The sequence below is a fragment of the Paraburkholderia sp. SIMBA_030 genome, assembly GCF_046535245.1.
In the GTDB taxonomy this organism is placed as follows: Bacteria; Pseudomonadota; Gammaproteobacteria; order Burkholderiales; family Burkholderiaceae; genus Paraburkholderia.
In genome coordinates, this window is record NZ_JAWRXB010000012.1 from 1 (window position 1) to 112,661 (window position 112,661).

Here is a 112,661-nt window from a genome sequence, read left to right on the forward strand (position 1 = left end):
CTGTTCGTGCTGCTGTCGGGCGTGGTGTTCTTCGGCTGGGGCGAGATTTTTTCGCTGTTCCCCTCGACGCTGACCGATACCTTCGGCACCCGCCACGCCACCGAGAACTACGGCTGGCTGTATATCTCGCAAGGCATCGGTTCGATCTTCGGCGGCCCGCTGGCGGCGCTGCTGCACCAGCACGCGGGAAGCTGGGTGCCGGTGTTCGCCACGGCGATCACGCTCGACATCGTGACCGCGCTGCTCGCCATTGCCGTGCTCAAGCCGATGCGCCGCCGTTTTCTCGCCACGCCGCGCGGTCTCTGATCAGCCGGCGGCGGCTTGTGCCGGCGCACCATGAATCGTGATCGAGGAGCATGCATGTCAGTTCAGCTCGCATTACGCAACATCCGTAAATCGTTTTCGAACAAACGGGGTTCGGTCGATGTACTCGGCGGTCTCACCTTCGACATCCACGAGCGTGATTTCGTCAGCATCATCGGGCCGTCGGGCTGCGGCAAGACGACGTCTTCAATGTGATCGCGGGGCTGCTCGAGGCCGATAGCGGCGACATCGTCTATCGCGGCAGGCGATGGGCGGCATGCGCTAGCGTGTGCCGCTGATCCGCACGCTGATCAACGATCCCGACATCATCCTGCTCGACGAGCCGTTCCCGGCGCTCGACTATCAAACGCGCCTCTATCTGGAGGGCGTGCTGATGGAAGCGGTCGAGACGTTCCACAAGACCGTGGTGCTGGTCACGCACGATATCGACGAAGCCGTCGCGTTGTCCAAACGCGTCGAGGTGCTCGGCAGCGGCTTCTCGCAGGTGAAGAAGATCTACGACATCGACATTGCCGCGCGTTCGCCGATCGGCGCGCGCAGCGATCCGAACTTCGCGGGCTATTTCCATGCGTTGTGCGGCGAGCTGGATATCCAGACCGAGGTGAGGGCAGCATGACGCAATCCGTTTCCGTCGCATCGTTGAGAAGCAGATCCGTCCCTGGGCGAGGGGAAGGGAAACGGGTTGTTTGCGGGCTCTCCTCGCACCGGCGAACGTGTCGCCACCATCATGAGCCCGATCCGCTCGGCACAACTGAACGGGCACGATTCGCACGTCTATCTAAAGGACGTGCTGACCCGCTTGCCGACACATCGCGCCTGAGATTGACGTGTTGCTTCCTCATCGCTTGAAACCACACGCAAGCGCACTAGCTTGCGCGCGGGCTGGACTGGGGGGCTTCACCGGATACTTATCGTGTGGCTCGCTTACGACAGCAGTTGAGCCGACGTGCGGCGCGTGGGCGCCTTGGTTGAGGCTCCGTTCACGGGCATCTCGCGCATCATGCTTTTTTGCGCCTCAACCGTTTTCCGCACGCTGAACCTTCTGATCGATCGCACCAAATGGCGCTTCGCCCTGTTCGGTAAGCGCGACCAGACGGACGCTGTCGCCGAACCGCATGAAACGCGTGGCCGGCGCGTCGTGCTCGAGTATTTCGATCACGCGCCGTTCCGCAATGCAAGCCGATCCAACGGTGCGATCGGCGTTCGATACGGTTCCCGAACCGATGATCGTCCCGGCGCGAAGACGCCGCGTCTGCGCGGCGTGCGCGATGAGCGTGCCGAAGTCGAAGTTCATCTCGCGGCCTGAAGGATTGCCGAACCACGCGCCGTTCCATTCGACGTGCAGTTGGAGGTGGACACGTCCATCCCGCCAGCCGAGCCCCAACTCGTCGGGCGTAACCGCGACGGGCGCGAAGCTGGTCGAGGGCTTCGCCTGCAGGAAGCCAAAGCCGGTCTTCATTTCGCGGGGCCCGAGTGCGCGCAGGCTCCAGTCGTTCAGTTGCACCAGCAGGCGAATATGAGCTAGCGCGTCGCGCGCGTTGACCGCCATCGGGACCGCGCCGGTAATCACGCCGAATTCGCCTTCGAAGTCGATGCCGTGTGCTTCGTCGGGCAACGGCACGTCGTCGGTCGCGCCGAGGAAATCGTCGCTCGCGCCTTGGTACATCACGGGAATCGTGTCGAAGTCGGGGATCGGCTCGGTATTGAACGCGCGCTCCATCAGCCGCCCATGATTCAGGAACGCCGACGCGTCGCACCATTGCGGGCTGCGCGGCAAGGGCGCGGCACAGGCGCGCGGATCGAAGGCGAAGGCGTCTTCAAGTTGTCCCGCGTTCAATGCTTCGTAGCGCGCCGCGAGGCGCGGGAGGAGGGCGTCCCAGCGTTCGAGCGCATCGAGCAGCAACGGAGCAATATCGTGCGCGCAGACCGCCCGCGTGAGGTCGCGCGACACGATCAGGAGTTCGCCGTCGCGGCAGGCAGTGCGTCGGGTGGCGAACTTCATGCCGCCTCCTCTTCGATGATGGCGACGGCGCGCGTCCAGCCCGCCGACGCTTTGCGGATCTTGTGCGGAAAGCAACTGATCGTGAAACCGTGCGGCGGCAGCGCTTCGAGGTTGTGCAGTTTCTCGAGATGGCAGTAGCCGATTTCGCGGCCCGCCTTGTGACCCTCCCAGATCAGCGACGTGTCGCCGGTTTGCGCGACCTGCCGCGCGGTATGAGCGAAGGGCGCATCCCAGCTCCAGGCATCCGTGCCCGTGAGGCGCACGCCGCGCTCGAGCAGATAGAGCGTCGCTTCGCGCCCCATGCCGCAGCCCGCGCTCACGTAGTCGTTGTGGCCGTAGCGTGAGCCCGCACAAGTATTGACGACGACGATGTCGAGCGGCTCCAGCGTGTGGCCGATACGCGCGAGTTCGGCTTCAACGTCGGCGGCGGTGGCAACGTAGCCATCGGGGAAATGGCGGAAATCGAGCTTCACGCCGCGCTGGAAACACCATTCGAGCGGCACTTCGTCGATCGTGATGGAAGGGCGCGGCTCGCCGAAGCGCGCGTCCATGGTCGAATGAAAATGCCATGGCGCGTCGAGATGGGTGCCGCTGTGCGTCGTGAGCGTGACCCATTCGGCGGCAGCGGCCTCGCCGTCGGGATAGTCCACGGCGCGCGTGCCGGGCAGCATCGCCATGAATTCGGGCAGCGTGTCTGCGTGGGTTTGATAGGTGATCTTCGGCGCGAGCGGCGGCGGATCGGAGAGCACGTCGTTCTCGAGATAGATCGACAGATCGATAAAGCGGCGCACGGGTTTCATGGGTTCTGTCCTGAGGTGTCAAAAGTGGCGATGGAGCGCGGAATGCGCGCGAAGCAGCAGCACGCGAGCGCGCCCACGACGAGCGCCGCGCAGCCCAGGCTGCCATAGCCAAAGTGCTCGACGAGCGCGCCGCCGAGCAGCGGCCCGGCGGCGGCGCCCGCCATCACCATCGCGGGCGTGGCGGCGGCGGCCCGACCGCTCGCGTCCATGCGCGACAGCAGGCCGAATGCGTAGGTGTGGCAGAAGATCATCACGGCAGGAAACAGGGCGGTTGCAATAGCGTAGGGCGAGAAGCCGCTGCCGAGCGTGATCGTGAGTGCGAGCGCCGCCTGCCCGAGCGGTCCCGCGAGCACGACGGCGCGTGCGTTAAGGCGGTGCTGCGTTAGCGCGGCGAGCGGCGCCGGCAGCAGATTGACGAGGCCGAGCGCGATCAGAACCGAGGTGACTGCCGCGAGCCCGAAACCGCGCTCCATGCCCATGCGCGCGACGAAGCTCGCCAGCATCGCTTGCGTGAGCGCCATGCAGCTCACGCCTGCGATCGCGAACCAGACGGGCGCGGCAAGGTGCGGCTTCGCTGGCCTGGCGGGCGCGGCTTGCACGCCGACACTTGCCACGGCCGGGAAAGCCAACGCGCTGATCAGAGCAGCGACCGTCATCACGACGGCGACGATCGAAAAAAAGGCCCGCGGACCATAGGCGGCCACCGCGTGCGGCGTCAAACCGAGAAACGCGATCGAAAACGCACCGAGCGCGAAACCCGCGAACGCGAACAGCCGGTGCGGGTTTGCGCTGCGGCCGATCGTGCCGTGCGTGATGCTCAGGCTGGACCCTGCGGCGAGTCCCGCCAGCAGATGCAGCCCGGCCATCGCGGCATAGGTGGCTGCCAGCCCGGCGCCATAGAAGGAGAGCGCCGCGAGCGCGAAGCCCGCCGTCACAAAGACGCGCGTGGGCAGCAGCCGTGCGGATAGCCGTAACAGCAGCGGCGAGCACACCACGCTACTCATTACCACGCCCACGAGGAACAGGGTGGGGAGGGCGCCGGCGTGTTGCGGGTCAAGCCGCAAGCCGCCAATCAGCGTGGCGACCCACACGGGCAGTGCGACGAGATCCACCATCCCTGCACAGTGGGCAGCCATCAGTGCTGCGAAGGCGGCCCGGCGGTAACTACCGAGCGATTGAACGGGTGTGGGCGTGGTAACGCCCGGCGTGAGCGCGGCCTGATTGTCCATGATCCGCTTCTCCTCAGATCGCGCGCGCGAGATAGTGATGCGTCTCATGCATGATGCGCGCGTGTTCGGCGCGGTCGCCGTTGGCGATTTCGATTTCGCCGAGGCGCCCAGAGTTTTCGACCACGAGCCGGCAGCGTTCGAAGCGACGTGCCTCGAAAGCTGCGAGCGCGTCGGCAGGTGCGGCGTGGTGTGCGAGTTCTTCCGCGAGCACGATGCCGTCCTCGATGCCGATGCCCGCGCCCGACGCCATATGCGGCGTGGTCGCGTGCACGGCGTCGCCCAAGAGCACGATGCGCCCGCGCGACCACGGCCGCTGCATCAGCAGGCTTTCGAGTGGGCGGTAAATCACGCTCGAATCCGCGCCGATCTGCTCGCGCACGGTCCGCAGGACCGGCGCGCCGAAGCCCGCGAGCAGATCGCGCAGCATGTCCGGCGCGGCGGCCGCGTCGACGTAATCGCGCGTCGGGCGGTCCTCAGTCACGAAGAGGTACATCTCGTCGGCGGAGACGGGATTGAGGCCGGCTTTGACCTTGTGACCGAGCCACATCGACGCGCACACGACGTCCTGCGGGCGCGGCAGCACCGCCCGCCAGACGCCCTGGCCGGTGTAGCGCGGCGTGGGCGCATCCGCGAAGGTGGCGGCGCGCACTTTCGAATAGAGGCCGTCCGCGCCGACCACGAGGTCGTAGCGCGCCTTGCTGCCGTCGGTGAGCGTGACGCTCACGTGATTGGCGTGCGCATCGAGCCGCTCGAAGGTGCAGCCGAGCCTGACGTTCACGCCCGCCGCGCGCGTCGCCTGCGCGAGGATCTCGGCGAGCACCGGGCGCATGATCGCGCCACCGCCGGGCACGTCGTCGCCGGCTACGCGTGGGGTTGGCAGCGTGCCGAGCGGCGTGCCGTCCGGCGCGAACAGATTGACGCCGTCGCCCGCATGGCCGCGCGCAAGAAGCGCGTCGAGCACGCCCACGGTGCGCAGCGCGCGCAACGTCGGGCCGCCGATGCTGATGCCCGCGCCATACGAGCGCCAGCCCGCGTCGATCTCGACGAGATCGACCTCGAAGCCGCGTTTCGCGCATTCGATCGCCGTCGTCATGCCGGAAAATCCGCCGCCCACGACGAGTACGCGGCGCATTGGCTGGTTCATGGTGATGTCTCCTGGTGTTGCTGTTTTGTGGTGGGGTCTTGCAGAAACACTCGCCCGTGTTCATCGATGTGCAGCGGCACCGGCGTGAGCCGCTGGCCGAGGCACGGACCCTTCACGCAGACGCCGCTCTCGATGTCGAACAACGCGCCGTGCGCATGGCACACGATGCGCGTCCCGCTTGCGTCGAGCCAGGCGTCCTTGCGCCAGGCCATCGGCGTGTCGCCGTAGTGCGGGCACGCGTCGCGCCACGCGCGCACACCGCTCGCGTGACGCACGACGAACAGCGTCGCGTGGCCCTCGCCGTGCGGGTCGAAGCCGCGCGAACACGGCACCGGCAATGCGTCGAGATCGGTCAGATAGAGCAAGGTCGCGGTCCGGAATCGCGCTTCACGCTGCATTCAACGAGCCGCAGGCGGCGGGCCGCCTGGTGCCCACTTCTCGCGATGCTGGAGCAGGAACAGCTGCGAGGCGTCGGCGCTGATCGGCGCCGCGCGCGCCTGCCACTCGTCGTCGTGCAGATCCATGTCGGCGTCGTATTCGACGTGGCACCCCAACGGGCTGTTGAAGTACCAGAACCAGTTAGAACCGAAACGATGACGTCCCGGTCCCCAGAACGACTGATAACCCTTTTCGACGAAGCGCGTGCCTGCCTGCACGACTTCGCTCGGCCCGCCCATGTGGAACGTGAAATGCTCGCAGCCCTTCATGAACGGCGGCGTCTCGATCAGGAACAACGTATGATGGTCGAGCGTGCCCGCCGGGCGCAAAAACGGTCCGACTCCCGTGAAGCGATCCGTGCAGCGAAAGCCGAGACGCTCGACATAAAACGCTTCGGCGCGCGCTGCGTCCGGCACGAAGTAGACGACATGCGAGAGTGTGCGCGGGGTGAGCACGGCGGCGTCGTTCGAGGCGATTACGTTCGGCGCGCGCTGAGCAGGGGCGCCGGGCGCGTTGATGGCTTCAGCGGCCAGCGAGAGCGGGCGGCGCACACTGATCTGGAAGCCGAGCGCGAAGCCCATGTCGTCGGTGCTTTCGAGCGAGCCGTCGGGGAGTGCGTGGACTTCGCGATCCTTGCGCAGTTCGGTGGCGATCTGGTCGAGCGCGACCGCGTCGGCTATGCCGTAGATCGTCTTGCGCAGCAGGCTGGCGGTGCCCAGCGAGGGCGGCAGGCGCGCGTCGTCGGCAGGGCGGATTTCGATGGCTGTGCCATCCAGCGCCTCGAAGCGTCCGCCTGCGCTCGCGTCCTCGCCGTCGTGGCGGGCGGCGACCGCCAGCAGGCCGTAATCGACGAGATACTGGCTGCACGCGGCGACGTCGTCCACGCCAAAGACTAGACAGTCGGGGCCGATGATGTTCATGCCTGAATTCCTTGAGACTTGCAGAGTTAAAGAGAGTTGAGAGCCGATTGGAGGCGAGTGCGTCCGCCGAGCGCTTCGGCGACCCAATCGGCGATGTAATGGCCGGCGTTGATCGGGTTGTCGAAGCTCGCGTGCTGAGCGCCGCCTTCGCGATCCGTGAAAATCTTCAGTTCGCGACGCGGGCTGTTGACCAGCTGGTCATAGGTGCGCTGCGCCCACGCGAGCGGAATCTGCGTGTCCTTTTCGCCGTGCGTGACGAGGAACGGCACGCGGATGCGATCGAGCACGCCGTCGAGATGCACGTTTTCGGCGATACGCATGAAGTCGTCGATATCCTTCGCACCCCACACCCAGCAGACGTGCTTCCAGTAATGCGGCACGGGAAAATCGCCTTCGCGTTGCAGACGCTTTTTTTGCACGTCACGCCAGTCGTGATTCGCGCCCCACACCACGCCGCACGCAAACCGGGGCTCGAAGGCCACAGCGCGCGGGCAGTAGTAGCCGCCGAGCGAGACGCCTTCCATGCCGATGCGGTGCGGGTCGACATCGTCGCGCGTTTCAAGCCAGTCGACGATGTGGCTCGCCCAGCGCTCACTGTCGTAAAAGGCGGTGAGGCCATGCAGGCGGAGCGCCTCGCCTGTGCCCGGCTGATCGACAATGAGCGAGGACACGCCACGCTGCGCGAGCCACGCAGGCAGGCCGACGAAGTATTTCATCTCCTTGGTTGAATCAAGCCCATTGACCTGCACGAGCAGCGGGGCGCGCGCGGGCGCGTTCTTCGCACGCACATAGAGACCCGCGAGATGACCGTCGCCATACGGAATCTCCACGCGTTCGCAGTCGTCGCCCGCGAGCGCGATGCCTTTCTCAAAGACATCGAGTTCGCGCCGGTACAGTTCCTTGCGACCCGGAGAATCATGCGCGAGCATGCGCTCGCTCGTCAGCAGATAGATGCTCGCGCGCTTGTACTTCGCACCTGCAGAAAGAAGACGGCCGCGTGATTCGTCATCCTGAGCAAGTTCGCTGAGCTTGTCGGCCATGCCGACCCATGTTTCGCGAAACGCGCGCGTGCCTTCCGCGTCGGCTTGCTTCGCGGCTTCCTGGAGCGGCGCGCACATCGCCTCTATCTCGCCGATGCGCGCGCCCATTTCGATCGCGAGATCGATCGAGAGATTCCAGACGTAATTGGTTGGGAAGTAACGGAACATTTCTTCGAGTTTTCCTTGCTGAAGATTGAAGCCGGGGCGGTGCGTTACATCAGCGGGATCGCGATGTTGAGCCAGACGTTATTGCTCTTCGACGTGTTCGCCGCGTAAATGCCTTGCTGGTAGTTCAGATTGATCTTCATGGTGCCTGCGTCGTAGACGATCGACGGGCCGACGCCGAAGCTGCGCGTGCGATCGCCGGATGCCACAGGCGTGCCGTTCTGTCTATCGTTGCTGTACTGATTGAGGTAGGAGCCCACCACGCCGAGCTTCCAGTGCCCGAGATGCCAGCCCGCTTCGACTTCGCCGAGGTAGGCATCGCCCGAGGTGTAGTTCGTCGTCGAGTTGCGCTGGTTGATCAGGAAGCGGTTCGAGAGCCCGATATCGAGGCCGCCAGGCTGGTCGTAGCGCACCGCAAACACGGGTTGCAAGGACGTGTAGCCCACCGCCACGCTCGCCTTCGTTGCGCTGTAAGAGCCGGTTTCGAGCGCAATGTCGAGGCCCGTGGCGAACGACAGCGTGCGCGTCGGCCGCCAGTCGACGATCAGGGGCGACACGGTGATGTTCGACAGTCCGTTCTGTGTCGAATGCTGGCCTGCCACGGTCGTATGCAGCGAAACCACGGGAATCACAAGCTGCGAATAGAAGCGCGCGCCATAGAACTGCAGTGGATACGACGCGAGCAGACGCGTCACCGACGTGGCCACGGACGAATGAAACGGCACGGGAAGTTTCGAACCGTCGTTGCCGTACAGACCGTTGGAAAAGCTGTAATTGAACTGCTGCAACGCGAACAGGCCCGGAAACGGCGGCATGGATGCGATGTTGTCACCAGTGGCGCTCGCAGGGTAGGGCGAGATGCCGCCCTCAAACGCTTGCGCGTGCTGTGCGATAGACATCAAAGTGGTGAACGAAGCCAGCGCGCACGCGCTGCCGATGCGTTTCAGTGTGCCCTGCATAGTGTCTCCTCAGCGAATCCGCGACTCGCTTTGTGATGTTTTTGTGGTGGGTGCGGCTAGGTTAAGATGCGTCGATCTATCTGAGAAATGGATTCGATCCATTCGCCAAATCGATTTGCTGAATACCAAGGGTCAACCCTGGAGGTCGGGCGACCGGCCAGCGATCGCTACGGCGCGCTGAGCTCGTGCGGAGCCTCGCGACAAGAACAATCGGAGACGGGATGTATGCGCTTTAACAAGCTGGATCTCAATCTGCTCGTGGCGCTCGACGCGCTGCTCAGCGAGCGCAGCATCAGCCGCGCGGCGGAGCGTGTGCATTTGAGCCAGTCGGCAATGAGCAACGCGCTTGCGCGGCTGCGTGAGTATTTCAACGATGACCTGCTGGTGCAGGTGGGCCGCAAGATGGAACAGACGCCGCGTGCCGAGGGACTCGCCAATGCCGTGCGCGACGTGCTGGTCCGCATCGAGGCGACGGTGTCGACGCAGCCCGCGTTCGTGCCTGCAGATTCGACACGCGAATTCCGTCTGCTGGTGTCGGACTACACGCTGATGACGCTCATGCCGCACGTCCTCGCGCGTGTGTACGACGCAGCACCGAACATCCGCATCGATCTTCGCCCGCAGGTTGCCCATCCCGAGCGTGCGCTTGAACGGGCCGATGCGGATCTGCTGATCATTCCGCGCGAGTATTGTTCCGATGCGCATCCTGCCGAGACCTTGCTCGACGAACAGTTTTGCTGCGTGTTATGGGATAGGGCAACGCTCGCGAGCACGCCACTTACGCGCGAGTCGTATCTGGATGCGGGCCATATCGTGGTGTTGCCGGGGCAGGGCCAGCCCGCGCTGGAGGACTGGTTCGTTCAGCGCCTGGGCGTCTCGCGACGCGTGGAGGTGACGACCTACAGCTTCGCGGCTTCCCCACAACTCGTCGTGGGAACACAGCGCATTGCCAGGGTACATCGCAGGCTCGCGACACTCGCGCAGCGCCGCGATCCCATCGTAATTCGCGACGTGCCGTTGCCGATGCCGGCAATGCACCAGACGGTTCAGTGGCATAAACATCGCACGGCGGATGCCGGGTTGGCCTGGTTGCGCGAGCAGTTGCGGTTGGCGGTCATTACGATGGACGATATTGCGTCTTGTGGCGCGCACCCACAGTGAACAGCGCTCGCGGATGATGGCGATCACCCGTGCCCGCATATTCATCCACAATCACCGGTTGCCCGGTTTGCCGTGGCGGGCCGAAACGAGACCAGCGGCACCCGATGCCTCGAAGCGGCGCCTGAGACCGCGAAACCTGTCACTCACTGAGTCCCAGCTGTTCAGCGGTGCGCACGCTGGACAGCGTCAAGCAGCACGGCCGCCCGAGTGCTTTGTTTGTCGCTAGCCTTACGACGACGATAGCTTTTGACGTTCAGCTCGAAGATCGTCGAATGCTGTACGAGCCGGTCAATGGCGGCCACTGTCATGCCCGGGTCAGGGAACACGTCATTCCAGCCGGAGAATGGCTGGTTGAGTGAGGGTGAATCGTTGCGTCATTGACGATCGTGCTGCTTTCAACTTCTGGTAAATTTATCGCTTAGCGGCGCAGTACAAATACAAAGACCGCGAATGATATTGTCGAGGTATGTCATGGAGGTTCTTGATCGCGCGCCCGCCGTCTCGTCGGACGGACGCGCTGTGGTTTTCGTGCTGTCGATCCGCGGGCGCGAGGTCGAAGGCGTGGTTGCACGCGACGTACTCGAAGAACACTTCTGGCTGCCACGCGACGCAGACGCCAGGCGCACACTCAGGACGTTCAAAAACGGCCGCAACCGCATTGTCGCGGTCGCCCAAAGAAAATTTACTGGCGCGGCCCGACGAACCGTTGCGGCTGACCGTCAACGACTTCCTGACCCGCTAACCGATCGTTGGCGTGCGAGGACGGGGACGTCGGTCAGCCACCATACCGCGTCAGCGGTTTAGTGTACGCCCGTGATGGCGTGCCATTTGCAGGGTGCAAGTCCCTGCCGGAGTTGGCCACAGCTCCGTAGCCGAAGGTAACTGCGTCGTCGTGAGGCGGGGTGGGGAGTAACCGGAAGCGAACTGTCGGTCCGTAGGTTAACGAACCTGTTTCGGCGGGGTATGGCGGCGAGCCTGCACTAAAGTGGCGAAGCCTGGAAGTAACACAGCACGCTGTCGTGGCGGACAAAGCGGTGCGGTGGCGTACCACGTGGTTGAGGACGGAACGATGGGACGGTGGCACGAAGCAAGCGGGGAGACCTGCCGGCGAGGTGAACGCTGGCAGGAGTCAGAGTCCCGATAGTACTGCACACGGAAGAGTCGAGCCGTGGAGACCTGCGTCAGAGCAAAAGGCGCACTAGGGAAGCGGGGCAGGAAAGTTGATAGCAAAAGACCGGAAGGAAGCAGAGATGAAGATCGAAGCATCGCCAGTGTCGGAAACGACTAGACGAGATGCAGACGCGCTGGGAAGCTGCGTGCAGCGGAAATTCGCGTCAGCTTCAATCTGGACGGACGCTATGTTGGCTGCTCTACGAAACGGAGTTAAAGGAGGTAAGTGGCACAGTCTGATTGACAAGGTGTTTCGCCTGGACACGCTCGCGCTGGGGTGGGCTCAGGTCGAGAAGAACGCCGGGGCGGCGGGAGTGGACCGCATGAGCGTGAAGCGATTCGCGCAAGCGCGGGACCGCTACCTTGCTGAACTGGCGCAAGCATTGCAGGATGGTAGCTATCGCCCGCAGCCGGTGCGGCGCGTCTACATACCAAAAGGTAAAGGACGTCGTCCGCTCGGTATACCCGCTGTAAAGGATCGCGTCGTTCAGGCGGCCCTGAAGCTGGTAATCGAGCCGATCTTTGAGCATGAGTTCGAGCCGAGAAGCTACGGCTTTCGCCCGGGCTTGGGTTGCAAGGATGCGCTGCGCGAAGTGGACCGGCATGTGAAAGCGGGCTACTGCTGGGTGGTCGATGCCGACCTGCAAAGCTATTTTGACTCGATTCCACACTCACCTCTTCTTGCGAGAGTGGCAGGGCGAATCTCGGACGGCCGGGTTCTGGAACTCATCCAGTACTTTCTCAAGCAAGACATCATGGAAGACATGACGCGCTGGACGCCGACTTCCGGCAGTCCTCAAGGGGCGGTTGTCAGCCCCTTGTTGGCAAATCTGTACCTGCACGAGCTTGACGTGGAAATGCGACAGGCAGGGCTGGTCATGGTGCGCTACGCGGATGACGCCGTGGTGTTATGCCGTACACGTGAGGAAGCGGAAGCTGCGCTCACTCGCATGCGGGCTTGGGTGGATGCGAACGGCTTGACACTGCATCCCGACAAAACCCACGTTGGGGATTGTCGGCTGGAGGGTCATGGGTTCGAGTTTCTGGGCTACCGGTTCGAGGAGGGACAACGTTGGGTGCGCAAGAAGAGTCTCATCGGGCTGCGGGATAAAATCCGGGCCCTGACCAGGCGTAACCGGGGTGACTCGATCGAGGACACCATTGCCTCGATCAATCCACTCCTGCGTGGCTGGTTCGGCTATTTCCAGCATGCCCATCGATACACCTTCTCGTCCGTCGATGGCTTTGTTCGTCGCCGTCTGCGAGCGATCCTGCGCCGACAGCTTCATCGTCCGGGTCAGGGTCGATGCCTTCGCGATCATACGCGGTGGCCAAATGCCTTCTTCGCTGATCTTGGGCTGTTCACGATGTCCGAGGCCCTTCGATTGGCGCGCCAATCCCGATGTGGAAACAACTGACTGGAGAGCCCGTCGCGGGAAAACTGCACACCGGGTTCGGAGGGAGGGGACGGCGATCGCCGTTTCCTACCCCTATTCAATTCCTTTTATGCAAAATCCCCAAATGGCAGAACAGTGACGAGTTCTCAGCCTCTCAATTCCGCTGCAGGCGGCGAGCTATTCTGGTGACCTCGAACACAGCTCACCATTCTCGCTGATCTGAACGATCACATTACCGGATTATGCAACAGCATCCTGATCAACACGCGAGCGCTTGGTAGCAAGCGCAAGGTTACTAAGGCCACGACCATGTTTATCTAGTGGAGGTGCGTTGCACATGGCGCCCAAAACCGGCGGTAGCCTATCCTGCCATCACTTTTCGAATGTTGTATTTCGGCCGTGGAGTTTGGCATTTTCCGCGAGGTTGATCTGCTGAGTCTGAGAGGTCACCCGCGCGATTCCGTTGGTTCTGTGCAGACAGTTTGTTAGCGTGTCCAGTCGATTCGGATTAGTACATCTCGTGAGGTCGAGGGATTGGCAGTGGCAGTCTGAGGGCTCTGAGCTCGCAGTTTGCGAGGTCATCCGGGCGAATTTGCACAGGGCAATACTGCAGGTCGCGCTGGTGTGTCGCTTCAGTCTGACGGGTTCCCGCCATATGTCGGCTAGCTCACGTTTGCCGATTTGTGATGTGGGCGCAAGCGGTCGGCAGAGCTACTAGATCAAGTCTGCCGGTATGGTCGCTTGAGTCTTGCAGGCGCTGCGTTTGCGGGATTGCTCACTACGTGATTCACGTTCCGGGGGTGAAGTGCGTGCGGCCGCGCGCCGCTGTGCGGCAGTTTGATACCTCATTCACCAAGGTCTGCGATGTGCCCTCTTGAAGGTTGTTGACTCGAGCAGTGCGTCAAAAAACATTTCTGTGTTCCGTCTGTTTCCTGCGTATTCCGACTGATTCCGATCGTGTAATTTCATCGCCGGAAGGGGTATTGACGGGGCGTTTCGTGATTCGCATGATGGTCCCGATGGCGACGCATGGGAGCGAATCATGCCGGGTGGAAAGAGCTACACACGGGCGCGGTGGGATGAGTTTGTCCATGCCCTTGAGGCATTACCGGAAAAACCCCGGAATTAACAACGCGTCACGGTCAGCGATGCGATAAAAGAGCTTCGGGCGCATATCACTGCCACCCAGGCAAAAGGCTATACGCTCGAGGAAATTGTTCAGGAGGCTGTGCATAAGGGGCTTGATGTGAGTATTGGCGCAGCCAAATATGCGCTGTATCGTCCAGCATCGTCTGACGCGGCTTCCAGAAAAGCCAATCCACAGGGAACGCGCGAGGCCGAGCATTTGTCCCGCCCGAAGCAGGCTGCAAAGCGAAAGGGCGCGCGCGTGAGCGACGCACATGACATCAAACGACGACAAAGTGGAAGGGGCGTAAACCAGCCGGGATCAATGGAGATTCAGGACGCGTTCTCGTTTGAAATCCGGCCTGATATCGAAAACCTTTAGGAGATTGATCATGGATACGACTCACCCGATTTATCTTGTCGGCGGCAGTAAGGGCGGCGTTGGAAAAAGCATGGTGACGCTTGCCCTGGCAGATTATTTGCAGCGACGGGATATCCATGCGGTGCTGCTGGAAACCGATACGTCGAATCCTGATGTCATGAAAGCGCTCAGGGACGAAATCAGGTGCGCCGCCTATGATCTCGACGATGCAGATGGCTGGATCGGATTCGTCAACTTCTGCGATACACACCGGGACGCGGCAGTGATCGTTAACACCGCAGCACGCAATCAGACAGGGGATACCCGATACGGCGGGACGCTGGCCCGAACGCTGGATGAACTGGATCGGCAACTTGTCGTGCTATGGGTGATCAACCGGCAGCGCGATAGCCTTGAGTTGCTGCATATTTTCGGGCAGACGTTTCCGGATACCCTGACGCATGTTGTTCGCAACGGCTACTTCGGTGCGCCGGACAAATTCACGCTGTATCAGGAATCACAGCTTCGCAAAGCTATCGAGACGAAAGGGCGCTCGCTCGACTTTCCTGATCTGGCGGATCGGGTTGCAGACGAACTGCGCAGTCAGCGCATTTCCATCCGCAGGGCGGCAGAAATGATGCACATAGGAGAGCGGGCGGAACTGTTGCGTTGGCGGGCGCTGTGCGATGCCATGTTCTCGAAGGTGATCAGCGCCGACGGGGCGACACGTGAGCAATAGGCGGTCGCAGTCGGTCGATCCGCTTATCCGCCTGTTTCGCGAGGTGTGCGGCGATGTTCCGGACTTGGCCAGTCTTGCACGCATGCATCGGGTGTCGAGCGCGCTGAACCTGCGTGACAACGACGCGCCATGGTCGATGATCACTGTGCTCGAATACTATGCGCGCCTGTATGAAGCCATGCCGGAGCGTATCCGGTGGGCGAGCGAGGGGAGTCTCGAGGCCGCACGCCGGGAGGTCGGCGGCGCAACCGATGCGCTGATGCAGCAGCATCGGGATGCGCTGGAGCGATGCAAGGCGACGAGCCAGTTGGCGGAGACCCTGACGCAAGGCGCGTTGCCTATCGATTGGAGCGAAGTTGGACCGCCTCTGCCGCGTGCCTATCAGTACCTTGACGGCGCAGCCTATGTCAGTCACATCAAGCGCAACCGTGCTGCTCGGAAGGAAGCGCTTTCGGACGATCTGATGGAGAAGCCGCTGGTCTATCAGGGGATTTCGCATGGCTTTTTCGGCTGGGACGATGACATTCCGCTGCCCTCGGATGCATTAGGTATTGATTTCGAAGCGGAGATCGCCGCGGTGACCGGGGACGTTCCCATGGGCGTGACGCCACAGGAAGCGTGTTCGTACATCCGGCTATTCGTGCTGCTCAATGACGTGTCGTTGCGCGCGCTGATTCCCGGCGAACTGAAGCGGACTTTCGGTTTCCTGACCGGCAAGCCCGCCTCGAGCCTCGGCCCCATTGCCGTGACACCGGACGAGCTTGGCGAGCTTTGGCACGACGGTCTCGTGGGAGGGCAGATGCTGTGCTCGGTGCGCGGTGAAGCGGTTGGCCGTATCGATACCGGTATCGACACGCCGTTTCACTACGGCGATCTGATCGCCCACGTGGCGCAAACGCGGGCGTTCGAGCCAGGCACCATCGTCGGACTTGGCACCGTGTCGAACGAGGATGAGTCGGCCGGGTGCGCTTGCATTGGCGAGATCCGGGCGCTCGAAACATTGCGCGACGGCAAGCCATCCACGCCTTTCTTCAGCTTCGGCGACCGCGTGCGTATCGAGCATGTGGGTCACGACGACCAGTCTGTTTTTGGCTATATCGACCAGCGGTTCGTGCCGGCGACACGATAGGGTTTGCCCGATTGGCGTACCGCAAAGGAGAACATACGATGCTTTGCAAGGGTTTGCATAATGCAGCGTTTCGTTGCCGGGACGCGCGCGAGACAGCTGACTTCTATACAGAAGTGCTCGGCCTGAAGTTTATTCATGCGATGGGCGAGGATCATGTGCCCTCGACGGGTATCTATAGCCCGCATATTCATATCTTCTTCGAAATGGAGGATGGCGCCTGCATCGCGTTCTTCGAGTTGCCGGCCGACGAGGGGGAGGCGTCAGGTAGAGACTCCGGAACGCCGGACTGGGTGCAACATTTTGCTTTTCGCGTGGCAGACAAGGAGACGGTTGAGCGAGCCAGGGAATCGCTGATGGCGCGCGGTATCCCGGTTGTCGGCCCGACCAACCATGACGACTTCCTGTACTCGATCTACTTCTTCGACCCATCCGGGCACCGCCTCGAGCTAACGGCTGTGACCGCCACCGCAGAGCAGGATGCGCAATTCCGCGGCGAGGCCATGGAGGTCCTGCATCTGTGGGAAAAGACGCACGACTGGTCGCAGCGCGCGACGTTGTTTGGCGGCGCGACAGGCTATCGGCGCGGGCGCTGAATCGGAAGCCAACGCAGCTAACTCATCGAAAGGAGATACAGCTATGAACGCCAATCCGTCGCAGTTCCTTGAACGCCTGACTCGTGACAATGCGGCTCTGCTGCTCGTCGATCACCAGGTCGGGTTGTACAGCGGTGTGCGCGACATCGATACCCTGGAACTCACGCACAACGTCGTTGGACTCACGAAGGCCGCGCTCGCGCTCAAGGTACCGGTGGTCGTCACGACCACCACGGAAAACATGTGGGGGCCAATGATTCCGGAGTTGACCGAGGCGCTTCCCGGAGTCGAGCGCATCGAGCGAACGACGGTCAACGCCTGGGACGAACCGCGCGTGGTCGCGGCGGTGAAGGCCACGGGGCGCAGGAAATTGATCATCACGGGTATTTCGACCGATGTCTGCCTCGCGTTCCCGTCCATTGCGGCCATCGCGGATGGCTATTCGAGCTATGCGGTTATTGACGCGTCAGGCGGTTTCAGCCGGACGCAGGTCGACATGGGAATTCGTCGCATGGAGCAGGCGGGCGTGATTCCGGTTGGTTACTCGAACGTCGCCGTCGAGATGCTTGCCGACAACGCGGCGCCGGAGGCGCGGGCCGTGTACGCTGCATTAGGCATTCCCTTTGCGGGCCTGGTCTATGGGTTGAAGCAATATTTTTCGAATAACTAATCAATACGCGCCGAAGGTCGCCCAAATTCATCCATGAGGAAACCAAGAGAAGCACGGATCTTCGGCGCGACGTGCTGCCTCGACGGATGGATCGCGTAGAGCGTGGTTTCCACTGTGCTCCAGTCTTCCAGCACCGCTTGCAGCCGTCCTTCCCTCAAGTCGTCTTCGACATAGGGGTAGGGGATCAGCCTACACCGAAACCCGCACGCAGCTCGTCACGGCACTGTCAACTTGCGGGACTTCGTCGATATTGATGCATAAGGCGCTGTGGCTCAGAAAGCGTTCGACGGAGTTTGGGTGACGTTGGTAAATTCACGCCGTGCGGCGAACCGGGTCGCGAGGTGTTTGCGATAGAGGGAAGCGCGCAGCAGATGTCGTTTTAGTGCGAAGTGCTGCCGGATCGGACCGAAGCTCGACAGGAATGCCTGCGTGCGCTTCGGATCGCGAAAGCCTCGCATGCGCCGCTCGCGCTCCCGCGTGGGTTGATGGCTGTTTTCTGCGCGGTTGTTGACACGGGCCGCAGCCTTGACGAACATGTTACGCGAAAACCCCGCCAACGTGACAGCGCCGTGAGAGCGTGAGGGTGCAATTCCCTTGCGCTACTCGACGATTCGACACTAACCCTCAATGAGCGAGCGTCATGGGGCGCATTTTTGTTGTCTCGCGGCTACCCAGTTTTCGTCGTATGAGTGGGGCGTTAGCTAGAGCATGGCTGGGCAGGGAGATGAAACTCGGCAGCGCATGCCAAGCAAGTATTGGAGTCTTCTGACCCTCCAACGGTCTAAAGAAGCGAGGCGCAGAGATGGATGAGGTGCAAGCAACTTGCTACACAGAATCAACCGTCTATGCGCTGCAGATAGTCTCCCCAATCCTGCATCATCCTCTGTCTCTCAGGAAGAAATTCGGCCTTGTTATACGCGCGACTTACGCGATTTCTCTCGACGTGAGCTAACTGCCGTTCAATCGCCATTGGGGCGAATCCCTCTTCGTGCGCCCATGTGCTAAATGTACCTCGAGCGCCGTGTGCTCTGAACAGACGTTCCTGATTGAATCCAGCACGGACCAAGGCCGCATTGATGGTAGCTGCCATAGGGCGCGATTTGTCTCGGACGTTAGGGAATAGGCAGTCGTCAGCGCCCTTAGCTTGTGTAATTTGCCGAACGTTTTTCAAGACCTCAATTGCTTGGGCGCTCAGCGGCACGATATGTGGATGTCCCATCTTCATGCGTTCGCCGGGAATGGCCCATATCGCTGATTCCAAGTTGAGCTCCCTCCACGTCGCACCTCGTAACGCGACAGTACGCACCGAGGTGAGCAACAGCAGACGCATTGCCAATCGGGTGAGCGGAGTTCCCGCAACCGAGAGCGCAACCAGCAAGTGCTTGAGTTTATTAGCTTGCAGTGCCCGATTGTGGCGCGTAGGCGGCAGCGTCACCACATCCGATGGTTTGAGCGCTGTGACAGGATTCGCGTCCACTCGCCCGCTAATAATCGCTCGCCCGAATATCGCATCAAGATGTTGACGCAGACGTATTGCGATATGGGGGCACCCTCGGCCTTGCGTTCATCGCCTGAAAGAGCTTTGCGCTTTGCAATCGACTGCAGCAGGTCATAGATATGTGCCACCTTGATGTCACGGACCGGCATGGTGCCAAGTGGCGAACTCTTCACGTAGCGTGTGAGGAAACGCGTGGCTTGACTGTGATAGTAGGCAGTCCAGTTTCCGCGGTTGTCGTTCAGCCATTCCTCACAGATAGGCCAAAGCGTGTTCTTGCGATGGGCGATGGTCTCTTGCTGGAGTCGCCTTTCATGAGCCTTGGGATGGATGCCGGCCCCGACCAGCTTGGCAGCATTGCCTCGCAATTCTCGTGCGTCATGAAGCGATAGATCGGGGAAGCGCCCGAGAGTGTACGTGCAAGCCTTGCCGTCCAGTCGGTAGTCGAATTTCCACGTCTTCGTACCCGTGATCGATACGTATAAATACATCGAATCGCGGTCGGTCAGCTTATAGGGCTTGGCTTGTGGTTTCGCGTTCAGCAGGAGCTGATAGGTGAGCTTCATGGCGAGTTCAGTCACGGACAACTACCACGAATTTTACCTGCAATTTACCTGCAAAACCGACGGATGCTGGCGGATTTCCTCAGAAGCGATCGGAGCTAACGCCAGCCACCGGATGCGCCACCGCAGTGAGTCCATATCGCCTGAACCATTCGCTGTAACCCTTGACTAGAAAGCCTCCGGAGCGTTCAACATATTGTTGGCGGGACGTCTCATAGACCTCCCGCAGCGCAAACCACGGCACGTGCGGCAAGTCATGATGCACCAGATGATAGTTGTTGTTCTGGAACAGCAGCCGCCAGAACCACGCCGCCTCATTGATCACGGTGCGATGCGCGTGAGCCTGCGCCGCGCGATGTTCCTGAAACGAGCGGATCGAGCCCAGCGCCAGCGAGCCATAACCCACACCGGCAATGAACAGCCACTCAGGTATCCCGCAAGCATGTTGGAGCCATATCGTCAGCGCGGCCAGCGCAGCGAAGTGAGCAAGCCACGCCGGTGCGTCGCGCCAATCGCCTCGTTTGATTTTCGCCAATGCATCTATGCCGGTTGCCGCAATCGCGAACGCCGGCCCGACCAGCAGGCGGCCGATAAACGTATTGCGGAATGTCAGCAGCGCACGAATCGGCCGGCCCGCACGAGCCCACACCCTGTGGCTCACAAAGTAACTTTCAGGGTCGTGCCCGGGGCGCGTCAGCTGCGGATCGTCGTGATGCTGAAGATGCGAGTCGCGATAGATGCGATACGGAAACCATACCGCCAGCGGCGCGAAACCCAGCAGTGCGTTAATGTGCGGCGAGCGGGTCGGATGGCCGTGCATCAGTTCGTGTTGCAGGGACATGTACCACGCGCCCAGCAGCGCCAGCAGTGTGGTGGTCAGAGGCAAGCCGAGATCGCGCGCATGCGTCGCGACGCCGAACCATCCTCCATAGATTGTCACGAGCAGCGCCCACGTCGGCCACTGGGTGCGCCATGTCCAGCTCGCGGCGAGCCGGGCGAGCGCTTTGCGTTGAGTATCGTCGAGATAAATCGCCATCGGTTGGATCGGTCGGAATGCACGGTCAGGCCGATCCTACGGAGCAATCCGCTGCGCCAAAACCATTTTGTTCAGCAATGCATCGGCAAAATCGTGCATAGGCGAAGGCTAAACGTGATGGCGCGAAGGTGCGTCAGCCGACGTCCGCAACGCCGCCGTCCGCAACCCGGCAGGCATGATCGAGCAATCCTTCCGCCGTGCCGCTGCCGTTGTCGACCGCGGTGCCGCTATTCACCACCAGCCAGCCGTCCTGCTCGGCCGACGGCCCCGCGCCCGTCACAAGAATGGTTTGCGTGGCCATCGCATCGGCCCCGTTGTTATCGCGCGCGACCAGATGGAATGGATCGCTTCCTTGCGTGAGCGCGGTGATTCGCATGATCCGATAGCGGTTTCCGTCGAACGTGTCCCAGCGCCACGTGCCGGGCGCATCATGCGCGTGACGCGCAAGCGTGCCACTCACGTCGCCGCGCATGCAGTCGATATGAATATGCAGTTGCTGTTGCGAGCGCCGGAAAGCGGAGTTGATCTCGAGGCCGAGCCGATTGTCGGGTAGCGATCGTTTGACCGACTTCTCCACGTAGTGCCGCGACGCCCACGCGTCGGCCCAGTAGTCTTGCGCATGGGCGTCCAGCACGCGCGGGCTTTCGATGCCGGTGATGCGGTCGGTCGGAATCAGCAGATACTGCGATCGGCCGACGATGTCCTTCAGAATCGCATAGCGTTTGTCGAGATCGACGGCGGCGCACTGGCCCGGCGTGCCGGTGGCCTGCTGCGACGGCACGCAGCGCAGATCGACGATCTTCCATAGCGCGTCGGAATCGACAGCGGCGAGGCGCGCACAGGCGCCGGCGAACGCGACCGATAGCGTGACCGCTAACGCCGCGGCGCTTCGCCGCGGGTTTCGCAACAGGACTCGCGGCACGCGGTTTTGCGTCCGCATCAAAGCGCCGGCGCGGGGAGCACGCCGAGCAATTCCTCGAACGCGACGCCGATCGCCAGCAGCCGCCGGTCGCTGCCTAGCGGGCCATCCAGTTCGAGACCGACCGGCAAGCCGCCTCGCGTCATCCCCGCAGCCAGCGATAGCCCCGGGATGCCCGATGTGCTGGCCGGATCGGTATTGCGCAGAAACGCGTCCATCGTATCGATCGGCGCGGCGCCGTCGATCGATACCGTCGACGAACCGTGCACGTCGTCGACCGGTACCGCGGCGAGGCGGGTGGTCGGAAACAGCAGCGCGTCGAGACGATTGTCCGCGAAGGTGACGGCGATATATTGCTGCAAGCGCGGCCGCCACTGGTTCAGCGCCGCTTCGTATTGCGCGCCGAGCGCATCGGCGAGGACGGCATCGTAGATGGCGCGCACATCCGGGCTCGCAATGCGGGCCGCCATTTCGGCCACGGTTTTGACCGGCGCGTCGTTGGCGACGAGCCAGGCGAGCACGTCCTCGCGCGCCTCGTGGATCGCAATCGGCCCGCCCACCAAGGCGTTCAAGGTTTCCAGGTCGCTCATCTCAACCGGCACGAAAGTTACGCCGGCCGCTTCGAGCCGGCTCAACGCGGCGCGCGCGATGTCTTCCACCTGCTTTTCGAGCCCTTCCCACAGCGGCGCGGGCAAGCCGATGCGCAGTCCGTTCAGCGCGACCGCCGGCAACGGACCCGCGCCGGTGATCACACCGTCGAGCAATGCAATGTCGGCGACCGTGCGCGCCATCGGTCCGACCGTATCGCGCGTATGGCTGATCGGCACCACGGCGTGCGGATCGTGATAGCGCCGCTGTGCGCCGCCGTTGCCCACCGAAGGACGAAACCCCGCAATGCCCGTCAAGGCGGCCGGAATGCGGGTGGAGCCGCCGGTATCGGTGCCCAGACCCGCGGGCGCGATGCGCGCGGCAATTGCCGCGGCGGTGCCGCCCGACGAGCCGCCCGGAATCAGCGTTGGGTCGTACGGATTGCGTACCGGGCCTGCATGCGTGGCGAGGTTCGTGCTGGTGATGCCGAATGCGAGTTCGTGCATGTTGGCTTTGCCGAGCACGATCGCGCCGGCGTCGATGAGACGTTGCACCGAAGGCGCGTTGGTCTTCGGCGCGAAATTTTCGAGCGCGGGCGTGCCCGCCGAAGTTTGCAGGCCGGCCGTGTTGATGTTGTCCTTCACGACGATGGCGAGACCCGCGAGCGGCAATTGCGCTTTTGCTTCGGGCGATAACGCGTCGATGCGCCGCGCGGCGGCCAGCGCTCCGTCCAGATCGATTGTGGTCAGCGCGTTGAGGCTTGCGAGCGAGGCGGCGCGGGCCAGCAGCGTGGCGATGTAGTCGGCGGCTTTGAGTCGCCCCGACTGGATCGCCTCGACTGCCTGAATCGACGTCAAAGCCAGTTGTTCATCGACGGTCCATGTCATGGCCGACGTCTCCTTGATTGATGCGGCCGGTTCGGCGCGACGGTTTCATGAAGCGTAGCGCAAAGCGTGCGAGGCTCGGCACTAGCCGCGGCCGCAGCAGTCGCGCATCGTAACCGCTCATGCGCCGGTCGTTTTCCACAAGGCACAGTTCGATCAGTTCGCCTACTTCTATCGCTTCGCCGATCACGCTGCTGCTCTCGGGCAAGAAGTTGGAATCGTGGGCGACGCCCTGGGCGTCGATATTTTTGGCGATGGCGATGCGCTGCCAGATCAGCACGGTCCAGATCGCGGCAACCCGCAGCGCATGCCAGGGCCGTCGCCACAATGGCATTGTGCGCCGATGCCACGCGACCCAGTTGGCGAAAAACAGAATATGGCGCGCCTCTTCCTGAATCACCGGCTCGAAGGTCTCGACCAGCGCCTCGGGAAAATACCCCGACTGCTGCGCCGAGCGAAACAGGCCGAAGGCGAAAAAGCTGTCGATGCATTCGCTATAGCCGGTGCGCATCCAGGCCCACTCGGCGTCGCGCGGCGCCGGGTAGGGCGGCTCGGGCGCGATCTCGATGCCGTATGCGGCGATCAGCCTGGAGAGCACGCGCTTGTGGCGCGCTTCTTCGTCCGCATCCATCATGAGCGCTTCGCGCAGCAGCGGATCGCCGATCTGTTCGGCATAGGTGCGGACATCGATCGACGCGCGGCCTTCGGTCTGCACCGCGATGTCCCAGATCGGCAGCGAACATGGACGTTCGAGCGCGTCCGGCGGCAGCGGCGGCCATTCGATCACGGTCGGTTTGTAGGGGTTGTGGGTTTCAAGCAGCATGCGGCAAAACATCTGCTTGTGCGCTTCTGAACCGGTCTTCACGCGGGTGGGGCCGCGGAATGTCCAATGGCGCAGGGTGCGGTCTTCGGCAACATCTGTCAGTGTGTCGGACATGGCAGGTGTACAGAGGGCGAGCGGATGGATCGCCTATTCTGGCACAACCATTTAAATCCCGACGTGGAGGCCCGCAGGCTGCGCCGGCCTGCCTGGCGGTCTACGGCGTTACTTGCGGCTGTCGATCCACATGCGTCCCCAGCGGAACGCATAGGCGAGCGCGTGTTCTTCGTCGAAGAAGTAATCGAGTGCGTCGAACGAATAAGCCTGGCCCTGGTTGGCGGCCTGGCTCGCGGTGGTTTTCTCGATGGTCAGGTTGGCGGCGAACAGGCCATTGGGTAGGCGTCGCGCGGCCGGTGCGACTTCGTAGCCCTTGTAGCGGATATGTGTGTTCATGGTCGTGGCGGTGAGTGTGCCCGCGTGCGTTGCCAGGGAGGCCGGCGTTCGAGGCGCAACCCCGTGCGTCAGGCGGCCGTTGAGTAAGCAGGCAGGGTGAAGCGTAGGCCGCGCCGCGCAGTGGGTGAACCAATCTTTCGTCGTAAGCAAATCAGCGAGGTCCTGGAACCGTCTTCAGGCGGTCGGACCGGACCAAAGTCGCTGTTTTCACACACACTATCCGACGCTGTTTTCGGGCAGTCTGTTCTGTGCCGCACGGTTTGCGCAAAGACGTGGCGGCTTCGCGCGAGTGCCGGGCCTGGGCTTCGACGGGGTCGTGGGAAAGGGACGCGCTGCCGGTAGGGCGTGAATGCGTGAGCGTGCGAGTTCAACGTCACATGAATCGTCGCGGACAGCTCGTGGACAGCCTTCAGCCGTTGCAATGCAGGAAGCGTCGTGGACCGCTTTCGGACCACGACGTAGTACGCAAAAGGCATTAAACCGCGTGCAGCATCCGCGCAGGTTGTGCTTCTTTGAGCGTGTTGGCGAGCGCCTCGGCCGCCGGTGTGCGATGGGCATTGAACGCCAGCGCGAATTGCGCGGCTTGCTGCCCGACCGTCGCGAGCTGGTCGACCACCTTGGCATCCGAGCACGTATCGACGGTATCGAAGCGGGTTTCCAGCGTATTGATCCCGGCGCCGAACGGCGTCGGCCAGCCGCGCAATGCGTGCACGATCGAGCGCAGCGAAGTCAGCACCGAGCCCGCGGCCTGCCAGCCATAAGCCGTGACGATACAGCCGACCGCGCGGCCATCCAGGTACGGACGCTCGTCGGCGCGCAGTTCTTCGAGCGTGTCGAGCGCATTCTTGACGAGACCCGACACCCCGCCGTGATAGCCGGGCGTGGCGATGATCAGCGCGTCCGCGTGGCGCACGGCTTCGATCAGTTCGAGTTGTTCGCCGGTGCGTTGCGGGTTTTCCGGGGCGTAGTGGGGCAGGCTATGCAGGAAGGTGCCGCCGAACAGACGGGTATTCGCGCCGGCGGCTTCCGCGCCGCGCAACGCAAAGCCGAGCGCGCGCTCGGTCGACGACGCGGCGCGTGTCGTGCCGCCGATGCCGATGACGAGGGGCCGGCGGCGATGATCGAAACTGGTCAACGAAATGCTCCTTCGGTAGCGGCTGGCGGTACGCTGGCGCGGGGTTGCGCGAGAGACGAACCGGGACGAACCGGACTTTGAAGTGTCATCTTAATGACGCTCGCCAGCCCCGCGAAGCGACTTTTTGTTCTAACGATATAACCGCGCGGGGTTATCGCGCGGCCGGCGCGCACCGCGGCAGGCGCCCGGGCGGGCTCGAGCCGGATGCCGCGCGCCGTGCAATGCGGCTCAGGCCGCGCCGGATAAGCATATGGCGAACGATTGTTTGGGGGCGCGATGACGCGAGGCTATGATCGAATCGTCTCCTCCATGACATCTCCTTGACATGGGATTCGGCCTCGCTACACCAGTGGCGGGGCCTTTTTTTCCGGCCTTTCATTTGCGCAAGCACTCGCGCTTCACAATAAAGCAGTTTTTCGCATGCTACGATGGTCCGCGATGCGATTCCCGCCGAGGTCGAGCAAGCGATGGCAACCCTATATGACACGCTCGGCGTGCACGTGCACGCCACCAGCGACGAAATCAAGCGCGCCTACCGGAAGGCCGCGATGAAGTGGCATCCCGACCGCAATGCCGACGCCGAAGCCGTAGCGCGCGCCACCTTCCAGGAAATCAAGGACGCGTACGCAATCCTGTCCGACGCCGCGCAGCGCAAGGTATACGACGCGGTCTATGCCGAGCAGATGCGCGGCTGGGAAGCGCGGCACGCACGTCAGCAGCAGGCGCAAGCCGAGCGCGAGGCGGCGGCGCGGGCGGCAGACGAAGCCGCATACGCGGAAATGGTTTCGCTGGCCATGCGTTTCGCCGACGAAGGCCACAATCGCGACGTTCTGTTCGGCGTGCTGCTCGGACGCCGGTGCGAGGCGCGGCGGGCGGCGCAGATCGCCGATAGCGTGGCGGCATTGCAGGCGGCGCGGCGCGAGGCGGAACAAGCGGAAAACGCCGAAAGGGATGATAAGACCGAGTTTGCCACCGAGGCTCCCGAGACTTCTGTGGCCCCTGCCAAAGCCGAGGCGGCGGCAGCAAAAGACGAATCCGGCAGCCACGTCAACCACGCGAGGCGCGAAGAAGGTCCACACGACGCTCACCCGCTCGGTGCGCTAGGTGGGCTCTGGTATCAGTTTCTGAACGGCCTGCGGCTTTGACCCGCGGCTGAAATTTCTGGCGGATCACGTTCGCGTCAAATCCGGCACGAACTCATCGATATGAGAATCGCGCACGCCGCGGTACGCGAGCGCGCCCGGTGTATTTGTCCGGTAGACGATGGACGTAGACCGAATTCATAGAGGTAGCGGCCTTTAGCGCCGGCGAATCCGCTTCTAGAATCAAAGCACACCTGCGGCTCATTTCTTTGCGGTGGACTTTAGTTCCCAGCGAGAAACCTGCTTCGCCAGGCTTCACCTTGTCGATTCCGAGAGGCTGACGGCCATGGTTACTTTCATCGTCGTAGTTGCTTTGGCGGCGTTCATTCCATACGTTGCAGTGCCTGGCATTGAGAATGGGGTGAAGGCCCTGTCTCCCCATTCGGCGGCGTCGGTCCACTTCGACACTTCGCCTTCGGCGCCTGACGACGGTGCGGACGCCGCCAATCGGATCCTCTCCGACCGACACGAAAGCGAGGCTTCCGTCTGAAGAGAGGCCGCCGAAGCGATAGCCTCATTTCCCTTCCAGCAAAGCGTCTGAAGCGCGTTCGTAGCGCGAATCCGTATACCCCTCCCCCCTATCAATTTTCTCCGAAAGATCTATACTCCCCCCGGGTATAGACGGAGGATTGTATGGGTCACACGATTCAGGATAAGCAGAAGCTCCTCAACCGCGTCCGCCGCATCAAGGGGCAGGTCGAAGCCATTGAGCGGGCGCTCGAGGAAGAGCACGGCTGCGCGGACGTTCTGCAACGCATTACGAGTTGCCGAGGCGCAATGAACGGTCTGCTTGCCGTCGTGCTGGAGGACCACATCAGAAACCACCTTGTCGACGCGGAAACCGACGAAGAGTCAGGTGGCAGTGCGACCGAGCAGATCATCCAGGTTGTGCACAGCTATTTCAAATGAGCAGGGCCGAAATTTCAAATGAGCAGGGCCGAAAATGAGTGATTTCAGGAACGCCGCATTCGGCGCGGGACATGACCACATCTTTCTGGGTGCAGGTCACGAAAGGAACGAGCGCAAAACGCGGGCGGTGATCGCGCTGTGCAGCGCGATGATGCTGATCGAAATCGTCACCGGGAGTATGTTCGGCTCACTTGCGCTCGTGGCCGACGGTCTTCATATGTCGACGCACGCAGGCGCCATGCTGATTGCCGCGCTCGCTTACACGTATGCACGCCGGCATGCCACCGATTCCCGCTTTGTGTTCGGTACCGGCAAGCTCGGTGACCTCGCGGGATTTACGAGTGCCATCGTGCTCGCAATGATTGCGCTGCTGATTGGCTACGAGGCGGTCTCGCGTTTCCTGTCGCCGGTACCCATTCACTTCGGCGAGGCGATTCCCATCGCTGTGGTCGGCCTGCTGGTTAACCTGGCAAGCGTGTGGCTGCTGAGCGGCGGCGACCACGGACACAGCCATGGGCATCATCACGGACACGGACATGGTCATGGTCATGGTCACGGCGAGCATGTTCACGAAGACGAGGTGCAGAAGATTTTTGCGCCGTCCGGTGTGTTTGCCGTTTCCATCTTCGAGGATGGCGTGCCGCCCGTTTTCCGGATCACGCCGGCGACGGAGGGTTCACGGCTGGACGCATCGGCAGTGTCCGTGACTACGGTGCGGCCCGATGGCGCGCAACAGGTATTCGCGCTGGCGGATCGTGGGGGCTATCTGGAATCGACGGAAGACATTCCTGAGCCGCACGCCTTCAAAGCCATCGTGCGGATGCCGGACGGCGAGCACGAAATCGAATTCGAGGAGCATGAGCACGGCCACGACGCTCATGATGCAGCGACCCGGGACCACAACATCAGGTCCGCGTACATCCATGTGATGGCGGATGCGGCGGTCTCCGTGCTGGCTATCATCGGCCTCGTACTGGCACGCGCATCTGGCTGGCTCTGGATGGACCCGCTTGCTGGTGTCATCGGCGCGCTGGTGATTGCAAACTGGTCGTACGGCCTGATGCGAGACACTGGCGCAATCCTGCTCGACATGAATCCCGACGGGTGTATGGCGGACAACGTTCGTCACGCTATCGAGGACCGTGGCGACAAGGTTGTCGACTTGCATGTGTGGCGAGTCGGGCCGGGTCACATGAGCGCCGTAGTCTCGGTTGCTACCGGTGAGCCGCAGCGGGATTCCCGCTTCTACCATGCCGTGCTCGAGCGCTTCAAGGGGCTTTCGCATGTCACGGTTGAAGTACAGCCTCCGCGAGCATCGGCCTGAACCGTGAAAGGGCGCGCGAGCGGCTAATCAGGATCGGCTGGTTGGCCGCGCGAGCGGGCTACCCGCAAACGGGTCGTTTTGCCAATCCACGCGCTGTTTTGCCGGCGGGGTGGCCGCAGGCTTGGCCGACAATTCGAAGTGGTCGATTGATTGGCCTGCACTGATTGCCTGTTTAAGCCATTGGGGCATTTCCCCTTGGCCGTCCCAGGTATCTCCCTTGGCGCTCCGATAGCGCTCCGCATTTTTTCCTTCAGCTCGCCCGGATTGTTCAGACGCTAGCACCGACGCCAGGTCTTCCGGCTTGATACCAAACTCTTCCATGCGGCGGCGGAGATACGCAATCATGCTATCTCGCTTCCTTTCGTCCATAAGATATTCGTCCTTCTAAATCGTGCGGTTTTCTGTCAAATGCAGATTGCAAGGGGCCACGAAGACAGCGAGCCCATGTAATGGGGTCGGCCTGCGGGCATAGGTTTTACTTTCGGTTGGATGAGCGTCACGGCCGCAATGGAAAAGACGGTGCTGACAACGCACTGGTTGCGAACGCCCGGTTTCATATGCAAGTTCCGTCAACTCGACGGCACCGCGCGCGGGCCAATTTTCTGCGTTATGTCGATATGATAGCGCACTGTACGGCCACCGCGCACCGTGTTGCGCTGGTTTCAGCCGGCGTGCCCATATCGCCAGTTGAATTCCTGAGCACCCGACCTATAAAGAAATAGCAGGGCAAACAATCTGCACTCCCAGCCGTGTGAATACTGATTCCGGCAAAAACGCGAGGTCGCGGTCGACATCAGTCGAAGGCTTGGCAACTATATATATATATATTCATTTAGTTCTGTGACTCGCCGCAGCAGCTCCTGTATCAGGGCATTCGTCCGTCAGCTCGATTTTGGCTACATGGCATTTTTTCGCGGGTTGGACCTCGGAATATGAAAATTTTTCCGATCGGGCCAACGCTGCTGCGCCGCATTCGAGGAGTCTGGACATGAAATTACGTTTAGTGGTGGCTTTGGCGAGCGTGGTTCTGTTGCTGGCGCCGACGGCCGTCGCGCAAGACAGCCAACAGGGCCGCGCACAGATGCTGCATAACGCAAACGAAACAGCGCAATCCAGTACCGACATACCGCTCGGAGAAACCAGACAGGACGCAGCCTATGGTGGCGTGGCCAGCGGCCGGTCGGAGACTGGAAGCCGGCAAGACCGGCCGTGCTCCGCCGGAGTGCGATGCAAGGTCTATTTTGGTCGGTGACACGTTGGCGGCATCGCGGCAAATTCGAATACCCATGCGATCGCGTCCAATTTTTTGGGCTCGTCAGCGAGCGATTTAATACGATGTTATGGTCTGGACGGCTTAGGTTTTTCACTGGGTGACGTTTAAAACCATTGTCGCAAGCGGGCGATTATCGCCTGCTTTTTTATTGTGGCTATTGCTCCGGATTCGTTTAGTCCGGTGAATCCATCCCATCCCACTCGTTGTTGAGTTACTCGCAAACAATACTGTGTTGATGGAAATTAATCTGCCGGCGAGCAATGTCTCGCCGGAGGTTGGCCGCTCGTCGTCTCTACGTTCGTGGCAGGCTGTCGTGGCGGTTGCCGGCGTGCCGCCAGGGGCTTTCATCGCCAGCTTTGCGTCGTGGCGCGCTTCGTTCATGGCAACCGGCATACTCGTCACGATCGTGGTGGTTGCGCAATTCCTTTGCGTGCGTTCCTTGCCCTCGGTAGTGAGCGGGCGCTGCTGGGGCTCGCCGTACTCGCCAGTTTTGCGGGGCGCGAAAAAGGCGTCGAGGCGGAGGCGCTCGCTTGCCTGGCGCCTTCGGAGTAGGGGGATAAACGAACGCTGATTCGTGTCTGAGTTTCCGAGTCGATAAACGGTATATACTGTTTGTATCGTTTATACACCAGGAGATTTCTGATGACCGAACCGACTGTCAAAAAGCCGTCAAAGAAGACCTTTCATTTTCCCAAGGGCGCTGTCGAGGCACCGGAGGCTGCGGCCGAGGTTGCAGTGCCGGCGACAACCGTAGCCAGCAAAAAAAGAAGTACGACCCCCAAGAAGGCATCAAAGAAGCAACCGGCTGGCAAAGTGAAAGCTACGCCAGTCGACGCTGCGCTGGTCGAGGCGGCGCCAGTCGATGCTACGCCAGCCAAAACAGCTGTGGAAGCGAAAGCCAAACGCGTGAAGAAAGAGAAGGTTGTGCGAGACAGCTTCACCATGCCGAAGTCGGACTACGACAAAATTGCGGCATTGAAACAGAAGTGTCTGGCCGAGGGCATGTCGGTGAAGAAGAGCGAAATCCTGCGTGCCGGACTACTTCTGCTCGAATCCGCGGCGCCGAAGCGACTGCTCGCAGCGGTGTCTTCCGTTGAGCAAGTCAAGACGGGGCGTCCCGCAAAAACGTAAACCTGCGATGGGCGTCGGTGCAATGCAGCTTGTCCACCAGGTGGCCTATCGGTCTTTTCCCAGCCGGTTCCCGCGGTTACTGCGGTTACGTCGCCGCGGCAAGCGGTGCACGTGGGGCACCAAGCCAGCGCGTTCCGCGGATGCAGCCGGCTGGATAGGGCCTGCGCGGAATTTTAGCGGTGAGGATTTCCGAAGCCGTTGATTGGCCCGCTCTCTGGATATCGGCTTTCGAACGTTTGATGCATGCGCTTTAACAGCGCAAGGTATTGCTGCCCCTGAGGTGTTAGAACCGTTTGCGCTGCAATGGCGTTGGTTTCGTCCCAGAGCCGTTCGAATTTGTCACGGGCGACGGTGTCGGGCAGCTTCGACGCCATCAGATCCGCAAAGTCCTTGTCGATGGCCTCCGGCGAACGCGCAGGCTTGGCAGTGTTTTCGGACATCTCGCGAATAGTCGAAAAGGGTTTAAGTTGACTTTGCGTGATTCACAGGCGCCTCAGGTACCGCTATAGCCGGTCGACCAGCCTGACGGCTGGCGCCGACACTCTTCGGGTCATTGTACTGTCACGGACCTGCAAGACTCGCTTGGCAAAATCCCGCACATAAGCAAAATACATAGTCGGGGAACGAGATTGACGAGGAAATATAACGTGCTGTTTCTCTGCCGGGAGAACTCAGCGCGCAGCATTATCGCCGAGGCTTTGCTGCGCGAGCTAGCCGGCCACCGATTCGAAGCGTTTAGTGCCGGTAAAGAGCCGGCCGCACGCGCCCACCCCCTGACGATCGCTCAACTACGCGCGTGCATTTCCGACCTGCGCCCGCTCAGTCCGAAAAGCTGGCTCGAATTTACGGCTGAATGGGCACCATCGATGGACCTGGTCATTGCGCTGGACGACAGCGTCGACGAATATCATGCGCCAACGTTTCCCGGCGCGCCTCCATTTTCCAGATGGAATTTTGCAGATCCATTGGCCGAGGGCATGACGTTGCTCGAGCGCGAGCGCTCATTTGAAAAGGTGTTCTGGCAGATAGTGCGGCGAGTCAGCGTTTTCGCGGCGTTGCCTGGATACGCGGTGACTGCGCCGATGCGTGCGTCAGTCGTCAACGAACCATCTTGTGGCGACGAGGCGTTTTGTGCGACCGGAGCGTCGCGAAGGCGGGGCGCCGGCGTGGCACTCCCGGGCGTGGACTACCCGCCATAAATCGCATCCTGGAACACCGCGCGAAGATTACTAACAAAGGCTGTCGCCCGCTTGTGGCGGCTGGTCTCTCTCGATGCGCTGCTGGGGGCGATGGCCAGTACGTCGACAATCCCCTTCGTCGAGACGCTCGTTGCGAAATTCGCGACGTCCGTGACTTTGACCCAGCAGCAACGCGTAATCTCGTTGCTGGGCACAGGGCGCTGTCCTTGTGCAATCTGCGCGGCAAACACGTGGTGACACGTGCGCGTACCGGTAAAGCCGAACATGTATCGCACGCTCACCGCATCAAGGCGGGTTTCCTCCATCAACTCGCGCACCGCGGCCTCCTGCAGGTCTTCGCCGACCATGGGCTTGCCGCCAGGCAGTGACCAGCGGGAGCCTTCCCGGCTGACCAGCAGAATGCGCGTACCAAGCTGACAGATAACAGTCGCTCGCTGCTTCACCGTGTCTCTTCCATTTTCTGGAGCGTGGATGACACGTGCGTCCTGCACACCTGATTTCGGCGCAGCGGGTACGGTTCCATTACGGCTCCTATTCTCCACAGAGCGTGGTAACGGGTTCCCGTCACATCGATCGCTCCGCCCTCGGTAAGGGTGTGTCCGACGATGGTCGTTCTGAAGTATGACAATTTTGTGGCGTGGGTCATCTTCAGGTGACAGGGTCGAAGAACGGTGAACGATAGGCTGCATCCTGACCTCCTCAGATGTTACTCATTTTATTCACAAACAATTTACTATGTAATATAATATATACGTATAAATTATAGGATGATGAAATGAGGAAGAAGTCCGCCCGAATCGACCTTTCGGCGATGCAGGCATCGGCAGAGAAAGCCTGTGCGCTACTGAAGGTGCTGGCAAATCCTGACCGGTTGCTTCTGATGTGCCAATTATCCAAGGGCGAATTGTGCGTGAGCGACCTGGAAGAACAGTTGGGCATACGTCAGCCCACGCTCTCCCAGCAACTCGGCGTACTTCGTGATAACGAACTCGTCGAGACGCGCCGTGAAGGGAAAAGTATCTTTTATTCCATTGCGAGCAAGGAAGCGATTGCGGTCATGACCGTGCTGTACGACCAGTTTTGCGCCCAATGAAGATGAGGAGAGGCCATGTCGATTGATATTGCGAGTTTCACGCCGGGCTTGTCACTGACTGGCGGCCTGGTGATTGGCGCCGCGGCTGCCGTGCTTGTTTTCTTCAACGGACGTATCGCTGGCATTAGCGGCATTCTCGGTGGCCTGCTAGGCACGCCACAGAACGATGCGGGATGGCGTGTCGCTTTTCTTGCAGGACTTGTCGGGGCACCTGTGCTGGCAGGCTTGCTGGGTAAGCCGATAGCGCCCGATATCCAGTCCGGATGGAGCGAAATACTCATAGCAGGCTTTCTGGTAGGCATCGGCACGCGTTACGCGAGCGGTTGCACAAGCGGCCATGGTGTCTGCGGCATCTCGCGTGGCTCCATCCGTTCGCTTGTCGCGACGGCAACATTCATGGCAAGCGGTTTTCTGACCGTATTCGTGTCCAGACATCTGCTGGGAGGCTGAGATGGGTTTGCTCACCGCGTTACTTTCCGGGCTCCTGGTTGGCGTCGGCCTGATGGTGTCCGGCATGGCCAATCCGGCAAAGGTGCTGGGATTTCTCGACATCGCGGGACGATGGGACCCGTCTCTCGCATTCGTCATGGCCGGCGCGATAGTCATCGGTTCTGTCGCGTTCCTGTTTGCAAAACGCCGAAAAAGATCCCTGCTAGGTCTGCCCATGCAGATTCCGGCCAGCACCGACGTGACGTTGAGACTTGTGCTGGGAAGCGCGGTGTTCGGCGTCGGCTGGGGGCTTGCAGGATTTTGCCCGGGGCCCGCGCTGGTCGCACTGGGCGCTGGCTTTCCGAAGGCGTGGGGTTTTGTGGCCGCGATGCTCGGCGGCATGATTGTGTTCGAGTTGCTCGAGCGCGCGAAGCTGAGTCGGCAGCAGGCTTGAGTCGCTGCGCCCTGAGCTGCGAAAACCATTCCCGATCCGCTTTTGTTATCACCCCCTGCAATACTCGGATTGTTCGTGCATCGCACCGCTCGTATATTTGCTGAACAGAAAGCAGAGCCAGCAGAAATACAACAACTGAAAGGCACGCCGTTCACGCGTGTCACAGGAGCACAGCGATGAATCGAATCGATCTGGAGGGGCGCGTCGTCGTCGTTACCGGCGGCGCGCGCGGCATCGGCTACGCGGTGGCGCAACGGGCATTGAACTCGGGCGCCTCGGTCGCGTTGTGGGACATCGACGCGGAGCGGCTGGCGCGCAGCGAGCGCGAATTGAGCGAACTGGGCAAAGTGTCCGCCGTCGCGGTCGAACTCACTCAGGAAGCGGCGGTCGCTCAGGCGGTGGCACAAACCGTCGCCGCCCATGGTGCGATCGACGTGCTGATCAACAGCGCGGGCATCACTGGCGGTAACGGCGCGACATGGGAGCTGGACCCCGACATCTGGCGCCGTGTGATCGATGTGAATCTGATCGGCCCGTATCTCACCTGTCGCGCGGTCGTGCCGCAAATGCTCAGGCAAGGCTATGGCCGGATCGTCAATATCGCGTCGGTGGCCGGCAAAGAGGGCAACCCGAACGCGTCGCACTACAGCGCGTCCAAAGCCGGGCTGATCGGCCTGACCAAATCTCTTGGCAAAGAACTCGCAACGAAGAACATTCTCGTCAATGCAGTCACGCCCGCTGCGGCCAAAACCGAGATCTTCGATTCGATGTCGCAGCAGCATATCGACTACATGCTCTCGAAGATCCCTATGAACCGTTTCCTGCTGCCCGAAGAAGCGGCGTCGCTGATTCTCTGGCTGGCGTCGGAAGACTGCGCGTTCAGCACCGGCTCGGTGTTCGATCTGTCCGGCGGACGCGCGACGTACTGAACGTACTGAAATTGAGTGCATCGCGCCCGCCAGGCGCGTTTCCGGCTGCGCGCCCGACGCACCAACAACGGAGCCCTGTTCATGGCCATGCCCACTATCCGGCACGTGCGTGCCTTCATCGTCCGCGGCGGCGGTGCCGACTATCACGACCAACCCGACGGACACTGGATCGACGATCATATTTCGACGCCAATGGCGCGTTACCCGGAGTATCGGCAGAGCCGCCAGTCGTTCGGGATCAATGTGCTCGGCACGCTGGTGGTGGAGATCGAAGCGAGCGACGGCACCGTCGGCTTCGCGGTGACGACGGGCGGCGAGATCGGCGCGTTCATCGTCGAGAAACATCTGGCGCGTTTTCTCGAAGGCCAGCTCGTCACCGACATCGAGAAGATGTGGGATCAGATGTACTTCTCGACGCTGTATTACGGCCGCAAGGGTGTGGTGCTGAATACGATTTCCGGTGTCGATCTGGCCTTGTGGGATCTGCTCGCCAAGGTTCGCAAGGAACCGGTGTACCAACTATTGGGCGGGCCGGTGCGCGACGAACTCGTGTTCTACGCAACCGGCGCGCGTCCGGATCTCGCGAAGGAAATGGGTTTCATCGGCGGCAAATTGCCGTTGCAGCACGGTCCTGCTGAAGGCGATGCGGGGCTCAAGCAGAATCTGGACACGCTGGCGGAGATGCGCAGCCGTGTCGGCGACGATTTCTGGCTGATGTTCGATTGCTGGATGAGCCTCGACGTGCCGTATGCAACGCGGCTCGCCCAGGCCGCACACGAATACGGCCTGAAATGGATCGAAGAATGCCTGCCGCCGGACGATTACTGGGGTTACGCCGAACTGCGCCGCAACGTGCCGCGCGGCATGATGGTATCGACCGGCGAACATGAAGCGACGCGTTGGGGTTTTCGCATGCTGCTGGAGATGCAGTGCTGCGATCTGATTCAGCCGGATGTCGGCTGGTGTGGCGGCATGACGGAGCTGATCAAGATTTCCGCGCTCGCGGACGCGCACAATGTGATGGTGGTGCCGCACGGTTCATCGGTGTATAGCTATCACTTCGTCGTCACGCGGCACAACTCGCCGTTCGCCGAGTTTCTGATGATGGCGCCGAAAGCGGATCAGGTGGTGCCGATGTTCACGCCGCTGTTGCTCGATGAACCCGTGCCGGTGAATGGGCGGATGAAGGTGCCGGATACGCCGGGCTTCGGCGTGCGGCTGAATCCGGAATGCGCACTGGTGCGGCCTTATCCGCGTTGAAAACGCGTTGAACGGTCAACAAGCGGTCAATGAGCGCTCCGGCCGCTCAATGAGCAATAAGACTCAGTATCGATCCAGCAAAGGAGAATGACGTGCTGCTCAAGGACAAGGTCGTGATCGTCACCGGCGGCTCCCGCGGCATCGGCCGCGCGATAGCCGTTGCGTGCGCAGCCGAAGGCGCGGATGTAGCGATCAACTACTGGGGCGATAACGACGCATCGTACGGGCGTCGTTCCGCCATCGAAGAAGTGGTCGGCGAAATCGAGGCATTGGGGCGGCGCGTGATCGCAATCGAAGGCAACGTCGCCGCGCGCGAGACCGGTCAGCAACTCGTGCGCCGTACCGTCGAAGCATTCGGCAAAGTCGACGTGCTCGCCAGCAACGCCGGCATCTGTCCGTTTCATGCCTTTCTCGACATGCCGCCCGAGGTATTGGAGTCGACGGTGGCGGTCAATCTGAACGGCGCGTTTTATGTCACGCAAGCGGCTGCGCGGCAAATGAAAGCGCAAGGCACGGGCGGGGCGATCGTCGCGACGAGTTCGATCAGCGCATTGGTGGGCGGCGGCATGCAGACTCACTACACGCCGACCAAAGCGGGCGTGCATTCATTGATGCAATCGTGCGCGGTCGCGTTGGGGCCGTACGGCATTCGCTGCAATTCGGTGATGCCGGGCACGATCGCAACCGATCTGAACGCAGAAGATCTCGCCGACGAAGCAAAGAAAGCGTACTTCGAAAAACGCATTCCGCTCGGCAGATTGGGCCGTCCGGAAGACGTCGCCGATTGTGTGGTGTTTCTCGCATCCGATCGCGCGCGCTATGTGACCGGCGCCGCGTTGCTGGTGGATGGCGGTCTGTTCGTCAATTTGCAGTAACGCGCGATGCCTATTTCAATTGACCGAAGCAGGTGCGATCGTGGAACCCGTTGCAGGGGCAGCGGGTTCGTCGCGTGCGAGTTCGCGCGAAAAACCACGCAACAGGTCGATGAAACGCAGCGCCGGTTCGGCGAGCGCTTCTTCCTTGCGCGTAAGAATGCCGAAGCCGGCGAGGCTCTTGCCGATTTCGAGCGGCAGCGCAACCAGCAGCTTGCCGCGCACATGATCGCGCACGACCGACTCCGGCAGCATCGCCACCGCATCGTAGTTTTCAAGCAATTGCAGGGTCGCGAAGATCGATGCGCATTCGGTCAGGTTGACAGGCGTGGCGAGTCCCGCGCGCGCGAGTTCCTCTTCGAACAGTACACGTGCCGGGCTGGTGACAGGTTGCGCGACCCACGGCCAGTCGATCAATTCCCGCAAAGTGATGGAAGCGCGCTGCGCCAGCGGATGCACCGAACGCACGACCAGCAGCAAGGTCTCGCGCGCGAGCGGCTCGAAGCTGAAGTCATTGTGCTGCAACGGACTGGTCAGGCGCCCGAGCGCCAGATCGACTTCGCGGCGATGCAGCAATTGCACGACCTGATCGCTGGTTTCGCCGAGAATGCGCACGTTCAGCAGTGGGCTTTCGGTTTTGAGCGCGGCGACCGCCATCGCCAGCAGATCGGGGGCGGCGCCCATGATCGCGCCCACGGTCAACTGGCCGTGTCCGCCGCGGCGTTTTACCTCGAGGTCTTCGGCGAAGCGGGTCAACTCGGCCAGCGCGCGCCGCGCGTAAGCGAGCGTGACGACGCCGAGCGGGGTAGGCGTCATGCCGCGCGCGTTGCGCTCGAACAGCAGGAAGCCGAACGCATCTTCGATATCGCCGAGCATGCGGCTCGCGCTGGGTTGTGCGACGTTGACCGCCTCGGCGGCTTGATGGAGATTGCGCGCGTCGTCGAGCGCGACGAGCAGCGCGAGGTGCTTGAACTTGAGCCGGTTGACGAGGGCGACGGCAGCTGAGTGTTGGCTCATGGTTCCGGTGCGATTCGGTTTCTGGATCGCCCAATCCCAACAACGGATTGAGATGCTATCGACGCAGGAATTATAGTCGCTTCAGACGCTTATACGCTTCGCCAGGAAAGCGCCCGAAGACGACGGGAGACAGGCCGCAATGGAAACAATCGCTTTCCGGATGGTGCTCAACCCCGGCATGCGCGAGGAATACGAACGACGTCACGCGCAGATCTGGCCCGAGCTGGTTGATGCATTGCACAACGCCGGTGTGCGCGACTATCGAATCTTCTTCGACGAGGAGTCGCACTATCTCTTCGCCATTCTGACCCGCGACACGAATCATGGAATGGACGAACTGCCGCAACTCGACGTGATGCGCAAATGGTGGGACTACATGGCCGACATCATGCACACGGCCCCCGATCACACACCGCATCAACAGCCGCTCGAACTGGTCTTTCATCTGAGTTCGCTGAGCTGACGTTGCTGACTTGTTGCCCCCAATGGGCGGAGGGTGTCGCATGCAGGTTGTCGATTCGCATATCCATCTGTGGGATCTGAAAACGCATTGCTATCCGTGGCTGGAAAATCCGGGCGTGTCGTTTGTGGGTGACGCGCGCGCGTTGAAGCACGACTATCTGCTCGCCGATCTGCTCGGTGAAGCAGGCGATATCGAGGTGCTGAAACTGGTGCACGTCGAAGCGAATCACGATCCTGCCGATCCGGTCGAAGAAACGCGCTGGCTGCAGTCGATTGCGGATCGCGCCGAATCGCGCGGCATGCCGAACGCGATCGTCGCGGCCGTGGATCTGTCGGCGCCGAACGCGCCGCAGGTGCTCGAAGCGCATGCGGCGTTCGCCAATACGCGCGGCGTGCGGCAGATTCTGAACGTGCACGGCAACAAGCTGTTCGATTACGTCGGCCGACATTTCATGCGCGAGCCGCAGTGGCGCGAGCATTTCGCGTTGCTGCGCCGTTACGACATGTCGTTCGATTTGCAACTGTATCCGTCACAGATGGAGGAGGCGGCAGCGTTGGCGCGGGAGCATGGCGACACGCTCTTTATCGTCAATCATGCGGGGATGTTCGTGGACCGCGATAGCGTTGCCGGCTATCGGGCGTGGCGGGACGGTATGCGCTTACTGGCGGGTTGCAGGAATGTGGCTGTGAAAATCAGCGGATTGGCGATGTTCGATCATCAGTGGACAGTTGAAAGTCTGCGGCCTTATGTGCTGGAAACGATCGATACGTTCGGCGTGGAACGCGCGATGTTCGCGTCGAACTTTCCGGTCGATCGGTTGTTCGGCTCGTATGCGGATTTATGGCATGCGTATGCGTCGATCGTCGGCGGCGCGAGCGCGGCGGAGAAAGACGCGCTGTTCTGGCAAAACGCGGAACGTATCTATCGCATCTGAAGAAGACCTCACAAGCCAGGCACAAAGAGAAGGAGACAAGCAGTGCAGCAACCGACATCCGCTGTGCCCAGGCTCGAACTGCGGCATGCGAGCAAATCTTTCGGCCGGGTCCGTGCGCTATCCGACGGCGATCTCGCGCTATGGCCTGGCGAAGTGCATGCGCTGCTGGGCGAAAACGGCGCGGGCAAATCGACGGTAGTGAAGATTCTCGCGGGCGTGCATCAACCGGACACCGGCGAGCTTCTGATAGACGGCGTGGCACGCCGCTTCGCAACGCCGGCTGAAGCGCGCGATGCGGGCCTCGCGGTCATCTATCAGGAGCCGACGCTGTTCTTCGATCTGTCGATTGCGGAGAACATTTTCATGGGGCGGCAGCCGGTCGATCGGTTCGGCCGCATTCAATACGACGCGATGCGCCGCGAGGTGGACGGACTGCTCGCCTCGCTCGGTGTCGACTTGCGCGCCGATCAACTGGTGCGCGGATTGTCGATTGCCGATCAGCAGGTGATCGAAATTGCCAAGGCGTTGTCGTTGAACGCGAACGTGCTGATCATGGATGAGCCGACCGCCGCGTTGTCGCTGCCGGAAGTCGAACGGCTCTTTGCGATCGTGCGCAAGCTGCGCGAGCGCGATGTGGCGATTCTGTTCATCACGCATCGGCTCGACGAAGTATTCACGCTGACGCAACGTGTCACGATCATGCGGGACGGCGTCAAAGTGTTCGACGCACTCACGGCGGACCTCACGACCGAGGCGATCGTCGCGAAGATGGTCGGCCGCGATCTGGAAAGCTTTTATCCGAAGGCCGATTGTCCGGCCGGCGAAGTACGCCTGTCGGTGCGCGGCCTCACCCGAGTGGGCGTGTTCAAAGACATTTCGTTCGACGTCCGCGCCGGCGAAATCGTCGCGCTGGCGGGCCTGGTGGGCGCGGGGCGCAGTGAAGTGGCACGGGCGATCTTCGGCATCGACCCGCTCGACGCCGGCGAAATCTGGATCGGCGGTAAGCGTCTCACCGCGGGCCGGCCGGCGGCGGCGGTGCGCGCCGGTCTCGCGCTGGTGCCGGAAGATCGCCGGCAGCAAGGTCTGGCGCTGGAGTTGAGCATCGCGCGCAATGCATCGATGACGGTGCTCGGACGCCTCGTCAAACATGGCCTCGTCTCCACGCGCAGCGAGACGCAACTGGCGAATCAATGGGGCACGCGCTTGCGCCTCAAAGCCGGCGATCCGCATGCGCCGGTCGGCACGCTGTCCGGTGGCAATCAGCAAAAGGTTGTGCTCGGCAAGTGGCTGGCGACCGGGCCGAAAGTATTGATCATCGACGAACCCACGCGCGGCATCGACGTCGGCGCCAAGGCCGAGGTGTATGGCGCGCTCGCCGAACTGGTGCGCGACGGCATGGCGGTGCTGATGATTTCGAGCGAATTGCCCGAAGTGCTCGGCATGGCCGATCGCGTGCTGGTGATGCACGAGGGACGTATCAGTGCGGATATCGCGCGCGCCGAAGCGAACGAAGAACGCATCATGGGCGCCGCACTCGGCCAACCGATTCCGCCGTTGGGGCGTGCGCTGAAGGAAGTCCCCCGCGCCGAAGGAAGTCCCCTTGGGGGATTGGGGGGTGCCGCATGATGCGCCATTCGTCGACCCATCCCGCGCCGCTTCGGGCGCCCGTTGCGAAGCGCGCGAGCGCAAGCGCCGGCGGTTTGTTCGCGAACCTCGCCAAAAGCCGCGAGACGACGCTTTTCGTCGTGCTCATTCTGCTGATCGTCGGCACCGGGCTCGCGAAGCCGCAGTTTCTCAATCTGCAAAACCTGCGCGACGTACTGCTGAATGTGTCGATCATCAGCTTGCTGACGGCGGGCATGACGGTGGTGATCCTGATGCGGCATATCGATCTTTCAGTGGGATCGACGGTCGGCATCAGCGCCTACGCAGTCGGCAGCCTGTATGTCGCGTTTCCGCATATGCCCGTGATCGTCGCGCTGGCGGCGGGGCTTGCGATCGGTCTGGTGGCGGGTGGCATCAACGGGCTGCTGGTTGCGGTGGGGCGCGTGCCGTCGCTGGTGGCGACACTTTCCACGCTCTACATCTTTCGCGGCGCGGACTACGCGTGGGTGCACGGCGGGCAGATCAACGCGACCAGCTTGCCTGATGCGTATTCCCGTCTCGCCACCGGCGCTTTCCTCGGCATACCGACGCTCGCGTTGATCGCCATCGTCGTGCTGACCGGTCTTGCTGTCTATCTGAAACAGTTTCGCGGCGGCCGCGAACACTACGCGATCGGCTCGAATCCCGAAGCCGCGCGCCTTGCCGGCGTGAACGTCGAGCGTCGCGTGATGTCGGGCTTTCTGCTGTCCGGCGCGATAGCCGGATTCGCGGGCGCGCTGTGGCTCGCACGCTTCGGCACCGTCGATGCGAGCACCGCGAAGGGGATCGAATTGCAGGTGGTCGCCGCGGCGGTGGTAGGCAGCGTCGCGATTACGGGCGGCGTCGGCACGATTCTCGGTGCGACGCTCGGCGCGCTCGTGCTGGGCGTCATCAGCATCGCGCTGGTCGTGCTGCACGTGTCGCCATTCTGGGAGCAGGCGATCGAGGGCACGCTGATCGTTGCCGCGATTACCGTCGATACCTTGCTGGCCCGCTCCGTCGCCAAACGCATGATGAGGAAACGCGATCATGGCTAAACCCGATTCCGCCCTGCTCACGCGCAAGCGCGAAACGCCGCTGCAATGGGAAGTATTGCTGGTGATCGTGCTGGTTTTGTCGCTCGCGCTTGGGCGCTTGTTGTCGCCGGTGTTTCTCACCGGCGCGAATCTCAGCAACGTATTGGCGGATCTGACCGAGATCGCGTTGATGGCGTTGCCGATGACGCTGATTATCGTCGCGGCGGAGATCGATCTGTCGGTGGCGTCGGTGTTGGGCGCGTCCAGTGCGTTGATGGGCGTGCTCTGGCATATGGGCTTGCCGATGCCGGTGGTGATCGGGCTCGTTTTGATTGCCGGCGCGTTGGCCGGCTTGCTGAACGGATTGGTCATCGTGAAGCTCAATCTGCCTTCGCTAGCGGTCACGATCGGTACGTTGGCGCTGTTTCGCGGCCTCGCGTATGTGCTGCTCGGCGATCAGGCGGTGGCGGATTTTCCGGCGGCTTATACGGCGTTCGGCATGGATACCGTCGGCGCGACGTTTATTCCGTTGCCGTTTGCGATCGTGATCGTCGCGGCGGTGCTGTTTACCGTGTTGCTGCAATCCACGGCGTTTGGCCGCAGCCTCTATGCGATCGGCGCGAATCCGACGGCGGCGGCTTTCTCCGGCATCGAAGTAGCTAAGATCAGGCTGCGCCTGTTCGTGCTCTCCGGTGCGATGAGTGCGTTGGCGGGCGTCGTCTATACGCTGCGGTTCACTAGTGCGCGTGGCGATAACGGCGAAGGTTTCGAGTTGTCGGTGATCGCGGCGGTGCTGTTCGGCGGCGTGAGTATTTTCGGCGGACGCGGCTCGATGATCGGCGTCTTGTTGTCGCTGCTGATTATCGGCGTGCTGAAAAACGCGCTGACGCTAGACGACGTATCGAGCGAAACGCTCACGATCGTCACCGGCGTGTTGCTGCTTGCATCGGTGCTGATTCCCAATCTGGTCGCCCGTTGGCGTGCAGCGCGCGACCGGCGTTTCATCGCGAAGTCTGCGTCTTCCTTATAACTTCCCCGTAAAACCGGCTGACAAGCGAAATACCAGCAGCGATACCGGCAACCCGACTAGCATCACGTCCAACAACCAAAGCAGGAGACACTTCATGTTCAAACCTCTACGTCACACCGGCGCAGCCGCGCTCTGCGTTGCGCTGCTGGCGATCAGTTGCGCGGCGGGCGCCGCCGGCCTCAAAAGCGGCCTGAAGATTGCGTTCGTGCCGAAGCAGATCAACAACCCGTACGAAGTGATCGCCGATGACGGCGGCATGGCCGCGATCAAGGAATTCAACGGCACAGGCAAGGTAGTGGGGCCGTCGGATGCGGGCGCGTCATCACAAGTGCAATACATCAACACGTTGATTACGCAACGGCAGGACGCGATCGTGATTGCGGCGAATGACGCGAACGCTGTCGTGCCGTATCTGAAGAAAGCGATGTCGCAAGGCATCAAGGTCGTGACCTTCGATTCGGACACGGCGCCTGAAGGGCGGCAACTGTTCGTCAACCAGGCGAATGCCGAAGGGATCGGCCGCGGACAGATCCAGCTGGTTTCCAAGCTGATGGGCGGCGAGGGCGAATTCGCGGTGCTGTCGGCTACACCTAACGCGACCAATCAGAACACGTGGATCAAGTGGATGCAGGAGGAGCTGAAAAAACCCGAGTATTCGAAGATGAAGCTCGTGAAGATCGCCTACGGTAACGACGACGATCAGAAGTCGTTCGTCGAAACGCAAGGCTTGTTGCAGGCGTATCCGAATCTGAAGGCGATCGTCGCGCCGACCACGGTTGGCATTGCGGCCGCGGCGCGTTATATCTCGTCGTCGTCGAGCAAGGGCAAAGTGGCGGTGACCGGATTGGGGACGCCCAACCAGATGCGTGCGTTCGTGAAGAACGGCACGGTCAAGGCGTTCCAGTTGTGGGATCCGAATCAGCTGGGGTATCTGGCGGGTTATGCGGCGGCAGCGCTGGCATCGGGCACGATAGCCGGTAAGGAAGGCGAATCGTTCGACGCCGGCAAGCTCGGCAAACGCACCATTGGACCGCAAGGCGAAATCATTCTCGGACCGCCGACCACGTTCGACGCGAGCAACATCGATAACTTTAACTTCTGACACGCCTGGATCGCCGCGCCCATCAAGCGCGGCGACACGCTTCAAAACGAGCGGACGACGCGCGCGGGACCATGAAAGCCGGCCTGCGCGCTTCGCGTCGTTTTAAAAGCGGTGCTGGATGCCGGCCGTGACACCCGTTTGCGTATCCGCCGCGCCGGTCAGGTCGCGTGACAGGCTAACCGGTTTGTCATGCCTGGCCATCGCATAGCCGCCCGCCACATACAGCACGGTGCGCTTCGACAGCGCGTACTGCCCGCGCAGCGAGAACAAGGTCGGATCGGCATCGCTCCCGTCCTTGATGTCCTGGTGATAGATCGCGCCAAACAGCGAGATGAACGGCGTCACGTCATACTGGCCGCCGATCCAGTACATCTCGCTGCGCAACGTCGCAGCGGCGGTGTGGAACGTGCGTCGATAGTTGCGATACCCGGCCATTGCCTTGACCGCGCCGAAGTCGTAGCTCAAACCTGCGTGGATGCCTTGAATGAAATTGGTGGTGTCAGCCGGCGTCACGCTGTCGGCAGCGCCGTTCTGCCGGTCGAATGTGGCGACGACCGCAAACGGGCCGTTTTCATAGCCGAGGCCGAAGTCGTACTTCGAGCTGGCCTTCATACTGCCTGCCACGTTGCCGAACCCGTACGTCGCGCCGAACTTGAAGCCGGAGAATTGACCGTCGTAGCGCACGGCGTTCGACGAACGCGAGAAGATGCCGTCTTTGCGACCGCCGGTCGCGGTGGATGAGGTCGCCCACGAGTAGTTCGGCGCGTAACCCATCGGGTCGAACGGCAGCATGTAGTCGTAGGTGGTCGTGAAATTGCGGCCGAGCGTGATTTGACCGAAGCGGTTTTTCAGGGCGATCGTCGCGCGACGGTCGAAGATTGCTCCGGTGCTGTCGTCGAACTGGCCGTTCGCGATGTTGATGCCGCTTTCCAGCTGGAAGATCGCCTTCAGCCCGCCGCCGAGATCCTCGACGCCACGCAGACCCCAGCGCGAGGTGTTCTTGCCGCCCGACACCAGCCGCGTGGCGCCGCCGTCCTTGCTCGCGTGATTCACATATTCGACGCCCGCGTCGACGATGCCGTACAAGGTCACGCTCGACTGCGCGTGCGCCGTTGCGGCAATTCCTGCGAGTCCCGCGCACGTTACGCCGAGGGTCGCCTTCTTCATACTCCACTTCATCAAAGTCTCCTGTGGTTGGTTTAGTCTGCTTCGGTTGGGATGCGGTGCTAGCTGGCCTGTGCAAAGGCCCAGCAATCGTTGGCGGGGAATTCGATCCAATGGCGGCCTGCCGCGCGCGGTACCTGGCCGAATGCACGCAAACGCAGCTCGCCGCAATGGAACAGGTATTCCCAGCGGTCGCCGAGATACATCGACGTGATGAGTTCCGCTTCGAGCCGGTTCGCGCCCGGGCCGTCGGCCACCTGCACGCGCTCGAGCCGGATGACGGCTTGTGCGTTCTGGCCCGTGGCAAGGGCTTCGCGGGCTTGCGCCTGCAACTGCCAGCCGTCGCCGGCCAGCGTCACGCGCTCGCCGTCGACCGCGGCGACGCGTGCGTCGATCCGGTTATTGCTGCCCATGAATTCGGCCGTGTAGAGCGAGCGGGGCGCGCCGTACAGTTCGGCGGGCGTGCCTTCCTGTTCGATGCGGCCGTTGCGCAACAGCAGGATGCGGTCGGACATCGCCATCGCTTCGGTCTGGTCGTGCGTGACGCACAGCGCGGACAGGCCCAGCGATACGATCAACTCGCGCAACCAGGCGCGGGCTTCTTCGCGTAGCTTGGCGTCGAGATTCGACAGCGGCTCGTCGAGCAGAATCACAGGCGGGTTGTAGACCAGCGCTCGCGCGATCGCGACGCGCTGCTGCTGGCCGCCGGACAGCTGATACGGATAACGCGTGGCGAGATGGCCGAGGCCGAGTTGGTCGAGCGCATCCTGCACGCGCTGTTTCTGCCCGGCGCCCGACACACGCCGCAGCTTCAGGCCATAACCGACGTTATCGGCCACCGTGCGGTGCGGCCACAGCGCATACGACTGGAACACGAGGCCGAGCGAGCGCTGCTCGACCGGCAGATCGGCGTGGGCCGCGCCGTCGAAGAACACCTTGCCGTCGAGTTCGATGCGCCCCGCGGACGGCTCCTCCAGCCCCGCGACCGCGCGCAGCAAGGTGGTCTTGCCGCTGCCCGACGCGCCGAGCAGGCATACCACCTCACCGGGATTCAGTTCGAACGACACGCCCTTCAGGATCGGGTTGTCGCCGTAGCTGAGAAACAGGTTGTCGACCGAGAGCTTATCCATGCAATTTCACTCCGAAGCGCAGGGCGACGCCGAGTCCGGCGCTGACCATCGCGATGTTGATGACAGAAAGCGCCGCGACCTGGTCGACCGCGCCGGTCGCCCACAGCGACACCAGCAGCGCGCCGATCACTTCGGTGCCGGGCGACAGCAGATAGACAGCGGTCGAGTACTCGCGCTCGAAGATCATGAAGATCAACAGCCACGCCGCGAGCAGGCCGAAACGCACGAGTGGCAGCGTGACATCGAGACTGACGCGCGCGCGGGTGCCGCCGACGCTGCGTCCCGCTTCTTCGAGTTCCGGGCCGACTTGCAATAGCGCGCTTTGAATCAGGCGCATGCCGTACGCGAGCCACACGACGGTGTACGCAATCCAGATGCTCCACATGGAATTCTTCAGTTCCTTCAGGCCGGGCACGAAGAGGAAGATCCACAGGAACGCGAGACCGGCGAGCAGGCCCGGCACTGCGCGCGGCAGCAGCACGAGGTAGTCGAGCAGGCGCGTGGCCCAGTCGTTGCGGCGATGGCCGGCGAACGCCACCAGCGAATAGAAGCCCACTGCCAGCGCGCCGCCGATTACGCCGATGCCGAGCGTGTTGAGGATCGCGCGGACCAGGTTGTCCTGTTCGAACAGTTCAGTGAAGTTGGCGAGCGTCAGCACGTCGATCAGTTGCACGCCTTCGCCCCAGTTGGTGACGAACGCGCGCAGCACGATGCCGGACAGCGGCACGAACACCGTGAGCGAGAGCCACAGCGCGACGATCGCCAGTGCGACCCAGCGCCATGCGCCGAGCGGCAGCACGGTTTGGCGTCCCGCTTTGCCTTTGACGGTGACGAAGCGGTTCGCGCTCTTCAGCAACCGCCGTTGCAGCAACACGAGCGGGAACGTGATCGCGACGATGCACACCGCGACGGCGGCCATCAGGTGATACGACGGCACGCCGAGCTTGTTGGTGAGCTTGTACAGATACGTGGCCAGCACGAGGTGCCCTTCGGGATCGCCGAGCACGAGCGGCAGACCGAACACTTCGAAGCCGAGAAAGAACACCAGCACGCCGGCGAACAGCAGCGCGGGCAGCGTCATCGGCAGGCTGACGTCGAACGCGACGCGGAACGGCCGCGCGCCGGCGACACGCGCTGCTTCTTCGACATCCGAGCCGAGATTGCGCAGCGCCGCCGACGAATACAGGTACACGTGCGGCACATGCGTAAGCCCCACGATCACGGTGATCGCCAGAATCGAATACACGCTCCACGGCGCTTCCGATGCGCCGAACAGTGCCTTCCACCAGACCGAATAGAAACCGACCGGGCCGGCCGCGACCACGTAGCCGAACGCGAGCACCATCGGCGAGACGAACACGGGAGTGAGCAGCAGCGGTTCGAGCCAGCGGCGGCCGGGCAGGTCGGTGCGAACCATCAGGAACGCGAGAATGCCGCCGAGCGGGATCGAGATGAACAGCATCCCGCCCGCGATGATGAAAGAGTTCTTCAGCGCGGACCAGAAGTCCAGGTCGCTGAAAATGAACTGGAAGCCGGCGATGCCGAGCGTGCGGTTGACGTCGAAGAACGGCGCGTCCAGCACGCTCTGAAACAGGATGAAGCCGAGCGGCAGCGCCACCGCGACGGTCAGCACCGCGACGACGAGCCAGCGCAGCAGCCCGGCAAACGGCTGCAGACCGCCGCGCGGCAACGCGCCTATCGTGCCGCCGTCGGCCGCGCGTGGTAGTGCATCGCGGTGTCCGGTTGCGCTAGTGGAAAGCATGAGTGTCCCCCTGCAGCGTGAAGCCGCATATCGACAGGTAATGAAGGAAGGTGCGGCATCCGCGCGTTTCAGCGCAGACGCCGTCAAGTCAGGCGGCGCTTAGCGCTTGATCGACTGTTGCCATTGCTTGAGGAATTCAAGCCGCTTGGACTGATCGAGATAGACCAGCAGGCCCGGGCCGATCGGGATCGGTTTGAGCGAGTCACCGAGTTGCCTGGTCAGACCGACCATCGACGTTTCACCGTCGACGTCGGCGCGAATCGAGAACAGGCTTGCCTGATTCGCAAGCAAGGTCTGACCGCGCTGCGACAGCAGATAGTCGACCCAGAGCCTCGCGGCGTTCGGGCTTTGCGCCTTCTTCGAAATCGTCACGAGGCGGCTCATCACCAGCGTGTAGTCCTTCGGATAGACGTAGCCGATCGACGGATCTTTCTTCGCTTTGGAGAGCGCGTACGAGCCGAGAATGTTGTAGCCGATCAGGTTCTCGCCTGAAGAGATGCGCTCCATCATCGCGCCGGTGCTCGATTGCAGCTTCGGGCCGGTGGCGCCCATCGCCTTCACGAGGTCCCACGTGACTTGCGGGTTGACGCGCGCGTCCTGGGTCAGATAGTTGAATCCGACGCCGGACTTTTCGATGTCGTAGGTGGTGACCTTGCCTTTGAATTGATCGGCCTTCGTTTGCAGCAGCTTGATCAGATCGGCGCGGGTTTGCGGCACCTCGCCGGCCGGCACGAGCCGCTTGTTGTAGACGATCGCGAGCGGCTCATACGTAGTGCCGTATGCCTGCTTCTGGTACTGCGCCCATTGCGGCAGTTGCTTCGACTCGGGTGATTCGTAGGTTGCCATCAGACCGTCGTTGACGAGCTTGATCTGCAAGTCCATCGCCGAACTCCACAGCACGTCGGCGCTCGTGCTGCTGGCCGCGTTTTCGCTGATGTAGCGGTTGTACAGCTCGGTGCTGTTCATATCGTTGTATTCGACCTTGACGCCGTACAGGCTTTCAAAATCCTTGATGAGCGGACGGACGAGAGCCGTGTCCGTGACCGAATAAACAATCAGCTTGCCTTCCTTTTTCGCCCCGTCGACGATGGCCTGGTAGTCGCTTGGATACCCGGCCGGGAAGGCCGCCCACGCTGAATTTGCGACAAAAGCGACAGCTGCTGCGAGGCACTTCAAAGAGATTTGCACGTCTTCCTCCAGAAAACATCGTTGTTGGTTTTGTGTAGGCGAATGGTAAGGGAGTAATGCTTTCTGAATGCTTTCAATTCTGGAAAGAAATCGGTGACAATGGTCGAATCCGCCTCATGGATTTCCCTGGGATTCTGTTTATGCGTGTGTTGCTCGTCGAAGACAATCCGATCCTTTCCCGCTCGCTGACGGACGCGCTCGCCAGCGCGAAACTGACCGTCGATTGCATGCATGACGGCGAGTCCGCCGACCATGTTCTGCGCACGCAGGACTACGCGCTGGTGATTCTCGACATCGGTTTGCCGAAGCTCGACGGTCTCGAGGTTTTGCGCCGTCTGCGCGCGCGCCGCAACGCGGTGCCCGTGCTGATGCTGACCGCGCACGGCTCAGTCGAAGAGCGGGTGCGCGGCCTCGATCTCGGCGCCGACGACTACCTCGCCAAGCCTTTCGCGCTGACCGAACTCGAAGCGCGTGCGCGTGCGTTGCTGCGCCGCAGTCACGGTCAGGAACCGCTGCGCGCGCAGTGCGGAACGCTGCTTTACGACAGCGTCGATCGCGGCTTCACGCTCGACGGCGAACCGCTCGCGTTGACGCCGCGCGAACGTTCCGTGCTCGAGGTGCTGATCCTGCGCAACGGGCGCGCGATCAACAAGGACACGTTGTCGGAGAAAATCTTCGGGCTCGACGAGTCGGTGAATGCCGATGCTATCGAGATCTACGTGTACCGTTTGCGCAAGAAACTCGAACGCAGTTCGGCCTGTATCGTGACGCTGCGCGGGCTCGGCTATCTGCTGGAAGCAAAAGCCGCATGACGCGGCCGAATCTGCGCATACGGGTCGCGCTCCGGTTGTTGTTGCCGCTACTCGTGCTGCTCGCACTCGATGCATGGCTCACCTATCAACGCGCGATGAACGCGGCGCACACGGCGTTCGATCGCACGCTTGAATTTTCACTCCGCTCGATTCGCGACGGCATCCGTTTGCGCGACGGCCAGATCGAGGTCGATCTGCCGTACCTGGCGCTGGAGATGTTCGAATCGAACGGCGGCGGCAACATCTACTATCAGATTCGCGAGGAGGGTGGCCGTGTGGTGACCGGCTATCCTGATCTGCCGCAAGGCAGAAAGGCGCCCGCCGAGCCCTACAGTGTGCAGTTCTACGACGACGTGTTTCGCGGCCGGCCGCTGCGCATCGCGATGCTGAGGCTGCCGGTCCACGACGTGCCGAGTGCGCAGACGCGGGTGGTGCTGGTGAGAGTCGGCGAGACGATCGAACAGCGCCAAGGGTTGGCGCGCGAGATCCTGACGGGGTCGTTGCAACAGGAGTTTCTGCTGGTGGTGCTCGCGCTCGGCATCGTGTGGCTAGGTGTCGCGCGTGGTTTGCGGCCGCTGAACCGGTTGTCGGCGAAAGTCTCCGCGCGTGCCGAAGACGATCCCACGCCGCTCGATACCTTTGGCTTGCCGAGCGAGGTGGCGCCGCTGGTCGATTCGATCAATCAGTACATCGGCCGCACGCAGTTGATGCAGTTATCGCGGCGGCGTTTTTTCACCGATGCCGCGCACCAGTTGAAGACGCCACTCGCGGTGATTCAGGCGGAGTCCGAACTGGCCTTACGTGACATTGACGGTGGCAGTGCAGGCGGCGAAGTGAGCGCCGGCGGCAACCGCCGGCAAGGCGTGCATTTGCGCCGTCTGAATCGCGCGGTTCAGCAGGCGGGCCACATCGTCCAGCAATTGCTGTCACTGTCGCGGCTCGACGCGGATAGCGGGTACACGGTCATGCATGCCGCCGTGCCGCTGCATAAAGTGGCGCGCAGCGTGACGCTCGACTGGTCGCCGGTGGCGCGCTCGCGCGGCATCGATCTCGGCTTCGAACAGGCGCTTCGTGTCGACGTGATGGGCCAGACCGATCTGCTCGTGGAGCTGGTGGGCAATCTGATCGACAACGCGATTCGTTATTCCGGCGATGGGGCGGTGATCACCGTACGCGTCGCATCGGAGGCCGCGCAGCCGCTGCTGCAGGTAATCGATAACGGACCCGGCATTGCCGCCGGTGAACGCGATGCGGTCTTCGAACGCTTCTATCGCAGCGAGGCAACTCAGGCAGTCGACGGCAGCGGGCTGGGATTGTCGATCGTGCGGGAAATCGCGCGCGTTCATGGTGCGCTTATCGCACTGAGCGATGCGTCGGGTGGCGGGCTTGTGGTCAGTGTGCTGTTTCCGGCGCGTAAGGCCGGGTGACAGTGCTGCGGGCGGTGCGCGCGAATGTTGGAGCATTGCGCGTAAGCGGCGAGTGGCATGTTGCCAGGGCTACTACACCTACGCCTCGCCGTCGCTTGGCATTGGCGAAATCGCGTCGCCGGGTACCGCTACGCCGACGCGTGCAGCGGCCTCGCGATACAACTGCGTCTGATTGATCTTCGCCGCAATCCCGGCGTAATCCGCGTGCCCATCGATCATGCCCCAGCGCTCGAACTGCGTGAGAAACCACGCGCCCTCGATCGCGTGCGGAAAATTCACGGTGCCGTTGTCGAAGAACTGAACCGGCAGGCGTCGCGGCGTCGACGTTGCCACTTCATTGCCGAGCCGCGCCGCAATCAATGCTTCATCGATGCCGATGAATTCGGGCCGCGCGAGCCAACGCGCAATCTCCGTGCGATGTCCAGCGCCGTCGAGCCAGCGGCACGCTTCGAGCATCGTCTGCACCAGCGCGCGCGCCGCATTCGGATTGGCGCTGACGAAATCGCGCCGGCACGCCAGCACCTTCTCAGGATGATTGGGCCAAACTTCGCTCGTATAAGCGACCGTGCGGCCTACGCCGCGAGCTTCGGCCATGGCATTCCACGGTTCGCCGACACACAAGCCGTCGAGCTTGTCTTCGGCGAGCGCCGCGACCATTTGCGGCGGCGGAATCACGACGCTTTCGATATCGCGCAGCGGATGCACGTCTTGCGACGCGAGCCAGTGGTACAGCCACATCGCGTGGGTGCCGGTGGGGAAGGTCTGCGCGAACACGGGTTTGCGGCCGAGCGTGGCCAAAGCCCTGGGCAAGGTGCCATGTTCCGCCAACGCGTCGGCGAGACGATTCGACAGCGTGATCGCCTGGCCGTTGCGATTGAGCACCATCAGCACGGCCATATCCGTTTGCGGACCGCCCAGTCCGAGCTGCACACCGTAGACGAGACCGTAGAGCGCGTGCGCGGCGTCGAGGTCGCCGGACAGGAGTTTGTCGCGCACGGCGGCCCATGACGGCTGACGACATAGCTCAAGCGTCAAGCCGTGGGCGTGCCCGAATTCGAGCAGCTTCGCGGCGACGAGCGGCGCGGCATCGGATAGCGACACGAAGCCGAGCCGCAGGTGCGTTTTCTCGAGCTGAGTGGACGCGGACGATGAGGTCAGGGGGGCGGGAGAGTTCATGAGCAGCGCTTCATTTGAGCGAGTCCGCCGCGGCGACGATGGCGCGTGCGACCTCGGCGAGTTTGACGCCCTGGTTCATCGCGCGTTTGCGCAGCTTGGCATAGGCGGCGTGTTCGGTGATTTTCTGCTGATCCATCAGCAGGCGTTTGGCGCGGTCGATCAGCTTGCGTTCGGCGAGTTCGTTTTCGACTTGCGCGAGGCGTTCGCGCAACTGCGATTCCTGCGCGAAACGCGCGAGCGCGACTTCGAGAATCGGTGCGAGCCGCTCCGTCTCCAGTCCTTCGACGAGATAAGCGGTGACGCCCGCGCCAACGGCATCGCGAATCAGTTGCTGGTTGGCGTCGTGACTGAACATCAACACGGGGCGTGGCGCAGTGGCGTTCATCACGGCGAGTTGTTCGAGCGTGTCACGCGACGGCGATTCGGTATCGATGATGATGACGTCCGGCCGTTCGCTTTCGACCACGCGATGCAGCGCTTGCGGTGTCGCGGTGCCGGCGAGCATATCGTAGCCGAGCCGCGCGAGGGCATCGCGCAGATCGCCTATGGGCTTATCGGTATCGGTGACGAGGAGGACGCGCAGCATGGGGTGTGGCTTCTCGGGTCGCCGCAGGCGTTGGGTCCGCTACGGCGAAGTCGAACGTCATTGTTCGACAAATAATTATGTGCTGAAGCGCGCGAGCGTGTGCGTCGCGGGCCAGCGAGTCGTATCGAGAAGCCAGGACAGGGATGGCTTCGTCGTGTCCGGCATCGTTGCAGGACGCAACGTTCAAGCAATGGCTGTGCCAGAAGACGGCCGGCTGACAAAGGCGAAGGTAATCATGGCGTTGCCAGACCGGTGTATGGAGCCGGCTGCACCTTGGCGGGGCACGGCATCGCTATGCACCGAACCGGCGCATAACATGAGTCGCAATGCGCTGAGGACGCACTGGGGCTGCTGGTGGATTACACGTCACACCATTTCGATAGTTCACCCCGTACTGCTTCGATAACTTCGTCCCACTCGCCCAACTCCTGCTGCCGGAATAGCCGCATTGACGGGTACCAGGGGCTGTCCGTCCTGTTTGTCAACCACCGCCACTCCGAGTAGGCGGGCACGAGCACCCAGACCGGCAAACCCGCCGCGCCCGCCAGGTGAGCGACTGATGTGTCTACGGTGATGAGCAGATCGAACGCGTGAAGAATCGCGAGCGTATCCGTAAAGTCCTTGATTGCGGGTCCCAGCGTGTGCACATCGAATTCATTCGCCAGGCCTTCGCTTTCATGCTCACGGTCGCCCTTTTGCACTGAATACCAGGTCACGCCTTGAAGTGCCAAAAGTGGCTTGAGCGCTTCCAGTCGGACGGACCGGTAACGGTCCAGCGCATGGTATGGGCTACCCGCCCAAACAACGCCGACGCGTCTGGGTTTTGTGGAGCCCCCGCGCGGCGACATGGCATCGATGTAAGCCTCCCAATACTGTATCTTTTCCGGCCTGGCGGTGAGATAGGGCATCGCGATGGGGAGTGTCGGCAAATCGAGTTTCATGTATTCAGGCATCCGTAGCATATAACTCCAATAGTCATAGGGGCCGGACGGCACGGTGGTCAATACGGTCCGCACACTCGTCATGCTGGTGGCCAGCTCCGCGATCGGCGCGCTGACCAGCACATCCACCGTTGCCCCTTGCCGATGCAGCCATTCAGCGAATCTGATGAACTGTATTTCATCGCCGCGCCCCTGTTCGCCCACCAGCAGGAATTGGCGCCCGGCAACCGGTTCGCCTTTCCACTCGGGAAAGCTGGGATAAACCAGCTCTTTTCTCTTGTCAGGGAGTTCGTAAAACCATCGGTACTGCTTCCAGCCCGCTTCGAATTCGCCGAGGGCAAGCTGCACACCCGCGAGGTGAAATTGCATGTAGGAGTTGTCCGGCAGGAGTCGCGCAGCTTCCATGCTGTGTGGCCGGCTTTCGGCAGTTCTTCCACCTATGCTAAGTGCTCGTGCCGCGTTGTGATGCAGGAGGGGATAGTGTGGATCGATGGCGAGTCCCTGCCTGGCTACGCTGAGCGCCTCGTTGAAACGGTCGTTTGCGTTCAGGACGAACGATAGCGATTTGAGTGCCGCGGCATCGCCGGCGAAGCGCGTTCTTATCTGTGTGATCGCTTTTTCCAGTTGGTTGGCACGCGCGGTCTTTGCCAGTGCCGCAATCAGATCAAGTCCGTCTTGCAGGTCGGCCGGGTCGAGCGCCCATGCACGTAGCCAATAGTCCGCGGCGTCGTCGATCGCTCCAAGCTGCGTGCTGATCCGTGCCATGGCGCGAACCGCGTGATGCAACGCCGGGTCGATTTCAACGGATTGTTTGTAGTGGGCCATTGCCTCACGAAGGCGGCCGGACCGACGCAGGCAGTCGGCGAGGTTCCGGTGCAGGCTCGCGGTGTTGCCCGCCAGTGCGATCGCACGACGATAGTGCGCTTCAGCCGCTGCATCGTCATGCTTCAGCGCCGCAAGCAGGCCGGCGTGTTCCCGCAGTTCAGCCTGGTCAGGGGCGGCTTGTACAGCCTGTTCAAGGTATCCACGCGCCTGGTCGATCTGGTCCAAATGAACGGAGGCGAGTCCCATTCGGTGCAACGCATGCGCGTCGCGCGGGCGCACAGCCAGCACGTTTCGGTAACCGTTCATCGCCTCGCCGAATCGCAGCGCAGAGAAGTGCGCATCCGCCCGGGTAACAAGAGCGTCCGTGTCATCGCTACGGATAAGTGACATAGATGCGTCGGCTGGCGTTCGTTCAATGGGGATTTATCTCTGGTCCGGAGATGATGCGAGGGAGTGTGCCCTTGTGTCCGGAACGGCGACACATGGGCACACTGCTGGTTTAACTACCCGGGTCTTCGTACGGCCAGGTAACCTTGTACTTGATAGCAACGCCATCGAGCGGCATGCCGGCGGTCACCATGGCGTAATAAGTCCCGGGCTCCGGCCACATGAGTTTGCAGGTGGCGGCGTTCCCCGCCGACATGACGGACGTACAGTCGGGATGGGCCATGGAAGCCGTGCCGCCTTTGACAGACAGTGTCGCAATCTGGCTGCGTGTATCCGGTGAAAGGGTAAACGTCAGATACTTCACATTTGTTGGAACACGCAAGCTATGAACCTGGCTTCGCACGACATTGCCCGAGAAATACAGCACATCGGAAGGTCGTAGTCCAATTCTCAGTCCATATTCGAAGTCGTTTATATCCGTCACAAGCAGGGGCTTGACCTGAACCGGACGTGTCACCCTGCTAACGGCTCCATCCATATCCGTCACTGAGAGCGCAATTTCATAAGTCCCGGGCTGTTCAAAGTCGATCTCGGGATTGACTGATTGCGTGGACACGGTGTCACCACCGCCATTGCCGAAATTCCAGGCCCATGACTTGATGGGTGCGCCTCGGGCAGTGGACAGGTCCGTGCATGAGAGATGCATCAGGTTCGGACTTTGCGAGCATTTGAAATCCGCCGCCGCTGGAATCTTTCCAGACTTTGCGGCGATGACAGCCGCGTTTGCGTCCAGAATACCCGGCCCGACGGGTCGATCCGGCTGGCCGTTTGGAAACGGCTGAACACTCTGGGCGAGCAGCGTCCGCATTTCCGCTGAAGTCAGAGGCGTGCGAGCCACGGACTGCACAAGCGCGGCAACGCCACTCACCATCGGCGCGGCCATCGACGTGCCCGACATGTACGAATAGCTTTCGGTGCCCAGCGCTGCCGTTCCGTTGTTGTAGGCAGACCAGATCGAGTCGCCGGGCGCGGCAACGTCGACAGCCGGACCAAAGTTTGAGCGAACCCACCTCAACCCGCCCCGATGGGTTGCGCCAACGCTGATAACGCCACGGCAATTGGCTGGCGAAAAATTCGTTGCGCTAATGCCATCGTTGCCCGCTGCTGCTGTAACAATGGCCCCCCGGCTCACCGCGTAGTCGATCGCATTCTGTAAGGTCGTTTCACAGTAGCCTGCCCCGCCGAGACTCACATTGATGACCTTGGCCGGGTACGCGTTCGCCGGAACGCCCGGAATACTCCCGCCAGCGGCCCACACAATGCCATCAGCAATATTTGATGTATAGCCTGTCCCGCAGGCATTCATGACACGGACCGGGACAACTTTCGCCGCGGGAGCCACGCCGGCCATACCGACTCCGTTATTCGTCTGCGCTGCCGCAATGCCCGCCACGTGCGTGCCGTGCCACACGACTGAACATTTCTCCGTGGTGATACCTGGGTTCATGCCGTTGCCGCCCCGGGGATTGGTGGAGAAGTCGTACCCTGGCAGGTAGTTGGCATTCAGGTCGCTGTGGCTGGTCACGCCGTTGTCCACCACGGCGATTACGGAGCCGGAACCGACGGCCCTATCCCAGGCGCCCTCCGCCCGTATTCCCGCTGTCGTGATGCCGGGTATCAGGTTCGAGGTCAAGCCCCACTGCTTGCTGTATTCCGGGTCGTTCGGAACCATGTTGACGGACATTTCCATGTCGGGTTCCACGTATTCGACGTTCGGGTCCGATGCAATCGCGCGCATGAACGCCCGGGCGTCGTTGCCGTTCAACTTGCGTGCAGTCGTAACCACGTCAGAACCAACACCCGTTCGGCGGAGATGGCGTGCCTTGGCGGGAAATGCGCCCGACAGCCGGTCAAGTTTCGACTGGACCGCTGACGTTGATCCGCGTTCAGCTGTGCCATCCTTGTACTTGATAATGAAGCGGTCAACGGATGAGTCCGACGACAGGCCGCTCGTATTCATCTTCAGCGACATGCCCAACGGAACGGTAGGCGTTGCGGCTGCTAATGCCGCCGTCTTCTCGAGGGCCGGTGTCGTTCCGGAAGTCGTATCGCTGCTGCTACTGTTGTTGCCGCCACATGCAGCGAGGGCCAGCGAAAGGGATAGACCGGTTGCACCCGCAAGCACGCGGCGCGCGTTCACTTTCAACCACGACGCGCCGATACCTGGACTGGTTTGACAGGCATCGTGCCGCTTGCCTGCACATCTCTTTTTTTGCATATTTCTCGTACGACATATAGAAGTGATTGCCCCTGTTTTTGTGTGGTAGTCGTACTGCGTGTACTGCGGCCATAGACTGCGACCGCAAGCCGCACGTCGGTCTTTATTCCCGCCGCGCAGATTATGTTTCGATTATTTTAAGAATCCTAACTAACGACTATCGACGACGCATGCGATAGACGTATTGCGCCGTTGGAAGTCAGCTCATTACGTCTTTGCAGTCGTTGTGCGTAATTTATAGCTTGAATAGGATAATAAATAGCTTGTGTAGTTTAAGCAATCGGAAGGCTTCTATTTGTTCGTCGGATAACTTACCCGGCGCGTCAGGCTGTCGGCGCGCTCGCTCGGGCGCGAACCGCTGCTATGGCAAGAATGCCTAGGCGCACATGCCCGGCGCTCTGCAGCTTGCGTTTGAGACGGGCTGTGCACGTCTGCCCATGCCGCGTAACTGCGGGGTGAAAACAATGAACTCACTGGGAGCGGGTCGTCGAGCAGGTGCACAGAAGCGCCGCCGGAGACGATCTCGGTGCGGTGTTCGGGTTGTAATCAGGAAGCGAGGAAGGGTGCGAAACACCCGCTGGCGGCAGAAAGCACCAGGCGCTGAAGCGAGGGATAAAGCAAGCGATAGAGCAAAGCGACGCCGCGGCGCGCCGCTCAGGCCCGAATCATCGAGTCAAGCCGGAGAAGGCGCGCGAAAGGCTTCGCGAACAACTAGCTGCATCTGGCAATCGGTCACGCGAGAATCGCTCAGAAAGCGCGGTCAACGTGCCGCCGGCATCAACGGCGGCGGAATTGCGTATTGCGGGCGCCGCCGCCACCGGTGGCGCGCTCGTCTTTGTGACGGAAATTGATCCGGCCTTTGGTCAGATCGTAAACCGACAGTTCCAGCGTGACGCGGTCGCCCGCGAGAATACGGATGTGGTTCTTGCGCATGCGCCCGGACGCGTAAGCGCCAACCACGACGCCGTTGTCGAGCGTCACGCGGTAACGGCTATCCGGAAGTACTTCGTCGACGATACCGTCAAGTTCAAGCAGTTCTTCTTTCGCCATGCATAACTCCTGGTCGATGGGATAAGTGGGTGTTGGTCGATGGGCAGCGCCGCTCGGTGCAACATCTGATACGTATGACGGAGGGCTCAGGCGCCTCCCGCCGTGCGGCAACAGCAGCGGATGCGCTGATATTGCCGCTCAAAGATCGGCGACGGACTGGCCGTCGATGCGGCCGTCGATCAACTGCTCGGCGTGCGCCATGCACGCAATGCGTGCCTTGCCCGTGCCGTCGAACGGAAACAGATACTGCAGACGGAACACACGGCCGTCTACCGCCGGATTGGCGCCGACGCGGCAAATGCGTACCGATGCGTCGTAGCCTGCGTCCGGATTGCGGCCCGTCTGCGCGTCCGTCGGGCGGCGCGGGTAGACGAGCGGGTGAATTTCGTAACCCTTGTAGGTCTTGACTGCTGAACTCATCATGCACATGTCCTGTATTACGTGGCTGCCGTGTCACGCGTGTTACGCGCGGCACGACAGACCGGGCAGCGCAGCACCTTGGGGCGCGCCGCCATGGAAAAAGGTTGGCACAGGCCCGATGGCAAGGGCTTGAGCGCGGCCGCGCAAAATCGCGGATTCGATGGAGAAGAAACACGCTGATGTCGCGCAGACATCGGGCGCGTAAACGCTGAACAACTCAGCTGCACAACTCGCGACGGCGAATGCATGCGGCGCATTGCCGGAGTGACGGACCGCCGACAGGCGGCGGTCGAACAGTCGGGGGTGGTGCGGAGATGCCGATTTGGACTGCCGGTGCTACGGATGCGGAATACAGCTATTCCAATATGATGCACTAAACGGGGCTAATTGGATAGCAAAAACTTCCGCGCATGGGCAAACCGCCCAACTGGCGGGGGTTTGGGCGAGAAAGACCGCCCGCGGGCGGCATGGCGTCGCGGGGGGCGAAGAGGCGGGTGACGTTCAGCGGGAGGTTTCGGCGACGCGTTTTTGCAGCTCGCGCGATGCCGCGAGTGGAATGCGTGCGTCATCCCAGCCGGCCAGCCATTCGACTTCCTTCGACGTAAAAATCTGCCCATGATTGCGCAGCGTGTATTGCAGCGAATCGATGATGTGATTGCGGATGATTTCCGGCGTGCCTGCGTCATCGAGCACGGCGCGAAACGCTTCGAGCGTAGCCATCTGTTGCTCCGTGAAATAGATGGTTCTTTTATCGCACGAAAAAAAATCGCTCGCCAGGCGGACAAAATTCACCGAGTGCCGACGCACCGGCATCAACCTCTGCCACCCCGGTCGCCGCCGCCGACCGAGGTGGCTACAATGGCGAGCTGACGTGCCGGGCAGCACAACCTTGTTGTGTTTGCCCGGCTTGCTGGCTTAACCCCGGCGCTCCCGTAACGGCTCACCTGTGCGGAGCGGCGCCGCATCCCTCGAAGACTGCGATTTCCAATGGGCAAGACCAAAGTCTCTCCTGTGAAAGACCTGCTGCTGGACCGCTACGCGCCCATTGCCGACGGCATCGCCGCGCTGTTCTATCCGTGCGCCGAAGTCGTGATTCACGACCTGCGCGACCAGACCATTGCGTATCTCGTGAACAACCTGTCGAAGCTTGAAATCGGCGGGCCGTCGGTGCTCGACGAAGTGCACTATGCGGCACGCGGCCGGACCATCGGTCCGTACGAAAAGCTCAATTGGGACGGGCGGCGCATGCGCTGCGTGAGCAATATCCTGTTCGACGACGAAGGCAAGCCAGCCGGCATGCTGTGCGTCAACTTCAATATCGCGGTGTTCGAAGACGTGCGCTCGACCCTCGATCTGTTCATCAAAGGCGGCAATCTGACGGACGCGCCCGCGGAAGAACTGTTTCGCGACGACTGGCAAGACCGTATCAACACGTTTTTGCACGGCTGGCTGCGCGAGCGGCAAATCGGCATCAATGCGCTGACGCGGGAACATAAGCGGGAGATCGTCGAGGCGTTGCACGCACAAGGCGCGTTTCGCGGCCGCAGTTCCGCGAACTACGTGGCCGCCGTGCTCACGATGGGGCGCGCGACCGTCTATAAGATTCTGAAACAGATGAAAGAGGGCGGCTGATCGGCTGGATTCCGGCCGCGATCTGGTCGGTATACGCACTTAGCCAGTACAACACCGACAAGAAAATCGAACGCGCGATGGGCGGCCGGCGGTAAGGCTTGCGATGGCGTTCGCCGCAGCCGCGCTCGCTAGCGCCGATGCAGGGCGTGGGGCGGGCGATCAGCGCGGCGGTAATTCGACCGTGTCCGGCGCTTCGATCACCACGTCGGTTTCCGCGATCGCCACGCACGGCAGGATATAGCCTTCGGCCTTTTCTTCCCGGCTGAGACCCGGCCATTCGATCGTGTAGCGCACGCGCCCCGCGGTCATTTTGCATAGGCACGTGCGGCACGTTCCGTTGCGGCACGAACGCGGCAGACGCAGGTTGGCGAAACCGGCTGCTTCGAGAATCGTCAGTGAATCGGGCGCTTCGAAGGTTTGGCCGAGCGGTTCGACGCGAACGAGAGGCGGGCGGGCAGGGTCGGACATCGTGCGGAATGTTGCCGGATTGCGCCACACTTTACACTGGCGCAGGACGCTCACCCGGTGCCCGCCGCGCGTCTATTCCATTTACACAGCATCGCCGTTGCGGGCTCAGTGCGTGATGCCGCGCCGCAAATACCGGTACACCGTATTGCGCGCGAGCCCAAGCTCTCGGGCCGCCGCCGATACATTGCCGTCGAGCCGCGCGAGCGTCTGGGCGATTAACGTCGTCTGCCAGTCTTCCATGCGAGCGGGCGAGGCCGCGACCGGCGCCGCCGCGGCATGCACGCCATTGTCATTGCCGTTTTCACTGCACGAAACCGATGCGAGCGGCTTCGCAATGATGTCAGACGCGGCATCGATGCAATCCTGCAGGAAGTCGTCCGGCAAATCTTCGAGTTCGATCTGCGGCGCGCCTTCGGCCATGATGCTTGCGGTGCGCAGCACGTTCGCCAGTTGCCGCAGATTGCCCGGCCAGCGGCAGTGCGCAAAGCGTTCGAGCACGGCCTCGGACACGCGTCGCGGCAAGCGCTCGTTGTCGGGCTGCAATTCCAGCATGCGCGTGACGAGGGCCGCCAGATCGGTGCGATCGCGCAGCGCCGGCAAGGTCACGACGAGTCCGTTGATCCGGTAATACAGGTCTTCGCGGAAAGTGCCGGCTTCGATCATCGCGCGCAGGTTCCGGTGGGTCGCGCAGACAATGCGCAGATCGACCGGAATCGCCCTCGTGCCGCCGAGCGGCACAACGGTACGCTCCTGCAGCACGCGCATCAGCCGCACTTGTTGCGCGAGCGGCATATCGCCGATTTCGTCGAGAAACAGCGTGCCGCCGTCCGCCTGCACGATCTTGCCGACGCTGCCGCGTTTTTTTGCACCGGTGAACGCGCCGTCTTCGTAGCCGAACAACTCCGCTTCGATCAGCGTGTCCGGCAACGACGCGCAGTTCAGCGCGACAAAGGGCGCCGCCCGGCGCGGCGAATCGTGATGGATCGCGCGGGCGAGCCATTCCTTGCCCGTACCGGTTTTGCCGAGCACCAGAATCGGGATATCGCGACCGCGCAGCTTCGCGACCCGCCGCAGGATCGCGCTGACTTGTGCGTCGCCGGTGTCGAGCGTTTCGAGCGTGGCGAGGGGCGCCGGTTCGCACGAACGCACGCTGGATCGCGTTTCGCCCGCGGCCGCTATCCGCGCTGAAGCGGCGAAGCCGTCTACCGGCCCGACGTAGCGCGGCGCGGTATATTCGCCGCGCACCACCACGCGCACGCCGCTCGGCAGCGTCAGCACGATGTTCTCGCTCGGTGCGCGGGTTGTCTGTTGCAGCAGCGAGGCGAATGCGATGCCGAACAGCGCGTCAAACGGTTGCCTTTGCAGATTGGCGAGCGGCTGGCCGAATTGAAACAGGGCACTGCGATTTGCCGACAGAAACGTGCCGTCCGGCGCGAACGCCGCAAGCCCTTCGAACAGCGTGCCGATGAATTCCGCGCGCGCATGAAAGTGGATGCGGATCGACTCGGCGAATTGATTGGAGAACAGATGATTTTCGATCATCTGCGCCGACATCCGCACGAGCGCCAGCGTGTGCTTGTGAAAACCGCGCGTATCGCCGCTCACATCGAGCGCGCCGATGGTGCGCCCGAACGGGTCCGCAATCGGCGCGCACGAGCAGGTAAGAATCCGGTTGGCGTGCAGAAAGTGTTCATCCGCATGCACGACGGTCGGCTGCCCGCCGATGAGTGCCGTGCCGATTGCGTTCGTCCCGCGATCCGCCTCGGCCCACGAAACGCCGGGACATAGCGCGACACGATTGGCCTTTTCGACGAAGTCGCTATCGCCGAGACTATGCAGGATGACCCCGCGATTGTCGGTGAGAAGCACCATGCTTTGGGTATCGACGATCTGCGCGTGGAGCGTTTCCATGACAGGGAGAGCGTGGATATAGAGCGACTGGCTCCGATCGACGAGCTCACGCAGCGCGGACTGGCGCAGCGGATGAAAGTCCGGCGTTTCCGACGCACGCAGGCCGACTTGCAGCGAGCGCGCATGAGCTTGCGCGATGACATCAGGCCGACCGATGATGGCCGGCGTGGCAGGACGATGGATCAAAGCATGTCTCCGGTAATACGGACACAGCGGGTACGTTGCCCGCCGCTGTCGTTCCGCAGTGCACCATAAGCGCGACGGCCGAATACCAATATTACAGGACGAAGCGAGGACAGCGCAGCGCGGGAAAAAACCAGGCAACCAGATCGGGAGTGCGCCGTTAAGAAGCGCCGTTCGGCGCGCGTAAGGAAAAACTTGCGCCACGCTGCAACTCGTCTAAAGTAAATCAAATCACCTCGCGAGGCGCGAACTGCGCCAATGACCCAAAGGGGTGACAAGCCCGCGCCATCGGCATTCAAAAAGGAGGGAAAGGAAGCTAGAAGCGCGACTCCATCAGACTAGCGCGCGCAGCACCCAACTCATGCGCCGCGCCAACCCCGTTTAGGTGAACTCCATGCAGATCGTATTTCCGAACGAATCCCCTGAGTATTCAGGGCGCGAACTTACCTTGGCGTTCCCGGCAATGGTTGATGGAGAGAGGGTCGAATGCACGATCACGGCCGAGGCGCTTGAGGACCATTTCGGCGCCGCATCGCCGCGCATCGAGGACATGATCGGCGCATTCGACGCGCACCGGGCCCGCATCGAGGCGGCCACCAGGCGTTTGCTGTCGGAGACGAGGGCGCAATGCCTGATACTCCGCAGCGGCTACGTGCGTTTCTACGAAGCAAACTGGCGCAACTGAGGGAAGACGCGCCATCCATCGCAGCGTCCGATCCTTAATCGGCGCACGCGAGGGTCACCGCGCGCTCAATCATCCGATGACGATGACAAAGCGCGCCGGACCAGAGCGGCAAGCATCGATCCAGACCTGACCGACCGGGGTTAACCACTCTGCGCCTCAGCGCGCCGCCGCGTTCACTCGCTGCCGAGGTAGAAATAGCGGAACAGGAAAATCGCCGCGATCACCCACACCACCAGCTTGACCTTACGCGCCTGCCCGGTCAGCAGTTTCAGCCCGGCATACGAAATAAAACCGAATGCGACGCCATTGGCGATCGAGTAGGTGAACGGCATCAGCAGCGCGGTCAGCGCGGCCGGCACGACTTCGGTGGCGTCGTCCCACGGCAGATCGAGCATTTCGCGCAGCATCAGACACGACACATACAGCAGCGCCGGCGCCGTCGCATAGCCGGGCACCACGCTTGCCAGCGGCGCGAAAAACAGCGCCGCGAGAAACAGCACGGCCACGGTGATCGCCGTCACGCCGGTGCGGCCGCCTGCCTGCACGCCCGACGCGCTTTCGATGTACGCCGTGGTCGACGAGGTGCCGAGCATCGAGCCGGCCAGAATCGCCGTGCTGTCGGCGAGCAGCGCGCGATTGAGCCGGTGCATCTTGCCTGCGACCAGCAAGCCGGCGCGGTTGGCCACGCCCATCAGCGTGCCGGTCGCGTCGAACAGTTCGACGAGGAAGAACACGAGGATCACGTTCAGCACGCCGGTGGACAGTGCGCCGCGAATGTCGAGCTGGAACAGCGTCGGCGCGATCGACGGCGGCGCCGAGACGATGCCGTGAAACTGATTGCCGCCGAAGAAAAAGCTCAGCACCGTCACCCCGACGATGCCGATCAGGATCGCGCCGCGCACCCGCAGATAGTCGAGCGTGACGATCGCGAAGAAGCCGACTACGGCAAGAATCACATGCGGGTTGTGCAGATCGCCGAGCGCGACGAGCGTGGCCGGATTGCCGACCACCACGCCGGCCGACTTCAGCGAAATGATCGCCAGAAAGAGCCCGATGCCGCCGGTGATCGCAATGCGGATCGAATGCGGAATCCCGTTGACGATCACTTCGCGCACGCGAATCAGCGTGACGATCATGAACAGACACCCGGAGATGAACACCGCGCCGAGCGCGGCCTGCCAGGTGAAACCCATGCCCTTGACCACCGTGTACGCAAAGTACGCGTTCAGGCCCATGCCGGGCGCGAGCGCGATCGGATAGTTCGCGTAGAGGCCCATGATCAGCGAGGCCAGTGCGGCCACGATGCAGGTCGCGACGAACACTGCGTCTTTCGGCATGCCGGCGTCGCCGAGAATCGCCGGGTTGACGAAGATGATGTAGGCCATCGTCAGGAAAGTGGTCAGCCCGGCGAGCACTTCGGTGCGCAGGTTGGTGCCGGCGGCATCGAGGCCGAAGTAGCGTTTTATGGAGTCCATGAGGCGGGTCTCTCGTCGTTTCAAAAGCGTTTCTTGTTGGGGCGTGTGATGGGTTGCCGCGCCAGCCAGCGATCCAGCTCACCCGCGAAGCTTTTGCTGTCGCGCGGGCTGAACGCAGCCGGCCCGCCGGTATCGACGCCGCTGCCGCGCAGCTGGTCGAGCATCGAGCGCATGCGCAGCCGTTCTTCGATTGTGCCGGGCGTGTACCAGTTGCCGCGCGGGTCGAGCGCCTGCGCGTTTTTGGCGAGCACGGCGGCGGCAAGCGGAATATCCGCGGTGATCACGAGATCGCCGGCGGCGACGCGCTCGGCGATCAGATCGTCGGCGGCATCGAAACCGGCCGGCACCTGGATCGCGCGGATCAGCGGCGACGGCGGCACGCGCAGAAACGAGTTGGCGACCAGCGTGAGTGTCATGCCGGTGCGGCGCGCCGCCCGGTAGAGCATCTCCTTGATCACGACCGGACAGGCGTCGGCGTCTACCCAGATTGGCATCGTTCGGACTCCGGCTGCGGGGTGAAAGGGGCGAGATGATACCTTGCCAGCGTACGGGGCGGGGCGGCAAGCGAATTGACGTTGTTCCGGCGCGAAACGGCCGGTGCTCGAACACGTTGCGAGCAGCTGCGCTTCGATGCCGATCGTATCGGTCGGCATCGTGCAGAGCGTTTAGAGGTAGTCGCCAAGGCGGCGCCATGCTTCGCGCATCTCCTTGGGGTAGTTGTACTGGTGGTAGACGCGTGGTCGACTACTGCGTCACGTTCCCACCCGATTCCTGCGCCCGCCGCGCGGCGACGATGCGGCCCGCACGCAGCGCATTGTCCGGGTAGTCGATCCAGTCGAGCGGATCGTAGCCGGCGGCGCGCCAGGCGGCCAGATCGGCTTTCACTTCGGCACGCGTTTTCGGCGCCGACGGGTCGTAAGGCCGCGCCGACGTCTGCGCGAACGCGGTGCTCATACACACGGCGGCAAGCAGCGCGCCGAGTCCAATTCGAGAAACGATTTTCATGGCTAGCTCCCGTGGAGCGGTTAAACACGACTCCTGTATTTTAGTTTTCAGCTGCCTTTCGAGTAAGGCGAAGAAAGGCAATGCACCATTTCATCCGGCGATCCAAAGCGACCCGCGGCTCACGCTGGCGGCGGCTTGCTGAAGCGATCCAGCACCGCGCTCAGCAGATCGATCGGCAGCGGAAACACGATGGTCGAATTCTTGTCGGCGGCAATCGTCGTGAGGGTTTGCAGATAGCGCAACTGCATCGCCTGCGGTTGCCTCGCGAGGGTCTGCGCCGCTTCCAGCAGATGCTGCGAAGCCTGCAATTCGCCTTCCGCGTGAATCACCTTGGCGCGGCGCTCGCGCTCGGCTTCGGCCTGACGCGCGATCGCCCGGATCATCGTTTCGTTGATGTCCACGTGCTTGATCTCGACGATCGACACCTTGATGCCCCAAGCGTCGGTCTGTGCGTCGAGCACTTTCTGGATGTCGGCGTTCAACTGCTCGCGCTCCGCCAGCAGTTCGTCGAGCTCGTGCTTGCCGAGCACCGCGCGCAGCGTGGTTTGCGACAACTGGCTGGTTGCTTCGAAGTAACGCGCCACCTGGATCACCGCCTTCTCCGGATCGACCACGCGGAAATACACCACCGCGTTGACCTTCACCGAAACGTTGTCGCGCGTAATCACGTCTTGCGGCGGCACGTCGAACACGACGGTGCGCAGATCCATCCGCACTGCCTGTTGCACGACCGGAATGATCAGCACGAGGCCCGGCCCCTTGACCTTCCAGAAGCGCCCGAGCATGAAGACGACGCCGCGTTCGTATTCCCTGAAAATCCGTATCGCCGATGCGAGTAGCACGGCCACCAGCAAAATCAGAATGCTGCTGAAGCCAAATGTGAAACCGATCATGAGCGTTCTCCTTGTTGTATTGCTTCCGCGGGCTCGACGGTCAGCGTCAGGCCGTGCCGCGCGGTGACGCGCACCGCATGGCCCGCCGCGAGCGGCGCCGTGCTGGACACCCGCCAGCGTTCGCCGTGCACCCGCGCCCAGCCTGCTACCGTCCCGCCGTCCGGCAGCAGGCCGCCGTCGAGCACGATGCCGAGACTGCCGACAATTGCTTCCGAGCCGGTCACCACGGGCCGGCGTCTGGCGCGCAATGCGACGCTCGACACCGCGAACACGAACACGACGCTGAACACGGTGATGGCGGCGATCATCGGCAACGGAATGCCGTAGCCGGGCACATCGGTATCGATCAGCATCAGCGCGCCGATCACGAACGCGACCACGCCGCCGAAGCCGAGCGAGCCGAAGGTCGGCAAAAACGCCTCGGCGATCAGGAACGCGGTGCCGAGAAAGATCAGGCTGAGGCCGACGTAGTTGATCGGCAGCATCTGCATCGCGAAGAGCCCGATCAGCAGACTGATCGCGCCGACCACGCCCGGCAGCACGAAGCCCGGATTGGCGAACTCGAAGAACAGGCCGTACATGCCGAGCATCAGCAGAAGCAGCGCGACGTTCGGGTCGGTGATGACCGCGAAGAAATGGCTGCGCCAATCGGCTTCGAGCGTGACGACCGGCGCGCCGGCAGTGTGGAGTTTGACGCTGCCGCGGATCGTGTCGACCGAGCGGCCATCGAGCTGACGCAGCAGATCGGGCACGTCGCGCGCGTTCAGATCGACGACGTGCAGCGCGAGCGCATCGCTCGCCGACAGGCTGACCGCTTCGCGCACCGCGCGCTCGGCCCACTCGGTGTTGCGCCCGCGCATTTGCGCGAGGCCGCGGATGTAGGCGGCGGCGTCGTGGACCTGCTTGCGCAGTTCGGTCGATTGGGTGTCGAGCGGCAGTGTGCCGCTCGCTGCGCTGGTTGCGGCGGCCTCGCTGGCAGCACTGGCTGCGCTGGCCGCAGTGGCCGAGGCCGGCGTCGCGCGCTCGGGTTTCGGCGTGCCGGGCATTCCGGGTGTTCCCGGTGCCCCGGCAGGGGGCTCCGCGCCGCCGATGCCCATTTGCACGGGCGTCGCCGCGCCGAGATTGGTGCCCGGCGCCATCGCCGCGATGTGGCTGGCGTACACGATGTAGGTGCCGGCGCTCGCCGCCCGCGCGCCGCTTGGGCCGATGAAGGTCGCAACCGGCACCGGCGAGCCGAGAATCGCCTTGATGATCTGCCGCATCGACGTATCCAACCCGCCGGGCGTATCGAGTTGCAGCACGGCGAGCTGGGCGCGCTCGTCGGCGGCGCGCTGCAGGCTGCGCACGATGAAGTCGGCGCTGGCCGGACCGATCGCGCCGCTCACGGGAATCACGATGACGCCGTTGGGCGCGGCGGCGGCCTGAAGCGACGAGGGGCCAATGGGCGGCGCTGCCGCAAACGCCAACAGTACGCCAAGCGCGGTCATGCCGCGCATCAACCGGCCCACGATTCCGCCATGGATAAGCGGACGGCGCGGACCAGACTGCCGGAACGGGAGACGTGGATACGTGCTCATCGCTGACGGCCGTCACGCCACACCGACGGGTATCGAGCGGCGCGGGCCGCAACCCCAAAAAAGGCTGGCCTGCTCCTAACAGCTTAGTCCGATTCCACGTCCCGCGTGAGGTCGGCGCGCGCCGGCCGGTAATCGGTCGGCCGCATGCCGGTCCACTTGCGAAACGCGCGATGAAACGCGCTTGGCTCGGCAAAACCGACGGCGGTGGCGATGTCGGCGATGGTGCGGTCGGTATCCTGCAATTCGCCGATTGCGATGTCGCGCCGCAAGTCGTCCTTGATCGACTGATACGTATAGCCTTCCTGCTTCAGACGCCGCCGCATGGTCGCCTCGGCGACGTTCAGGCGCTGTGCCATCCGATCGGCGGCGGGCCAGGCGGCCATCGGCAGCGCGCGCAGCATCTTGCGTACGCGCGCGGCGAGCGAGCCGGGGTTGCGATACTTGACGATGAAGCTGCCGGGCGCATCGCGCAGGAACGGCCTCACCGATTTCGCCGTCTGGATCACCGGCAGATCGAGAAACGCCGGCGACAGATCCACGTAGGAGTCGGGCTGATCGAACGTCATGTCGTCGCAGAACATCAAGCGGTATTCATGCGCGGCGGGTGGCGCCGCGCAGCGAAAGCGCGCTTCGAGTAGCGGAATGCGCCGCCCGACCAGCCAGCACAATAGGCCGTAGACGAGGATGAAGTAGGTCGCGTAGGCGAACATCGCGGGTGGCGGCGCGCCTTCGCGTTCCACGAATCTGAGCCGCACGCGCTGCGCGTCGGTTTCGATCTGCGCGCCGAGGTCGTCCAGCACCAGCCGCATGAAGCCGACCGCGCGCGCGAGAGCCTGCGCGCCGCTGCGCGCGGTCAGCGCCGTTTGCGTCATCGCGATGAAGCTGCCGCTCTTCATCGGATGCGAGTCCTGGCCGAAGAATTCATCGTCGAGCGCGCGGGCGATGCCGGCCCATAGCGCGCCGTATTGCGCCGACGACACCCGGCTCTTTGGCGACGCGAGCATCGGCGCGGCGATGCCGGCGGCTTCGGCGAGCGGCAACGCATCGAGCCCGCGCGCTCGCGCGAGCGCCAGGGTTTCCTCGACGAGGCTCACTGAAATCGTGCCTTTATCGTTTTTCATGAGTGTCCGGCGTGTCCGGCAAGTCTGGTAAATGCGCTCAGCATTTTCCTTGTGGCGATTCGCTAAGCCTTTGAAAATGCGGCTCGAATCGCGTTTGCATGATATCAGTATGGTAAATGCGCTCAGCCAGAATGATCGGGCTGAGCATCGAACCTGTCCGGCCGCTTCCCTACACTTGCCTCAACCGTTCGCGAGCCGGAGGCCACTTCGAGGCCGCGGCCAGACGCAAAAAACAGGATCGAGCCAGATGGACAGCTTCTACACCGACGAACAACGGATGATCCGCGACGCCGCCCGCGACTTCGCCTCCGAGCGCCTCGCGCCGAACGCCGCGCAGTGGGACCGGGACGCGAAGCTGCCCGCGCAGGTCGTCGCGCAGATGGGCGAGCTCGGTTTTCTCGGCATGATCGTGCCGTCCGAATGGGGCGGCACGTATACCGACTACGTGGCGTATGCGCTCGCGCTCGAAGAGATCGCCGCCGGTTGCGCCGCATGCGCGACGCTGATGAGCGTGCATAACTCGGTCGGCTGCGGGCCGATTCTGAACTTCGGCACCGACGCGCAGAAAGACCGCTATCTGCAAGACCTCGCCACCGGCCGCCGCATCGGCGCGTTCTGCCTGACCGAGCCGCAAGCCGGTTCCGAAGCGAACAATCTGCGCACCCGTGCCGTGCTGCGCGACGGCAAGTGGATTCTCAACGGCAACAAGCAGTTCGTCACCAACGGCGCGCGCGCCAACATCGCGATCGTGTTTGCCGTGACCGATCCCGAGCGCGGCAAGCGCGGCCTGTCCGCGTTCATCGTGCCGACCGATACGCCGGGCTTCAACGTCGGCCGGTCCGAGCACAAGCTCGGCATTCGCGCGTCCGATACGTGCCCGATCTCGCTCGACGACTGCGCGGTACCCGAAGCCAATCTGCTCGGCGAACCCGGCGAAGGCTTGCGGATCGCGCTGTCGAATCTCGAAGGCGGGCGCATCGGCATTGCCGCGCAGGCAGTCGGCATCGCGCGGGCCGCGTTCGATGCCGCTCGCCGCTACGCGAACGAACGCATCCAGTTCGGCCGTGCGCTGAAGGATCATCAGACCATCGCCAATATGCTCGCCGACATGGCGACCCGGCTGAACGCCGCGCGCCTGCTGGTGCATCACGCGGCGCGGTTGCGCACGGCGGGCAAGCCGTGCTTGTCGGAGGCGTCGCAGGCCAAGCTGTTCGCGTCGGAACTGGCTGAGGAGATCTGCTCGAACGCGATCCAGATTCACGGCGGCTATGGCTACCTCGAGGACTATGCGGTCGAGCGGCACTATCGCGACGCCCGCATCACGCAGATTTACGAAGGCACCAGCGAAGTACAGCGGATGGTGATCGCGCGCCATGTTTGAATCAAAACGCGGGCAATTTGAGCGCAAAATAGCCTGCTCGATAACATAAAAGCGGAGCGCATACCGCGCCCCCAGCATGGAGACGACGATGACTGCAGCGAAGGGTTTTTTCGACGCGCGTGACCTGTTATTGCGCCATCGAACCGACTACGACCGTGCGTACCGCGAATTCGCGTGGCCGGTACTGGGCGAGTTCAACTGGGCGCTCGATTACTTCGACGTGATCGCGCGAAATAACGACAATCCGGCGCTGTGGATCGTCGACGATCCGGCGAGCGAGGGTTTGCGCCTGTCGTACGCGCAGATGTCGGAGCGCTCGGCGCGCATGGCGAATTTCCTGCGCGGCGTCGGCGTAGGGCGTGGCGACCGTTTGCTGCTGATGCTGCCGAACCGCGTCGAACTATGGGACGTGATGCTCGCGGCCATGAAGCTCGGCGCGATCGTACTGCCCGCCACCACCCAGCTTTCCGCCGACGACGTGCGCGACCGCGTGCAGATCGGCGGCGCGACGTTCGTGGTGGTCGATAGCGCGGAGCTGGCGAAGTTCGATGCACTGGATGTGCCGCTTACCCGCATCTCGGTCGGCACGCCGCGCGACGGCTGGATCGACCTTGCCGCGGCTTATGCGGCATCGCCGCAATTCACGCCCGAAGGCGTCACGCACGCCACCGATCCGCTGCTGCTGTACTTCACCTCGGGCACCACCTCGAAGCCGAAACTGGTCGAGCATACGCACCAGAGCTACCCGGTCGGCCATCTGTCGACGATGTACTGGATCGGCCTGCAACCGAACGACATCCATTGGAATATCAGCTCGCCGGGCTGGGCCAAGCACGCGTGGAGCTGCTTCTTCGCGCCGTGGAATGCGCAGGCCTGCGTATTCGTATTCAACTTCCCGCGCTTCGTGCCGAAGGACACGCTCGAGGTGCTGGTGCGCTTCAACGTCACCACGCTATGCGCGCCGCCGACCGTCTGGCGCATGCTGGTGCAGGAGCATCTCGCCGACTATCCGGTGAAGCTGCGCGAGATTGTCGGCGCGGGCGAGCCGTTGAATCCGGAGATCATCGAACGGGTGAAGCACGCGTGGGGCATCACGATCCGCGACGGCTTCGGCCAGACCGAAACCACCTGCCAGATCGGCAATTCGCCGGGCCAGCCGGTGGTGCCGGGTTCGACGGGACGCCCGCTGCCGGGCTACAGGATCGAACTCCTCGATGCCGACGATCAGCCGGTGACCGAAGGCGAAATCGCCTTGCCGCTGGCCGAACGCCCGCTCGGTTTGATGACCGGCTACGCGAACAACGTCAATGCGACCGCGCAGGCGATGCGCAACGGTTTCTACCACACGTCCGATGTCGCGCTGCGCCGTGACGATGGCTACTACGTCTACGTCGGCCGCTCGGACGACGTTTTCAAATCGTCCGACTACCGGCTGAGCCCGTTCGAACTCGAAAGCGTGCTGATCGAACACGAGGCGATCGGCGAAGCGGCCGTGGTGCCGAGCGCCGACGCGCTGCGTTTGTCGGTGCCCAAAGCGTTCGTCACCGTGCGGCAAGGTTACGAGGCCGGACCCGAACTCGCCCGCGCCGTGTTCGCGTTCTCGCGCGAAAAACTTGCGCCGTACAAGCGGATTCGCCGTTTGCAATTCAGCGAACTGCCGAAGACCATCTCCGGCAAGATTCGCCGCGTCGAATTGCGGCGCCGTGAAATGGAGCGCGAAGCCGAACCCGCGCGCCTGCCCGGCGAATACTGGGAAGAAGATTTTCCGGATCTACGTTGATTCTTTTCGTTTCTAGTCACTGTCCGGCCGCCGCGCGGCCACTGCACAGGAGTTCCAGCATGAGCGCAATTGCTTCGACCCAAGCCGGGCGACAGATCGCCACCGTCAAACTGCTGATCAACGGCGAGTTCGTCGAATCGAAGACCACCGAGTGGCGCGATATCGTCAACCCGGCTACGCAAGAGGTGCTCGCACGCGTGCCGTTTGCCACCGCCGATGAAGTCAACGAAGCAATCCGCGCCGCGCACGCTGCATTCAAGACGTGGAAAGACACGCCGATCGGCGCGCGCATGCGCATCATGCTCAAGTACCAGGCGCTGATTCGCGAGCATATGCCGCGCATCGCGAAGACCTTGAGCGCCGAGCAGGGCAAGACGATTCCCGATGCCGAAGGCGACATCTTCCGCGGTCTCGAAGTGGTCGAGCATGCAGCGTCGATCGGCACCTTGCAGCAAGGCGAATTCGCGGAGAACGTGGCGGGCGGTGTGGATACGTACACGCTGCGCCAGCCGATCGGCGTGTGCGCCGGCATCACGCCGTTCAATTTCCCCGCGATGATCCCGCTGTGGATGTTTCCGATGGCGATCGTCTGCGGCAATACGTTCGTGCTGAAACCGTCCGAGCAGGATCCGTTGTCGACGATGCAACTGGTCGAACTGGCGCTCGAAGCCGGCGTGCCGAAGGGCGTGCTGAATGTCGTGCACGGCGGCAAGGAAGTGGTCGATGCGCTCTGCACGCACGAGTTGGTGAAGGCGATTTCGTTCGTCGGTTCGACGGCGGTCGGCACGCACGTCTACCGTCTCGGCAGCGAACATGGCAAGCGCGTGCAGTCGATGATGGGCGCGAAGAATCACGCCGTTGTCCTGCCCGATGCGAACCGCGAGCAGACCCTGAATGCACTGGCCGGCGCGGGCTTCGGCGCGGCGGGGCAGCGCTGCATGGCGACTTCGGTGGTCGTGCTGGTGGGCGCCGCGCAGCAATGGTTGCCCGATCTGGTGGCGAAGGCCAGAACGCTGAAGGTCAACGCCGGTAACGAACCGAATACGGATATCGGCCCGGTGGTCTCGCGCGCGGCGAAGCAGCGCATTCTCGGCGTGATCGGAGCGGGTGTTAAGGAAGGCGCGACGCTCGCGCTCGACGGCCGCGACGTGAAGGTGAGCGGCTATGAACAGGGCAACTTCATCGGTCCGACGGTTTTCACCGATGTCACCACCGAGATGGAAATCTATCGCACCGAAATCTTCGGCCCGGTGCTGCTGGTGCTGAGCGCGGCCACGCTCGATGACGCGATTGCACTCGTCAACCGCAATCCGTTCGGCAACGGCGTAGGGCTCTTCACGCAAAGCGGCGCGGCGGCGCGCAAATTCCAGAGCGAGATCGACGTCGGCCAGGTCGGCATCAACATTCCGATTCCGGTGCCGGTGCCGTTCTTCAGCTTTACCGGGTCGCGCGGCTCGAAGCTCGGCGATCTCGGGCCGTACGGCAAACAGGTCGTGCAGTTCTACACGCAGACCAAGACCGTCACCGCCCGCTGGTTCGACGACGACACCGTCAACGACGGCGTCAACACCACCATCAGCCTGCGCTAAGGCCCATTGAGCGCGCTCGTTGCACCAGGCGCGCGCGCGAATATCGCTTTGCATGGGATGGGAGACGACACCATGAAAATAGGTTTTATCGGACTCGGCAACATGGGCGCGCCGATGGCGCACAACCTGCTCAAGGCGGGCCACGCGGTCAACGTATTCGACCTCAACGCACAGGCCTTGCAGGCCCTGGTCGATGCGGGCGCGAAGGCGGCGGGTTCGCCGAAAGCGGCGGTGAGCGACGTCGAATGTGTGATCACGATGTTGCCTGCTGCTGCACATGTGCGCAGCGTGCTGACGGCAGACGACGGCGTATTCGCCGGTATCGCCAAAGGCGTGACGATCGTCGATTCGAGCACCATCGACCCGGCGAGCGTCAAGGCTTTCGCGGAACTGGCCGCGCAGCACGGCAACACCTTTGTCGATGCGCCCGTGTCGGGCGGCACCGGCGGCGCGGCGGCGGGCACGCTGACCTTCATGGTCGGCGGTAGCGCGAGCGCGTATGAGCAGGTCAAACCGGTGTTGTCGGCGATGGGCAAGAACATTGTTCATTGCGGCGATACCGGAACCGGACAGGTCGCGAAGATCTGCAACAACCTCGTGCTCGGCATCACGATGGCGGGGGTGGCCGAGGCGATGTCGCTCGGTGAAGCGCTCGGCATCGACCCGAAAGTGCTCGGCGGCATCATCAATACCTCGACCGGGCGTTGCTGGAGTTCGGACACGTATAACCCGATGCCCGGCGTGATCGAGACCGCGCCGTCGACGCGCGGTTATACCGGCGGCTTCGGCACCGATCTGATGCTCAAGGACCTGGGCCTCGCCACCGACGCCGCGAAATTCGCACGCCAACCGGTCTATCTCGGCGCGCTGGCGCAGCAGCTCTATCAGACGATGAGCGCCCAAGGCGCGGGACGCCTGGACTTTTCGGCGGTGATCAAGCTTTACCGTCACGACGGCAAAGACGGGGACGCGAAATGATCGAACTCGACTACGCGCACGACGGCGCCGTCGCGCTGCTGACGCTCAAGCGGCCACCCGCGAATGCGTTTACGCCGGACGGTTTGCTGCAATTGCAGGCGACTGTCGAACGCCTGAACGGCGAGGCGCGCGTGCGGGCGATCGTGATGACTGGCGACGGCCCCAAATTCTTCAGCGCAGGCGCCGACCTGAACACCTTCGCCGACGGCAATCGCGAGGTTGCGCGCACCGCGGCGACGCGCTTCGGCAGCGCCTTCGAAGCATTGCAGAATGCGCGTGCGGTGGTGATCGCGGCGATCAACGGCTACGCGATGGGTGGCGGCCTCGAATGCGCGCTGGCGTGCGATATCCGCATTGCCGAACAGCATGCGTTAATGGCCTTGCCCGAAACCGCGGTCGGCTTGCTGCCATGCGGCTGCGGCACTCAGACCCTGCCATGGCTGGTCGGCGAAGGCTGGGCGAAGCGGATGATTCTGACTGGCGAACGCGTCGATGCGGCCACCGCTTTGCGCATCGGCCTGGTCGAAGAAGTCGTGGACAAGGGCGCCTCGCGCGAGGCCGCGCTGACGATGGCGGCGCGCGTCGCGACGCTGAGCCCGCAGGCGGTCGGCTTCAGCAAGACGTTGATTCACCAGGGACGTAACGGCGTGCCGCGCACCGCTGCGCTGGCGGTGGAGCGCGAGCGTTTTGTCGATCTGTTCGATGGTGCGGATCAGCGCGAAGGCGTGAATGCGTTCCTGGAGAAGCGCACACCGCGCTGGCAGGTTACACAGGATGAGCACGTGGAGCAGGAGACGCATCGATGAGCGCCTTGCAGAGCGTAGCAAGCGAGGCGAGCACGGAGGCGGAGCGGGAGATTCTGTTTCGCGTCGTCAACCGCGTGGCGATCATCACGCTGAACCGGCCGGCGGCGCTCAATGCGTTGTCGCACGCGATGGTGCGTGAACTTGCGGTACTGGTCGAACATTGCCGAACTGACGACGGCATCGTCGCGCTCGTGCTGAAGGGCGCGGGCGCCAAGGGCTTTTGCGCCGGCGGCGACGTGCGCGAGGTCTACCGGCTGGCGAAGCAGGGCGACAGCCGATGGCTGGCATTTTTCGTCGACGAATACCGGCTCGATTACGCGCTGCATACATTTCCGAAGCCGGTGGTTGCTTTGCTCGACGGCATTGCGATGGGCGGCGGCATGGGCCTTGGCCAGGCGGCGCGATTGCGGATCGTGACCGAGCGCAGCCGGATCGCGATGCCGGAGACGCGTATCGGTTTCTTGCCTGACGTCGGCGCGACGCGGTTTTTGAGTGTGATGCCGGCGGAGGTCGAGTTGTATGTCGGCCTGACGGGCGTGACGCTATCCGGGGCTGATGCATTGCGGCTGCAACTGGCCGATCTATGCGTGCCTGCGGAGTGGCTTGCCACGTTTGAGGAGCGCTTGCAGCGCATGTCGCATGAGGGGGATTTGCTGGCGGCGTTGCGAAGGGTGTTCGAGCCGCCTTGCAACATTGTTCCGCATGCTGCGTTGGGACCGTTTACGCAGTTGATTCTGCGGCATTTCGATCGGCGCTCGAGTGTCGAGCGGATGGTCGCGACGTTGCGGCATGATCTGGACCGCGAGCCGCCGCGGGAGGTTCGGCAGTGGCTGCAGGCTGCTTATGATGCGATGATCGGGCATTCGCCGACTATGTTGTGTGTTACTCGGGAGGCGTTGTTGAGGGGGCGTCAGATGACGCTGGCCGAGTGCTTTCGGATGGAGTTGGGGATTGTCAGGCGGGTGATCGAGGAGGGGGATTTCTGCGAGGGGGTGAGGGCGCAGCTGATCGATAAGGATCGACGTGGGAGGTGGGCGCCGGCTAGCCTGGCCGAAGTTCGCTCAGAGAGAGTTCGGTGGTTTTTGGCTTCGCCATGGAAGAGGGAGCAGCATCCGTTAGCTGCTATGGGCGGTGAAGCAGGGTGATGCTTTTGTCTTTTGGCGGCGGCATCAGCCTGCATGAACTGTATTAGCCTGCACCGGTGCCATCCGCCCGGACAAACCTCAGTCGTCGAGCGATTCGTGAACCGCTTCGGCCCCCTGTTTCCAGTAGCTGGCGGCGCGAATGCGTGACTTGTCGACGCCGCGTTCAGTACACAAGTGGTAGCGCACCGCACGCATCGTTGCGGATTCGCCGGCCGCCCACACGTAGCCTTCGCCGTCTTCCGGCAGATAGATTTCGCGCACCGCCTGCAGCAACGCGTCGCCGCGATACGCCGACTCGCTGCGATAGCGCCAGACGATATGCAACTCGGCTTGCGTCGAGAATTCGATGCGCGCCGACGGGTCAGCCACTTCGATCACCGCCGCGGCGCGCGTGCCGGCAGGCAGTTCTTCGAGGCGGCGAGCGATCGCCGGCAGCGCGGTGTCGTCGCCGATCAAAAAATGCCAGTCGAAGCCGGTCGGTATCACCAGCGACCCGCGCGGGCCGCCGATGCCGAGGGTCTGGCCGACTTCGGCCTGCGCGGCCCACGTTGCGGCCGGCCCGGCCTCATGCATCGCAAATTCGATGTCGAGTTCGCGAGCTTCGCGGTCGAAGCGGCGTGGCGTGAAATCTCGCGCGATCGGGCGCGGCTGGTCGGCGGGGAACACGGGGCCGTCCGGGCCGGCGGCCGGTATCACGGGTTTGTCGGCGCCGGGTTCGGGGAAAAACACTTTGATGTGGTCGTCAAACGAAGCGGAGACGAAGTCGTACAGATCCTCGCCGGTGAAGGTGACGCGAATCAGATGCGGTGTCAGCGCGTGAACCCGCTTGACCTGCAACAGACGGAACTTCAGCGGATGCCGCACGCGGTTGACCGCAAGATCGGCCCGGTTGTGATTCGCCGGCTCATTTCTCGACTCATTTGTCTGCATTCGGTGCTACTCCTGTTGGTTGGATCGGCGCGCGAGGATGCCAGTATGCGTAACGGCATGCCATGGCGCGCGGCGCTTGTGCAGCACGATTTCAAACGGTCTGGTCGCCGCCGTCGTTAGCGCTTTTGCCTTCGATTTCCTGTGCCGCACGCATCAGGATCGCGGCGATGCGGCGCTGCTCGGCAGCCGGTGCATTGTCCCGGCGCAGCAGCGCATGCTTGAGCGCGCGGCGCGCTTCGTTCAGCTCCGGCAGCCAGCCGCCTTCGCTGATGTCGGCCGGTTCCTCGCCGGCAAAAGCGCGGCGCACGGAATCCATCTTGCGGGCAATATGGCTCAGTTTCGCGAGCATCAACTCGACACGGTCGCGGTTGGCGTTCAGATACTCGCGACCTGCTTCGGCCAGTTCGTAGCGCTTGCGATTGCCTTCGAGTTGCACGGTCACATAGCCGAGTTCTTCCAGATACGTGAGTGCCGGATAGACCATGCCGGGGCTCGGGCTGTAGAAGCCGTTCGAGCGGGTTTCGAGCGCCTTGATCAGCTCGTAGCCGTGGCTCGGCTGGGCGTCGATCATCGACAGCAACAGCAGTTGCAGATCGTCGGAGCTGAATTTGCGGCCGCGCGGAAAACCGTCGCCGTCGCCGCCGAAGCCGCCGGGATCGCCGCCGAAGCGTCCGCCGCGGCCGCCGCGGTGCTCGTGATGGCGGCCGATTGCGTGCCACAGCGCGTGCAGCGAAGCATGATCGTGCTGAGCGTAGAAACGGTCGTCCGCGTTGTGCGACCGGGAAAAACGGTGGTGATGACGCATCTCGGGCGCTCCATTTGTGTCTTAAGATGTGTCGTAAGATATATATCTAAAGATAGTTTGTCAAACTGCTTTTCAAGGGATGGATGCCCGAAAGGCGGCAAGACATGCCAAACAGTCGTTAACAAAATGACATGCATGCTCTCGTGAAATGCGCCTTGGCGCGCCGAGAAGTATTCCCGGCGTGGCATTGGGCGTATTCGACGGAGATCTGGAGCATGTTTGCAATGACAGGCGTGACGGGGCAAGTAGGGGGACGGCGGCGCACGCTTTTATTGGACGCGGGACATTCGGTGCGCGCCGTCTTGCGCGACAGGAGCAAGGCGGCCGCTATCGGGAGGGGCGGTTCAATTTGTCACTCGTCTATGAGCAACGGCAGGGGACGAGCGAAGCATCATCGGGCGACAGTGAGCGCCGCTATCTTGTCGGCGACGTGATCAATAGCGCGAAGTCCGCGTTGAGCGCGACGGGTTCGACCACGCCGGTCGCGACCGGCGCTAACCAATTGGCGGTTGCGGTCGGGATCGTGCATACGTTCTAAAGGCGCTGCCCGCGAACGGGTTGTATGGCATGGTCGTCGCTTTCGCCCCTCGCGGTTTGCCGCACGGCGGCAGGGCAGTTCGCAGCGCAGGTGCCTCCTGAGATATAGCCTGCCTTCGGGTATCGATTTCCTTACATCGAGAGTCAGGTAAGTTCAACCGTACCGTGGTCGTCACAGTGATCGCCATGCGGGTGATGCAGGTGGCCGTTGACGAGATAATCGACGTGATCCCCGTGGGGCACCGCTTCATGGCCGCACCCAGGTCCGTGAACATGGCCTGGCTCGTGGCCTCCGCAGTTGGAAGTACATTGATCCGGATTTTTTGCGCTCACATCGAGCCGGTGCTCGTCCACGTGATCGCCATGGGGATGGTGCAGGTGACCATCATGCAGATAGTCAATGTGATCGCCATGCCTGATCGCAGTGTGTCCGCAGTTCGGACCATGCTGATGGTCATGATGGGCATGATGCGTTTCGTTGCAGGTGCTCATAGCGATGCTCCTCGACTCGCGTGACAAGTGAACGCATGACGTGGGCTTCGCGGCGTGCCCGCAATGGGCAACGTTAATCCGGCCTGCAGGTAAGCCACCTTATGCACGGCGAAGCCAACGCCCTTGATTTCCTTCTAGATGATGCCATACCCCTAACAAAGTAAGCACACCTGCGCTTTAATTAACCGGCACGGCGGGTTCGATAGTCGGAGAGCATCGGGGCACGTTCGTCGTTGCGTCGCAAGGGTCCTTTCGCCTCCAGTTTTTCGGCAAGCATCCGTTCGTACACGCCAAAGTGCAGATCGACCTCTGCGCTACCGCCGTGACGGTCATGCTGATTGCTCTGGCAGCAGACCCCAGCACAACTGCGACCGCGCCTCAAGTTGCGGTGCACAAACCTTGTCCTCGAGCTTGGTCGGGCCCCCTAGAACCTCATAGATCTTTTCCTGCCTGCAGACCCCCTCAACCAGCCGCCCCCTTGAAATTTCTTCCAGAGATCCTATCTTTGATTTCGCTCAGGCAGTCGCGCGGATCGTCGGATTCTGCGCGCTGCGTGTTTCGATTTGTTTGCCCGCAGCACGGCAGGCGAACTGGAGCGCGTAGGTCCGTTCGTCTCCGGCTGCACCAAGGAGGATGCGATCATGAGCGATGTCTACTTTGGCGCCGACCTCTTCAACGAGTTCGACCGCCTGCAACAGCAGATGGCAAGTCTGTTTGGCGGCTTCCCGTCCAGTATCCGGGCGAGCCGTCTTGGCGCCTTTCCGCAGATCAATATCGGCACGACCGACGATTCGGTCGAGATTGTCGCGTTCGCCCCAGGCGTCAATGCCGCCGGGCTCGATGTATCAATCGACAAGGGGTTGCTGACTATCAGCGGCGAACGCAAGTCCGCGAACCCTGACCCAGATAGCGAGACGCGCACCTATGCACAGGAGCGGTTTGCTGGCGCGTTCCGGCGCGTCATTGAACTGCCGCAGAACGCGGATCCCGACAGGGTCGAGGCGCGGTACGAAAATGGCTGCCTGTCGATCACCGTCGGCAAGCGCGAATCGTCGAAGCCGCGGGCGATCACTGTCCAGTAATTCGAGGAGCCGATCATGAGCGACACTACTCAACTCACTGAACGCGACCGGAACGCAGTCGGGCGCCGCGATAACACCCAGTCCGTGCGCAGAACAACGATCGTACCGGCCGTCGACGTGTACGAAGACAGTCAAGGCGTCACCCTGTGGGCTGATCTGCCCGGCGTAACGAGGGACAAGCTCGACGTGAAAATCCACGACAGCAGTCTCTCGATCGAGGCAGAGGCGGTCGTGCCGACGCCGGCAAATCTGCGGCTGCAGCATGCGGAGGTTCGCGAACCGCATTTCGCGCGCACGTTTCTGCTGAGTGCCGATTTCGACACGTCGAAGATTGACGCCAGCTTGCAGGACGGGGTGCTGAAGCTGACGATACCGCGTCGTGATGAAGCGCGGCCACGACGTGTCGAGGTCAAAACCGGTTGAGCCTGGCTGGTTTCAATTTCGACGAAACGGGGTGGTGGTGGCGTCCATGCGGACGCCACCATGGGGCACATTCATGTGCATTGCAGCCGCTGCCCGACCATGTCAAGGCAAACCATGGCGCGAAATTCCGGAAGGGCATTGTGACTTTGTTTTCTCTATCGGGCCGTTAGCTCAGCTGGTAGAGCAGCGGACTTTTAATCCGTTGGTCACTGGTTCGAATCCAGTACGGCCTACCCGAAACCGGGAAATCCGGCGCCGCTTCGGGGTGAATCGTTACGAGAGCAATCTGCTCAACACGGCGTCGCAAGCGCTCGCCATGCTGGACGAGGTCGGTGCGCCGAACGTCGTCGTGCACCTCGATACCTATCACATGAACATTGAGGAGTCCGACTTTATGCAGCCGGTTCTGGCATGCGGAAAACGTCTTGGCTACGTCCATATCGGGGAAAGCAACCGGGGCTATCTGGGCTCGGGCACCATCGAGTTTGCGCAGTTCTTTCATGCGCTTGCGATGATTGACTACCAGGGTGTGATCACGTTCGAGAGCTTTTCCTCGACCGTCGTGAACGAGCAATTGTCCAACGCACTGGCGATCTGGCGGAACCTGTGGGACGACAGCCTGGATCTGGCAACTCATGCGCGGACATTTATCGCGGGGGCATCAATGCAGCGGCCAAAGCGAGGGCTCACCATTAGGAAGATGCACCGCCAATGTGCTGAGGCGAGGGGGGCGATCGAGAGCTTGCGAATATCGACCTTCGCCCGCCCCGTCGCTCGGACATTCAGGCGTCGGTTCCACCCAGGAGGCGGCCATTCAATTCGCGATGTTGACCGTTGTCCGGCGATAGCTCACGACACGTCGCGCACCTCCTGGCCATCTCCCTGGTTGCCGGCCACACCCGTTCCTCAAATTGATCAGACGGAACCGGCTCGGAATACAAAAAGCCTTGCGCAAAGTCACAACCCACGGCGGCGAGAAAATCGCGCTGGTCCGTTGTTTCGACCCCCTCGGCGATAACTTTCAATCCCAACTTGTGAGCAAGCATGACCATTGCCTCGCAAAGCGCCTGATTGCCGCCGTCAAAGCCGAGGTTCTGTACGAATGAACGGTCGATCTTGAGATAATCGATATCGAAGCGCTTCAGATAGGCTAAGGACGAGTAACCGGTCCCAAAGTCGTCGATCGAAATCCCAATTCCCGCATCACGGAAACTTAGCAACTTCTCGTTCAATTCGGTATCCAGTAGCAGGCCTTCGGTTATTTCAATTGCCACGCTTTGTCTAGGCATCCCTTCCCGAATGAGGAATTCGGACCATTGGATACAAACCAGATTGTCTTGACGAATCTGCACGGGTGAAATGTTGACACTGATCTGAAACGACGGATGGAATCGCCAGCGCCATTGACTCGCCTGGCGCACGGCCTGTTTGAACACCCAATCGCCGATAGGAACGATGAGCCCCGTGTCTTCGGCCAATGCGATGAAATCCAACGGACTGATCATGCCGCGTTCGGGGTGCAGCCAGCGAATCAGCGCTTCGGCTTTGTAAATTTCGCCAGTCGCCAGATCGACGATAGGCTGGTAATAGACGCGGAACTGTTCTGCATGCAGGGCAGCACGTAGATCGTTCGTGAGACGTCGGCGCTTTTCTGCTGCCACTTGCAACTCGGGCGTGAAGTAGTTGAAACGGTTACGCCCAGCGGCTTTGGCCGCGTACATGGCCTGGTCGGCATTCTTGAAGAGGGCATCCAGTTCGCTGGCGTCGTCAGGGTAAAGCGTGACGCCGACACTCGCAGAAATGAACGCCTCGTCCGGGCCGAGCTTGAAGGGTTCAGCCAGCTTGGCGATGACCGTCTTCGCGATCTGTTCGATGCTCCCGGTGTCGTCCAGCTCGGGCAGAATGACCGTGAACTCGTCACCGCCAAGACGGGCGACCGTGTCGAATTCACGCACACACGAGGTGATGCGTCTCGCGGCCTCGATCAGCAGAATGTCGCCAGTATCGTGTCCGAGCGAGTCGTTGACCTCTTTGAAGCGGTCCAGGTCGATCAGCATCAAGGCCATCGGCCGTCCAGAGCGATCCGACACGCCGGCTTCATGGTTGAGACGGTCATGAAACATCTGTCGATTCGGGAGATGGGTCAGCGCATCGAAATTGGCCTGTTTCCAAATCGTTGCCTCGAATACCATCCGGTCCGACAAATCACGACCGACCGCCAACACGGAGTTCACCTTACCCGACGCGTCGATCTCTGGCGTGAGCCGGATATGACTGCATTGTTCCTGTCCGTCCTTACTGAGCCATCTCAGTTCAAGTTGGCGACTTTTCCCGGTTGTAATGGTTTCGCTGATCTTCTTCTCGTAGGCCAGCGTGTTAGCACCGCCCGGGACCTCTGAGGGTCGCTTGCCGAGCGATTCGCGGAGGCTGCGGCCCGCCGAGGCACAGAAAGCGGGATTGGCGTAGATGCGTCGGAGCTCCCGGTCGTAGCGCGTGATCGTGTCAGGTGAGTTCTCGATCAACGTGCGCGATTCCTGCTCCCTGGTGACGAGCTCCGCCGTTCGCTCGATGACGGTCTGCTCGAGGGAGGCGTTGATCTCGTTGATCTTCTGGATTTTCTGCTTGATCGCCGCACTCATTCGTTCGAACCTCTGCGCCAATCTGCCCAGTTCATCCTTAACGCGAATGTCACTGCGCGCCTCCACCGGCGCCTCCACCTCGGCGCCCGCATCGCTGCCGGTGTCGTGCATCTTTCGCACCAGTTCTTTGAGCGGTGCGGAGATGCTGTATGAAATAAAGTTGGCGAGGAAGATCGAAAGCAGAAACCCCGAGATGCCCACCAGTATGATCTGGTTGCGTACGGACTGTGCCTCCGCCGTCAGCTTCTTCTCGGGGATCGTACTTACCACAAACCATGTCGTGCCGGCAATGCCTGTGTACGCGGCAAGATATCGGCCGCCGCTCTTGCCATCGAAGTCGACGAAGCCACTCGGCTCGCTGTGTGGATTGGCGTTTGCGATCTTTTCGATCAGGCCGGGTTCGGCCCTGCCGTCGGTGGTCACGGACGTACCGTCGGCACGAAGAATCAGCTTGTCGTTGCTGGCGTCAAGTACGTAGATCTCGGTTCCGCTTCCCACGGCGACGTCATCAAAAATCGCCGAGAAATGTTCGGGGCGAATCACTAGAACCAGATTGCCGATCTGCCGATTGTTGCTCTTGCCGATGATTGCGCGCACCATCCCGAGGTTTTGTTGACCTGCTCCGTTGTCGTAGCTACCCCAGTAAGGTCGGCCATTGCGATCGGGAGCCTGCTGGACCAGGCGCACCACACCCCGCGTAAGTTGTGCGAACGCCTGGGTGTCCATGATCCGGTTGTTCTTGTCGAGCAGATATTTCTGGTTGATGAAATCAACCGCGCCGTAGTGCTCCAGGAGGAGTCGGGTCATATCCTGGCGAGCCTCACTCTGCTCCTTTTCATTGCCGTCCGCGACGCGGGTCAGCGCGTCTTGAACGCGATCAGAGAGCACCAGAAGGCTGCTCTCCGTCTCGATCTGCTCCATCCGCAACGAGATGTTTTTGGATACCTGTTTGACCACCTCTTTCGAGAATATCTCCGCCTTCTGCTTGATCGCTGCGGTCGACTCCACATACGATATGTAGCCGGAAATAAGTATCGGTATCAGCGAGAGCAGAATGAACGCGGTTATCAGCCGGTAGCGAATCTCGACACGGCGCAGCAGATCCAACGAGAAGTAGGCGAATGCGCTTCGCAGCCAACCGATCAGTGAATTCATTTGTAGTGCATCTTCGCTTCATTCTTAACAGACTCGTCCAGGAGTTTTGCCGCCTGCCTGGGCGTGATTTTCCTGAACAGCACGTCCTGCATTAATCGATGCACGCGCTCGATGGAGTTGGAGGGTAGAAACGAATAGTACGGGCTGCCGGTCACAGCATAGCGACTGACTATGTTTGTGTAGTCAACGATCTTCTGATCTCTCACCACCGTCCCCGGGACCTGCTTGAATGGGGGAATGTTCTGGCGCTTTATTTGGAGAATAGAAAACCCCTGCCCGGCGATAAACTCGAGAAAGCGCATCGCCGCGGCCTTGTTGGGCGTCTCAGACACAGCAAACCCGGTTTCGCTGCCGATCACGGGCACCACCTGCTCGCCTGGCGCGTTCCAAGGCGGGATGAACACGCCAACTTTGAAGGGATTGCCGTGCAGCAATAGACCGGCTGCCCAACTGCCGTGAAAAGCCATCGCGACCTTGCCCTCCTTGAATAGCCGTATGCCATCGTCGTAGCCTGTCGTCATGAACGATTCCTGTACGAAACCACGTTCCGGCATCCGCATAATCTTGGCAAAAATATCCGCTACCTGCGGGGTGTTCAAATCGAGCGTGCCATCGCTGATCTTGTGCTTCCAGTCTGGCTCGCGCGCAACCACATTGTTAGCAAAGCCTGAACTGAAGGGGCCGTTGCCAAGCATATTCAGGAAGCCGCCGTTCCACATTACTGGCGTAAAGCCCGCACGTTTGAGCTGTACGCAAACCGCCAGGAATTCGTTGAAATTGGTCGGCAGTTCCTTGATCCCCGCCTTCGCGAACATCTCCTGGTTGTAATAGATCAAGGTCGTAGCCACTCCCCCCGCTATTCCAAAGTGCCTGGATTGGCGACTGGTCCAGTCCTTCTTGAGAGGGTCGAGCATGTTGTTCCAGGCGGATGTCTTGCCAACATCGGCCAGGAGCCCTTGATCGGCCAGCTCGGCCCCATAGGCATTCGGGTTGATACTCACCAGATCGGGCAAGTTGCCCGAGGCGATCCGCGGCTTGATATTTTCTTCGACCGAATTGCCAATCATAAACTGCACATCCACGTGGATGTCCGGATTTAGCTTGCTGAATTCGGCACCAATTTGAAGCATTTCCTCCGGCCAGTCAGGAGCCCAGATCAAGGCGGTAATAGTGGTAGTGGTCGGCGCGCTCGTGCCCGAGGAAGCGTGGTCCCGCTGATGGCAACCGCTCAACGAGAAAAGAATGAAAAAGGCCGAGACGGATAGCAAGGAGGCAAACTCAGTTTGTCGCACTTGGGGTTCACTTTTCAGGTTCGGCGTGGATTGGGCGGCTTTCGGCAGACTAATGGCGCATTCGATGGCAAACCCGTGGAATTTTCATCGCGGTCGAGTCAATTGCATAACCATGGCAGCCTTGATGGGTCGGCGCTCACACTGCATATCGGCAACAGACGCAGATACTTTAGCTGGGGCGAGCCCGAACACGGCCAAAGAGTCGATGCGTTTGTGCGCTACGCACAGCTAACTCTGGCGCGTCACTATCGGTGGGTATCCGAACGCTCGCAAGTACGCGCGCGAAAACGCAGACGCACTGCCGAAACCAACACGCTGCGCGATCGCCTTGATTTTTCCGCCGTTGGCCAGTGCGCGGCGGGCGAGCATAAGACGCCACGCCGTGAGATACGTACTCGGCGTTGTTCCTACGGTCTGGCGAAACGAGGCCATAAATTGGCTGCGCGACATGCCCGCGACGGACGCGAGGTCTTCCACGCGCCAAGGCCGATCCGGCGCCTCGTGTATCGCAACCAACGCGCGATGAAGCGCCGGATGGGAGAGTCCGGCGAGCAGTCCCGGTGTTGTCGCACCGCCATCGATCACTTGCCGCAAGATCATTAGCAACATGACCTCGCACAGACGGCCCAACGCCGCGCTTTGCCCACAACGCGCATTCAACGCTTCTTCCACGAACGCGTCGGTGATCGCACGCAGAGTTGGGAACTCATTCAAATCGACGGTGACCTGTCCCGGCAATGCAGCGATAAGCGGATTTAACGGCCCGCCGAAGTTTACCGAGGCTGCGACGAGCGCGTTGTCCTCTGCCGCCGGGCTTTCCGGAGAGCCCGTGCAGAGAACCAGCCGCTTTGCCGACTGTCGCGAGTCGCCCAGGACAATGATGCGTGCATCGGCACCCGGCGCAGGGCAATCCGACATGCAAACCGACAAATCGAATGCTCGGAAAAAGGCCGACAGGCGATCCACTCTGTTCGACGAGGCTGGACTTTCGATCATGCCTTTGGGATTTTTCATGCCAAAAAGTATGCGAGAGTTAAACCACCGCGTCAACTGGCGCGAATCATCGGTCACGAAAGGAGTTGCGCAATGCTTATTCCCCGTCAAATGGCTCCCGCGCTTGTTGTTGAGACCTTGGACCACGGTTCGTTCGATCTCGCCTCTGAAGCGCCTGGGAGAATGACTCTGGTCTGCTTTTATCGAGGCCTTCATTGCCCAATCTGCGCAATGTATCTAAAAGAGTTGGAACGGCTGACGCACGAATTCGCTGAACGAGGGGTCACGACGATTGCCATCAGTACTGATAGCGAACCTCGCGCGCGAGAGATGCAGAAGAAGATCGCAGCCAGCAACTTGCGCATCGGCTATGGACTGCCGTTGTCCGAAGCTCGTAAATGGGGGCTTTACATCTCAACGTCTCGAGGCAAGACATCCATCGGGATCGTCGAGCCCGAACTGTTCTCCGAGCCAGGCCTGTTTCTGCTTCGTCCGGACCAGACAATCTACTATCTTTCGGTGCAGTCGATGCCGTTCGTGCGACCCAATTTCAAGGAACTCCTGCAGGCTCTTGATTTCACGATCGAGCACGATTACCCGGCACGCGGCGAGTACGTCGGCGCGCTATGACCTTTGAGGCCGAATTCGGGAAGCTTTGAGTGTTCACCCTGAAGGAAACCCTTTGAGTGTTCACCCTGAAGGAAACCGCTAACGTCGAAGCGCAGTGCACGGCCGCTTTGTACGGTCGCGACTGTCTCCTTCGGGTTGCGGGACTAAACGGCTGCTCATAAAAGGGGGCTCCGGCCAGCGCGTGCGGTTTCGTTCTGCACGGTTATTCGGTCACCCTACGGGCATGCAACCAGTCGGCGTGCCGCAACCCGCCGCCAGGAAGAGGCTGGGGAGAAACAAAGGACCGCTGTCCGTGAGGGCAGCGGCCTTTCATGCGACGGATGGCGAATGCTTGCGTTTATTCGCAGCTGGTTGTCATCTTTAACGGAGGTTATTGGCCGGCGGCCGGCGATACTACGCTCGGGGTCGCCAGCGTGTTGTTGCTCTTGGGAGCGCTGGTGCCAGACGTCGAGGTGCTGTTCGTGCTACTCGGCAGGCCCGAGTTCGGCGACCCGGCGGCCATGCCGCTGTCCGAGTTGGTGGCGCCTGGCGTGCCGTAGCCGCCCGTTGCACCGTTCACCTGGTTCGTCGGGCTGGCCGTGCTGCCTGACGAACCGGTGCCGCTTGAGCCTCCGGCCTCCTGCGCATAAGCGCCACCCGACAGCGCGAGTGCGGCGACGGCCGCGATTAATGTGCTGGTTGCCTTGCTCATGATCCGTCCCTCCTTGATCGGGCTCGAATATAGACGCAGACGGTCGCCGCCTGCTCTTATCCGCACCGAAACGTTCTGCGTCGCAGCGAGCGGCTTACTGAAACACATCGCTGCCGACAATTAGCTGGGACACTACACGCGCCAGCGCACATACCATATCTTCATGTCAATACGATTATTGTCGTTGCCGGCCGTCGAGCGCTTCGCCGCGTAGCCGGGCACTAGCGATGCTTGTGATGCGGCGGCGTGACAGCGGCTGCGGCCAAATGAAGTTATGTCGATTGCCGCACATAGGGGAGCAGAGACAAATGAACGTCATCGATACGTGGGCCATCGCGTCCATAAATAAAGTGGCCATTCACTCTCAAGGCTTCACCCACGTAGTCGAAGCGGTCGTGAACGCGTACTTGCCGAAGGGCGTGGTGTTGGTTGCACTGCTGTGGTGGGTCTGGTTCAGGCGCGAACGTGCGGAAGGACCTGACGGCGAGGCCGCCCGGCGACACCAGCGCGAACTCGTCGTGATCGCCATCGCGGGCGGCCTCATCGCGCTGGCGGCCGGCCGCCTGCTTGCGCAGTACCTGCCGTTTCGCCTGCGGCCGATGTATGAACCGGCATTGCGTGCGTTCTTTCCTGAGGCCAACGTGGACGAGCCGGTGCTTCGCACGTGGAGTTCGTTTCCGAGCGATCACGCCATGCTCTGGTGCGCGGTCGCTATGGGTATTTTCCTCGCCTCGCGGCCCGTGGGGATCTACGCGCTATTGCACGCGGTGGTGCTGATCGGTCTGCCGCGTATCTATCTCGGCGTGCACTACCCGACGGACGTGCTGGCCGGTGCGGCGCTCGGCATCGGCATCACATACGTGATGAGCGCCAGGGCGATACGCACGCGCATCGCCGCACCGATGCTGGCATTCGCGCAGCGCTATCCCGGCTTGTTTTATGGCGCCGCGTTCGTGCTTAGTTTCGAGTTGGCGACCCAGTTCCAGGAGCTGCGCGTGTTGGCGCACGTCCTGATACATGGGATGTAGCTGGTCGGAAGGTGTGGAGCGCTCATCGCCCCCTACTGGATACGCTCGCACGCATGGCTTGGTATCTGATCGGTGGAGGAAGGCGTTAAAGCTGGATCACCTGCTCGCGGCTTGTAGGGCCGCAACGGCCGACGAGCGGGTGTCCTTTTGCCGATGGAGAACGTCCGAATTGCGGTAGAACCGCGGACATTCGTTGCCAGCAAGCGAATGTCGGTAGCCGGCCGGTTTCTGCAGACGCGATTGACCGTGCCTGCCGTCAAAACGAAGCGTGCCAAACTCAGTGTGACGAAACGTACGGCGCATCGCCGAACGCTGCCGGAATGGCGAAGCTCTCGCGCATACGCTTCGTCTCCGCCGCTGGCGTCAAGCCAAAAAGCCGCTTGAACTCTCTGCTGAACTGGGACGCGCTCGTGTAACCCACTGCGAGGCTCGCGGCCTCCGCAGTCAAATCCTCGCGGACCATCAACAGGCGAGCCTGATGCAAACGCGTTGACTTCACGTACTGCATCGGCGAAACGTGTGTGATTGCCTTGAAGTGGCTGTGGAAGCTCGGAAGGCTCATTCCCGCTTCCTCTGCCAACAGCATCACGTCCAGCGGCTGCGCGTAGCGAGCATGGATGAGGCGTAGCGATCTGCCTATCCGGCCGAACTGCCCTCTCATCGCCAAAGCCTCACGCATCGAGCTTCCTTGCTTTCCGGTGAGCACACGGAAATAAAGTTCGCGCAGCAGCCCCGGGCCCAATACAGCAGCTTCGAGCGGCCGATGCATCGCCTCAAGGAAGCGCAACACGGACGCCTGCATCGCGTCATCCATCGGCGTCGACATCATGCCCTGAGGCGCCTGCACGTGTTCCGTTGCGCCTTCATGATCGATCTGTACGGCCAGTTCAGCGGCCAATGTGAAATCGAGGTAAAGGTACAGCGCGAGCAGCGGGCGCTCCGGGGTTGCCTCGGTTTCCATGCTGAACGGAACGGGCACGGACACGGCCAGGTAGTGATGTTCGTCGTACAGATAGAGTTGGTCGCCGAAATAACCTCGCTTGCGACCCTGACAAACGATCACGATGCCGGGGTCATTGGCACTGTCGCCATGATGAAAGCCGTCCTGCCCTTCATGCGTGAACGTAGACGTGGCCACATTCTGAATATCACGTCGATGGGTGGCCATATCACCATGCCAGGAATCACCTACTACTGCGGAAGCAAATTCGCGCTGGAGGGTATTTCTGAGGCGCTTGGCAAAGAGGTCAAGCCTCTCGGCATTGCCGTAACAGCCGTCGCGCCAGGCTCGTTCCGCACCGACTGGGCGGGTCGCTCGATGACGCGAACGCCCCGTTCGATTGTGGATTACGACCATATCTTCAACCCCATCCGCAAAACTCGAGAGGAGAAGAGCGGCAAGCAATTGGGATATCCCCAAAAGGCGGCATGCGCGATGCTCGCCGCAATCGCCGCGGACCGCCCTCCCACGCATCTTTTGCTTGGTAGCGATGCACTCGGGCTCGTGAGGGACAAGTTGTCCGCGTTCGAAAATGAGATCCGTGACTGGGAGGCTGTTACGGTCTCGACTGACGGCTGACGACCGCTGGAGCAGGGAGGCTGTCGCGTACCTGATCCCTCGCCATCGGGCCCGGAAAGCAGCGGTCCGCAACCAGGACATGGTCGTCTGCTGTCGTTTAGATCCTATGTATCCACGGCTGGGACGCGAAGGACCGCTTCGGGTCCGAAATGCGTCCGCCGAGCGGCGCACGGTTAGTGCGCCGCAATTTTTCCGGTGCGACAGAGAACCCCGGCATCAACCAGCAAATACGGATGCCCCAAACTTTTTGGGGTGTCTGCGGGAGTGCTATCAAAAAATCGACTGCCCCGTATAGGTAGTCAGCCACTCAAGCGCCAGCACGCCAGCCAGCGAGTTGCCGTTGCTATCGAGCCCCGGCGACCACACGCACACGGCCATCTCTCCCGGCAGCACGGCGACGATCCCGCCGCCCACGCCGCTTTTCGCCGGCAAGCCGACCCGATAGACGAAATCGCCCGCCGCATCGTAAGTGCCGCAAGTCAGCATCAGCGCCGACAGCCGCTTGGCGGAACTGGTGTCGAGAATCCGTTCGCCGGTGGCGGGCACGATACCGTGGTTGCTCAAAAACAGCGCCGCTTTCGCCAGTTCGACACAGCTCATCGAAATCGCGCACTGCCGGCAATAAGCGTCTACCACCACTTGCGGCGGCATTTCCATGTTGCCGAAGCTCGCCATGAAGTGCGCCATCGCCCGGTTGCGGTGGGCGTGCTGCAATTCGGACTGGGCGACACGCGAATCGTAGTCAATGCTGGTTTCGCCGGTTAGACGCCGCATGAATTCGACCAGTGCGGTCTCGGCTTGCACGAAACGGCGACACAGCACGTCGGTGACGACCAGCGCGCCGGCATTGATGAACGGGTTGCGCGGCTTGCCCTGTTCGGCTTCGAGCTGGACCAGCGAATTGAAGGCGGTACCGGATGGCTCACGCCCGACGCGCTGCCACAACGCGTCGCCGAGCAGCCGGAACGCCATCGTGCAGGCGAACAGCTTGGAGATGCTCTGAATGGAAAAACGCGTGTCGGCGGCGCCGGTGCGAAACACTTCGCCCGAGTTCGTGACGATCGCCATGCCGAAGCTGTCGGGCGGGATTTTCGCCAGTTCCGGAATGTAATCGGCGACTTTGCCGGTGCCCAGATAAGGCTGGAGATCGCGATGAATCTGTTCGAGGATGGATGAGTAGTTCATTGGGCTCGGCGCGTTGAAGCCGCGATTTTACTGGCAACCCGAAGCGAATTGTTTGTCCGGCGCCGCGCCGCGGGGCTTGAACACTGCGCGGCGGCGGCTATGCTAATCTTGCTGCCTTTCCAACTGCAACCGGGCAAAACGGACATCCATGATGGAAGTCTTCGAACCGGACGGCTTCGAGCGTTCGGTATTCGTGGTCGAGGAGCGGTACGACGCGCTGGACGAGCCGTGGCACGCGTATCGGCGCGCGCGTCTGATTCATGCGAACGAAGGCGTGCTGACCGTGCGCACCGAAACCGGACGGTGGGTCGTGCCGCCGGGCCATGCGGTCTGGATGATGGCGAACGTGTTGCATCGTCTGACCGCGGCCGAGCCGGTGCGGCTCTACTCACTGTATGCCGATGCGGATGCCGCGCCGCTGGCGGAACAGGGCGGCGCGGTTGTACTCGACCGGCTGGTGGAAGCCTTGCTGATGGCGGTGGCCGATTTACCGACGGACCAACCGCTCGATGCGCAGTCCACGCGCCTCATACAGGTGCTGCTGGACCGGCTGCCGGGCTTGCCCGCCGCGCCGCTGGCGGTCCACTGGCCACGCGATCCGCGCATCCAGCGGATCGCCGATGCGCTGAACGCCAACCCGGCGGAGCAGGCGGTGCTCGATGATCTGGCGGCGTCCGCCGGCGTCACCGCTCGCACTGCGGCGCGCCTCTTCGCCAAGGAGACCGGGCAGACCTTCGGCCAGTGGCGCCAGCAATTGCGGTTGCTCGTTGCGCTGGAGCGCCTGGGCGCGGGCGCCAGTGTCACGCAGGTGGCGCAGGAAGTCGGCTACAGCGATGTGTCGTCGTTTATCGCAGTGTTCCGCGAGGCGTTCGGCGACACGCCGGCACGCTACTTCCGCTGAGGCTGTTGCGCAGAAGTAGCTGCGCAACAGCAGTCGCACGAAAACAGTCGCACAAAACGCACCGTTTCGCACATTCGAAGCACCACCCTACGTGCCACGCTCAGTGCGCGCCCGCCGCATCCGAGCCTCCGCCGCCTTTGGCCGGCCGCGTAATCCAGATCAGCGGAATGATCAGAACGAAAATGATCGCCGATACATAAAAGATGTCGTTCAAACCCATCATCGCGGCCTGCGTGTTCACGGTGAAGTCGAACAGTGCATGCGCCGATTGCGTATTCAGATGGAGCAGCGACTGGGTCGAATCGATCTGCTGATTGAACAGCGGGTTATCGACGGTGGCGCGTTCGGTGAGCCGCTCGTGATGCAGCACCGTGCGGTTGTTCCACTCGTTGCCGGCGATCGAGGTGCCCACCGCGCCGCAAAATACCCGCACGAAATTCGACAGACCCGCCGCCGCCGGAATCCGGTTAGGCGGCTGACCGGACAGAATGATCGACGTCAGCGGCACGAAGAACAGCGCCATCGGAATGCCTTGCAGCAGCGTGGGTAACACGAGGTGCCACGTGTCGATTTCGATCACGTACTTCGAGCGCATATAGAACACGATCGCGAAGCCGATAAACGCCAGCGTGGCGATGACGCGCGCGTCGGAGCGCGGCAGCACGCGGCCCATCACCGGCGCGAGCAGCACCGCGAAGATGCCGAGCGGCGCGGTCACCAGCCCGGCATCCACCGAGCGGTAGTTCAGATACTCCTGCATCCATTGCGGCAGTAGCACCAGGTTGCCGAAGAACACGCCATAGGCGACCGAAATCGCAATCGTGCCGCCGAGGAAGTTACGCTGCCCGAAGAGCCGCAAATCGACGATCGGATTCTCCTCGGTCAGCTCCCACACGAGGAAAAACGCAAAGCTGATGAGCGCCGTGATGCCCAGCATCACGATCATGGGCGACGAGAACCAGTCAAGGTCCTTGCCCTTGTCGAGCATGATCTGCAACGAGGCGACCCAGGTAATCAGCAAGCCGAGACCGACCACGTCGATCGGCGGTTTTCTGATGGCGGATTCGCGGGTGCGGTAGATCATCCACGTGACGCCGGCCGCGAAAATACCGACCGGAATGTTGATGTAGAAGATCCACGACCAGCTGTAACTATCCGTGATCCAGCCGCCGAGCGCAGGCCCGGCAATCGGGCCGACGGTCGCCGTCATGGCCCATAAAGCGAGTGCGGTCGACGCTTTCTCCTTCGGATAGGAGCCGAGCAGAATCGCTTGCGACAGCGGAATCAGCGGGCCGGCCACGGCGCCCTGGAAGACCCGCGCGACCAGCAGGATCGGCAGCGTCGGCGCAATGCCGCACAGCCACGAAGCCAGCACGAACATCAGAATCGCGCCGACGAACAGCTTCACCTGGCCGAAGCGTTGCGTGAGCCAGCCGGTCAGCGGAATCGACACCGCGTTGGCGGCGGCGAATACCGTGATGACCCACGTGCCTTCATCGACCGAGACGCCGAGATTGCCCGAAATGGTCGGGATCGCGACGTTCGCGATCGACGTGTCGAGCACGTTCATGAAGGTGGCGAGCGCGACGGCGATGGTTGCCAGAACCAGTTGACCGCCTTTTAACGGCGGTGGCGGGGCCGGTGGCGCGGCGGCTGGCGCGGAAGTGGGCTGGCTCAATCAATTCTCCGGACGGAAAAAGCTACGGATGGTTCATTCACCGCTCGCAAAAGCATACCTGCATTCACATTTTGAGGTGGTCGGCGCGAGCAGGCATGGCCGCCAACGCTAGGCAGAAAGCAATCCGGCAGCGTATCCTCGCGGCAGAAGCAACACGTTGCCGTGCGGTTTGCCGCGCGTGCAGAAACACGAACCGAGAGCACGGAGAGGAAGGAAACGGATATGGCCTGGGAGCAATTCGAACACGGTTGGCGGCGCGCGCCGGCCAATGCGCCTGCCAAGGCATTGGTGGTGCTGCTGCACGGCGTCGGCAGCAATGCGCGCGATCTGATGCCGCTCGCGGACATCTGGAGCGAATCCTTGCCGGACGCCGCCTTCGCGTCGCTCGACGGCAGCGAGGCATTCGACGGCGGTTTCGGCGGCCGTCAGTGGTTCAGTCTGCGCGAGGTCGACGAGGCCAACCGCGAGGCGCGCGTCGCCGCGGCCTATCCCGCGCTGCGGCGTATGCTCGAAACCGAACTGGCGCACTGGCAGCTGGATTTCAGCCGGCTTGCACTGGTGGGGTTCTCGCAAGGCTCGATCATGTCGATGCATCACGTGGCGACCAGCGCGCAAGGCGCTGCCGTCGTCGTCGCGTATTCGGGGCGGCTCGCCTCGGCGATCGTCGCGCCAAACGGCACGCCGCTCACGCTGGTGCATGGCGAAGAAGATGAAGTGATCCCGGTGCGGGCGCTCGAACATGCCGCCGATGCCTTCAGCGCTGCCGGCCACACCGTCGACGCCTACGTGCTGCCCGGCATTGGCCATACGATTAACGCCGACGGCGTCGAGCTCGGCCGCGAAGCGCTGGCGAGCGCGCTAGGGCCGTTGTCGCGAGACTGACACGGCCCTGATTGAAAAATCGGCCTAAAGAATTTGATCTGCTTGCCGTTAACTGCTCATTAGCATGAGAATCACCCCCGCCGCGCGGACCGCGCAGCGCCCGTCAGGGCGAACCACGCGGCACGGGTGACCGGGGGCGCATTTTCCAGACTGCCCGGTGGTAAGGGCGGATAACGACATACCCAGAGCCTTCCTATGGCCAGACCGACGCCGTATTACCCGCTTTTCGATCGCCTGTTCCGTCCTGCCGTGGCGGTGGACCTCGGCACGGCCAACACCCTGATCCATACCGACGATGGCGGCATCGTGCTGAATCAGCCGTCGGTCGTCTGTTTCGAGAAACAGCCTGCCGCCGGACAAAAGCGCGTTGCCGCGGTCGGCACCGAAGCGCGGCAAATGCTCGGCCGGGCGCCGCGCAATCTCGTGGCAGTGCGGCCGATGCGGCACGGCGTCATCGCCAATTTCTCGGCCGCCGAGCACATGATCCGGCAATTCGTCGACATGGCGCGCCCGCGGCCGCTGTTCAGCCGCCGCGCCGCTTTCACGCTGTGCGTGCCGGCGGGCGCGACCCAGGTCGAGCGTCGCGCGATCAAGGAAGCCGCGGTGGCGGCCGGCGCGTGGAAGGTGAGTCTGATCGGCGAATCGCTGGCGTCGGCGGTCGGCGCGGGCCTGTCGGTGTCGGAGGCGACTGGTTCGATGGTGGTCGATATCGGCGGCGGCACCACCGAAGTCGGCGTGATCGCGCTGGGCGGCATGGCGTATAGCGGCTCGATTCGCGTCGGCGGCGACAGCTTCGACACGGCGATCGTCAATTACGTGCGCAATCTGTACGGCGTGCTGCTCGGCGAGCAAACGGCAGAACACGTCAAGAAGAGCATCGGTTCGGCCGTGCGCGACGTGCCGATGGAGCTGATGAACGCGACCGGGCGCAGCGCCGACGACGGGCTGCCGCGCACGGTTCAGTTGAGCAACCACGATATCGCCGATGCGATCGACGGCCCGCTGCGTCAGGTGATCGGCGCGGTGAAGCGCGCGCTTGAAACGGCGCCGGCCGAGCTGGTGACCGATATCGCGCATAGCGGCATTGTGCTGACTGGCGGCGGTGCGCTGCTCGGCAATCTTGGCCGGCGGTTGACCAACGAACTGGGCCTGGATGTCCGCGTCGCCGACGAACCGCTGACTTGCGCGGTGCGCGGCGCGGCCGCGGCGGCGGCGGCCGGTTTGCTGGATGAACGCACGTACGAGTGACGTGCCGCGAGAGTGACGTCCCGCGCATCGCGCGCCGTACGACGTAAGCTTCGGCGCGCATCTGGCGCCTATGTGACAATACGCGACGCGTCCCATTTGCCGAGACGCAAGCTCGCTTTCCTTTCCCCGACTGTTTCGAGCCGGCGCCGCTGAATGCGGGCGTTGCCGCGCCGTCCGTGAATCCACCTGTGAATCAGCCTGTTTCCGCCTCGTCTCCATCCTTTGTCGAACTGCAAAGCGGCTTGCGCATGCCTTACGTCGAAGCCGGCGCGGGCGAACTGCTGCTGTTCGTGCACGGTTCGCTGTGCGATTACCGCTATTGGCAGCCGCAACTCACCGGACTTTCGAAGCATTACCGCTGTGTCGCGGTGAGTCTCACGCACTACTGGCCGGCGACCGATACCGGGACGGACCTGCCGTTCAGCTGGAGTGCGCATGCGAATGAAGTGGCCGGGTTCATCGAACGTTTCGGCGCAGGGCCGGCGCACGTGGTGGGGCATTCGCGTGGCGGCTGCGTGGCCTATCATTTCGCGCGGCGCCATCCCGAACAGGTGCGCACCTTGACGCTGGCCGATCCCGGCGGCCCGTTGCAGATCGCCGGGCGGCCACCCGCGCGTTTGCCGGAAACAGTCAACGCGTTGCGCGCCAAAGCCGCGCAACTGATCGAAGCAGGCGAGGTGGATGCCGGCTTGCAGTTGTTCGTCGATTCGGTGAGCCGTCCCGGCTTCTGGGCGATGAGCACGCCGGGCTTTCGCAGGATGGCGACCGACAACGCGCACACGCTCGCGCGCCAGTTCCGCGATCCGTTGCCCGCGTACGTACCCGAGGATGCCGCCGAGGTACGCTGCCCGGTGCTGCTGATCGACGGCGAAAAGAGCCCGGACATGTTCCGGCGCACGGCGACCGCACTGCAATCGTGGCTGCCGGACCCGCGCCGCGAAACGGTGCGCGGCGCGTCGCACGGGATGAACCTCGCGCATCCGGCCGCGTTCAATCGCTATGTCGACGAATTCATTCGTGCAGTGGGCGCACGCTGAGCGCGCGTCCGGTTCCGCGCGGCGATGCGCGCGCGGGCGATCGGCACGCGACGAAGCTCAAGCTTTGCGATGCGCGTCGGTGTCGAGTGCGCGTTCCGCCGCTTCGCCAACGAGGCCGTGGTAATACAGATGCACGCCGATCGCGAGCGAGTCGTTGCGAATTTCGTGGAATGCTTTCCACGCCTTTACCGGGTCTTTGAACAGCAGGTAGTGCGCTTCGTGCGCGAGCAGATCCGCCACTTCATGCAGACCGTGGCCGTGCAGTACGTTCACCAGCGCATCGAGACTGTGATGGGTGCGTGCGTCGGTACGCGGATAGAGCATATGCAACACCGCGACGTTTTGCGTCTTCAGCGCCGCCGACAGAGCGACGACGATGTCCTGATGATTCAGCGCGGTGACGATGCTGTCTTCGTTGTGGACGTGATCCGGAAACAGCGTTTCGAGAGAGGCGTTCATCTGGTCCTTCCTGTTCTTCTGGCTGATTAAAAAAGCCCGCCGTAGGACGGCGGGCCAAAGACAGCGATGTGCTTGCAGGGGAAGCAAAACACGGATCCAGTATCGCAGAGCCGCCGCGCTTGTGCTGCTCGGCTGCCGCAAAACATTGTTGCATTGCGCGCACCAACTTTCATTGAACCGGCAAGGCAGGTTAGTGCGTGCAGTGCATTTCTGCCCGGCATCTGCACGAGGTTTTTCAGGCAACGAATGTTGCGCCAGTCGAGATGGATTGTTGCAACCAATCGGCACAATCAATGCCGCGTCGAACCGTAGAATGCGAAGCGGAGCCTGGGCATGCGCGACGATCGAGCATGCCGGCACGTGTGCGATGTGACAGTAAAGGAAACGTGTAGATGAATTCGAAGACACACGCGACGCTGAGCTTTTCCGACAGCGACCAGACAATTGAATTGCCGATTTACCAGGGCACGCTCGGGCCGGATGTCATCGACATCCGCAAACTGTACGGCCAGACCGGCAAGTTCACCTACGACCCGGGCTTCATGTCGACGGCGGCCTGCAATTCAGAGATCACGTATATCGACGGCGACAAGGGCGAACTGCTGTATCGCGGCTACCCGATCGACAATCTCGCGCAAAGCGCCGACTTCCTCGAAACCTGCTATCTGTTGCTGAAGGGCGAGCTGCCGAGTGCGCAGGAGAAGGACGCGTTCGTGACGACCGTCACGCAGCACACGATGGTTCACGAGCAGATGCATTTCTTCTTCCGTGGCTTTCGCCGCGACGCGCACCCGATGGCGATTCTGGTGGCGGCGGTGGGCGCGTTGTCGGCGTTTTATCACGACTCGCTGGACATCAATAACCCGCTGCACCGTGACGTGTCGGCGATTCGCATGATCGCCAAGCTGCCGACGCTGGTGGCGATGGCATATAAGTACACCGTGGGCCAGCCGTTCGTGTATCCGAAGAACGACTTGTCGTATAGCGCGAATTTCATGCGGATGATGTTCGCCAATCCGGCGGAGGAATATGAGGTCAACGACGTGCTGGTGCGGGCACTCGATCGCATTCTGATCTTGCACGCCGACCATGAGCAGAATGCTTCGACCTCGACGGTGCGGTTGGCAGGGTCGTCGGGTGCGAATCCGTTTGCCTGTATTGCGGCGGGTATCGCTTGCTTGTGGGGCCCGGCACATGGCGGCGCGAATGAAGCTGCGCTGAATATGCTGGAGGAGATCGGCTCGGTCGACAACATTCCCGAGTTCATCGCGAAAGTGAAGGACAAGAACTCCGGCGTGAAGCTGATGGGTTTTGGCCACCGCGTGTACAAGAATTACGATCCTCGTGCGAAGCTGATGCGTGAGACTTGCCACGAAGTGCTGGAAGAGTTGGGGCTGCATGATGACCCGCTGTTCAAACTTGCGATGGCGCTCGAGAAGATCGCTCTTGAAGACGAGTACTTCGTGTCGCGGAAGCTGTATCCGAATGTCGATTTTTATTCCGGCATCGTGCAGCGGGCTTTGGGCATCCCTACGGCGATGTTTACCTGTATCTTTGCGATGGCTCGGACCGTCGGATGGATTGCGCAGTGGAACGAGATGATTGCCGATCCGGAGCAGAAGATTGGGCGCCCACGGCAGCTCTTTGTCGGGCAGAGCCAACGGGAAGCTAAAGCGCTCGCACAAAGGTAGTTTTTTGCCTTTGGCGGCGGCATTGTCGGTGTGCCCGCGCGTTGGGGTTTTGCTGGTTTTTTTGCCTGCGCGGCACACAGCGAGAAAGCGCCGCGCAGGCAAACACCCAAACGCAAAACAACAAGACCCTCTGCATCTCCCGTGCCACGAAAACCCGAAACTCGCATGTGTTAAGGTCGTCTGACGCGCATGGACCTTCTACAATCGGAACCGATGGCGGAACCCCAAACCGCCGGCGGAAACCCGAAACCGGAAGGCAAACGCGAACACCATAGGAGCGACCCTGATGCAGCAGCCAGAAGCCCTCGGCGGCCTATCCCACTCGGGCGGAATCGACCACCACGATCTCGAGCCGGACGGCGTATTCATCCCGACGGAAAATTTAAACGTCGCCAGCGCTACCCAGCATGTGCTGAAGTCGGGCGACACTTTCATCGTCAACGACCCCCTCGGCGATATCACCGGCCATGACGACGGCCTGTTCGTCAACGACACCCGCGTCCTCTCGCAACTGCGCCTCACCTTCGGCGGCCGCGCACCGTCCCTATTGTCGGGCAGCGTCAGCAGCGACAACACCTCATTCACCGCGCATCTGACCAACCGCCCGTTGCCGCCGCTTGGCGGCGACAGCACCCCCGAAGGCGTGATCCACGTCGAGCGCGTGCGCGTGCTGTCCGGCACCGTGCTCAACGAAGCCATCGAACTCACCAACTACGGCACGAGCGACGCCGTGGTACCGCTGTCGATCTCCTTCGCCAGCGACTTCCGCGACATGTTCGAAGTGCGCGGTCTCAAGCGCGATAAACAGGGCCGTGTGGAACCGGCGCGCATCGAGAACCGCGAGGTGCTGCTCGGCTACGTCGGTCTCGACGATGTGGCCCGCAACGTGCGGATCGCCTTCTCGCCGGAGCCGGACAAGCTGTTCGCCGACCGCGCCGACTACACCGTGAAGCTGTCGGCGCAAGCGTGTGTGTCGATCTATCTGTCAGTCGCCGTACAGGTCGTCGCACAAGCGGACAGTCCCGGCGCGGGCGTCTCCAAGCCGACGCACGCGTTGAGCGAAGCCCATCTGTCGCAAATCGACGCGGAACGCCCGCGCGTCGGCCGCGCTGCGGTGCGCGCCGCGCTGGTCGATGCCCACCTCGTGATGCGCGAACGGCGCCGTGCCACCGCGCGCGTTCGTTCGAGCAATCCGCTGTTCAACGCGTGGATCGACCGCTCGCTCGCCGACCTCGGTCTGCTGACAACCGATCTCGCCACCGGCCCGTATCCGTATGCCGGCATCCCCTGGTTTTCGACGCCGTTCGGCCGCGACGCGGTCATCACGTCGTTGCAATCGCTCTGGCTGCAACCGCAATTGGCGGCCGGCGTGCTGCGTTTTCTCGCCGAGCATCAGGCGCGCGAGAATTTGCCGTTTCGCGATGCCGCGCCCGGCAAGATCATGCACGAGATGCGCAAGAGCGAAATGGCCGCGACCGGTGAAGTGCCGTTTGCGCTGTACTACGGCGGCGTCGACACCACGCCGCTGTTCATCGTGCTGGCCGGTGCCTATGCGGCACGCACGGGCGATCTCGCGCTGATCGACGAATTGTGGCCGGCGCTCGAGCGCGCGGCGCAGTGGGTCGCGGGCGTCTGCGACAAGAACCGTTACGGTTTGCTCGACTATCAGCGCGAGTCGGATGGAGGACTCGCGAATCAAGGCTGGAAAGACAGCCACGATTCGGTATTCCACGCCGACGGCCATTTTCCCGATGGCCCGATCGCCTTGGTCGAAGTGCAGGCGTACGCCAGCGCGGCGTTCGACACCATGGCCCACTTCGCCAAACTGCGTGGCCTGCCCGAGCCGGCGGCGCACTATCGGGAGCGGGCGAAAAAAATCCGCCAGTGCGTCGAAGAAAAATACTGGATGGAAGAGTCCGGTTTCTACGGCATCGCGCTCGACGGACACGGCGAACTGTGCCGCGTGATGGCGTCGAATGCGGGGCATCTGCTGGCCTTCGGCCTGCCCGCGCGCGAGCGCGGCGAAGCGGTGGTGCGCGCGCTCGACTCGACGCTGTTTCACACCGGCTGGGGCGTGCGCACGCTGGCCGCGAGCCAGGCGCGCTTCAACCCGATGGCGTATCACAACGGCTCGGTCTGGCCGCATGACAACGCGCTTTGCGCGCGCGGCCTGTCGCGCTACGGCGGCAAGGCGTCGGCGGTGAAGCTGTTGCAGGCGTTGTTCCAGGCCGCGGTCAATTTCGACATGCGCCTGCCCGAGCTGTTCTGCGGTTTCCCGCGGCGGCGCGGCGAGCCGCCCACCGCCTATCCGGTCGCCTGCCTGCCGCAGGCATGGGCTGCGGGGTCGCCGTTCATGATGCTCGAAGCCTGTCTCGGCATCACGATCGATGCGGTCAAACGCGAAGTGCTGATCGAACAGCCGATGCTGCCCGAAGGTATCGACTGGCTCGAAGTCGGCGATTTGCGGGTGGGCGATGCGTTTGTGTCGATCACGTTCCGGCGCATCGGCGACAAGGTCGTCGCATCGGCCGAGCAGGGCGACGTGCGGGTGGTCGCGCTGCTTTAACTGGACGCTTAATCACGCACTGAACCCGGCACTGAACCAGACACTCGAGCAGCCACGCCAGGCACGCTGGAAGTGCTGTTGGATGCGATGTGCCGGGTGGTAACATTTGTTGTCATCCTTATCGACCGTTCGCCCGGTACATCGCATGCCAGACAGTTTCGACCAGCTTGCCGCCCTGATCCGGGCGCGCTTCTCCGAACTGAGTCCGCAGTTCCAGATGGGCGCAGGTTTCCTGCTCGATCATCCCGACGAAGTCGCGGTCTCGTCGATGCGCAAAGTGGCCGAGCGGGCACAGGTGCAACCGGCGTCGCTGGTGCGGTTGTCGCAGCAACTCGGTTTTCCCGGCTGGAACGAATTGCGCAACCTGTTCGTTGCACGCGTGCGTACCAGGCCCGAGCCGCTCACCAGCCGCGCACGCTCGCTGGTCAAATCGAAAGACGCGCTGGCGAACGATCTGTTGGTCGCACAACAACACAACCTCGAAGTCACTGCCGCGCACAACGGTCGCGCGATCGTCGAAGCGGCGCGTCTGCTGCGCCGCGCGCCGCATGTGCATGTGGCGGGTTTTCGCTCCTGTTATGCGGTCGCGTTCGGTCTCGTCTACGGCTATCGGTTTTTCCGCTCGTCGGTGTCGCTGCTCAACGGCGAGGCCGGCACGCTTGAGATGCAGTTGCGTACGGTCGAGCGCGATAGCGCCACCGTCGTTATCAGTTTCGCGCCGTATTCGGTGGAAGCGGCGCGCGTCGCCGAAGCCGCGTTGGAAAAGGGCAGCAAGCTGATAGCGATTACCGATAGCGCGGTCTCGCCGGTCGCGCTGAACGCCGACAAGGTGCTGATCTTTTCACACGAAAGCCCATCGTTCTTTCCGTCTCTGGTGGCGGCCACGGCGATCGCGGAATCGCTGGTCGCGCATCTGCTTGCACTCGAAGGAGCGGGCGCGGTCGAGCAGCTCGATATCGCCGAGCAGTCGCTGCATGCGAAGGGCGCGTATGTTTCTTGAATGTGCCTTGATTTTCCTCGTTTGATTCAAGCGGATTACTTCCGTGGAGCAAGGCTGCTTCGTTCGTATCACGGCCGTACGGTGGTGGGTGCGACGGCCGGCGCGGTGCCGCCGGTGCGCGAGTACTTTCGCAAGATTCGCGCGGTGTGCGATCGCTACGGTGTGCTGCTGATTCTCGACGAGATCCGGACGCGACGTATGCGGAGGCGGTCGAGCGCTTCGGACACGAAGTGGTGATCAACCTGGTCGGCTTGCTCGGCTACTACGCCCTGGTGGCGATGACGCTGAACGTGTTCGGCATGCGCGCGGTGGGGCAGGAGAGTTTGCCGTTCGCCGAGTAGCGGGTTGGGATGCCGGCCTTGAGCGCGTTTATTTTTCGGAGGGCAAGTAAAAAAGCGCCTTTCCATGGAAAGATTGTTGCGAATTTTGAAATGGTCTGGGAGCGGCTTCACGGGCCTGCATCGTCACGACGTTGGCACGCGGAAGCGCCTATTATGAAGTTCGGTCCACGTCCGCGCCCGCAGCGCCGCGCGGCATGCCCCGAAGGAAGTCTTCCTGGGGGACTCGCGATCGATGCCGAAGCCGCAAGCACCCGGACGGGACCGTTGCGGCGGGCATCATGTTCGGTTGTGGAGCGGCGTCAGGCAGGGCACAACAGGAGAGAACGATGAAGCGCAAGGCATCGGCAGTCTGGCAAGGCGGCCTGCAAGACGGTAAAGGTTCGATTTCCACCGACAGCGGCGTCCTCAAGGAGACGCAATACTCGTTTTCGACACGTTTCGCGGACGGCATCGGCACGAATCCGGAGGAGCTGATTGCGGCTGCGCACGCGGGTTGTTTTTCGATGGCGTTATCGGCGGAACTGGGCAAGGCCGGCATCACGCCCGAACGTATCGGCACCACGGCAACCGTCACGCTCGACAAGGATGGCGGCGGCTTTTCGATCACCGCGGTGCATCTCGATGTGGCGGTGAAGATCCCCGGCGGTGACAAAGCCGCATTCGACAAAGCCACCGCGGACGCCAAAGCGGGCTGCCCGGTATCGAAGGTATTGAACGCAACGATCACGATGGACGCGAAGCTCGAAACCTGAGCGCGTGGTTCTTCTGCCGCGAAGATAGTCGAGGCCGGCGAGCGGGTAGCACGCGCCGCCGGCATCGACCTGTCGATCGACACTCACGACGACCCGCTTGCGCGCTTCGCGCGCGGCGCGGTCGTCGTCTTCAATGGAACCGTCAATGACAACGCAAACAGAAAAGGCACGGCAATTCCAGTCTTATCACGCAGCCAATGAGGCTTTCATCATCCCGAATCCGTGGGACATCGGCACCGCGCGCTTGCTGGCGCTGGCCGGCTTCAAGGCGCTCGCGACCAGTAGCGCCGGCTACGCATTTTCGCGCGGCTTGCCGGATAACGCGGTCGGCCGCGCACAGATGATGGTGCACCTCGCCGAGATCGCCGGCGCGACCGATTTGCCGGTGAGTGCCGATCTGGAGAACGGTTTCGGCGACGCGCCGGAAGATGCCGCTGAAACGATCAGGCAAGCGGCGGCCGCAGGGGTGGTCGGCGGCTCGATCGAGGATGCGACCGGCCGCGCGGACGAACCGATCTACCCGTTCGAGGCCGCGGTGGAACGGGTGCGCGCGGCCGCCGAAGCGGCTCGCTCCCTGCCGTTTCCGTTCACGCTGACGGCACGCGCCGAGAATTACCTGCTCGGCCGGGCCGATCTCGACGATACGATCCGGCGACTGCAGGCCTATCAGGACGCCGGCGCCGACGTCCTCTACGCGCCCGGTTTGAAGACGCGCGAAGAGATCGCCGCGGTGGTCAGCGAGCTTGAGCGGCCGGTCAACGTGCTGATGGGCTTACAGGGCGTGCTGCTCAGCTTCGACGAATTGCAGGCGCTGGGCGTGCGGCGGGTGAGTGTGGGCGGATCGCTCGCGCGTGCGGCGCTCGGTGCGTTCCTGCGGGCGGCGTATGAAATGCGCGATCACGGCACCTTCACCTATACGAAAGACGCTGCCAGCGGCAATGAAATCAATCAGCTTTTCACCACCGCATCGCAGAAGTGGCAGAAAGAGCGATGAGACAGCCCTGACCCTCCGGCTACGAGAACTCGCCTTGATTTCTTGAACGGATAGTCATAATATCCGTCACATGAAGCAATCTGGCAATTCCAACAAATCCGCAAAAAAAGGTGGCGAGATCTGCCCTCGGGGCCGGCCGCGCGAGTTTGACACGGACACCGTGCTGGCGAGCGCGAGTCAGGTTTTCTGGAGTCACGGCTATCACGCCACCTCGATCGACGATCTCTGCAAGGCGACCGGCCTGCTGCGCGGCAGCCTGTACGGCGTGTTCGGCGACAAGCACGGCATCATGCTGGCTGCGCTCGATCATTATGCGGAGGGCTCGGTCGCGCGGCTGGCTGAACGGCTGAATGCGCCGGTCGCGCCGGAACAGGCATTGCGCCACGCTTTGATGCATTACGCGCGGGTCGCGGGCGCGCTGACGGGCGAGCGCAGTTGTTTTATCACCAACACCACGCTGGAAATGCAACCCGGCGACGACGAACTGCGCACGCGCGTCGCGGCGATCCAGCGCCGTATGGCGACGTTGCTGGCGGCGGCGGTGATTCGGGGCCAGGCGAGCGGCGCATTCAATTCGACACTCGATGAAAAGGCCGTCGGCGACTTCCTGCTGTGCGTGATGCAAGGATTGCGCGTGCTCGGGCGGGTCGCTCATGGAGAAGACGCACTCACGAGCATCGTGGACGTCGCCATGCGCGCGCTCGTCTAATTTTTTTACCTATTTTTTGAACGATCGGTCATGAATAGCGAAACCATCAGGTCCGCTCCGGCGGCATTTGCAGGACCCGCTGGACCCGCCGCCGCCAGCGTGTGCGCTGCTGAAAAGAGCGCGCCGCGCTTCGAGCGCCAAGGGCTCGCGCTCGCCGTGCTGTTCGTCGGCGCGTTTCTCGCGCCGCTCGACTATTTCATCGTGAACCTTGCGTTGCCGTCGATTCACGCCGGGCTGAATGCCAGCGACGCACAGTTGCAGCTCGTGGTATCCGCCTACGCGTCCGCGTACGCCGTGCTGCTGATCACGGGCGGGCGCCTGGGCGACCTGTACGGCCGACGCCGCATGTTCATGACCGGAATGGCGGCATTCGTGGTCGCCTCGGCATTGTGTGGTTTCGCCAGCAGCGGCCATATGCTGGTGATCTCGCGGATCGTGCAAGGGGTGGCGGCCGCGGTGATGGCGCCGCAAGTGCTGGCGACGATTCGCGCGGTCGTGCCGCTGCATCAGCAGACCAAAGTGATGAGCTTTTACGGCTTCATGTTCGGCATGTCGTCGATCGTCGGGCAACTCGGCGGCGGCGCGCTGATCACGTATCACCCGTTCGGACTCGACTGGCGCATCATCTTTCTGCTAAATATTCCGATCGGCATTCTCGCGTTCATCGGCACGTGGAAGTTCGTTCCGGAGAATCAGCCGGCCACGCGCACCGGCATCGACATGAAGGGCGTCGCGCTGCTCTCCGTGGTGCTGCTGCTCGTCATCTATCCGATGACGCACGGCCGCGAAGCCGGCTGGCCGGCATGGACCTTCGTGATGTTCGCGCTTGCCGTGCCGGCGTTCGCGCTATTCGTGGCGACCGAGCGGCGTGTCGAGCGGCGCGGCGGTCATCCGCTGGTGGATCTGCAATTGTTCCGCAACCCGGCGTTCGCACTGGGTCTCGTGCTCGCGTTCCTGTTCTATTGCAACAGCGCGTTTTTCCTAACCTACGGGATCTTCCTGCAAACCGGTTTGCACTGGAGCCCGCTCGCTTCGGGCATGGCCATCATGCCGTTCGCGGTCGGCTTCGTGGTCGGCCCACTGACCTCGCCGGCGGTGGTCAAGCGCATCGGGGGGCATGTGCTGACGCTCGGCTTTTCGATGATGACGGTCGGGTTCACGGTCACGGGCTGGTCCGCCACTCACGCCGCTACGCCGGACCTGCTGTTCTATTGCGGGCTGGTTTGCGCGGGCGTCGGCCAAGGCCTGCTGCTGCCGTCGATCATGCGCATCGTGCTGCTGGAGGTCGCGCCCGAGAAGGCCGGACTCGCGTCGGGCGTGGTGTCGTCGACCCTGCAGATCGGCTCGGCCTTCGGCACTGCGGCGATCAGCGGCGCGTTCTTCGGCGTGATCGGGGGCCGCTCGACGCCGGATGCGTACGCGCATGGGTTCCAGTACAGCCTCGCGATCAATGCGCTGCTCATGCTCGCGTGTATTGGTTTGAGCATGCTGCTGGTGCGGCATCAGCAATTGGCATTGCGCCGGGTTGCAGCGCCGCTTTGACGCGCGCGGAGAAAACGATTTCAACTACGACGCCTAAAAACTTTTATGCACTTTAAACAAAGTGCTTGCGCTGCATCGCGGATTTACCGGTGAGTTTTCCGTTCACAGGTAATTCCGCTTTGCTTTGATGACACTCAGAATAAAACCGAAATAAATCACCGGATGTAGATTGGACATGACAAGACCAGGGTGCATCTTTTACGTTCTGTTTCAGTCTCTGCCGTAAATTTTCCTATCGTGCGGTGCCGCATGGGCGTGGGTTTGCCGCTGTTTTTGAAGGGTTTTCCCGAACTCTTCAGCTGATAGGCCAAGTCGCAAAGGCATTTCTGTGCGGTTGAAAACGGTATCAATAAAAAGCGCTTGCGGTGGATAAATTCGATTGTTAATCTTGGCAAACTTTTTAGACGTTCTCTTCAGCAGATGAACGTTGCAATGCGCGTTTCAATGACTTAACGCCGCTCAACAGGTCCGTAGGGGATTGAATATGCCGACCGCTACCATTGACGAACTCCAAACACAACCAGCCGCCCGCTTCAGTGCTGGCGACGTCGTCACATTGAAGGAAGGCGGTCCGCGCATGACCGTGACCTATGCAGGTCCAGTCGCGCTCAATCCGGGCAACTGGCTGATTTGCGAATGGTTTGACGAGCACGGCGAACTGCGCCGCGAGATGTTTGGGTACGAGAGTGTGCGGGTCGAGCCTCGCTCGATTCCCGCGGGCTCCGTGCTGTGGGGCAGGATTGGCCGGGCAGCTTAAAGCCGCTAGTCAAAGCTCCGCCATTGAACTGTGCCCAATAAGCTCGTGACGCAGGCAGCCGCGTAGCGGCCGAGGCCGAAGATCGCGTGCGTGACCAGGCTGTGAAAGCGCGCGGCGGCGGAGTGGCGGAGCGTGCTGCTGGCGGCGATACCGGCACCCATGGTTGGCTGCATCGGAAAGAAGGGTGCCGCTACGACGCGCGGCAGCAAACGCGCCGCTAGCCGATCGCAGCCTGATCGCAGCCGGGTTGCTACCCGGTTGCCGCTTATTTAAGGCTGCTTATTTTCCGCCTGGTCACGCGCCGTTGCGCGCTTCTTCACGCGCATCAGAAGCGCCGACGAAAACGATCTCATCAGCACGACCTTGCGCGTCTTCACGATTTCGCCCTCGACATTCTTCGGCGGGTTCGGTTGTAGCGACCAGTAGAGCGCGAGCAGCCAGCCGAACCCTGTCCAGCCGATGCACGCGTTGAACAGCGCCAGCGTCAGCAGGTCGTGGCGCTTGCGGCGGTCCGCCAGAATCGACGGCAGGAAATACAGTGCCAACGCAAGCACCGCGGCGATGGCCTGAACGACGATGTTGCCACTCATAGCCCGCTTCCCCAATACGCGACGTATGCGACGATTGTCGCGCGATTGCCGTGTTTGCGCACCTGATTTGCCCCTTGCCAGGCGGAGCATCGCCAGCGCCTCGCGCGTGAAGACACGGCGAGGGGTTTAGCCGGTTCTTCATCAGGACTATTATGGGCGTTTCGACCGAACAGAACCCGAACGGACCGCCATCATGATCTCCGACGATACGACCCAGCACGCTCAGCGCATCAACCACGACACGCTACGCGAATTCGTAGACCGCAAATGGAACGACGAGATCGTGCCGGCACTGACGGACTACATCGCGGTGCCTGCCAAGAGTCCTGCGTTCGATCCCGACTGGGTCGCGCACGGCTATCTGGAGCGCGTGATCACCGATGCGGCGCAGTGGGCCGAACAGCAGCCGGTGCGCGGTCTGAAGCTGGAAGTGGTCCGTCTGCCGGGCCGCACGCCGGTGATTTTCTTCGAAACGGCCGCCACCCGTTCAGGCAGTGAGGAAACGATCGTGCTGTACGGCCACCTCGACAAGCAGCCTGAGTTCGACGGCTGGCGGAACGACCTCGGGCCGTGGACGCCGAAGCTCGAAAACGACAAGCTGTATGGCCGCGGCGGCGCCGACGACGGCTATGCGATTTATGCCAGCCTGACTGCGATCGCCGCGCTGGACGCGCAAGGCATCGAACGTCCGCGCTGCGTCGGCCTGATCGAAACGTGCGAGGAGTCGGGCAGTTACGATCTGCTGCCGTACGTCGACGCCTTGCGCGAACGCCTCGGCAAAGTGGGGCTGGTGGTATGCCTCGATTCCGGCGCGGGCAACTACGATCAACTGTGGCTCACTACTTCGCTGCGTGGCCTGGTGGCCGGCGACCTCGAAGTCCAGGTGATCGATGAAGGCATCCACTCGGGCGGTTACGGCGGCATCGTGCCGTCGAGCTTCCGCATCATGCGGCAACTGTTCGACCGCCTCGAAGACGCGTCCAACGGCAATCTGCTGCCGAAGGGTTTCCATTGTCCGATCCCGGCCGAGCGCCTGCGCGAAGCAGAGGCGACCGCCCAGATTCTCGGCGACGATGTCTGGAAGAAAATTCCGTGGGCCTGCGGCCAGGACGGCCGCCAGGTGCTGCCCACCACCACCGATCCGCAACAGGCCTTACTCAATTCGACGTGGCGTCCGTCGCTGTCCGTGACCGGTGCGGCCGGCTTGCCCGCTCTCGCCGATGCCGGCAACGTGCTGCGCCCGCGCACGGCGTTCAAGCTGTCGTTGCGGCTGCCGCCGCTCGTCGAGACGGAGAAAGCCGTCGCCGAACTGAAGGCGCTGCTCGAATTCGATCCGCCGTACAACGCCAAGGTGACCTTCAAGCCGGACGCGGGCGCGGCTACCGGCTGGAGTGCGCCCGATCTGGCGCCGTGGCTCGCGACGGCGCTCAACGACGCCTCGCGTCAGCACTACGGCGCGGACGTCGCGTACATCGGGCAGGGCGGCACGATCCCGCTGATGAACGTGCTGAAGGCCGGCTTCCCGCAGTCGCAGTTCATGGTGTGCGGCGTGCTCGGGCCGAAGTCGAACGCGCATGGGCCGAATGAGTTTCTGCACGTGCCGTATGGCAGGAAGCTGACGGCAGCCGTTGCCGAGGTGATCGCCGCCGCGCCTTGAGCGTGGCGCAGGCCGACCGCTGGTCGGCGCATCTGCTGCATCAGCGATTACGACGCCGCATTCGATTAGGCGGGTGAGTGAGTCACCCGCGCTTTCTATGCTATTTGAATACTGCGCAAATGACTGCCGCCGGCTGTCAGT

110 protein-coding genes, 1 tRNA gene and 9 pseudogenes are annotated in these 112,661 nt (G+C 62.1%); 65 read left to right on the forward strand and 55 right to left on the reverse strand.

Annotation, left to right across the window (positions count from 1 at the left end):
* The 4 genes and pseudogenes from SB772_RS20950 to SB772_RS20965 form a co-directional block, all read left to right on the forward strand.
* Positions 1-306, forward strand: a pseudogene (locus SB772_RS20950) (oxalate/formate MFS antiporter); the annotation flags it as partial.
* A 54-nt stretch (positions 307-360) separates the two neighbouring features.
* Complete coding sequence (locus tag SB772_RS20955; protein ID WP_410835126.1) at positions 361-519, forward strand: hypothetical protein; 159 nt, start codon at positions 361-363, stop codon at positions 517-519.
* Between the two features lie 73 nt (positions 520-592).
* Positions 593-940, forward strand: a complete 348-nt coding sequence (locus SB772_RS20960; protein WP_410835127.1) for a hypothetical protein — start codon at positions 593-595, stop codon at positions 938-940.
* 22 nt (positions 941-962) lie between these two features.
* Positions 963-1,178: pseudogene (locus tag SB772_RS20965) on the forward strand (transposase domain-containing protein); the annotation flags it as partial.
* A 161-nt stretch (positions 1,179-1,339) separates the two neighbouring features.
* On the opposite strand, the gene SB772_RS20970 reads toward SB772_RS20965, so the two are convergent.
* Genes SB772_RS20970 through SB772_RS21005 form a run of 8 tightly spaced genes read right to left on the reverse strand, consistent with a single transcriptional unit; the run spans position 1,340 to position 9,021 of the window.
* Positions 1,340-2,326, reverse strand: coding sequence for a fumarylacetoacetate hydrolase family protein (locus tag SB772_RS20970; protein WP_410835128.1), 987 nt, complete (start codon positions 2,324-2,326; stop codon positions 1,340-1,342).
* The gene (locus SB772_RS20975) at positions 2,323-3,126 is read right to left on the reverse strand and encodes a cyclase family protein (RefSeq protein WP_410835129.1); all 804 of its coding nucleotides are present in this window, start codon (positions 3,124-3,126) and stop codon (positions 2,323-2,325) included. Before SB772_RS20975 ends, SB772_RS20970 begins: the two co-directional genes overlap by 4 nt.
* The gene (locus tag SB772_RS20980) at positions 3,123-4,355 is read right to left on the reverse strand and encodes an MFS transporter (RefSeq protein ID WP_410835130.1); all 1,233 of its coding nucleotides are present in this window, start codon (positions 4,353-4,355) and stop codon (positions 3,123-3,125) included. Before SB772_RS20980 ends, SB772_RS20975 begins: the two co-directional genes overlap by 4 nt.
* Before the next feature lie 13 nt (positions 4,356-4,368).
* Positions 4,369-5,499 carry an FAD-dependent oxidoreductase gene (locus SB772_RS20985; protein WP_410835131.1) on the reverse strand — a complete coding sequence of 377 codons (1,131 nt, stop codon included), beginning with the start codon at positions 5,497-5,499 and terminating at the stop codon, positions 4,369-4,371.
* Positions 5,496-5,897 carry a Rieske (2Fe-2S) protein gene (locus SB772_RS20990; RefSeq protein ID WP_410835132.1) on the reverse strand — a complete coding sequence of 134 codons (402 nt, stop codon included), beginning with the start codon at positions 5,895-5,897 and terminating at the stop codon, positions 5,496-5,498. The genes SB772_RS20985 and SB772_RS20990 overlap by 4 nt, the downstream gene beginning before the upstream one ends.
* Positions 5,898-6,857, reverse strand: a complete 960-nt coding sequence (locus SB772_RS20995; protein ID WP_410835133.1) for a VOC family protein — start codon at positions 6,855-6,857, stop codon at positions 5,898-5,900.
* A 26-nt stretch (positions 6,858-6,883) separates the two neighbouring features.
* A complete protein-coding gene (locus SB772_RS21000; protein ID WP_410835134.1) occupies positions 6,884-8,065 on the reverse strand; it encodes an alpha/beta hydrolase family protein in 1,182 nt (393 codons plus the stop codon).
* A gap of 44 nt (positions 8,066-8,109) precedes the next feature.
* Positions 8,110-9,021, reverse strand: a complete 912-nt coding sequence (locus SB772_RS21005) for a transporter (protein ID WP_410835135.1) — start codon at positions 9,019-9,021, stop codon at positions 8,110-8,112.
* Positions 9,022-9,246: 225 nt separating this feature from the next.
* Here SB772_RS21005 and SB772_RS21010 point away from each other — a divergent pair, with 225 nt between their 5' ends.
* Positions 9,247-10,182, forward strand: coding sequence for a LysR family transcriptional regulator (locus tag SB772_RS21010; RefSeq protein WP_410835136.1), 936 nt, complete (start codon positions 9,247-9,249; stop codon positions 10,180-10,182).
* A 161-nt stretch (positions 10,183-10,343) separates the two neighbouring features.
* Here the strand turns inward: SB772_RS21010 and SB772_RS21015 are convergent.
* A pseudogene (locus tag SB772_RS21015) lies at positions 10,344-10,535 on the reverse strand (ATP-binding protein); the annotation flags it as partial.
* Between the two features lie 118 nt (positions 10,536-10,653).
* On the opposite strand from SB772_RS21015, the gene SB772_RS21020 reads away from it, so the two are divergent.
* From SB772_RS21020 to SB772_RS21050, 7 genes are all read left to right on the forward strand, one after another.
* A complete protein-coding gene (locus SB772_RS21020; protein WP_410835137.1) occupies positions 10,654-10,986 on the forward strand; it encodes a DUF1488 family protein in 333 nt (110 codons plus the stop codon).
* A 446-nt stretch (positions 10,987-11,432) separates the two neighbouring features.
* On the forward strand, positions 11,433-12,770 hold the full coding sequence (gene ltrA / locus SB772_RS21025) for a group II intron reverse transcriptase/maturase (RefSeq protein WP_410835138.1): 1,338 nt from the start codon (positions 11,433-11,435) through the stop codon (positions 12,768-12,770).
* 1,207 nt (positions 12,771-13,977) lie between these two features.
* Positions 13,978-14,256 carry a hypothetical protein gene (locus SB772_RS21030; protein WP_410835139.1) on the forward strand — a complete coding sequence of 93 codons (279 nt, stop codon included), beginning with the start codon at positions 13,978-13,980 and terminating at the stop codon, positions 14,254-14,256.
* Positions 14,257-14,266: 10 nt separating this feature from the next.
* Positions 14,267-14,974, forward strand: coding sequence for a P-loop NTPase (locus SB772_RS21035; protein ID WP_410835140.1), 708 nt, complete (start codon positions 14,267-14,269; stop codon positions 14,972-14,974).
* On the forward strand, positions 14,964-16,103 hold the full coding sequence (locus tag SB772_RS21040) for a fumarylacetoacetate hydrolase family protein (RefSeq protein ID WP_410835141.1): 1,140 nt from the start codon (positions 14,964-14,966) through the stop codon (positions 16,101-16,103). The genes SB772_RS21035 and SB772_RS21040 overlap by 11 nt, the downstream gene beginning before the upstream one ends.
* A 38-nt stretch (positions 16,104-16,141) precedes the next feature.
* Entirely contained in the window at positions 16,142-16,696 is a 555-nt protein-coding gene (locus tag SB772_RS21045; RefSeq protein WP_410835142.1) for a VOC family protein, read from the forward strand.
* 43 nt (positions 16,697-16,739) lie between these two features.
* Positions 16,740-17,366 (forward strand): isochorismatase family protein, encoded by a 627-nt coding sequence (locus tag SB772_RS21050; protein WP_410835143.1) that lies wholly within the window; start codon positions 16,740-16,742, stop codon positions 17,364-17,366.
* A gap of 272 nt (positions 17,367-17,638) precedes the next feature.
* On the opposite strand, the pseudogene SB772_RS21055 reads toward SB772_RS21050, so the two are convergent.
* From SB772_RS21055 to SB772_RS21095, 9 genes and pseudogenes are all read right to left on the reverse strand, one after another.
* A pseudogene (locus SB772_RS21055) lies at positions 17,639-17,908 on the reverse strand (IS6 family transposase); the annotation flags it as partial.
* Between the two features lie 293 nt (positions 17,909-18,201).
* Positions 18,202-18,843, reverse strand: coding sequence for a tyrosine-type recombinase/integrase (locus SB772_RS21060; protein WP_410835144.1), 642 nt, complete (start codon positions 18,841-18,843; stop codon positions 18,202-18,204).
* Complete coding sequence (locus tag SB772_RS21065; protein ID WP_410835145.1) at positions 18,798-19,427, reverse strand: tyrosine-type recombinase/integrase; 630 nt, start codon at positions 19,425-19,427, stop codon at positions 18,798-18,800. The genes SB772_RS21060 and SB772_RS21065 overlap by 46 nt, the downstream gene beginning before the upstream one ends.
* A gap of 79 nt (positions 19,428-19,506) precedes the next feature.
* Entirely contained in the window at positions 19,507-20,460 is a 954-nt protein-coding gene (locus SB772_RS21070; protein ID WP_410835146.1) for a fatty acid desaturase, read from the reverse strand.
* A 133-nt stretch (positions 20,461-20,593) separates the two neighbouring features.
* Entirely contained in the window at positions 20,594-21,400 is an 807-nt protein-coding gene (locus tag SB772_RS21075) for a CDP-diacylglycerol diphosphatase (RefSeq protein ID WP_410835147.1), read from the reverse strand.
* Positions 21,400-22,854 carry an indoleacetamide hydrolase gene (gene iaaH, locus SB772_RS21080; protein ID WP_410835148.1) on the reverse strand — a complete coding sequence of 485 codons (1,455 nt, stop codon included), beginning with the start codon at positions 22,852-22,854 and terminating at the stop codon, positions 21,400-21,402. Before iaaH ends, SB772_RS21075 begins: the two co-directional genes overlap by 1 nt.
* The gene (locus SB772_RS21085) at positions 22,835-23,788 is read right to left on the reverse strand and encodes a ferritin-like domain-containing protein (protein ID WP_410835149.1); all 954 of its coding nucleotides are present in this window, start codon (positions 23,786-23,788) and stop codon (positions 22,835-22,837) included. The genes iaaH and SB772_RS21085 overlap by 20 nt, the downstream gene beginning before the upstream one ends.
* A 108-nt stretch (positions 23,789-23,896) precedes the next feature.
* Positions 23,897-24,124 carry a transcriptional regulator gene (locus SB772_RS21090; protein WP_410835150.1) on the reverse strand — a complete coding sequence of 76 codons (228 nt, stop codon included), beginning with the start codon at positions 24,122-24,124 and terminating at the stop codon, positions 23,897-23,899.
* A gap of 475 nt (positions 24,125-24,599) precedes the next feature.
* Entirely contained in the window at positions 24,600-25,259 is a 660-nt protein-coding gene (locus SB772_RS21095) for an NADPH-dependent FMN reductase (RefSeq protein ID WP_410835151.1), read from the reverse strand.
* A gap of 467 nt (positions 25,260-25,726) precedes the next feature.
* Between SB772_RS21095 and SB772_RS21100 the strand changes: the two genes are divergently transcribed.
* The 3 genes from SB772_RS21100 (at position 25,727) to dmeF (ending at position 28,634) form a co-directional block, all read left to right on the forward strand.
* On the forward strand, positions 25,727-26,404 hold the full coding sequence (locus SB772_RS21100; RefSeq protein ID WP_410835152.1) for a J domain-containing protein: 678 nt from the start codon (positions 25,727-25,729) through the stop codon (positions 26,402-26,404).
* A 630-nt stretch (positions 26,405-27,034) separates the two neighbouring features.
* Positions 27,035-27,310 carry a metal/formaldehyde-sensitive transcriptional repressor gene (locus SB772_RS21105; RefSeq protein WP_410835153.1) on the forward strand — a complete coding sequence of 92 codons (276 nt, stop codon included), beginning with the start codon at positions 27,035-27,037 and terminating at the stop codon, positions 27,308-27,310.
* 34 nt (positions 27,311-27,344) lie between these two features.
* A complete protein-coding gene (dmeF, locus tag SB772_RS21110) occupies positions 27,345-28,634 on the forward strand; it encodes a CDF family Co(II)/Ni(II) efflux transporter DmeF (protein ID WP_410835154.1) in 1,290 nt (429 codons plus the stop codon).
* Positions 28,635-28,661: 27 nt separating this feature from the next.
* On the opposite strand, the gene SB772_RS21115 is transcribed toward dmeF, so the two are convergent.
* Both SB772_RS21115 and SB772_RS21120 read right to left on the reverse strand, forming a co-directional pair.
* A complete protein-coding gene (locus SB772_RS21115) occupies positions 28,662-29,003 on the reverse strand; it encodes an H-NS family nucleoid-associated regulatory protein (protein WP_410835155.1) in 342 nt (113 codons plus the stop codon).
* Positions 29,004-29,997: 994 nt separating this feature from the next.
* Positions 29,998-30,288, reverse strand: coding sequence for a hypothetical protein (locus tag SB772_RS21120; protein ID WP_410835356.1), 291 nt, complete (start codon positions 30,286-30,288; stop codon positions 29,998-30,000).
* Here SB772_RS21120 and SB772_RS21125 point away from each other — a divergent pair.
* Together SB772_RS21125 and SB772_RS21130 are read left to right on the forward strand one after the other, a co-directional pair.
* Positions 30,227-30,355: pseudogene (locus SB772_RS21125) on the forward strand (MFS transporter); the annotation flags it as partial. The gene SB772_RS21120 and the pseudogene SB772_RS21125 overlap by 62 nt on opposite strands.
* 194 nt (positions 30,356-30,549) lie before the next feature.
* Entirely contained in the window at positions 30,550-31,038 is a 489-nt protein-coding gene (locus SB772_RS21130) for a hypothetical protein (RefSeq protein ID WP_410835156.1), read from the forward strand.
* 173 nt (positions 31,039-31,211) lie between these two features.
* Here SB772_RS21130 and SB772_RS21135 read toward each other — a convergent pair whose 3' ends face one another.
* Positions 31,212-31,478, reverse strand: a complete 267-nt coding sequence (locus tag SB772_RS21135) for a hypothetical protein (protein ID WP_410835157.1) — start codon at positions 31,476-31,478, stop codon at positions 31,212-31,214.
* Positions 31,479-31,667: 189 nt separating this feature from the next.
* On the opposite strand from SB772_RS21135, the gene SB772_RS21140 reads away from it, so the two are divergent.
* On the forward strand, positions 31,668-32,237 hold the full coding sequence (locus SB772_RS21140) for an arsenate reductase ArsC (RefSeq protein WP_410835158.1): 570 nt from the start codon (positions 31,668-31,670) through the stop codon (positions 32,235-32,237).
* Here the strand turns inward: SB772_RS21140 and SB772_RS21145 are convergent.
* Positions 32,225-32,680, reverse strand: coding sequence for an NUDIX hydrolase (locus tag SB772_RS21145; RefSeq protein WP_410835159.1), 456 nt, complete (start codon positions 32,678-32,680; stop codon positions 32,225-32,227). The two genes, SB772_RS21140 and SB772_RS21145, sit on opposite strands and share 13 nt — an antisense overlap.
* Before the next feature lie 332 nt (positions 32,681-33,012).
* On the opposite strand from SB772_RS21145, the gene SB772_RS21150 reads away from it, so the two are divergent.
* From SB772_RS21150 to SB772_RS21175, 6 genes are all read left to right on the forward strand, one after another.
* On the forward strand, positions 33,013-33,330 hold the full coding sequence (locus SB772_RS21150) for a metalloregulator ArsR/SmtB family transcription factor (protein ID WP_410835160.1): 318 nt from the start codon (positions 33,013-33,015) through the stop codon (positions 33,328-33,330).
* A 15-nt stretch (positions 33,331-33,345) separates the two neighbouring features.
* Positions 33,346-33,780 carry a YeeE/YedE family protein gene (locus SB772_RS21155; protein WP_410835161.1) on the forward strand — a complete coding sequence of 145 codons (435 nt, stop codon included), beginning with the start codon at positions 33,346-33,348 and terminating at the stop codon, positions 33,778-33,780.
* Position 33,781: 1 nt separating this feature from the next.
* A complete protein-coding gene (locus SB772_RS21160; protein WP_410835162.1) occupies positions 33,782-34,213 on the forward strand; it encodes a DUF6691 family protein in 432 nt (143 codons plus the stop codon).
* Between the two features lie 176 nt (positions 34,214-34,389).
* Positions 34,390-35,142, forward strand: a complete 753-nt coding sequence (locus tag SB772_RS21165; protein WP_410835163.1) for an SDR family NAD(P)-dependent oxidoreductase — start codon at positions 34,390-34,392, stop codon at positions 35,140-35,142.
* A gap of 81 nt (positions 35,143-35,223) precedes the next feature.
* Positions 35,224-36,402, forward strand: coding sequence for an L-rhamnonate dehydratase (gene rhmD, locus SB772_RS21170; RefSeq protein ID WP_410835164.1), 1,179 nt, complete (start codon positions 35,224-35,226; stop codon positions 36,400-36,402).
* Between the two features lie 92 nt (positions 36,403-36,494).
* Positions 36,495-37,277, forward strand: a complete 783-nt coding sequence (locus SB772_RS21175) for an SDR family NAD(P)-dependent oxidoreductase (RefSeq protein ID WP_410835165.1) — start codon at positions 36,495-36,497, stop codon at positions 37,275-37,277.
* Between the two features lie 15 nt (positions 37,278-37,292).
* Here the strand turns inward: SB772_RS21175 and SB772_RS21180 are convergent, their stop codons facing one another.
* A complete protein-coding gene (locus SB772_RS21180) occupies positions 37,293-38,291 on the reverse strand; it encodes a LysR family transcriptional regulator (RefSeq protein ID WP_410835166.1) in 999 nt (332 codons plus the stop codon).
* Between the two features lie 139 nt (positions 38,292-38,430).
* Between SB772_RS21180 and SB772_RS21185 the strand changes: the two genes are divergently transcribed.
* The 6 genes from SB772_RS21185 to rhaS all read left to right on the forward strand — a co-directional run bounded on the left by SB772_RS21185 (position 38,431) and on the right by rhaS (position 44,480).
* Positions 38,431-38,754 carry an L-rhamnose mutarotase gene (locus SB772_RS21185; protein WP_410835167.1) on the forward strand — a complete coding sequence of 108 codons (324 nt, stop codon included), beginning with the start codon at positions 38,431-38,433 and terminating at the stop codon, positions 38,752-38,754.
* 40 nt (positions 38,755-38,794) lie between these two features.
* Positions 38,795-39,688 (forward strand): amidohydrolase family protein, encoded by an 894-nt coding sequence (locus tag SB772_RS21190; protein ID WP_410835168.1) that lies wholly within the window; start codon positions 38,795-38,797, stop codon positions 39,686-39,688.
* 42 nt (positions 39,689-39,730) lie between these two features.
* Positions 39,731-41,314, forward strand: a complete 1,584-nt coding sequence (locus tag SB772_RS21195) for a sugar ABC transporter ATP-binding protein (RefSeq protein ID WP_410835169.1) — start codon at positions 39,731-39,733, stop codon at positions 41,312-41,314.
* Positions 41,311-42,369, forward strand: a complete 1,059-nt coding sequence (locus SB772_RS21200) for an ABC transporter permease (protein ID WP_410835170.1) — start codon at positions 41,311-41,313, stop codon at positions 42,367-42,369. Before SB772_RS21195 ends, SB772_RS21200 begins: the two co-directional genes overlap by 4 nt.
* A complete protein-coding gene (locus SB772_RS21205) occupies positions 42,362-43,378 on the forward strand; it encodes an ABC transporter permease (RefSeq protein ID WP_410835171.1) in 1,017 nt (338 codons plus the stop codon). The genes SB772_RS21200 and SB772_RS21205 overlap by 8 nt, the downstream gene beginning before the upstream one ends.
* Before the next feature lie 94 nt (positions 43,379-43,472).
* Positions 43,473-44,480: a rhamnose ABC transporter substrate-binding protein gene (gene rhaS / locus SB772_RS21210; RefSeq protein WP_410835172.1), complete on the forward strand. Its 1,008-nt coding sequence runs from the start codon at positions 43,473-43,475 to the stop codon at positions 44,478-44,480.
* A gap of 102 nt (positions 44,481-44,582) precedes the next feature.
* Here the strand turns inward: rhaS and SB772_RS21215 are convergent, their stop codons facing one another.
* The 4 genes from SB772_RS21215 to SB772_RS21230 all read right to left on the reverse strand — a co-directional run bounded on the left by SB772_RS21215 (position 44,583) and on the right by SB772_RS21230 (position 49,724).
* Positions 44,583-45,659, reverse strand: coding sequence for a porin (locus SB772_RS21215; RefSeq protein WP_410835173.1), 1,077 nt, complete (start codon positions 45,657-45,659; stop codon positions 44,583-44,585).
* Positions 45,660-45,706: 47 nt separating this feature from the next.
* Positions 45,707-46,774, reverse strand: a complete 1,068-nt coding sequence (locus tag SB772_RS21220) for an ABC transporter ATP-binding protein (protein ID WP_410835174.1) — start codon at positions 46,772-46,774, stop codon at positions 45,707-45,709.
* Entirely contained in the window at positions 46,767-48,536 is a 1,770-nt protein-coding gene (locus SB772_RS21225; protein ID WP_410835175.1) for an ABC transporter permease, read from the reverse strand. Before SB772_RS21225 ends, SB772_RS21220 begins: the two co-directional genes overlap by 8 nt.
* 99 nt (positions 48,537-48,635) lie before the next feature.
* Positions 48,636-49,724, reverse strand: coding sequence for an ABC transporter substrate-binding protein (locus SB772_RS21230; RefSeq protein ID WP_410835176.1), 1,089 nt, complete (start codon positions 49,722-49,724; stop codon positions 48,636-48,638).
* Positions 49,725-49,864: 140 nt separating this feature from the next.
* Between SB772_RS21230 and SB772_RS21235 the strand changes: the two genes are divergently transcribed.
* Both SB772_RS21235 and SB772_RS21240 read left to right on the forward strand, forming a co-directional pair.
* Positions 49,865-50,536: a response regulator gene (locus SB772_RS21235; protein WP_410835347.1), complete on the forward strand. Its 672-nt coding sequence runs from the start codon at positions 49,865-49,867 to the stop codon at positions 50,534-50,536.
* A complete protein-coding gene (locus SB772_RS21240; RefSeq protein ID WP_410835177.1) occupies positions 50,533-51,963 on the forward strand; it encodes a sensor histidine kinase N-terminal domain-containing protein in 1,431 nt (476 codons plus the stop codon). Before SB772_RS21235 ends, SB772_RS21240 begins: the two co-directional genes overlap by 4 nt.
* Positions 51,964-52,041: 78 nt before the next feature.
* Here the strand turns inward: SB772_RS21240 and SB772_RS21245 are convergent, their stop codons facing one another.
* From SB772_RS21245 to SB772_RS21275, 7 genes are all read right to left on the reverse strand, one after another.
* On the reverse strand, positions 52,042-53,139 hold the full coding sequence (locus SB772_RS21245; RefSeq protein WP_410835178.1) for a CmpA/NrtA family ABC transporter substrate-binding protein: 1,098 nt from the start codon (positions 53,137-53,139) through the stop codon (positions 52,042-52,044).
* A 10-nt stretch (positions 53,140-53,149) separates the two neighbouring features.
* Complete coding sequence (locus tag SB772_RS21250; protein WP_410835179.1) at positions 53,150-53,725, reverse strand: ANTAR domain-containing response regulator; 576 nt, start codon at positions 53,723-53,725, stop codon at positions 53,150-53,152.
* A 359-nt stretch (positions 53,726-54,084) separates the two neighbouring features.
* Entirely contained in the window at positions 54,085-55,881 is a 1,797-nt protein-coding gene (locus SB772_RS21255) for a tetratricopeptide repeat protein (protein ID WP_410835180.1), read from the reverse strand.
* A 109-nt stretch (positions 55,882-55,990) separates the two neighbouring features.
* The gene (locus SB772_RS21260; RefSeq protein ID WP_410835181.1) at positions 55,991-58,156 is read right to left on the reverse strand and encodes a S8 family serine peptidase; all 2,166 of its coding nucleotides are present in this window, start codon (positions 58,154-58,156) and stop codon (positions 55,991-55,993) included.
* A gap of 777 nt (positions 58,157-58,933) precedes the next feature.
* Positions 58,934-59,206: a translation initiation factor IF-1 gene (gene infA, locus SB772_RS21265; RefSeq protein ID WP_012427521.1), complete on the reverse strand. Its 273-nt coding sequence runs from the start codon at positions 59,204-59,206 to the stop codon at positions 58,934-58,936.
* 138 nt (positions 59,207-59,344) lie between these two features.
* The gene (locus SB772_RS21270) at positions 59,345-59,626 is read right to left on the reverse strand and encodes a hypothetical protein (RefSeq protein WP_410835348.1); all 282 of its coding nucleotides are present in this window, start codon (positions 59,624-59,626) and stop codon (positions 59,345-59,347) included.
* 501 nt (positions 59,627-60,127) lie between these two features.
* Positions 60,128-60,346 carry a hypothetical protein gene (locus SB772_RS21275; protein ID WP_040124600.1) on the reverse strand — a complete coding sequence of 73 codons (219 nt, stop codon included), beginning with the start codon at positions 60,344-60,346 and terminating at the stop codon, positions 60,128-60,130.
* A 267-nt stretch (positions 60,347-60,613) separates the two neighbouring features.
* Between SB772_RS21275 and SB772_RS21280 the strand changes: the two genes are divergently transcribed.
* Positions 60,614-61,258, forward strand: coding sequence for a transcriptional regulator (locus tag SB772_RS21280; RefSeq protein WP_410835182.1), 645 nt, complete (start codon positions 60,614-60,616; stop codon positions 61,256-61,258).
* Positions 61,255-61,353 (forward strand): annotated as a pseudogene (locus SB772_RS21285) (YqaE/Pmp3 family membrane protein); the annotation flags it as partial. The gene SB772_RS21280 and the pseudogene SB772_RS21285, both read left to right, overlap by 4 nt.
* A 64-nt stretch (positions 61,354-61,417) precedes the next feature.
* Here SB772_RS21285 and SB772_RS21290 read toward each other — a convergent pair.
* Both SB772_RS21290 and SB772_RS21295 read right to left on the reverse strand, forming a co-directional pair.
* The gene (locus tag SB772_RS21290; protein ID WP_410835183.1) at positions 61,418-61,726 is read right to left on the reverse strand and encodes a 2Fe-2S iron-sulfur cluster-binding protein; all 309 of its coding nucleotides are present in this window, start codon (positions 61,724-61,726) and stop codon (positions 61,418-61,420) included.
* A gap of 105 nt (positions 61,727-61,831) precedes the next feature.
* Positions 61,832-63,823 (reverse strand): sigma-54-dependent Fis family transcriptional regulator, encoded by a 1,992-nt coding sequence (locus tag SB772_RS21295; protein WP_410835184.1) that lies wholly within the window; start codon positions 63,821-63,823, stop codon positions 61,832-61,834.
* 391 nt (positions 63,824-64,214) lie between these two features.
* On the opposite strand from SB772_RS21295, the gene SB772_RS21300 reads away from it, so the two are divergent.
* A complete protein-coding gene (locus tag SB772_RS21300) occupies positions 64,215-64,505 on the forward strand; it encodes a DUF1488 domain-containing protein (RefSeq protein WP_410835185.1) in 291 nt (96 codons plus the stop codon).
* 173 nt (positions 64,506-64,678) lie between these two features.
* Here SB772_RS21300 and SB772_RS21305 read toward each other — a convergent pair whose 3' ends face one another.
* The 6 genes from SB772_RS21305 to SB772_RS21330 form a co-directional block, all read right to left on the reverse strand.
* Positions 64,679-65,980, reverse strand: coding sequence for an NCS2 family permease (locus SB772_RS21305; protein ID WP_410835186.1), 1,302 nt, complete (start codon positions 65,978-65,980; stop codon positions 64,679-64,681).
* Between the two features lie 20 nt (positions 65,981-66,000).
* Complete coding sequence (locus tag SB772_RS21310; protein ID WP_410835187.1) at positions 66,001-66,474, reverse strand: YaiI/YqxD family protein; 474 nt, start codon at positions 66,472-66,474, stop codon at positions 66,001-66,003.
* 250 nt (positions 66,475-66,724) lie between these two features.
* Positions 66,725-66,985 carry a DUF4148 domain-containing protein gene (locus tag SB772_RS21315; protein ID WP_410835188.1) on the reverse strand — a complete coding sequence of 87 codons (261 nt, stop codon included), beginning with the start codon at positions 66,983-66,985 and terminating at the stop codon, positions 66,725-66,727.
* Positions 66,986-67,104: 119 nt separating this feature from the next.
* Complete coding sequence (locus SB772_RS21320; protein ID WP_410835189.1) at positions 67,105-67,878, reverse strand: slipin family protein; 774 nt, start codon at positions 67,876-67,878, stop codon at positions 67,105-67,107.
* The gene (locus SB772_RS21325; RefSeq protein ID WP_410835190.1) at positions 67,875-69,455 is read right to left on the reverse strand and encodes an NfeD family protein; all 1,581 of its coding nucleotides are present in this window, start codon (positions 69,453-69,455) and stop codon (positions 67,875-67,877) included. The genes SB772_RS21320 and SB772_RS21325 overlap by 4 nt, the downstream gene beginning before the upstream one ends.
* Before the next feature lie 83 nt (positions 69,456-69,538).
* On the reverse strand, positions 69,539-70,576 hold the full coding sequence (locus SB772_RS21330; protein WP_410835191.1) for an AraC family transcriptional regulator: 1,038 nt from the start codon (positions 70,574-70,576) through the stop codon (positions 69,539-69,541).
* Positions 70,577-70,823: 247 nt separating this feature from the next.
* On the opposite strand from SB772_RS21330, the gene SB772_RS21335 reads away from it, so the two are divergent.
* From SB772_RS21335 to SB772_RS21360, 6 genes are all read left to right on the forward strand, one after another.
* Entirely contained in the window at positions 70,824-71,957 is a 1,134-nt protein-coding gene (locus SB772_RS21335) for an acyl-CoA dehydrogenase family protein (RefSeq protein ID WP_410835192.1), read from the forward strand.
* Positions 71,958-72,045: 88 nt separating this feature from the next.
* Positions 72,046-73,737 carry an AMP-binding protein gene (locus SB772_RS21340; RefSeq protein ID WP_410835193.1) on the forward strand — a complete coding sequence of 564 codons (1,692 nt, stop codon included), beginning with the start codon at positions 72,046-72,048 and terminating at the stop codon, positions 73,735-73,737.
* A gap of 59 nt (positions 73,738-73,796) precedes the next feature.
* Positions 73,797-75,326, forward strand: coding sequence for a CoA-acylating methylmalonate-semialdehyde dehydrogenase (locus SB772_RS21345; protein WP_410835194.1), 1,530 nt, complete (start codon positions 73,797-73,799; stop codon positions 75,324-75,326).
* Positions 75,327-75,398: 72 nt separating this feature from the next.
* Positions 75,399-76,304, forward strand: coding sequence for a 3-hydroxyisobutyrate dehydrogenase (gene mmsB / locus SB772_RS21350; RefSeq protein ID WP_410835195.1), 906 nt, complete (start codon positions 75,399-75,401; stop codon positions 76,302-76,304).
* Positions 76,301-77,110: an enoyl-CoA hydratase gene (locus tag SB772_RS21355; RefSeq protein WP_410835196.1), complete on the forward strand. Its 810-nt coding sequence runs from the start codon at positions 76,301-76,303 to the stop codon at positions 77,108-77,110. Before mmsB ends, SB772_RS21355 begins: the two co-directional genes overlap by 4 nt.
* Positions 77,107-78,255 carry an enoyl-CoA hydratase/isomerase family protein gene (locus SB772_RS21360; protein WP_410835197.1) on the forward strand — a complete coding sequence of 383 codons (1,149 nt, stop codon included), beginning with the start codon at positions 77,107-77,109 and terminating at the stop codon, positions 78,253-78,255. Before SB772_RS21355 ends, SB772_RS21360 begins: the two co-directional genes overlap by 4 nt.
* 78 nt (positions 78,256-78,333) lie before the next feature.
* Here the strand turns inward: SB772_RS21360 and SB772_RS21365 are convergent, their stop codons facing one another.
* Together SB772_RS21365 and SB772_RS21370 are read right to left on the reverse strand one after the other, a co-directional pair.
* A complete protein-coding gene (locus SB772_RS21365) occupies positions 78,334-79,185 on the reverse strand; it encodes a siderophore-interacting protein (protein ID WP_410835198.1) in 852 nt (283 codons plus the stop codon).
* Positions 79,186-79,276: 91 nt separating this feature from the next.
* Positions 79,277-79,990 (reverse strand): PadR family transcriptional regulator, encoded by a 714-nt coding sequence (locus SB772_RS21370; RefSeq protein WP_410835199.1) that lies wholly within the window; start codon positions 79,988-79,990, stop codon positions 79,277-79,279.
* A 349-nt stretch (positions 79,991-80,339) separates the two neighbouring features.
* On the opposite strand from SB772_RS21370, the gene SB772_RS21375 reads away from it, so the two are divergent.
* The 6 genes and pseudogenes from SB772_RS21375 to SB772_RS21400 all read left to right on the forward strand — a co-directional run.
* Positions 80,340-80,528 carry a hypothetical protein gene (locus tag SB772_RS21375; protein WP_410835200.1) on the forward strand — a complete coding sequence of 63 codons (189 nt, stop codon included), beginning with the start codon at positions 80,340-80,342 and terminating at the stop codon, positions 80,526-80,528.
* Between the two features lie 164 nt (positions 80,529-80,692).
* A complete protein-coding gene (locus SB772_RS21380; protein ID WP_410835201.1) occupies positions 80,693-81,043 on the forward strand; it encodes a hypothetical protein in 351 nt (116 codons plus the stop codon).
* A gap of 617 nt (positions 81,044-81,660) precedes the next feature.
* Positions 81,661-82,101, forward strand: coding sequence for an Hsp20/alpha crystallin family protein (locus SB772_RS21385; RefSeq protein ID WP_410835202.1), 441 nt, complete (start codon positions 81,661-81,663; stop codon positions 82,099-82,101).
* Positions 82,102-82,116: 15 nt separating this feature from the next.
* Entirely contained in the window at positions 82,117-82,524 is a 408-nt protein-coding gene (locus SB772_RS21390; RefSeq protein ID WP_410835203.1) for an Hsp20/alpha crystallin family protein, read from the forward strand.
* Positions 82,525-82,684: 160 nt separating this feature from the next.
* Positions 82,685-82,757, forward strand: a tRNA-Lys gene (locus SB772_RS21395).
* Between the two features lie 32 nt (positions 82,758-82,789).
* A pseudogene (locus SB772_RS21400) lies at positions 82,790-83,095 on the forward strand (TIM barrel protein); the annotation flags it as partial.
* 211 nt (positions 83,096-83,306) lie between these two features.
* Here the strand turns inward: SB772_RS21400 and SB772_RS21405 are convergent.
* The 3 genes from SB772_RS21405 to SB772_RS21415 form a co-directional block, all read right to left on the reverse strand.
* Positions 83,307-86,318: an EAL domain-containing protein gene (locus SB772_RS21405; RefSeq protein ID WP_410835204.1), complete on the reverse strand. Its 3,012-nt coding sequence runs from the start codon at positions 86,316-86,318 to the stop codon at positions 83,307-83,309.
* Positions 86,315-87,610, reverse strand: a complete 1,296-nt coding sequence (locus SB772_RS21410) for an ABC transporter substrate-binding protein (protein ID WP_410835205.1) — start codon at positions 87,608-87,610, stop codon at positions 86,315-86,317. The genes SB772_RS21405 and SB772_RS21410 overlap by 4 nt, the downstream gene beginning before the upstream one ends.
* Before the next feature lie 228 nt (positions 87,611-87,838).
* Complete coding sequence (locus tag SB772_RS21415; RefSeq protein ID WP_410835206.1) at positions 87,839-88,681, reverse strand: AraC family transcriptional regulator; 843 nt, start codon at positions 88,679-88,681, stop codon at positions 87,839-87,841.
* 15 nt (positions 88,682-88,696) lie between these two features.
* On the opposite strand from SB772_RS21415, the gene SB772_RS21420 reads away from it, so the two are divergent.
* Positions 88,697-89,233: a peroxiredoxin-like family protein gene (locus tag SB772_RS21420; protein WP_410835207.1), complete on the forward strand. Its 537-nt coding sequence runs from the start codon at positions 88,697-88,699 to the stop codon at positions 89,231-89,233.
* A gap of 370 nt (positions 89,234-89,603) precedes the next feature.
* Here SB772_RS21420 and SB772_RS21425 read toward each other — a convergent pair whose 3' ends face one another.
* Positions 89,604-89,924 carry a hypothetical protein gene (locus SB772_RS21425; RefSeq protein ID WP_410835208.1) on the reverse strand — a complete coding sequence of 107 codons (321 nt, stop codon included), beginning with the start codon at positions 89,922-89,924 and terminating at the stop codon, positions 89,604-89,606.
* Positions 89,925-90,232: 308 nt separating this feature from the next.
* On the opposite strand from SB772_RS21425, the gene SB772_RS21430 reads away from it, so the two are divergent.
* The gene (locus SB772_RS21430; protein ID WP_410835209.1) at positions 90,233-90,952 is read left to right on the forward strand and encodes a phosphatase PAP2 family protein; all 720 of its coding nucleotides are present in this window, start codon (positions 90,233-90,235) and stop codon (positions 90,950-90,952) included.
* A 277-nt stretch (positions 90,953-91,229) separates the two neighbouring features.
* Here SB772_RS21430 and SB772_RS21435 read toward each other — a convergent pair whose 3' ends face one another.
* Positions 91,230-91,721 carry a helix-turn-helix domain-containing protein gene (locus SB772_RS21435; RefSeq protein WP_410835349.1) on the reverse strand — a complete coding sequence of 164 codons (492 nt, stop codon included), beginning with the start codon at positions 91,719-91,721 and terminating at the stop codon, positions 91,230-91,232.
* A pseudogene (locus SB772_RS21440) lies at positions 91,695-91,976 on the reverse strand (AraC family transcriptional regulator); the annotation flags it as partial. The gene SB772_RS21435 and the pseudogene SB772_RS21440, both read right to left, overlap by 27 nt.
* Between SB772_RS21440 and SB772_RS21445 the strand changes: the two are divergent.
* Complete coding sequence (locus SB772_RS21445) at positions 91,857-92,531, forward strand: SDR family NAD(P)-dependent oxidoreductase (protein ID WP_410835350.1); 675 nt, start codon at positions 91,857-91,859, stop codon at positions 92,529-92,531. The pseudogene SB772_RS21440 and the gene SB772_RS21445 sit on opposite strands and share 120 nt — an antisense overlap.
* Before the next feature lie 270 nt (positions 92,532-92,801).
* Here the strand turns inward: SB772_RS21445 and SB772_RS21450 are convergent, their stop codons facing one another.
* Positions 92,802-93,716, reverse strand: coding sequence for a glutaminase (locus SB772_RS21450; protein ID WP_410835210.1), 915 nt, complete (start codon positions 93,714-93,716; stop codon positions 92,802-92,804).
* Positions 93,717-93,864: 148 nt separating this feature from the next.
* Here SB772_RS21450 and SB772_RS21455 point away from each other — a divergent pair, with 148 nt between their 5' ends.
* Complete coding sequence (locus SB772_RS21455; RefSeq protein WP_410835211.1) at positions 93,865-94,617, forward strand: AraC family transcriptional regulator; 753 nt, start codon at positions 93,865-93,867, stop codon at positions 94,615-94,617.
* Positions 94,618-94,717: 100 nt separating this feature from the next.
* Here the strand turns inward: SB772_RS21455 and SB772_RS21460 are convergent, their stop codons facing one another.
* Positions 94,718-96,295, reverse strand: coding sequence for a DHA2 family efflux MFS transporter permease subunit (locus SB772_RS21460; RefSeq protein ID WP_410835212.1), 1,578 nt, complete (start codon positions 96,293-96,295; stop codon positions 94,718-94,720).
* 222 nt (positions 96,296-96,517) lie between these two features.
* Here SB772_RS21460 and SB772_RS21465 point away from each other — a divergent pair, with 222 nt between their 5' ends.
* The 3 genes from SB772_RS21465 (at position 96,518) to SB772_RS21475 (ending at position 99,462) form a co-directional block, all read left to right on the forward strand.
* Positions 96,518-97,177: an alpha/beta hydrolase gene (locus SB772_RS21465; protein ID WP_410835213.1), complete on the forward strand. Its 660-nt coding sequence runs from the start codon at positions 96,518-96,520 to the stop codon at positions 97,175-97,177.
* Between the two features lie 195 nt (positions 97,178-97,372).
* Positions 97,373-98,425 (forward strand): rod shape-determining protein, encoded by a 1,053-nt coding sequence (locus tag SB772_RS21470; protein WP_410835214.1) that lies wholly within the window; start codon positions 97,373-97,375, stop codon positions 98,423-98,425.
* 248 nt (positions 98,426-98,673) lie between these two features.
* Complete coding sequence (locus tag SB772_RS21475; protein WP_410835351.1) at positions 98,674-99,462, forward strand: alpha/beta fold hydrolase; 789 nt, start codon at positions 98,674-98,676, stop codon at positions 99,460-99,462.
* A gap of 57 nt (positions 99,463-99,519) precedes the next feature.
* Here the strand turns inward: SB772_RS21475 and SB772_RS21480 are convergent, their stop codons facing one another.
* Entirely contained in the window at positions 99,520-99,921 is a 402-nt protein-coding gene (locus tag SB772_RS21480) for a hypothetical protein (RefSeq protein WP_410835215.1), read from the reverse strand.
* Positions 99,922-100,313: 392 nt separating this feature from the next.
* Between SB772_RS21480 and gltA the strand changes: the two genes are divergently transcribed.
* The 10 genes and pseudogenes from gltA to SB772_RS21530 all read left to right on the forward strand — a co-directional run bounded on the left by gltA (position 100,314) and on the right by SB772_RS21530 (position 110,273).
* A complete protein-coding gene (gene gltA / locus SB772_RS21485; protein WP_410835216.1) occupies positions 100,314-101,612 on the forward strand; it encodes a citrate synthase in 1,299 nt (432 codons plus the stop codon).
* A gap of 286 nt (positions 101,613-101,898) precedes the next feature.
* Positions 101,899-104,178, forward strand: a complete 2,280-nt coding sequence (locus SB772_RS21490) for a glycogen debranching N-terminal domain-containing protein (protein ID WP_410835217.1) — start codon at positions 101,899-101,901, stop codon at positions 104,176-104,178.
* Positions 104,179-104,323: 145 nt separating this feature from the next.
* Positions 104,324-105,178 carry a MurR/RpiR family transcriptional regulator gene (locus tag SB772_RS21495; protein WP_410835218.1) on the forward strand — a complete coding sequence of 285 codons (855 nt, stop codon included), beginning with the start codon at positions 104,324-104,326 and terminating at the stop codon, positions 105,176-105,178.
* Positions 105,179-105,199: 21 nt separating this feature from the next.
* The gene (locus SB772_RS21500; RefSeq protein ID WP_410835357.1) at positions 105,200-105,415 is read left to right on the forward strand and encodes a hypothetical protein; all 216 of its coding nucleotides are present in this window, start codon (positions 105,200-105,202) and stop codon (positions 105,413-105,415) included.
* Positions 105,358-105,519: pseudogene (locus SB772_RS21505) on the forward strand (carboxymuconolactone decarboxylase family protein); the annotation flags it as partial. The gene SB772_RS21500 and the pseudogene SB772_RS21505, both read left to right, overlap by 58 nt.
* 326 nt (positions 105,520-105,845) lie before the next feature.
* A complete protein-coding gene (locus SB772_RS21510) occupies positions 105,846-106,271 on the forward strand; it encodes an OsmC family protein (RefSeq protein ID WP_042325152.1) in 426 nt (141 codons plus the stop codon).
* Between the two features lie 145 nt (positions 106,272-106,416).
* Positions 106,417-107,265, forward strand: coding sequence for an oxaloacetate decarboxylase (locus tag SB772_RS21515; RefSeq protein WP_410835219.1), 849 nt, complete (start codon positions 106,417-106,419; stop codon positions 107,263-107,265).
* A 70-nt stretch (positions 107,266-107,335) separates the two neighbouring features.
* The gene (locus tag SB772_RS21520; RefSeq protein WP_410835220.1) at positions 107,336-107,974 is read left to right on the forward strand and encodes a TetR/AcrR family transcriptional regulator; all 639 of its coding nucleotides are present in this window, start codon (positions 107,336-107,338) and stop codon (positions 107,972-107,974) included.
* Positions 107,975-108,004: 30 nt separating this feature from the next.
* Positions 108,005-109,516, forward strand: coding sequence for an MFS transporter (locus tag SB772_RS21525; RefSeq protein ID WP_410835221.1), 1,512 nt, complete (start codon positions 108,005-108,007; stop codon positions 109,514-109,516).
* A gap of 484 nt (positions 109,517-110,000) precedes the next feature.
* On the forward strand, positions 110,001-110,273 hold the full coding sequence (locus tag SB772_RS21530; RefSeq protein ID WP_410835222.1) for a YodC family protein: 273 nt from the start codon (positions 110,001-110,003) through the stop codon (positions 110,271-110,273).
* Between the two features lie 5 nt (positions 110,274-110,278).
* Here the strand turns inward: SB772_RS21530 and SB772_RS21535 are convergent, their stop codons facing one another.
* Both SB772_RS21535 and SB772_RS21540 read right to left on the reverse strand, forming a co-directional pair.
* Positions 110,279-110,482 (reverse strand): DUF2938 family protein, encoded by a 204-nt coding sequence (locus SB772_RS21535; RefSeq protein WP_410835223.1) that lies wholly within the window; start codon positions 110,480-110,482, stop codon positions 110,279-110,281.
* A 60-nt stretch (positions 110,483-110,542) separates the two neighbouring features.
* Positions 110,543-110,863, reverse strand: a complete 321-nt coding sequence (locus SB772_RS21540; RefSeq protein WP_410835224.1) for a superinfection immunity protein — start codon at positions 110,861-110,863, stop codon at positions 110,543-110,545.
* Between the two features lie 193 nt (positions 110,864-111,056).
* Here SB772_RS21540 and SB772_RS21545 point away from each other — a divergent pair, with 193 nt between their 5' ends.
* Positions 111,057-112,520 carry a M20 family metallopeptidase gene (locus SB772_RS21545; RefSeq protein WP_410835225.1) on the forward strand — a complete coding sequence of 488 codons (1,464 nt, stop codon included), beginning with the start codon at positions 111,057-111,059 and terminating at the stop codon, positions 112,518-112,520.
* Positions 112,521-112,661: the final 141 nt, after the last annotated feature.

Bases quoted from the DNA above. Each gene is read 5' to 3' on its own strand.
- SB772_RS20955 (WP_410835126.1), top strand. From the start codon at position 361: ATGTCAGTTCAGCTCGCATTACGCAACATCCGTAAATCGTTTTCGAAC.
- SB772_RS20970 (WP_410835128.1), bottom strand. From the start codon at position 2,326: ATGAAGTTCGCCACCCGACGCACTGCCTGCCGCGACGGCGAACTCCTG.
- SB772_RS20975 (WP_410835129.1), bottom strand. From the start codon at position 3,126: ATGAAACCCGTGCGCCGCTTTATCGATCTGTCGATCTATCTCGAGAAC.
- SB772_RS20980 (WP_410835130.1), bottom strand. From the start codon at position 4,355: ATGGACAATCAGGCCGCGCTCACGCCGGGCGTTACCACGCCCACACCC.
- SB772_RS20985 (WP_410835131.1), bottom strand. From the start codon at position 5,499: ATGAACCAGCCAATGCGCCGCGTACTCGTCGTGGGCGGCGGATTTTCC.
- SB772_RS20990 (WP_410835132.1), bottom strand. From the start codon at position 5,897: ATGCAGCGTGAAGCGCGATTCCGGACCGCGACCTTGCTCTATCTGACC.
- SB772_RS20995 (WP_410835133.1), bottom strand. From the start codon at position 6,857: ATGAACATCATCGGCCCCGACTGTCTAGTCTTTGGCGTGGACGACGTC.
- SB772_RS21000 (WP_410835134.1), bottom strand. From the start codon at position 8,065: ATGTTCCGTTACTTCCCAACCAATTACGTCTGGAATCTCTCGATCGAT.
- SB772_RS21005 (WP_410835135.1), bottom strand. From the start codon at position 9,021: ATGCAGGGCACACTGAAACGCATCGGCAGCGCGTGCGCGCTGGCTTCG.
- SB772_RS21010 (WP_410835136.1), top strand. From the start codon at position 9,247: ATGCGCTTTAACAAGCTGGATCTCAATCTGCTCGTGGCGCTCGACGCG.
- SB772_RS21020 (WP_410835137.1), top strand. From the start codon at position 10,654: ATGGAGGTTCTTGATCGCGCGCCCGCCGTCTCGTCGGACGGACGCGCT.
- ltrA (WP_410835138.1), top strand. From the start codon at position 11,433: ATGAAGATCGAAGCATCGCCAGTGTCGGAAACGACTAGACGAGATGCA.
- SB772_RS21035 (WP_410835140.1), top strand. From the start codon at position 14,267: ATGGATACGACTCACCCGATTTATCTTGTCGGCGGCAGTAAGGGCGGC.
- SB772_RS21045 (WP_410835142.1), top strand. From the start codon at position 16,142: ATGCTTTGCAAGGGTTTGCATAATGCAGCGTTTCGTTGCCGGGACGCG.
- SB772_RS21050 (WP_410835143.1), top strand. From the start codon at position 16,740: ATGAACGCCAATCCGTCGCAGTTCCTTGAACGCCTGACTCGTGACAAT.
- SB772_RS21065 (WP_410835145.1), bottom strand. From the start codon at position 19,427: ATGAAGCTCACCTATCAGCTCCTGCTGAACGCGAAACCACAAGCCAAG.
- SB772_RS21070 (WP_410835146.1), bottom strand. From the start codon at position 20,460: ATGGCGATTTATCTCGACGATACTCAACGCAAAGCGCTCGCCCGGCTC.
- SB772_RS21075 (WP_410835147.1), bottom strand. From the start codon at position 21,400: ATGCGGACGCAAAACCGCGTGCCGCGAGTCCTGTTGCGAAACCCGCGG.
- iaaH (WP_410835148.1), bottom strand. From the start codon at position 22,854: ATGACATGGACCGTCGATGAACAACTGGCTTTGACGTCGATTCAGGCA.
- SB772_RS21085 (WP_410835149.1), bottom strand. From the start codon at position 23,788: ATGTCCGACACACTGACAGATGTTGCCGAAGACCGCACCCTGCGCCAT.
- SB772_RS21090 (WP_410835150.1), bottom strand. From the start codon at position 24,124: ATGAACACACATATCCGCTACAAGGGCTACGAAGTCGCACCGGCCGCG.
- SB772_RS21100 (WP_410835152.1), top strand. From the start codon at position 25,727: ATGGCAACCCTATATGACACGCTCGGCGTGCACGTGCACGCCACCAGC.
- SB772_RS21105 (WP_410835153.1), top strand. From the start codon at position 27,035: ATGGGTCACACGATTCAGGATAAGCAGAAGCTCCTCAACCGCGTCCGC.
- dmeF (WP_410835154.1), top strand. From the start codon at position 27,345: ATGAGTGATTTCAGGAACGCCGCATTCGGCGCGGGACATGACCACATC.
- SB772_RS21115 (WP_410835155.1), bottom strand. From the start codon at position 29,003: ATGGACGAAAGGAAGCGAGATAGCATGATTGCGTATCTCCGCCGCCGC.
- SB772_RS21120 (WP_410835356.1), bottom strand. From the start codon at position 30,288: ATGAACGAAGCGCGCCACGACGCAAAGCTGGCGATGAAAGCCCCTGGC.
- SB772_RS21130 (WP_410835156.1), top strand. From the start codon at position 30,550: ATGACCGAACCGACTGTCAAAAAGCCGTCAAAGAAGACCTTTCATTTT.
- SB772_RS21135 (WP_410835157.1), bottom strand. From the start codon at position 31,478: ATGTCCGAAAACACTGCCAAGCCTGCGCGTTCGCCGGAGGCCATCGAC.
- SB772_RS21150 (WP_410835160.1), top strand. From the start codon at position 33,013: ATGAGGAAGAAGTCCGCCCGAATCGACCTTTCGGCGATGCAGGCATCG.
- SB772_RS21155 (WP_410835161.1), top strand. From the start codon at position 33,346: ATGTCGATTGATATTGCGAGTTTCACGCCGGGCTTGTCACTGACTGGC.
- SB772_RS21160 (WP_410835162.1), top strand. From the start codon at position 33,782: ATGGGTTTGCTCACCGCGTTACTTTCCGGGCTCCTGGTTGGCGTCGGC.
- SB772_RS21165 (WP_410835163.1), top strand. From the start codon at position 34,390: ATGAATCGAATCGATCTGGAGGGGCGCGTCGTCGTCGTTACCGGCGGC.
- rhmD (WP_410835164.1), top strand. From the start codon at position 35,224: ATGGCCATGCCCACTATCCGGCACGTGCGTGCCTTCATCGTCCGCGGC.
- SB772_RS21180 (WP_410835166.1), bottom strand. From the start codon at position 38,291: ATGAGCCAACACTCAGCTGCCGTCGCCCTCGTCAACCGGCTCAAGTTC.
- SB772_RS21185 (WP_410835167.1), top strand. From the start codon at position 38,431: ATGGAAACAATCGCTTTCCGGATGGTGCTCAACCCCGGCATGCGCGAG.
- SB772_RS21190 (WP_410835168.1), top strand. From the start codon at position 38,795: ATGCAGGTTGTCGATTCGCATATCCATCTGTGGGATCTGAAAACGCAT.
- SB772_RS21200 (WP_410835170.1), top strand. From the start codon at position 41,311: ATGATGCGCCATTCGTCGACCCATCCCGCGCCGCTTCGGGCGCCCGTT.
- SB772_RS21205 (WP_410835171.1), top strand. From the start codon at position 42,362: ATGGCTAAACCCGATTCCGCCCTGCTCACGCGCAAGCGCGAAACGCCG.
- rhaS (WP_410835172.1), top strand. From the start codon at position 43,473: ATGTTCAAACCTCTACGTCACACCGGCGCAGCCGCGCTCTGCGTTGCG.
- SB772_RS21215 (WP_410835173.1), bottom strand. From the start codon at position 45,659: ATGAAGTGGAGTATGAAGAAGGCGACCCTCGGCGTAACGTGCGCGGGA.
- SB772_RS21220 (WP_410835174.1), bottom strand. From the start codon at position 46,774: ATGGATAAGCTCTCGGTCGACAACCTGTTTCTCAGCTACGGCGACAAC.
- SB772_RS21225 (WP_410835175.1), bottom strand. From the start codon at position 48,536: ATGCTTTCCACTAGCGCAACCGGACACCGCGATGCACTACCACGCGCG.
- SB772_RS21235 (WP_410835347.1), top strand. From the start codon at position 49,865: ATGCGTGTGTTGCTCGTCGAAGACAATCCGATCCTTTCCCGCTCGCTG.
- SB772_RS21240 (WP_410835177.1), top strand. From the start codon at position 50,533: ATGACGCGGCCGAATCTGCGCATACGGGTCGCGCTCCGGTTGTTGTTG.
- SB772_RS21245 (WP_410835178.1), bottom strand. From the start codon at position 53,139: ATGAACTCTCCCGCCCCCCTGACCTCATCGTCCGCGTCCACTCAGCTC.
- SB772_RS21250 (WP_410835179.1), bottom strand. From the start codon at position 53,725: ATGCTGCGCGTCCTCCTCGTCACCGATACCGATAAGCCCATAGGCGAT.
- SB772_RS21255 (WP_410835180.1), bottom strand. From the start codon at position 55,881: ATGTCACTTATCCGTAGCGATGACACGGACGCTCTTGTTACCCGGGCG.
- SB772_RS21260 (WP_410835181.1), bottom strand. From the start codon at position 58,156: ATGCAAAAAAAGAGATGTGCAGGCAAGCGGCACGATGCCTGTCAAACC.
- infA (WP_012427521.1), bottom strand. From the start codon at position 59,206: ATGGCGAAAGAAGAACTGCTTGAACTTGACGGTATCGTCGACGAAGTA.
- SB772_RS21270 (WP_410835348.1), bottom strand. From the start codon at position 59,626: ATGAGTTCAGCAGTCAAGACCTACAAGGGTTACGAAATTCACCCGCTC.
- SB772_RS21275 (WP_040124600.1), bottom strand. From the start codon at position 60,346: ATGGCTACGCTCGAAGCGTTTCGCGCCGTGCTCGATGACGCAGGCACG.
- SB772_RS21280 (WP_410835182.1), top strand. From the start codon at position 60,614: ATGGGCAAGACCAAAGTCTCTCCTGTGAAAGACCTGCTGCTGGACCGC.
- SB772_RS21290 (WP_410835183.1), bottom strand. From the start codon at position 61,726: ATGTCCGACCCTGCCCGCCCGCCTCTCGTTCGCGTCGAACCGCTCGGC.
- SB772_RS21300 (WP_410835185.1), top strand. From the start codon at position 64,215: ATGCAGATCGTATTTCCGAACGAATCCCCTGAGTATTCAGGGCGCGAA.
- SB772_RS21305 (WP_410835186.1), bottom strand. From the start codon at position 65,980: ATGGACTCCATAAAACGCTACTTCGGCCTCGATGCCGCCGGCACCAAC.
- SB772_RS21310 (WP_410835187.1), bottom strand. From the start codon at position 66,474: ATGCCAATCTGGGTAGACGCCGACGCCTGTCCGGTCGTGATCAAGGAG.
- SB772_RS21315 (WP_410835188.1), bottom strand. From the start codon at position 66,985: ATGAAAATCGTTTCTCGAATTGGACTCGGCGCGCTGCTTGCCGCCGTG.
- SB772_RS21320 (WP_410835189.1), bottom strand. From the start codon at position 67,878: ATGATCGGTTTCACATTTGGCTTCAGCAGCATTCTGATTTTGCTGGTG.
- SB772_RS21325 (WP_410835190.1), bottom strand. From the start codon at position 69,455: ATGAGCACGTATCCACGTCTCCCGTTCCGGCAGTCTGGTCCGCGCCGT.
- SB772_RS21330 (WP_410835191.1), bottom strand. From the start codon at position 70,576: ATGAAAAACGATAAAGGCACGATTTCAGTGAGCCTCGTCGAGGAAACC.
- SB772_RS21335 (WP_410835192.1), top strand. From the start codon at position 70,824: ATGGACAGCTTCTACACCGACGAACAACGGATGATCCGCGACGCCGCC.
- SB772_RS21340 (WP_410835193.1), top strand. From the start codon at position 72,046: ATGACTGCAGCGAAGGGTTTTTTCGACGCGCGTGACCTGTTATTGCGC.
- SB772_RS21345 (WP_410835194.1), top strand. From the start codon at position 73,797: ATGAGCGCAATTGCTTCGACCCAAGCCGGGCGACAGATCGCCACCGTC.
- mmsB (WP_410835195.1), top strand. From the start codon at position 75,399: ATGAAAATAGGTTTTATCGGACTCGGCAACATGGGCGCGCCGATGGCG.
- SB772_RS21355 (WP_410835196.1), top strand. From the start codon at position 76,301: ATGATCGAACTCGACTACGCGCACGACGGCGCCGTCGCGCTGCTGACG.
- SB772_RS21360 (WP_410835197.1), top strand. From the start codon at position 77,107: ATGAGCGCCTTGCAGAGCGTAGCAAGCGAGGCGAGCACGGAGGCGGAG.
- SB772_RS21365 (WP_410835198.1), bottom strand. From the start codon at position 79,185: ATGCAGACAAATGAGTCGAGAAATGAGCCGGCGAATCACAACCGGGCC.
- SB772_RS21370 (WP_410835199.1), bottom strand. From the start codon at position 79,990: ATGCGTCATCACCACCGTTTTTCCCGGTCGCACAACGCGGACGACCGT.
- SB772_RS21385 (WP_410835202.1), top strand. From the start codon at position 81,661: ATGAGCGATGTCTACTTTGGCGCCGACCTCTTCAACGAGTTCGACCGC.
- SB772_RS21390 (WP_410835203.1), top strand. From the start codon at position 82,117: ATGAGCGACACTACTCAACTCACTGAACGCGACCGGAACGCAGTCGGG.
- SB772_RS21405 (WP_410835204.1), bottom strand. From the start codon at position 86,318: ATGAATTCACTGATCGGTTGGCTGCGAAGCGCATTCGCCTACTTCTCG.
- SB772_RS21420 (WP_410835207.1), top strand. From the start codon at position 88,697: ATGCTTATTCCCCGTCAAATGGCTCCCGCGCTTGTTGTTGAGACCTTG.
- SB772_RS21425 (WP_410835208.1), bottom strand. From the start codon at position 89,924: ATGAGCAAGGCAACCAGCACATTAATCGCGGCCGTCGCCGCACTCGCG.
- SB772_RS21430 (WP_410835209.1), top strand. From the start codon at position 90,233: ATGAACGTCATCGATACGTGGGCCATCGCGTCCATAAATAAAGTGGCC.
- SB772_RS21435 (WP_410835349.1), bottom strand. From the start codon at position 91,721: ATGCATCGGCCGCTCGAAGCTGCTGTATTGGGCCCGGGGCTGCTGCGC.
- SB772_RS21450 (WP_410835210.1), bottom strand. From the start codon at position 93,716: ATGAACTACTCATCCATCCTCGAACAGATTCATCGCGATCTCCAGCCT.
- SB772_RS21455 (WP_410835211.1), top strand. From the start codon at position 93,865: ATGATGGAAGTCTTCGAACCGGACGGCTTCGAGCGTTCGGTATTCGTG.
- SB772_RS21465 (WP_410835213.1), top strand. From the start codon at position 96,518: ATGGCCTGGGAGCAATTCGAACACGGTTGGCGGCGCGCGCCGGCCAAT.
- SB772_RS21470 (WP_410835214.1), top strand. From the start codon at position 97,373: ATGGCCAGACCGACGCCGTATTACCCGCTTTTCGATCGCCTGTTCCGT.
- SB772_RS21475 (WP_410835351.1), top strand. From the start codon at position 98,674: ATGCCTTACGTCGAAGCCGGCGCGGGCGAACTGCTGCTGTTCGTGCAC.
- SB772_RS21480 (WP_410835215.1), bottom strand. From the start codon at position 99,921: ATGAACGCCTCTCTCGAAACGCTGTTTCCGGATCACGTCCACAACGAA.
- gltA (WP_410835216.1), top strand. From the start codon at position 100,314: ATGAATTCGAAGACACACGCGACGCTGAGCTTTTCCGACAGCGACCAG.
- SB772_RS21490 (WP_410835217.1), top strand. From the start codon at position 101,899: ATGCAGCAGCCAGAAGCCCTCGGCGGCCTATCCCACTCGGGCGGAATC.
- SB772_RS21495 (WP_410835218.1), top strand. From the start codon at position 104,324: ATGCCAGACAGTTTCGACCAGCTTGCCGCCCTGATCCGGGCGCGCTTC.
- SB772_RS21510 (WP_042325152.1), top strand. From the start codon at position 105,846: ATGAAGCGCAAGGCATCGGCAGTCTGGCAAGGCGGCCTGCAAGACGGT.
- SB772_RS21515 (WP_410835219.1), top strand. From the start codon at position 106,417: ATGACAACGCAAACAGAAAAGGCACGGCAATTCCAGTCTTATCACGCA.
- SB772_RS21520 (WP_410835220.1), top strand. From the start codon at position 107,336: ATGAAGCAATCTGGCAATTCCAACAAATCCGCAAAAAAAGGTGGCGAG.
- SB772_RS21525 (WP_410835221.1), top strand. From the start codon at position 108,005: ATGAATAGCGAAACCATCAGGTCCGCTCCGGCGGCATTTGCAGGACCC.
- SB772_RS21530 (WP_410835222.1), top strand. From the start codon at position 110,001: ATGCCGACCGCTACCATTGACGAACTCCAAACACAACCAGCCGCCCGC.
- SB772_RS21540 (WP_410835224.1), bottom strand. From the start codon at position 110,863: ATGAGTGGCAACATCGTCGTTCAGGCCATCGCCGCGGTGCTTGCGTTG.
- SB772_RS21545 (WP_410835225.1), top strand. From the start codon at position 111,057: ATGATCTCCGACGATACGACCCAGCACGCTCAGCGCATCAACCACGAC.